The following is an 83,839-nucleotide window of genomic DNA, read 5'->3' as shown; positions in this document are numbered from 1 at the left end:
GCGGCGCTACCGGCGCCGCAGCCGCATCGAGATCATGTTCGGCCGCCTGAAAGATTGGCGCCGCGTCGCCACACGCTACGACCGATGCCCAACGGTCTTCTTCTCGGCCGTTGCCCTCGCGGCCACAGTCATCTTCTGGCTATGACCAATGAGTCCTGACCCTAGCCATCTCGTCGAAGTTCGCCACGTCCGCTCTGCCCGCTGAGTCACTGATAACGTGGTGTATCATGCAGACGCGCGAAAGCGATCCCCTTGGCGGCATACCTTAGCGGCGACTAGGTGGCCGAACGTAAACGCTCCCCGAGCCCTGAGGTTTGCAGCCGAGTGCCTGAAACAAGTCAGGGCTGTCCGATCGACGCGGCACGGCCGACAGCATGTCACGCTGTATCGCGAGGCAGCGGTGCGCATTATCCCTGTCTTGCACGATCCAAGAATAGACCGAAGGCCCGGCGCCTGCCGCGGAGATTGCAAGGGCAAGGATTGCTAATCGATTCGAGCCGCGCGATGCAGATCGAGCGTCTCTGACTGCAATCTCCCGATTGATCGCAATTTTCTGTTCCGGAGAAGCTGCATAACCTGCCACCATCATGTGCAGCTGGTGATCGGTCGCGCTGCGAAGCCGGCCTAAATCATCAGGTACATACTCGCCAGAATCCATTCCCGCGTCGGCGAAATCGTGTTCGAGCCTTTTACGCTCCATGACCTGCAAGGCCCGCCCGACGAGCGGCCAGCGCCAAAAGCGAGTCTGCAAAGCGCGCAAGCTGTGGAAGATGTCCATGCCGCCTCTCGTGCGCGAGTCCTGCCACGACGTCCAGACGCGCGGAGGCATCCCCTTGGCGGAGGATGACTTGCGCTGAACCTGTGAAAGGTGCATTTTGTCCGTGGGTGTGGAAACCCGGACTAGCGATAGGCAGTGGCCCCTTTGGCGAGGGATCAGTGCCGAATAGGAACCTTGGCGGGTTCCTGACTGAGCACGCTTGGCGGCGTGGGCTCGGCCTTGGCCTCTTATGGCCGGGGGCGGTGCGCCATGTCCAGAGCGAAAGCTTAAAAGCCGCCGACCTGTCTCGCTGGCAGGTTTCCACCCCCCGGCTACGAGGTCCGCCACCTCGGGAGACGGCTGTGGAAAGCCGAAACCAGCGAGACGAACATGTATCAATTCAGGACAAATCCGCCCTGCCGGCAGGTGAAGCCGCAGCCGGCGTTCGTGCCGACGTTCTACGCCGTGCCCAAGTTGGGCGACGAGCAGCCCGAAAAAGGCACCTACGTCCTACGCGGCACGGCCCCCTATGAGCGCAACCTGACGATCCTGCGGGGATTGCGGCGCTACATGAAGGATCACCCGGGGATCACCCCGGCGATGCTAGGCCGCCTGTTCCTCAACGATTCCGACCTTCTGGCGAAGATGCTCCGGGGGCTGGTGCTCCCGGAGCCTCACATGCGCCGAATGGCCGACTTCGTGACCCGGGGAGGATACGATGCTTGAGCTTCGGATCATCAACGGCGCACAGTCCATGCCGATCTTCGCGCTGCCGGGTGTCGTCGGGAAGCGGCTGGCGGCGCGGGAGCTCGGCGCGCAGATCGACGCCCTGATAGCCTTCTACGACGATCTCGGCGGCGACCCGGACTTGGAGGACGGCGGCGACGACGAGGCAAGCAACGATAACGAGCTGTCCTATCCGGAGTGGCATTCCCTAACCCCGGCTGGACGGCGCGCCGCGACTGTCATGGGCCAGACCGTCGGCACGGATGACGACGAGGACGACGACCCGGCGGAGGAAGACGGCGAGGATCGCTGCATGGCGGGTGACGACCACATGATTGCGGGACCGATAAGCCAGCGCGAGCAGTGGGATAGCTGGAGCCGCGATCATCAAGCCGGGAATGAGGACGACGCCGAATACAACGGCGACGAGCGCGACGGCACCGGAGCGGAGGACGAGGTGCTGCTAAGCGGCGGCTACACCGGCCCCGGTTGTCCGATCGCTGATCCCGGCGGCGACGAATACCCCAACCCGCAAACCTGACCCCCTGCCCCGCCCTTCGCATGTCGGCGGGCGGGGCCTTTCACGTCAGACGAATAAACGTACGTACACATATTGCCACGGCACCCGATTAAATGTACCTACGCTAAATAGGACGGATCGGAGGTAGCCGGGTGACAGACGAAGCGCCGAAAAGGCGAGGAAGGCCCCCCGTAGAAGCGCCCAAGGTGTCGGTGACGATCCGGCTGGACGCTGACGTGGTGGAGAGCTTCAAGGCCGGTGGGACCGGCTGGCAGTCGCGCATCAACGCCGCGCTGCGCAAATCACTCAAACTGGAGAAGTGACATGGCCAGTGTCGCCAAACGGAAGTGGGTCTATCAGGGCGCGAAGCGCGAGGCGTGGGTCGTTCGGTATAAGGACAAGGGCGGCGCGCACCGCTCGCGTCAGTTCGACCTCAAGAAAGACGCCGATGCCTACAAGCGGAAGGTCGAGGGGGAGCTAGAGGCTGGCACGCACGTCGCCTTGGCTCAAACGATCACGGTTGCCGAGCTTGGCAGGCAATACCTCGAATACATGGAGGGCCGCCAGCGTGCGGGCATCATCGGCCGCGGCGCATGCGACAACGTCACCGCGCGGACTCGGCCGATCATCGCTGCGCTGGGAGCGGTCAAGCTGACGGAGCTGACGTGGCAACAGGTGGCGGAGCTGGCGTCGGCGATGCAGAAGGCGACGTCGCCTAAGACCGGGCGACCCCTGTCCCGCAACACGGTCGCGGACACCGTCAGTCAGTTCAAACGCATGCTCGATTACGGGATCAGGTGCGAGTATCTGGCGCGCAACGTCGTCACGACCGCAGCTCAGGTAATCGAGTTTTCGCCGGGGCAGAGCATCGACACCTTTTCGCGAGCGGAGATCAAGCAGCTGGTCGAGGCGATCGAGGACTGGCCGCCGATCATCAGCGCCAAACGAGAGCAGCGCTCGCAACCGTTGATGCGGGCGATCGTCTACCTCGGGGCGTTTTGCGGGCTTCGCCTCGGCGAGGTTCTGGCGCTGCGATGGTGCGACCTCGACATGGAGAGAGGGCTGGTGCGGGTGTCGCATGGCCTCGACTACGACGACAAGCTGAAGGGGCCTAAGACGGTCGCCGGGCTGCGGACAGTGCCGATGCCTAGCTTCGTCGTCGCGGCGCTGGAGGCCTTCCGCCCGTGGTCTGTTGAGGACGATCGTGGCCTGATCTTCCGCACTCTACATGGCCGGTCGTTTGGCCGCTCAGGGATAGCTCCGAAGTGGAAGAAGCTGTTGGCGCATGCCGGCATGGAAGGGGCTGGAGGGAAGTGGAAGCATTTCCATGCGCTCCGGCATTTCGCGGGCAGCGCGTGGCTAGATGCAGGCATGCCGCTGGCGGACGTGTCGAAGCTTCTTGGTCACGCCAACGCTCAGGTGACGGCTCGGGTCTATATGCACGCCATTGCGCCGACTGAGACGCGGGCACCTATGATCGAGCAGTGCGCCGCCAGCATCTTTGCTCCGACGCCTCTGATTACGCAAGAGATGCGCAAGGCCGCGTAAGGCCCCGGAAATGCGCCGCTTTAGACACTGAGTTCATGTGTACCTTCAACCGCCACATACAGCCGCGTTGGAAATCAGAACGGAGCTGGGCCGGGGTCTGGCGGACATCGTTGATCTGCTAAGTTCGTGCTTTCAAGTATCCGTCATGGGACCGCGGCTATGCGCTCTAAGGATCATCGGACAGCATTGGCGGCTACGTTTGAGCTTCTCCTTCGTGCGTCTGTTCACCTAGGTGGTGGTCAGCATCTCCGCCGTTCTGCCGGATATCCGAGCCAGCACTTTCAGATCGGATCGTACCGGCCGTCCCGGCGGGCAGTTGACGCGCATGGAACGGGTATGGCCTAGCTGACAGGCGCTCAGCCCGATCAGGCCGAGCGCAGGGGGCACGGAAGACCATGAATTCAAGCGAACGCCGTTTGAACGCCATCGTAAATAACAGCACGGCCGCGATCTTCCTGATGGATGAGCGTCAGCACTGCGTGTTCATGAACAAGGCCGCAGAAGCGTTGACTGGCTACCGTTTGGAAGAGGCTGTCGACCGCCCCCTGCACGATGTCGTTCATCACCAGCGCCCGGATGGAACACCTTACCCGTTGGCGGAGTGCCCGATCGATCAGGCATTCCCCGAACGCGAACGGATGACGGGCGAAGAGATGTTCGTCCATAAGGACGGCCACTTCTATCCCGTTGCCTTCACTGCTTCGCCGGTCGCGGGCGATGACGGTCAGCCCGTGGGCACGATCATTGAAGTGCGGGATCTTACCGAAGAAAAGGCCAGAGAGGCTGCGCTAAGGGAAAGCGAGGGCCGCTTCCGCAACATGGCGGATCATGCCCCGGTGATGATGTGGGTCACCGATGCGACTGGCTATTGCACTTACCTGAACCACCAATGGTATCAGTTTACTGGCCAGACGGTAGAACAAGCCAGTGGCTACGGCTGGCTGGAGGCCACGCATCCAGACGACCGGCAGCGCACGGAAGATGCCTTCGTGGCGGCCAACGCGGACCACACGTCGTTCCGCTTCGAGTACCGTCTCCGACATGCGTCCAGCGCTTACCGCTGGGCGATCGACGCCGCGAGTCCCCGCTTCGCCGATGATGGCGAGTTCCTCGGCTATGTCGGCTCCGTCATCGACATCGATGAGCGGCGTAGTGCCGAAGAGCGGCTGGCGGTAAGCGAAGAGCAACTGCGCCTCGCCTTGGAGGTTGCCGAGATTGGCCAGTGGGATGTCGACCAGGCCACCGGCAGCATGTTCTGGCCGCCTCGGGTGAAGGCGATGTTTGGCATTTCAGCCGACGTCCCGGTCACGCTGGATGACTTTCATGCCGGCGTGCATCCAGAGGACCGGGACAAGACACGCGAGGCCTACGAGTCCGCAAGCGACCCTGAACTACGCGCTTTGTACGACGTCGAATACCGGACCGTCGGCAAGGAAGACGGTGCCATCCGGTGGGTGGCAGCAAAGGGTCGTGGGCTGTTCGATGCACAAGGGCATTGCTCTCGCGTCATCGGCACCGCGATCGACGTCACGGCGAGAAAGGCAGCCGAGATCCGGCTCCACCAGCTCAATGAACGGCTGGAACACGAAGTCACTGCGCGTACCGCCGAGCGGAACCGTGTCTGGGAGATGAGCCGTGACCTGCTTGCGATCATGGGCTTTGACGGCTTTCTGAAAGCCATCAATCCGGCGTGGGAGGCGACGCTGGGCCGCGATGCCGAGACACTGATGGCTCTGTCGTTTCGTGAGCAGGTCCACCCCGATGATCATGACGCCGCCCGAGACGTCATGGAGCGGTTGCTGCGCGGTGAAACCGTCGAGCGGTTCGAGGAAAGGATCGCTCATGCAGATGGATCCTGGCGCTGGATATCCTGGACGCTCGTGCCAGAAGGCGATGTCTTCTATGCAGTCGGACGCGATGTAACGCCGGAGAAGGCGGCTGCCGAAGAGCTGGAAAATGCGCAGGAAGCATTGCGCCAGAGCCAGAAGATGGAGGCAATGGGCCAGCTCACTGGGGGCGTCGCACACGACTTCAACAATCTGCTCACACCGATCCTCGGCGCACTCGACATGCTTCAGCGCCGAGGCGTTGGAGGCGACCGCGAACAGCGTCTGATCGAGGGTGCTCTCCAGTCCGCTGACCGAGCCGCCACGCTCGTTCAGCGCCTGCTCGCATTCGCGCGGCGGCAGCCGCTGCAATCGGCTGCGGTCGACGTCGGCAAGCTCGTCGAGGGAATGGCGGACCTTCTCGCCAGCACAACCGGCCCGCAGGTCGAAGTGGTGGTGGAGGTGGCAGCCGATCTGCCGCCGGCAAAGGCAGATCCAAACCAGCTCGAGATGGCGCTCCTGAACCTCGGCGTAAATGCGCGCGATGCCATGCCACGGGGCGGCACGCTCAGGATAACCGCCACCCGCGACAGCGTCCGCACCCCTCGCGGTGCGCTCAAACGCGGGCACTACGTTCGCTTGTCGGTTGCTGACACGGGCGTTGGGATGGACCCGGCGACACTGGCTCGCGCTATAGAACCCTTCTTCTCCACCAAAGGCATCGGGAAAGGCACAGGCCTTGGCCTCTCGATGGCGCATGGCCTTGCAGCTCAGCTGGGCGGGGCCCTCATCATTCACAGCCGGGAGGGCGTCGGGACTAACATCGAGCTATGGTTGCCGGTGAGTGCGGTGTCTCCTGACGGCGCCGCGCAATCTTCGGACCTTGCACTCGTCGAGCCAGGGCGCGGCCTGGCTCTCCTCGTTGACGACGAGGACGTGGTTCGATCCATCACAGCGGACATGCTCGAAGAGTTTGGGTATGAAGTCCGTGAGGCGAACTCCGCTGAAGCGGCCTTGGCGCTCGTCACCGCCGGATTGTCTCCAGACCTGCTGGTCTCGGACCACCTCATGCCCGGCATGAGCGGTGTGGAACTCGCGTTGGAGCTCCGCAAGAGCAAACCGGATCTGCCTGTGCTGATCGTCTCAGGCTATGCCGATGTTGAGGGCCTTACTCCCGGCCTGCCGCGATTGGTGAAACCGTTCCGAAGCACCGAATTGGCTGCGAGCCTCTCGGCACTATGAGCTTATCGCAAATCCGCTCTGATCTGCTCGCAATAGATTATCTATCTAATCTATTCTGATCATAGCCGAACGTATTCACGCGATGCCGCGGTATACCAGGCTAGCTATCCGGCGAATGCCGGATCACACGAGCATCAATTCGAATTGCTATTTATACATGTTACTGCTGAAATTACATATTCATTTTTGTGACTTGTAAAATTTGTTGAGAATATATTATAACGACGTTATTTAGCATGAAAGCAAATCTAAACTCTATCTGCCCACAATCTTCCGCCTCATTGGGGCAAGTTTGGCAAGCAACCGGTTCTGAGCGTTAAAAAGCACGCCTTCCATCTGCATCGCAGATTGGAGATTTTCCACTACTCGGTTCATATCACTTTGCTGGACGCCCATATCTTTGTGGGCAGCTCTCATGTCGCGTCCGGTGTAGGTGCATCCAGCGTTGAGGATGTAGCAGAATTGCTCAAAGAGCACACGTTTCAGTCGCACCTTGTCCTGATTCATAAAAATCTCGCCAACCCGGCGATCAGCGAAGTTCAAGCTGACGAACTGCTCGACAACGCGACGAATGCCTTCCTGTCCATGAAAAGCCTGTGCCATGTCAGCGCCTGCAAAAGGCTGCGCTCCCGCGTTTGTGGGATCAACCTTGTACGGCTCAACGACCTCTTCTCCCGAAGCCGACTGCGAAACTGACGACTCACGCTCCTGCGGCAGAGCGAGCATGAGGACCAAAGAGGCGAATAGCATCAACTGAGTTCCTAATTGATGTTTTAGAAGCTGCCCTGCAGCTGAAGGAGTAATCCGCGCTGGCGATCAAATGTCGCAATCGAACCCAAGTCGGTATAGGCTACTGTCGCAGTCAGGTGCCGGTTAATCCCATACGCAGCAAACGCGTCCCACCAGTCATCTTCGCGTGCGATCGTAAGATTGCTGGGTTTCGAGCGGTATTCGGCGCCGAGCACAAACCGACGTGAAAACTGATACGCAACCGATCCTTCGCCTTGCAGGCGGTGATCATCACCGGTTGTGCCGCCGTGACCAAGGAGGCCATTCTGGTTTGCCTTCGTCGCACGCACGGTGATGCTAGCTAACACTGACCAGTCCAGGAAAAGCTTGGTGGCTGACGCATAATAGTCAACGCCGGCATCGTGCGACGCTCCGACAGCCTTGACGGTCGCCGCATCCAGGCTCTTTTTGTATTGCAAACCCAAGGCGAGCGCTGGCATCCAATTTGGGCCATAAACGACATCGCCGGCAATGCGGACCTTGGCAGCATATACGTCCTGATCGAACCTGAAGTTGTTGCCCAGTCCAAGCGCCCCACCGACTTTGTTGGTGTCGAACACCTGCCGAGCGTAGCTCACTTCGATACGATCCCACGCACCGACTGCGGCCGAAAAGCTGGAGAAGCGGTAATCCGGTAGCTCAACGACGGTGGCGCTGACCTGCCCGCCAATGCCATCCTTCGTCGCGTTGCCGGCAATCACCGCCCAAGGCGTCAAGCCGCCGCCAGCAGCACCCTCTACCGTGCTAATGCCATTAGTCAGAAGTAGCTTGCCCGGTCCGCCGACCTCTTGCGCTGTTGCGGCTGCCGGGGATGCAGCGATCGCGGCGACGCAGATTAGGAGGTGGTGACGACAGCGGAACATGCGATCCTTATGGTCCGATCGTCCTTAATATCCCGTAATTCCGCTACTTTTTCCATCAGTCAAATATCAACCAGTGCAGCCGTTTACCGAGGGTTGACCAGTATGAGGCAATAGGGAGCCATGAAGGTTGCCCATCTTTTTGCCGCAGCGTTGCTCGCCCCCAGCCCAGCACTTGCAGGGAGCGTCAGTATCCGCGTTGTCGACGCTAACGGCCGCCCGGTTCCTGACGCCGTCATCACCATCCATCCGGCTTCCAAGCTGCCTACAGGGCCCATCCGCTTTCCTTGGCCGAATACGATGATGCAAAAGAACATTGCGTTCAATCCCGGCACGCTGATCGTGCCGGTCGGGGCGAGCGTCGCCTTTCCCAACGAGGATCGGGTCCGTCACCATGTTTACAGCTTTTCGAAGCCTGCAAGGTTCGAGCTTAAGCTCTTCGGGAAGGACGAGAGCCGCAGCTACACCTTCACTACCACCGGCACGGTGGCACTCGGTTGCAACATTCACGACTCCATGTCGGGCTTCATTCGTGTTGTCGACACGCCGTTCGCGGACAAAACCGGAGCAGCCGGCGACACGCGTATCAGCGGCGTGACAGGCGGCAAGGCGACACTCACGATCTGGCATCCGCGGCTTAAGGCCAAGTTGAACGAGGTCGCTTTTCCGCTCGATGTGCCGAGTAGCGGTGACGTCGCCAAGCTCATCACGGTAACGCTGCGCTGATCATGCCGTCGTTTTCACCACCACTCCAGAGGTTGACCGGAGGCGTGCGGCGGTCTTTGTCCGCGAAGCTGACAATCTTCTACGCGGCATTGTTTGCTGTTGCGACAGCTCTGATTCTTGTTGGCGCGAGGACCGGCATTAATCGCTACGCCGAGCGCATGATCAAGAGCGAGATGATCGTCAGTGCAAAGGTTTTCGATCGTGTTGCAGCCATGCGCTACGCTCAGTTCGGCGATGCCAGCAAGGTTCTCGCGGCAGATTTTGGTTTTCGCACCGCCGCCGCGACAGGGGACGGACCCACCATCGCGTCCGCTCTTGCATCCCTCAGGGGCCGACTGGACCTTGATCAGGCTTTCTTCATCGGGATCGATGGCGCAATAATCGGCTTCCGGGGTGCAATACCCAGCCAAGATGCCAATGAACTGCAGTCAGCGCTGGAAGACGGACAGACCCGCGGCGTTTTGCGGATCGGCGGCAAGAGGTTCAATGCCGCCGCCGCGGCTGTTCGAGCGCCGACGACGATAGGCTGGGTTGTGTTCGGCAACACCCTTGATGCTGCCGAAATGGCAAGATTGGCGAAACTTTCCTCGATTGATCTCGCTCCGCAGATAGTGCCCGCCTCTAACCTCACCGCTAAACAGCGGAGTGGTGGTGCGGTCGAGCAAGACATTGGTGGCACGAGGATCCTTGTCCAGGCTTCGCCGATTGCATCATTTCGAGCCGACGAACCGCAGATGCTCGTCCTCCAGCACAGCATCACCCGTGCACTTGCTGAGTACGGTCCGATGCTCTGGCTGTTGCTAGCCTGCGGCGTCGTTGGCGTGCTGGCAGCCGGCGTCGGAAGCTGGCTCCTGGCGCGACGGATCACACGCCCGATCTCGTTGCTGAGCGGCGCTGCCCTGCGTGTTGCCAAGGGCGAATATGTTCACGTGAAGGTGACGACAACGGACGAACTCGGCACGCTCGCCGCCAGCTTCAACCGGATGGTTGACGACATCGGTGAGCGAGAGCGTCAGATTACCCATATGGCGCTGCATGACAGCCTTACTGGTCTCGCTAACCGGGTCCTGCTGCGCCAGCACCTCGCCGACACGCTGGCCCGGCCCGTAGCAGGCCGCCAACAGGCGCTATTTTGCTTGGATCTGGACCAGTTCAAAAATGTGAACGACACACTCGGGCATCCCACCGGCGATGCGCTGCTGTGTGAGATTGCGCAGCGTCTGCGTGACTTCGCTGAGGATGGGTTCGTAGCCCGACTTGGAGGCGATGAGTTTGCGCTCATCCTCGATGACTACCAGCGGCCGCTTGATCGCATCGCTCACGAACTCATCCGTGTCGTGGCTGAGCCATGCATCGTAAATGGTCACCGCATCGTGCCGGGCACCAGTCTGGGCATCGCGATCTTTGGCGCTGATGGCGTCGACTCGGTGACGCTTGCCAAGAACGCTGATCTGGCACTCTACCGTGCAAAGCATGATGGACACGGCAGCTTCCGTTTCTTCGAAGCGGCCATGGACGCGGAAGCCCGCAAGCGGCGGCAGATGGAGCTTGATTTGCGCGAGGCGATTAGCGGTGGTCAGCTATCGCTGATGTTCCAGCCGCTGTTCAATCTTGCTGAGTCTCGCGTCTCGGCCTTTGAGGCCTTGTTGCGCTGGAATCATCCAGAACGCGGACTTGTCTCGCCTGTGGACTTCATCCCGCTGGCTGAAGATACCGGGCTCATAGTGCCGATCGGCGAATGGGTGGTTCGCGAAGCATGTCGAGTAGCGCGCTCGTGGCCCGACCATGTCCGCATTGCAGTGAACGTCTCCCCTGTTCAGTTCCGCAATCCGGGCCTAGCCGCGGTTATCCTGCAGGCACTCACCGAAAGCGGTCTGCCGCCTCACCGCCTGGAGCTCGAGATCACCGAGAGCCTGTTCATCGACAACCCCGCCACGACACTCGCGTCGCTGCACAGTCTGCGTCGGCTCGGCGTTCGCGTAGCACTCGACGATTTCGGTACCGGCTACTCCTCGCTCAGCTATTTGCGGGCGTTCCCGTTTGACAAGATCAAGATCGACCGCAGCTTCATCATTGATCTGATGAGCAGCGATGGTGCGACCGCAATCATTAAATCGATCACGATGCTGGCCGATGCGCTCGGCATGGAAACAACTGCAGAGGGCGTCGAGGACGTCGGGCAGCTGGACATTTTGCGTGAGCAGGGCTGCAATCAAATCCAGGGCTTCTACTTCAGCAAGCCTGTTGTCGAAGCAGAGGTGCAGCGGTTGCTGAGCGCAGGAAGCCGCGAGGAGATGCGCATCGCTAGCTAGAAGTTCTGGCTCAATAGCCGCCAAGCTCAGAAACAGCTGCCGCTCAGCTTACAAGACCCAATTCCGGACATTGATGCCCCTTGCCTGGCTCCCAACTTCTGCCATTCGTTCATGTCGCGTCGCCAAGGTTGCAATCCGGTCGAGAACCATGAGCTGTGGAGCGGCCGCGCGCCGTGCTTGTCACGACGCGGCGTCACAACATTTCAGGGGTTGGCCGCGAGGTCGAGCTCATCAGCGCCGAGATGCGCCGCCACAGGACGACTGATCGATCCTCCTCGCTCGCGGTCAGCTCCCGACATAGCGGCTGCAAGGCAGCCAGCTGAGGTTCTTGCGGAGCGGCCTTGACGTGTAGCTCGCCACTGCTTCCAAGCCTGAACGATCAACGATCGTCAGGCTCTTCTTCCGACGTTCTATTAGCCCTCTGTCCGTCAGAACGATCATCGTCCGATTCAGATGAACCTGCGATATGCCGATAACATCAGCCAATTGGGCCTGGGTCAGCTCCAGCTGGAATGTATCGCCGGCGGAGGTTCCTGTGGGCAGGAGCCGATCGGCGAGGTCGAGCAGCAGCGCGGCCACCTGCGCGAGCGCCGACGATCGCCCATCAATGCGAGCTGATCCATCAGGGCGACGCGCTCACGCTGTACGCTCAGGAGGAAGTATCCCGCCAATCTTGGGTGGGTATCAAGCAACGCGCCGAACCGCTCCAGCGGAACAGCACTGATGGCTCCGGCCGTTAGCGCCGTCAGTGTTTCAACGGCATGATCGCTGCACATGCTTGGCGATCCCAGCACGTCGCCCGGCAGATGCACCTTGACGATCTGTCGCCCACCACCCGGCAGCTCCATCGATGCTGCAACCCACCCCTCGACCAGGATGTAGATCATATCGGCGACGTCACCCTGACGACGGATGGTGTGATGGCGCTGGATACGAGTAGGTCTATCGCCGAGAGCCTTTACAGCCTCAAGCTCCGCCAGCGTCAGGCGACCGAACTCCTCGAAGCGATGGAGCGTGGTGGGTTCCGTCAAGACTGTCTCTCCTGACGGCCACAGATAGCTCCGTTCCAAATCGCGTATCAAGCAAAGCGCACGAGACAAGGCTGCAGACGTCCCTCCGCGAGGCAGCTGCTCAGTCCGACAATCGAGCCATTCGGCTAACAGCGTGCCAGACACAACGAACACGACGACGAGCTGCACCACAGGCGGAACAGCCTGTGGAACAACGGGAACGGCCCCGCCTCGATAATCGCCGCCAGCGCAATTTGGATGGGGGCTCGGCGACAAATCGTCTGGCCCTTTTTGTTACGTCAGCAACAAGCGGAGAGGGCGGGTTGTAACGACAATCTCTGTGACAACGGCCGTTTCGGACACGCCCACTCACCGAGGTCAATGCAGGCATATGAGACGCTGATAGGGTCCGACACATGGCCCTGTTCAACATCAGCGTCGATGACGGATGCGCATTTGCCTCCAGTGCAAACGACAGTTTCATCGACATCGACTGTGCGCTAAGAACGGCGGTTAGGGCAGCGATGATGATCGCGTTCGAGGAGCTCAACCAAAGCATTGACAAGTCGTTCACGTGCGAGGTTCAGGATACCGATACACGTGAGAGCAAACGGTCCATCGTCCGTCTTATCGTCACGGCGGAATGATCAATCTTGAATAAGGTCGGAGCCGGGTAATTCAGGCTGTCGCCTCATAGCCCTGGTTGTCGGCTCATCCGCAGAGGCAGGTCACCCCTCTGTCAGATCATGGCAACGTCACGGCGGATCATTCCGGAAATTGGATCGTTCCTTTGGCAATCCTGGCAGACGTTCAGCGCCTGGGACCGAGGCGTCATCCTCTCGCACGAGCGCTGCCAGAGGATCATCATGCCACGCTTCTTTTTCCACACGCAGACCGACTCTCGGATGACTGACTTCGACGGCTATGAACTGGCGACTGCGTCCGAGGCTCGTCAGCAGGCGATACAAACCTGCGGCCAGATGATGATCGATGCTGCAGATGCGTTCTGGGGATCGCGCCCCTGGAGCATCACGGTGACGAACGCCGAGGGGTTGATCCTTTGGGAGATCATCATGGACGGAAGCGCAACGCCGGCCTCGAGAGATCTGACCTAACCCCATCGTTCAAAGCTTTAGCATCGGCGATGCAGCGCGGCACTCCTCCGGTATGGCAGTAGATTTGACGTAAGTTAGCGCCTTACGTCTCGTTCCGCAGTTATACCGGCTATGATGGATGAAAGCGCTTCGGCAAATCCCCTGACGGCCAAGCTCCGGACCATCGCCGATCTGTCGCCTAGAGATAGTGCCACATTGGATCGGCTCGTCCAGGATGTCCGTGACATCCCCAGCGGCGGCACCATCATCGATGAAGGCGACAGGCCGACCCGGATCCACCTGGTGCTGGCGGGGTGGGTAGCGCGCATGAAGTACCTGTCAGGAGGAAGCCGGCAGATCACCGGACTGCTTCTGCCGGGCGACTTCTGCAATCTTCATGCGACGATCCTGGATGAGATGGATCATAGCATGACCGCGCTTGTGGACGCCAAGGTGGCTTTTGTGGCGAAGGATCTCCTCGACGATGTGCTGTTCAGCTCGCGCGCTGTTACCCGCGCCTTCTGGTGGTCGACGCTCCTCGACGAAGCCATTGTCCGGGCCTGGCTGGTCAGCGTCGGTCGGCGTTCTGGTCTGGCCAGAGTTGCTCACCTCTTTTGCGAGCTGCAAGTCCGATTGACGCATGTCGGTCTGGCAACTGGCGACACGATGGTCGTTCCCCTGACGCAGGAGCAGCTTGGCGATGCTACTGGCCTCACCAGCGTCCACGTCAACCGCATGCTTCGCACCCTGCGCGATGCTGAGGTCATAGACGTTTACAGGGGGCGCATACGCATCATCGACAGTTCTGAGCTACGACGGATCGCGGGGTTTGATCCGACATACCTGCACGGACCGGAAACCGGTGCTGGCAAAAGCCAGCACCGCCCGCGAGGGTAAGCCATGCCCAGCCCCTGGCATCGGGCTAAAACGCCAGAACCACACAGTATCATGCGGTGGCGCGCTGCTTCTTCTGGTTGAGGTGCAGGTAGGACGGATTGAAGTCCGCCGCTGATGCCATAGCTTTCCACTCAACGATGACGATCGAGTTTTTAGTCCTCGTGATCAGGCCCTCCGCTTCCAGCTCCTTCAGCATGCGGTTGACGTGAACCGGGGTCAGCGCGACCGCATCGCCGATCTGCTCTTGAGTAAGCGGCAGGGCGATCGCCGTCTGGTCGGGAACGTGGCTTTTGATCGCAAGACGGACCGCGAACTCGCAGAGGAAGTGCGCAAGGCGGGCACGTCCTATCCTACGGCCGACATTGAGCAGCCATTCGCGTTCGATCGACGCCTCAATGACGTTGTCGATCGTGATCGCCTTCAGGACATTGGGGTGTTTGTCGGCAACGCTCTGCAGGTCGCCTCGAGCTACCTCGATCAACGTGATGGTGGTCAGCGCCTGGATGTTGTGATCGGCCTCATCGAGGTAAAGTTGCTGGAGATCGAGCGAATCACCTGGAAGATGCAAGCCCACGATTTGACGAGCACCCTCGCTGGTCAGCTTCGATCGCATCGCGACGCCTGCGATCAGTAGCGAGCTGGCAGTTGGGCGCTGCCGTTCGCGGACGAAGTAGCTCCCCGGTCGCATCTCTCGTGTAGAAAAGCGCATCTTCAGGAGCGCTTCCGTGTCGGCGGATGTTAGCTCCACACGACTTGCAAGCTTCTCGACAAAGGGTCGAAGAGGATTGTAATCCATCACAGGCGCTCCGAAAGCGCCAGGAGGCGTACCCAGCTGTCCTTCCTAAGCTAGTCGCCTAGCCACGACCTGACCTCCCGTCAGTGACATGGCTTGCACCGCCATGAGCAAAATATGTTAGCGATCTAATACGAACATCATAATGTTCTTCATAGGTCGATCGCGGATCTAACGCCCAGCCCTATCGTCCCGATGTGCAAGTTTTTGAAGTTTAGCGTGAAGGAGATTCAGAAGACTGCCGCACGAGACACTCTCCGGTTTAGAAACGTTATTTTGACCCTCCTCCGGACATTCGGAGGCGTTTACCTCCGCCTCGAAAGCGGAGCTTGGTTCATTTTTTGGGGCTGTCCCAGAACTCGCGCCTCCGAGATCTAAGCGAGCTGGCCTCACGTCCAAGCCACGGCTCTGATGAACCGCGCGGGTACACCGCCCCAGAGCTCACCAGTTGGCACGTCCCTGGTCACGACAGACCCAGCTGCGACGACGGCACCATCGCCGATGGTCGTCCCCTTCAGTATCGTCACGCGCGAACCGAGCCAGACGTGGTCGCCGATGGTGATTTGGCCAGCGCTCGCGCTCGTCCCGCTCAGCTGGTGTCGGTCTGCGTCGATCAGCATCAGCTCAGGCCCGATCGCCACGCCGTGGCCAATGCAGACGTTGAGGAAGCACGAGATTGAAGCATCGCCGTTGATGTAGCCACTCCCGAGGCTCAACGTTGCGTCCTCTGCAATCGTCACCGTCGCACCCGAGTAGATGCTGAAGGCACCATCGACCCGAAGCGTACCGCCACGGCGAATGACAAGATGCGATTCCCGGTGAAAGCGGCCAGCCCATTGGACGCCGAAACTCAAACTACCGTCGCCACAGACGACACCATCAAGGCGTACTCGCGACCGTCGGTGAATAGTGATGCGACCGCGCCGGACCAAGCCGAAACGGCTGAACCAGCTCACCTTCCTTGTTCGCGTACGATCGGCATCCAGGGACGCTCCCTCGCTTCGATCATCCATTTCGCTGCGGCAAGCACCATCAAGACGATGATCGAAGCGATCGCTTGTAAGACCGCGGCACCATCATCGATGAAGAGCACACTCGTGTAGATCGCCAGCGTAGCTGTTGCCGCGACGATCAAGGCGACCATGCCCCAGGCGCGTGACCAATCCCGATCGAGCAGTACCCAGGCCAGACGCAGATGCGCCGCACCCAGGACGAGCCAGATGATCAGAAGCGAAGGAACCGCTGCCAATTGGGCTCGAGCAAGATACGGGTTCTGCGCGTGCGAATGATCGAGCAGGCTGTGGATGCCGGCGGTGCTCGGCAGGCCCGCAGCACTGAGGATGTGCAGGGCCGCCATCGGCACGAGGACGCCGAGCGTCAGGACATGATTGATGAGCGCAAACTGGCCATGGTGATGCCTTGGCAACTCGCGGAACGCGGCCAACAGGCAACCCGCGGCGAACGACAGCCCCCTACCCTCTGCCGCGGCGGCCCCGAACTCCACTTGCATGGCCAGCCCCCACTCACGATACGAGGATCCCAGCCATCGCTCAACAACGACCATCATCAGGCGCGGCAAGATATCCGTCACGCGAGTGCCTCCCGAAGTGGCGCTTGAGCCGCACCAGCCTCGGCAACATTTCGGGCCAGAGCGACGCCAGCTGCCGTCAATTGATAGGCGTGTCGGGCGGGGCGTCCAAGCTGCACCGGTTCGCGCCACTCGGCTTCTACCAAGCCCTGCTCCGCCATGCGCATCAACAATGGATACAGGGTACCTGACCGCAGCCCGGTCCGCTTCATCAACTCATAGCCGTGATGACCGTGCTGAGACGGAGCGGCCAGCGCATCCAAAAGCATGAGAAACTGCTTCGATGGTCGGCGGGAGCGCGGCATCAGCGCACGCTACCTATGTAGCCGGTGCAATCAACCTCCATGTGAATGCCCACGCAACTTCGCAGCGGAGCTCCTTGACCTATAACTCTACATATGCCGTAATAGCATGAGGAGAATGGCTGGATGAGCAGGGCCTATGATGCCACGGCAGCTGAAGCCGGCGTGCAGCATCCATAGCCGTACCCGCCCCGCGTCGGGCGAGCAGGAGAACTTGGCTATGTGGCGTTGGATCACCATCGGGATTATTTCTGTAGGCGTTCTGCTGACCGCCGTTCTGATCATCAGCGCTCGAAAGCCGGCTGCTCGGCTGGGCGAAAACGGAACGTTCGTCAGCGACTGCTGCGGCACGATAACGCTCGCCGATGGCAAGATGCTGCTCAATGAGCAGCGAAGCATCGGATACAAGGTGATGAGAGACGCGAATGGCCCGTACATTCTGCCGCGTGTCTACATCGGTGCCGTGCCGGACTTTGGCTTCGATGTGGACGGTACCCGCTCGATATTGAAGCTGAGGCTCGACAGGCTTCCCGCGCCTACCAGGATCGTCCTCCATGAGGGGCTGACGCCCTACGCGTTCAAACGTCAGGATCCAGCCGCTACGCGTCGTTGACCTGCTAGCCTTACGAGGCTGATCGACAGCTCGCTTTCGCGGCAGCTGGAAGAGCGAAACATCTACCAGCCTAGGTAACATTCCTCGCGCGATTCAGGCGTCGAATTTCGTCACCGCACTTTCATGAAGAGCGTCACTGCGTTGCGGACGCTATCTGCAAAGCGGTTGTAGATCACGCGTGCTACCTCGGCGATCGCCGGTTGGCGATCGCGGCCGCCGCGTGCAAAGACAGCGACTGCCACGCGGCGGCCATCCGGCATTGTCATGAAGCCCACATCATTGGTGATACCGTCCAACGTGCCGGTCTTGTTCTCTACTCGGGTACCTGCGGGTAGCAACGCGCGGATGCGTCGGGTTCCTGTTGCACAGCGGTTCATCAGATCAAGCAGGAAGGCGCGGCTTTGCGCCGTTAGAATCGTGCCGTTGTCGAGCTTCGTCAGCAGCGTGACCATCGCGACTGGAGTGGCGACATCCTTACTGTCGGCCAGATGACCTTTGTCTCGCAACAATTGGGCGATCGAACGGTCGATACGAATGCCAGCAATCTTCTGGGCCAACAGCCACTGTTGAACCGCAGCCGGACCGCCAAGCGTTGCAAGCAATTGATCAGTTGCCTGGTTATCACTTCGAATAATCATCAGCTCCATAACCTTAGCCGCAGGCCGGCCAGCGATCATGTCACTTAAGCCTCGTCGCCCCTGGTCGACGTCAGCGAGGTAGGCAGCCGCGATGGCGAGCTTCACCGTGCTCGCCATTGCGAACGGTGTGTCGCCATTGATGGAAACCATCGAGCCGTCGCGAAGGTCGAGTGCTGCGATGCCGTAGCTTCCAGAGCGTCCCGCGACCAAAGTGCTGAGCTCGCGTTCAAGGCTGATGAGTTCAGGTGAGGTCGCGACAGCCGGTGCGGAGACGAGGATGCTGGCGGCGATACCGCGAGTAAGAAGCTTGCAAAGCGGGCGCGGGCGCATTGATCGTCCTTAGGCATCATTCTTGGTGGCGTCTTCATGCTTAGCCACAAGCTTGCGCATGCGATCCGCATGCGGATCAAGGCCCACATCTATTGGTCGCAAAAACAGTCTTAGCTACTACGGCCCACTGACTCGTCAAACAAGGGCCTGCGGAGCCAACTGGCCTGCTACTCACCCTCATTGGGTGGCGCCGCCGGGATCTGGCAACGCCTGATCGTAGCCGGACCGCCACGCCTTCATCCATCTCGCCCTCTCATAACAGAAGGGGAGAGTACAGGCTGGTTGGGCGGGCGCCGGACTAGCCCCGTCACTTACGTGACGAAGACCCAAACCCGGACATTCGCGAGCTCTTTGTTGCTTCCGAAGATCCTTCGTCCGTTCACCTCGTCCAGATGCCTGCCGTGTCGGCCAGGCGCAGGGACGCGCCCAGTCGGAAGCTTGTCAAGGCGACCCGAACCTCATGCTGCGCGTTGCATCATCATGAAGAGGATTGCTTTGCCCGACGGCACCATGGTCCCTGCGCTCGGCCAAGGCACATGGAATATGGCGGAGGACGCTAATCGCCGTGTCGATGAAATCACGGCGCTGCGCACTGGAATCGATTTCGGTATGACGCTTATCGACACCGCAGAGATGTATGCGGACGGCGAGTCCGAGCGGCTCGTTGGAGACGCGATCTCCGGGCGCCGGCAGGACGCGTTCCTCGTCAGCAAAGCCTATCCCCAAAACGCGTCACGTGCGCGTCTGCCAAAGGCATGCGAAGCCAGCCTGCGTCGCCTCGGCACCGATCGACTTGACCTCTATCTGCTGCACTGGCGCGGAGCGGTTCCGCTAGCCGAGACCATCGAGGCGATGCAAAGGCTGGTCGACGCGGGCAAGATCCTGCGTTGGGGCGTCAGCAACCTGGACACCGACGATATGGAGGAGTTGATGGCCGCAGGAGGTCAGCCATGCGCGGCCAACCAGATCCTCTACAACCTGACGCGGCGCGGACCCGAGCACGACCTGCTGCCCTGGCTCGCCGCGCATGCGATACCAGCAATGGCGTACAGCCCGGTGGAACAGGGCAGGCTCGTCGCGGATACCGGATTACAGTTGCTCGCCGCCGAAATCGGCAAGACGCCGGCGCAGCTCGCGCTGGCATGGCTGCTCGCGCAGGACAACATCGTTGCCATTCCCAAGGCGGGTCGCAGCGCTCATGTCCGCGATAATCGTGAAGCCGCCGACCTGGTGCTCAGTACCGACACGCTTGCGCGGCTCGACCAACTGCACCCTCGGCCGCGAGGACGCGTACCGCTCGAAATGCTCTAGCTACCTTGAAACGCCGCTAAATCACTCAGCAGTAATGGATCGGGCCTAAGTCGCGATAAGGTATCAGGACGATACCCTCATCGTCGAACCACCACACCCAGCCGATCTACTAAACCGCTGCCAAAGCTTCTTCGTGATAGGAGTTCATCCGCTGCATCGCCTGCTCGCTCAAGGTGATCATCTCGCCATCGACCACAATCATGCCATCGGCATGAAGGTGTTTTATCCAGCGATCACCGACCTTCTTGTTCTTCGACGTAAGATTGACAGCATTGTCGATATACATTTTCTGCTCACGCAAAGCGGCAATATACATATGGAGCATCATATCCCAGGCATATTCGTCAAAGATGTCTGCTGGAAAGTGGCCATACCGTAACGCCCTGAGCGCCACCTGGGACTTTGCGAGATCGAGGCAACCATCAAATGCGGCCATAAAGCGCTCCAGATCAATGCTAAGGCCGTAGGAGCCAGAAGGCAGGAGGTATACGATCCCCTCGTCGCGGCATCGGCGTAATGCCACATGGAGGCACGCATGACGAGTCATTTGGAGCACGAGCAACTGCTGGCGCATCTTGAGGACGCGCTTGCCGAAGCGGAGCGCATTGGAAGCACATTGGCGGCGGCGATGATCGCCGACTGCATCGCTGCACTCGAGAGGACCTCTTCGCCAAACCTCCTATGACACATAGGTGTTTAGGATCGCCGGCGCGGCGGCATCATGTCGACTTGAAGAAGTTTCAGCAGGCTGTGGCGGCCACCGGTACCGATCCGCTGCGTTAAGTCGCACGCGCCTCCTTCTATTTGAAGTTTGTATCCCCAGTGTCACGTTGCCGTGACGTAATGAACGCCGGTAAGCGGCACTGTCGATCGCCTGGTGATGACCGGCGGTAGATCTGACATCAGCCTTGGGCGATGGTCCACGTCTCGGCGTCTAACGTCAACTCCTCGTCGGCGTGATTGCAATCCAGAGATCATGGAGACCAGCTGCCTCGTCGTCGTCGACGACTTCCTCTTCTACCGCGTAGCTGTCACACTCTCGCCGACGTGAAATCCCAGCTGCCCCCCCCCCCCTCGCATTCAAACACCAGCGCGGCGCCCGGAGCCAAGCGCTTTGGCCACATCGATTGTCCCCACCTTGCCGATATCGACCGCGGGGAACCTGGCGGCAGCGGCTCAGGCAGTGGTGGCGCATCGTCCGATCTTTATCTCGTCGGATAGCAGGCGTGAGCTCAACTCGACCGATTGATGGTAGGGAGACAGAGCGTCCCGGTCAGATAACCCATGTCTACGAAGAATGATTCACCCAAACTGACAGTCGAAAGCGCTGAACGTTTCGGTCGGGCCATTGTTAAATATGGCGAGGCTGCGCAGGGTGGCAGTCTTGACGATCGACCGGCTGACGCACCCTGTTTGCGCTTCCCCCATTCGCGAACCTCCCCCGTCAGCCGGTCCCCTCGCAACACGTCATTCTGCCAACAGACTCGCCTCATTGAGGCTGAGGTACGTGTTCGTTGAGCCGTCGCTCGGCCGCGGCCAAGGCAACTGATAGATGTGCGGCGACCAGCGGTTCGCTGACAGTGTCAGCGATCTCAAGCGCCTGGTGTATCAGCGCCACGGCAGTGCGAAGTTCAGACTGCTTGAGCATCTTACATCATCCGCTCGACAATGACCGGGTAGGCGACACGCTCCCCGTCCAACCCGAGTCGCCCGCCCGATCCTTACCTATGTTGTGCGCCACTGTAGCTAGCATAGGAACGGTTAAAGCAGTTCCAACGAGTATGAGCCGTTAACCATTTGAGAAGGCACTGTCCTTCAATCGCCGGGCTGCAAACTGCAAGCGTATGTAGCGAAGGGACCAGCGGTGGTTAACAGTCTCAAAAGTGCTCAATTCCTGATCGAAAGCCGTATGGCCGATGCCAGCGCAGGTAACGGTGACGCACTTTTCGATCTCGGCATCTGCTATCAGACGGGCACGTCCGGTGTCGCCATCGACCTGATCGAGGCGCATAAGTGGTTCAACCTTGCCGCTGTATCCGGCCTTGCCGCCGCACAGGGCGCGCGCACCGAAGTGGCCGAGGACATGACCGCCCGCGAGATCGCCACTGCACAGGCCGCAGCTCGAGCTTGGCTCGGCACAACTCGGCGGATGGCAGCATAGGCCACTTGTCTCGCTAGTTTTGGTCAGCTTGATCGAGGCAAGGGATGGATCCTGGCAGCGGCGCTATGCGGTTTGCGGGAGATCATGGATGCCGCGCTACCACCTGAACCTCTACAATGACGAAGTGACGATCGATCACGAAGGCGTAATCCTGCCCGATCTGGACGCGGTAAAGCGTTATGCAATTCATGGCGGCAGGGAGGTGATTGCTGCTCACGTGATGGCCGGGAAGGCTCTCTTCATGTCGCACCACATCGACATCACGAACACCGAGGGTGCGGTTTTGCACTCCGTCGGTTTCGGCGACCTCGTGCAGGTTCGAAGCTGAATGCCTCGAGCACGAGCACGCCGTTGACGCTGCATTGGGTGCGGCACCACCACACTCGGCCAACGTGGAAAGTCTTCGTCTGTGTTCAGCAATGCCCCTATCGAAGCGCCTTCGATCAAGATCGATAGGCGGGCGTTGAACCAGGCGCATGAGGAAATCCGCGCTGCGTTGACAGAACTTCGCGGTCAACTTGCTGCCACCAAGCCGGTCCTGCCGGCCCTGACAGCAACGAGAATGAAACTGGCGAGGGCGAACCGCGCACGGTCGGAAGCAATGGAGGCGCTCCTTGATCAGATCACGCGGCGCGGCGGTATAGCTATGTCACGAGCTACATCGATGCAGACTGACCTCCGTCGCTTTCACGCTTCAGCCAGCTCCCACATCGCTCGATGGGGTTGCCCGCATATCACTGCTGATTGGCAAGGATACCGCGAAGCATCGCTGGCATTAAGCCGAGCCACAGTCGCTCAGATGACGGCCAAGATACTCATGCTCGACAAAATAGATCGTCTGGCGAACCGGCCCTAGCCGCCGCCACGAAGCATCACGCTTTACTGCTGGGCATAGCCACGTCGATCCTGCCGCACAGCTGCGGGCGGGAGTATGGTGCTCGAGAGGATCAATTCGATGAAAACGACCCATCCCGGCCGTTCACGCCCTCCTTCTCGCTGCCCGATACCTGCCGCTCGTTCATCTGAGCGGATTGACGGCTGCGACGCGGCCAACAGCACTTCGGAACGGATCGGATTGGGGACTTTCCTGCCAGTCAACTTTCAGGATTGGAACGGTCGAAAGCCACCGGTACTTGGTGTCACAAACGTTCGGTTGTGACGCCTACCCCAGTCGTGGCGATGCTCGACAGATCGGTTGTGGGGTCGATCGGCACCCCGGCTTCCTTTCGTTCGGAGTAGCGATCGACGAGCTGAACCGCATGGGGCCGAAGCAGCACCGTGAACCGCACCAGCTCCTCCATCACGTCAACGATCCGATCGTAATAACTGGACGGCTTCATGCGCCCGGCATCGTCAAACTCCTGAAATGCCTTGGCGACGCTCGACTGGTTCGGGATCGTCACCATTCGCATCCAGCGGCCGAGAACGCGCAGCGTGTTGACGCTGTTGAACGACTGCGAACCGGCCGAAACCTGCATGACCGCGAGCGTGCGGCCCTGTGTCGGTCGCATCCCGCCTATGGAGAGCGGCAGATGGTCGATTTGCGTTTTGATGATGCCCGTGACCTGGCCGTGCCGTTCGGGCGAACACCACACATGACCTTCCGACCACATCGACAGCTCGCGTAGTTCGTGGACGGCGGGATGATCGTCGCCGGCGACCTGATCGGGCAGCGGCAGCGCCGAGGGATCATAGATGCGCGTCTCGCACCCGAAGAATTGCAGCAGCCGCGCCGCTTCCTCGACACACAGCCGCGAGAACGACCGCTCGCGCAGAGAGCCGTAGAGCAACAGGATACGCGGCGGGGGATCACCCGCGCCGAGACCGAGGGCGGGCCGTTCGATTGCATAGCGCCGATCAAGCGCGGGCAGGTGATCGGGATCGGAGAGCTGGCGCAGCGGCATTAGAGGGCTTTCACGAGATAGGCGGCCAACACCGGACAGAGCGCGATGAACTCACGCGAGCTGGCGATCGACGCCGGGGCCGTCGCGCGATCGGCCGCAGCGTAGCCACTAGCAGCGAAGAACGGTGCGGCCGTGTTGGTGAGCAGGTGAAGGCGGACGACGCCCAGCTCGCACGCGCGGGCTTCAAGCAGGCCGAGCATGACGCGGCCCAAGCCGTCGCCGCGCCGATCGGCGACGACCAGGAGCGAGCGGAGCAGGCGATCCGTCCCCTGCCCTTCAAGCCCGCCATAGCCCACCGGGCCGGCGTCATCATCGAACCGGAAGAAGGCCCGGCCGGAGTCGACCAGATCGGCGACAGGCAGGCCCGAGGCCGCGAGCGCGTCGCGCAGCCCGTCCAGATTGTCGGGATCGAGCGCGGTGACACGCAGTGCCGTCATGCCATGCTGATCCTGATCGCGAGCGCCGCGAGCGTCACCAGCAGCACCGGGATCGTCAGCGTCGCGCCGACCTTGAAGTAATAGCCCCAGCCGATGCGGATGCCCTTCTGCCCGAGGACATGCAGCCACAGCAGCGTCGCGAGTGAGCCGATCGGCGTGATCTTTGGCCCGAGGTCGCAGCCGATGACGTTGGCGTAGATCATCGCTTCCTTGATCGCGCCCGTGGCGTGCGTTGCGTCGATCGACAGCGCGCCCACCAGCACGGTCGGCATGTTGTTCATCACCGACGACAGCAGCGCGGCGATGATCCCGGTGCCGAACGCCGCGCCCCATACGCCGCCTTGCGCGGTGCGATCGAGCAGGCCGGCAAGATGATCGGTCAAGCCAGCATTCCGCAGGCCATAGACGACCAGGTACATGCCGAGCGAGAAGATCACGACCTGCCACGGCGCGCCGGCCAGCACCTTGCGCGTCTGGATGACATGGCCGCGCGCGGCGATGACGAACAGGAGGACCGCGCCGGCAGCGGCAACGGCGCTGACCGGTACGCCGACGGGTTCAAGCAGGAAGAAGCCGGCGAGCAGCAGGGCAAGAACCACCCAGCCCGCCTTGAACGTGGCATGGTCGCGGATCGCGTCAGCTGGCGCGCGGAGCTGCGCCACGTCATAGCGGGCCGGTATGTCGCGCCGGAAGAACAGCAGCAATGCGATCAGCGTCGCGGCGATCGACGCCAGATCGACCGCCACCATCACCGAGGCATAATCGGCAAAGCCGATCCGGAAGAAGTCGGCCGACACGATGTTGACGAGGTTGGAGACAATCAGCGGCAGGCTGGCAGTATCTGCGATGAACCCCGCCGCCATCACGAACGCCAGCGTCGCCTTGTCTTTGTACCCAAGCGCGCGCAGCATCGCGATAACAATCGGCGTCAGGATCAGCGCCGCGCCATCGTTGGCGAACAACGCCGACACCGCCGCGCCGAGCAGCACGATCAGCACAAACAGCCGGCGACCATGCCCCCGACCCCAGCGCGCGATGTGGAGAGCCGCCCATTCGAAGAACCCGGCTTCATCGAGCAATAGGCTGACGATGATGATCGCGACGAACGTCGCGGTCGCATTCCAGACGATACTCCACACCACCGGTACGTCGGCGAGCGAGACGACACCGACAAGCAGCGCGATTGCCGCTCCGCCTAGTGCGCTCCATCCGATGCCGAGGCCCTTGGGTTGCCATATGACGAGCGCGATCGTGGCGACGAAGATAGCGAGCGCGAGCAGCATCAGGCGATGCGCTGACCCGAGGCGTCCACGACCTGTTCGCCGTCTTCCTTGGGAAACGCACCCTGTTGCGGTTCGGGCAGCAGATCGAGGACCGCTTCGGACGGTCGGCACAGCTTCACGCCGAGCGGCGAGACGACCAGCGGCCGGTTGATGAGAACCGGATGCGCCATCATCGCGTCCACCAGCGCGTCGTCCGACAGCGCGTCGTCACCAAGGCCCAGTTCCGCATAGGGCGTCCCCTTCTCGCGCAGCAGATCGCGGGGCGTGATTCCGGCGCGGTCGATCAGTTCGACCAGCAACGCGCGCGAGGGCGGGGTTTTCAGGTATTCGATAACGTGCGCCTCAATGCCGGCATTGCGGATCATCGCCAGCGTGTTGCGCGACGTGCCGCACTCGGGGTTGTGATAGATCACGATATCGACGGCCACGGCGCGTCCTTTCAGCAGCAGGGGGTGAGTTCGGCCAGGAGCGGCGCGCACAGCTCGGGCGAGCCGGCGCAGCAGTCTTTGACGAGGAACAGCGTCAACGCGCGCAGCCCGTCCAGATCGGCGCGGTAGATGATCGAACGGCTATGCCGTTCGGAGCGGACCAGACCGGCGCGCGCGAGAATCGCAAGGTGCGCCGACATGGTGTTTTGCGGCACGTCGAGCTGGCGGGCGACTTCACCAGCGGCGAGGCCGTCAGGTTCGTGTCGCACCAGCAGGCGGAACACATCGAGCCGCGTGCTTTGCGCGAGCGCGCCCAATGCGGAGATAGCCGGCTGATTTTCCATATATCCAGCTTAGAGGATATATGAAGCGGCAGGCAATCCGGTCATTTCGGCGAAACCAGGCTCGCAACGCCTTCCGGCTCGGACAGGCTATTAGGCGCAGCTCGCGCGCCGGTCTTTCCCGAGGACCAGCAGCATGATTGATTTGGACGACCCCCAGGCCGTCAAGGAAGCGTCGCGCCAAAATCGCGAGCGTCGCCTTCGTGGCCTCCCAAGACCAATACGCCCCACCCCGCCAACTGACGATTAGGACATGTGGTGTCGCAACCAGTCGGTTGTGACGCTGCAGATCCCGCCACGTCTTCCAAGGGTCTCCGTGTATCAGAATTCCGGTTCAGAATGTCCGCTCCCGAGATCGGCACGTGCCTCGGCTACGACCGTCTTTGGGTCGGTTGCTGACAGAGCGGCGTGCAATCCTTCCCGTGACCACGTTCAGTAAACGGCCAATCACGGCCGTGGAGACGAACGATGGGACACGCACAATATGATCCTGCCACGCATCGCCGCCCTGTGTGGAATGCGGGCAAGACAGTCGGCACGAAGCGACCGCTGACGCAAAAGCAAATCTGGGCCGTTCGCTTCTTCTTGGATCGGGAGTGCCGTCTCCGCGACAGGGCGCTCTTCGACCTGGCGATCGACAGCAAGTTGCGAGGCTGTGATCTCGTAAAAATCAAGATCGGCGACCTCGTCTCCGGGGCTGATATTAGAACCCGGGCGATCGTTACACAGCAGAAGACCGGACGCCCTGTCCAATTCGAGCTCACGGCCGATGTCAGAGCAAGCCTTCTCGCGTGGCTCGAACGCCGAGGTGGTAGCGTCCAGGACTACGCATTTCCGAGCCGCGTCGACCACGCGGGGCACCTTAGCACGAGGCAATATGCTCGTTTGGTGGATGAGTGGGTCGACGCGGTCGGACTTCGCCGCGCCGAATACGGGACGCACTCGCTTCGTCGCACGAAAGCGTCGATGATCTACAAGGCCTCCGGCAATCTCCGGGCGATCCAGATCCTGTTGGGCCACACGAAGATCGAGAACACTGTAAGATACCTCGGCGTGGACATCGAGGATGCCCTGACCCTCGCAGAACGCACCGAAATTTAACATTGGGGCGGCCCATCTGACGACGGATGGGTCGTTCCTATGCCCGGCGAGATCCGCCCCAAATCTCGCTACTCCTAGACGATGTTGTGGACGGCAGCATTCTTCAAGACCGGTCGCCTACATCACAGAAGTTGGTCCAACAGCGACGCTCTTTGCATCTGCCTCTTCGGCCCACGAACGATCGTTCCGCAAGCCGTACTTCGATCCGACCACTTAATGGGCACCAAAGCCCGTTGAACGAGAAAGCACTTCCCAGCGACCAACCTCCGCCCGCATATCGTCTAGTTTCTCATCGACCAGTCCGAGGGCATCTTCGCCGAGGAACAGCCGAGTCGGCGGGTTCTTCTCCTCAACTATCGCCAGCAGCGCCCGCGCCGCCTTCGTCGGATCGTTCGGCTGATTGCCGCTCTTGGCCTGTCGCGCAGCCCTTATGGGGTCCATCACTGCGTCATAATCCGCGATGCTACGCGGCGTCCGATCCATCGAGCGGCCAGCCCAGTCTGTGCGAAACTGCCCCGGTGCCAGCGTCGTAACTTTTATACCGAACGCAGCCACCTCCTTGCCGAGCGCCTCAGAAATGCCCTCCAGCGCGAACTTGCTGCCGCAATAGAAGCTGATCCCTGGCATGGTGATGAACCCGCCCATAGAGGTTACGTTGACGATATGCCCGCGGCGGCGCTTACGCATACCGGGCAACACGGCCTGCATCATCGCAACCGGACCGAACACATTCGCGGCGAACTGCCGCTGGAGATCATCCATCGACGATTCCTCGAGCACACCTTCATGGCCGTAACCAGCGTTGTTCACCAAGACATCGATAGGACCGTCATCGCGCTCGGCTGCGGTTATCGCCAGAGGAATGGAAGCGAAGTCAGTCACGTCGAGCAGCATCGGGCTCGCGCGGTCCGGTGCGAGTGAAGCGAATGCGTCCGCATCTTCCTGGCGCCGCACCGTCCCGATGACCCGGTGACCGGCCTTCAAGGCGCCCTCAGCAAATGCTCGGCCAAGCCCAGAGCTGACGCCGCTGATCAGAAAAACTTTTTGGCGATTGTCTGTCACGCGTACACTCCTGCAGGACAAGCTGTCTATATCATGATATAGATGTGCAATGAGTGAACACAAGATGGAAGCAGGTATGAAGCGTCGGGGGGAACCGGTGCGCCAGCGTGTGCTCGATGCGGCAGAGCGTCTCCTGCGTGATGGCAAGGCAGAGTTCTCGATGCGTGATCTTGCCTCGGAAGCCGGGGTCAGCTTCGCGACACCCTTCAATCAGTTCGGCAGCAAGCCGGCGATCATGCACGCGCTGTCGGCGCGCCGCATAGACGCGATGCTGACGCGCTTAAGTGAAACGCCGCAGCCGCAGCACGCCGCCGACCGTGTAGCGCTGGCTATCGACATCGCAGTCGCGGTCATGCTCGACGAGCGGATCGTGAACCGCGCGGTCATGGCCTGGATAGGGACCGGGAGCGCGGCGTCGGGCGAAGTGAGATCAAATTCCACCGCCTTATGGGCACACGCCCTCGGCGACGGAATCGGACTATCTTCGCCCCGCCGGGATGAGGCATGCCGCATTCTGCCTTCGCAACTCGCGCTCGCTTTCCGGGGCGCGCTGTCCTTCTGGACCGCCGGCGAGCTTGCCGATGAGGAACTCGGCCAGGCTGCGCGGCAGATCGCCGGCACGCTTCTTCGAGCATATTCTTTCGACTAGGGGGCGGGAGCTGGAGCTCTTGAAGCCAGCGTTCAACAACGAAGTCTGTTTCTTGTGCGGAGCCGCCGTTCGCGCGGCGCATGCCGATCGAGCGGCCCAGCCAGCTGCCCACAAAGCTGAACGGAGAGAGTTCAATCCTGTAAGTTTACGATCATTGTTGATCGGTCCAGATGCGTGCCGATGGCACATGCAACTCTAATCGTGATGTGCAGCGGCGGCACCTATTTCGATCGCGACCATTACGTCGACGCTCACCTACCCTTGGCGCTTGCCTGCTGGCAGCGGCACGGGCTGAAGAGCGCCTCCGCCTTCTTCCCACGTGACGCCAACGCTGCGGATGTTTCCGTGGGTATCTACCGGTTCCGCGACGAGGACGCGCTGCACGCCGCACTCGCATCAGCCGAAGCGGATGCCGTGATGGCCGACGTTCCCCGCTTCACGGATGCAACCGTGTCCCGGATCGTGGGCACGCCGTTCTAATCGTACCGAGCCTCGCTTGGGCGGAGCTGACGGCGAAGGGCACTGACCGACCCACTTCCTTTCAAAAATACAGGGCAAGCGCGATGACGTTTTCTGATCTCAAGGTATTCGTCGTCGGCGGCAGCCGCGGCATCGGCGCCGCGATCGTGCGGCGTTTCGCCGCCGCCGGCGCAACGGTGATGTTCACCTATGCCGCTTCGGCCGCGGCGGCGGACCAGCTCGCCGCCGAGACCGGTGCGCAAGCGCTCCAGGCGGATGCGGGGACGCGCGACGAGCTGATCACGGCGATACGTGACGCCGGCCCGATCGACATCTTCGTCTATAATGCCGGTCTGCTGGTGTTCGGCGATCCGCTGACGCTCGATGCCGACGAGGTTGACCGCATGATCGACGTCAATGTGCGGGGAGCCTATTTTGGCAGCGTCGAGGCGTGCCGCCTGATGCCCGACGGTGGGCGCATCCTCGTCATCGGATCCGACACTGCCGACAGCATGCCGTTCCCGGGCCTCGCGGCGTACGTGCTGACCAAGGCGGCGGTGCAGGGCATGGCGCGCGGTCTGGCCCGCGACCTGGGTCCACGCGACATCACGATCAACGTGATTCAGCCAGGCCCTACCGATACCGACATGAACCCGGCCGACGGTCCGCGCGCGGCCGGCATGCTCGAGCCGATGGCCATCAAGCGCTACGGCACCGCCGACGAGGTCGCGAGCCTGACGCTCTATCTCGCCGGACCGCAGGCACGCGGGATAACGGGTGCAATGCACACGATTGACGGCGGCTTCGCCGCCTGATTTCCGGCATTCACCCAGCCAGCCAAGCAGAAAATGGCGACATGGACGATCCGGTCGAAATCGTCAGCGTCGATGCCATCTGTCAGGTCACGACCGAAACTCGCTTCGAAAAAAGTTCGACATCGAGTGACCGACAACGCTTAGCGCGCGAATAAGAGATCATGCGCTCGGACTTCCTCTCGAGATTGATCTCAAGGCCCTCGCCGAGCACGGCGCCGGTCAGCCGTGAGCGTCCGTCCCGAACCGCGCCGGACGCCTGGAGCAGCCTGATGGTGGCGGCGCAGAACGGACACGGCGGCGCCTATCGGCGGCTCCTTGGCGAGATGTCGGAGTGGCTCACGCGCTACTTTCAGCGGCGCCTGCCACCAGGCGACGTGGACGACGCCGTCCAGGAGACGCTGTTCGCAGTCCATCGGCGACGCCACACCTATGATCCTCAGTACCCCCTGGGCCCCTGGCTGGCGGCCATAGCCAAGAACAAATGGGTCGACCAGCTGCGCAGTCTGGCGCGTCGCCCAAGGGACGAGCTGCCCGACGAGATCGCCGTCAGCGACCACGAGGCCTCGGTGGTCAGCAGCTCGGTTCTGGCCAGCCTGCTCGACGAGCTCCGCCCCGCGCAGGCCCAGGCGATCCTGCTGGTCAAGGTGCGGGGCTACAGCGTGGAGGAGGCGTCAGGCGAGATCGGCCTTTCCGTCTCCGCCGTGAAGATGAACATCCACCGCGGGCTGGCGCGCCTGACGGCCATCATTGAGAAGACTCCCGATGTCGAGTGAATCCCTGATCGTTGATCTATCATCCGACCTCGTGCCCGTGCAGCGCCGCAGCATGGTGCGTGAAGGCGGGCTCGTCCTCGCGCTCGGCGCGGTGGAACTCGCGCTGTTCCTGGGCCTGGGCGCGATGCGGCCGGACATGAGCCACATGGCCGGTTCGCCCTATCTGCTGTGGCGGGTGGGAAGCCTCGGCCTGCTCGCCGTGGTCGCCTGCGTGCTGGCGATCCGCTCCTTTTCCCCGACGGCGCGGCCGCGCCAGGGGCTGATGCTCGCCTGCGTCCTGGCGATCGCAGCCATCGTGGTAGGCGCCTTCGTCACGCCCGACGGCGCGGGCGAGCGGGGGCTGCTGGATCGCATCGATCCGGCCAGTGGCATGCTGTGCGCCGCGTCTATTTTCGTGCTCTCGCTGCCGATTGTGGCGCTGCTAGGCGCTCTGATGCGGAGGGCCGCGCCGACCCAGCCCCGGCTCAGCGCGCTCGCCTCCGGCATCGCCGCCGGCGCCTGCGGAGCCTTCGTGTTCGCCTTCTGCTGCCCCTTCAACGACCCGCTCTACGTGGTAGTTTGGTATTCCGTCGGGTGCGCCGCCGTGGCGGCCGCTGCCCGATGGCGCCTGCCGCGACGCTTCCGACTTTGAACTGATCCGACGCGGCAGATCACGAGCCGCACAATCCCTAACCAGCGATCACCAACCCACCCGGATTTCGGGACGGGAGACGTGTGCCTGCATCACAGAAAGGAACCATGCCATGAAGACCATCACCGCCGCTAAGTCCCCGGATCGCGACTGGCTCAAGACCTACTACTATCTGCGCTTCGCGGTCTCCGCGATCTGGGTCGCGCTCGCCTTCACGGTCGCGAAGGCCATGCCGCCGCTGGCTGCGGTGATGCTCGTCGCCTATCCCGCATGGGACGCGCTGGCGAACTATCTCGACGCCAGCCGGAGCGGCGGCCTGACGCGCAACAAGAGCCAGATGCTCAACTTCGTCGTCAGCGTCGTGACCGCCGTCGCCGTCGCCGCGACCTTGCCGCACGGCATGCATCCCGTCCTCCAGATCTTCGGCGTGTGGGCCGTACTCTCCGGCCTCTTTCAACTCCTCACCGGAGTAAGCCGCTGGAAGTCCTATGGCGCGCAGTGGGCGATGATCCTGAGCGGCGCCCAGTCGGGTCTCGCCGGAGCGCACATGCTCAGCAAGGCCGCCGGCGCGGCGCCGGTCAGCATCGCCGACATCGCGCCCTACGCCGCCTTCGGCGCCTTCTACTTCCTCATCTCGGCGGTCTTGCTGACCATCAGCGACGCGCGCCGACGCTCGAACGCGGTCGCGGCCTGACGCGTACGCCAACACCTTTGGCGCCGGACCTGTCTGCGCCGCTCCACGAAAGGATTGAACCATGTCCATCGACGTCAAATACCGCACCGCCGCCACCGCGAACGGGGGCCGCGATGGACGCACCCGCACCGAGGACGGGAAGCTCGACCTCCAGCTGTCCACGCCGAAGGCGCTCGGCGGCGCCGGTGGCGAGGGGACCAACCCGGAACAGCTGTTCGCGTCGGGTTACGCCGCGTGCTTCCTCAGCGCGATGAAGTTCGCCGCGCACGGGCTGAACCTCCAGGTCCCGACGGGTGCGGCGGTGACGGCGACCGTCGGGATCGGCATGCGCAGCGAAGGCGGCTTCGGTCTGGATGTCGAGCTTGCCGTGGCGCTGCCGGGCGTAGAACGCAACGACGCCCAACGTCTGGTTGAGGCTGCTCACCAGACCTGCCCCTACTCCAATGCGACGCGAGGCAATATCGACGTTCGCCTCAGCATCGTCTGACCTTGATGGGTCTGGCCATGTCCGAACCCGTCCCCTTTCCGAGCGGCGCTTCGCGCCTTGGCAAACATCGAAAGGTAGCCTTCGCATGCGCAGCTTCGACGCAATCATCATCGGCGCCGGCCAGGCGGGTCCGGCGCTCGCCGGCCGGCTGAACGATGCCGGCCTGTCGGTCGCCATCATCGAGCGCCATCATGTTGGCGGCACATGCGTCAACACCGGGTGCAGGCCTACCAAGACGCTCGTGGCGAGCGCCTATGCCATCCACACCGCGCGGCGTGGCGCAGACTACGGCTTCAGTGTCGCAGGGCCAGTTGACGTCGACATGAAGGCAGTCGCAGACCGGGCGGACAGGATCATCCGGGATGGACGGGCGGGTAACGAAAGCTGGCTGTTCGGCATGGCCAACGTCGAGCTCATCCGGGGGCATGCGCGCTTTGAGAGTTCCGGCGTCGTCACCGTTGATGGGGAACGACTGACCGCACCGCGCATCTTCATCAACGTCGGCGGCAGGGCTGTGGTGCCGGAAATGCTGGGCGCGGACCAGGTGCCGCTCCTCACCAATACCGACATCGTCGCGCTCGACGCGCTTCCCCGGCATCTCGTGGTGATCGGCGGAAGCTACATCGGGCTAGAGTTCGCCCAGATGTATCGGCGCTTCGGCGCCGAGATCACAATTGTGGAGCGGATGGACCGGCTCATCGCGCGGGAGGACCCCGACGTGTCGGACGCCGTCCGACAAATCCTAGAGGCCGAGGGCATCACGATCCGGACGGGTGCGGACTGCATCAGCTTCGCGCGCAGCGGCGCGGACGTCGAGGTGCGTGTGGACTGCGCTGAGGACGCGCAGCCGGTCGTCGCCAGCCACGTCCTGATGGCGGTCGGGCGGCGGCCGAACACCGACGACCTCGGGCTGGAGGTCGCCGGCGTGGCAGTGGATGCACGCGGCTATATCACCGTGGACGACAGGCTGGAGACCAGCGTCCCGGGCATCTGGGCGCTGGGCGACTGCAACGGTCGCGGCGCCTTCACGCACACTGCCTATAACGATTTCGAGATCGTCGCCGCGAACCTCTTGGACGGGGAGGACCGCCGGGTCAGCCAGCGTCTGCCTGGCTACGCGCTCTACATCGATCCTCCGCTCGCACGGGTGGGCATGACCGATGCCGAGGCGGCCAGGACCGGACGACGGCTGCTCCATTCCAAGCGGCCGATGTCCCGCGTCGGTCGCGCAGTGGAGAAGGGCGAGACGCAGGGGTTCATGAAGGTCGTGGCCGACGCCGAGACCCGCCGCATTCTCGGCGCAGCGATACTGGGAACGAGCGGCGACGAGGCGATCCACGGCGTCCTCGACATGATGAATGCCGACCAACCGATCGAGCAGCTTCGCTGGGCGGTGCCCATCCATCCCACAGTGTCAGAACTGATCCCGACATTGCTGCTCGATCTTCAACCTGGGAATGGAGAGGCGTGATGCGAATGATCGGTCTGATTGGAGGCATGAGCTGGGAAAGCTCGGCGGAATATTATCGCCTCCTCAACGAAGGCGTTCGCATCCGTTTGGGTGCAACCGCTTCGGCCCATTGCCTTTTATGGTCGTTCGATTTTGCGGAAATCGAGGCGCTGCAACATGCCGGCGACTGGAGCCGCCTCACCGAGCGGATGGTGGACGCCGCACGGCGGCTGGAGGCAGCCGGAGCGGACCTGCTTCTGATCTGCACGAACACCATGCACAGGATGGCGCACGACGTGCAAAGCTCCGTTAGCATTCCGCTGATCCACATCGCCGATCCCACCGCGGAGCGGATCGTGGCCGCCGGGCTCCAGAAGGTCGGGCTGCTCGGCACGGCATTCACCATGGAGCAGGATTTCTACAAAGGGCGCCTGACCGAACGCTACGGTTTGGAGGTGATAGTTCCCGAGGAGCAGGACCGCGCGACCGTGCACCGGATCATCTATGATGAATTGGTCACAGGACGGATAGAGTCCTCGTCGCGAGAGGCCTACCGGGCGGTGATCAGGCGTCTTGTCGGTGCCGGTGCCCAGGCGGTGATCCTTGGCTGTACCGAAATCATGCTGCTTATCGGCCAAGAAGACAGCCCCGTGCCGATATTCGACACCACGGACATTCATGCGGCAGCGGCGCTCGATCATGCGCTGGGCACCGTCAAGGGCATCGATAAAGCGCGACGGACTGCGGAGTGAGCAACGAAGCGATCATCGAGACTGAACCGCGCCGGGAAGCATCGTCGAAGGCGACCCGCTTCATCTTAGCATCGGGACTGGCGTCGCTCCTCATCGGCGCTGCGGAGCCCGAAACGCGGGTCGCCGTGACGCTGCAGCCCGACCTCGCCGAGGACGCGAGCGGCCGGCTGCTGTTGTTCGCCGCACGGGCGACGAGCGAAAATATGACAAGCGACGCTGTCGACCTTGAGCGTGGAGAGGACGTATCGGTCGCGGCGCGCGACGTGGCGAGTTTTGGAACCAGTCGCTCCGCGACGATCAATACACGGACAGCGGCCTTCCCCGCCAGCTTCGCAACGCTGGCGCCGGGCACCTACCGCGTGCAGGCGGTGCTCGATCGCAACGGCGACTACAACTTTACCGGTCGGGGACCTGGGGACCTCGCATCCAAGGTCGTCACAGTACACTTCCCGCTATCATCGATGCCGACCCTCCAACTCGAGCATGCGGTGCCGCCGGAGACCGACCAGTTCGACACGACCGGGCTGCCTCTCGTCGCGGCGGAGCAGATCGCCGCATCCCGACCGCATCTTCACGATGAGCGAATGCCATCCAAAGTGCTGACGCGCTTTCACGGCGCGAACCAGGCGGTGGCCGCATGGGTGCTGACCCCGCCGGGCTATAACGCCATGTCGCGCACGACCTATCCCACCGTCTACACGGCCACTGCGTTCGGCACGGGACACAAGCTGGCCGGCCAGCAGCTTTCGCGCATGTGGCACCTGATGAAAACCGGCGTCATGCCGCCGATGATCTGGGTCGCCCTTGATCACTCGTCTCGGAACGGCACGACTGAATTCGCCGACGGCGTGAACAACGGCCCTTTGGGCGAGGCGCTGGTCGAGGAGGTTATTCCCGCCCTCGAAGCCAAATACAGAATGGATGCCAAACCGTCCGGCCGTTTTCTGACGGGGCACAGCTCGGGCGGCTGGTTCGCGCTCTGGGCTATCGTCCGCTACCCGCAACTCTTCGGCGGCAGCTGGGCGACGGCGCCCGACCCGGTCGATTTCCACGACTTTCTCGGCGTCGATCTCTATGCAGCCGGCGCGAACATGTATCGTGCCCCTGACGGCAAGCCGCGCCCGCTCGAACGCGATCACGACAAGGTGCTCGGCACTATCGAGGAAGCTGCCCGGCTGGAAAGCGTTCTCGGTCACAGCGGCGGGCAGCTCCGCTCGTTCGAATGGGTCTTTTCTCCTCGCCAGCGCGACGGCGAGCCCGCCTTCCTGTTCGACCGGGAAACTGGCGCTGTCGATCCTGCCGTCGCGGCCTATTGGCGTGAGCGCTACGACATCGGGCACCGGATCGAAGCCGACTGGCCGCGGCTGGGCAGGTATGTCGATGGCAAGGTCCATGTCGTGGTTGGAACCGCCGATTCCTACTACCTCGACGGTCCGGTGCGTCAGCTCGATGCCGCGTTTCGCAAAGTCGGCGGTCACGCCGACTTTCGCTACGTGCCAGGCGCGACGCACAGCATGCCGATGCTCTACACGACAGACGGCGACCGCAACGCATTGTGGAAGGAGATGTCGCGCGCGATATATGCGATGGCCAGACCCGGCCAAATGTGGGGTGCACCTTCTCGCGCCGTTTTCACCCCGCCACCGCCCGCGCGAGCGCGCCAGCACTGATCTTGCAGTTTATCCGGAAGCCTTGAGTCACTGCTGGGCCGCACATCATGCGGTCGCGTTTACGAGATGGTCCGTTACCGTCGAGATGAATGCGCGAAGACGCTGAAGACGCCGTAGGTCCCGGTGGTATCCCATCCAGATGTCTCGCGCTGGAGGTTGCGTCGGCACTTCCAGTGTGCGGATCCCCGGGATCTGATTGCCGACTACGCGGGGCAGGACAGCGATGCCAATGCCTTGCCGGCACATGCGCCCCTGGACGTTGCGGTTGTTCGATCGCACGACCGGTCTTGCGTTCGGGAAGCTCTCGATGAGCCACGCGATGTCGGGAAAATGACCCGTGGATGTGTCGTGGGTGATCAGCCGGGATCCGGTCCCGTCGCCATATTTGGGATCAGCTGCTTCCTCGGCGATGTAGGCGCCATATTCGAGCCTGAAGAGCCGCCGCTGAACGACATCGGCAGTGTCGAACGGAACAATACGAAAGGCGACGTCGGCCTCCCGTTGGGCAAGGTTGAACAGGCGCGTGCCGGTCAGTATCTCGACGTCGACATTGGGATAGGCCTTTGAGAAGTCCGCCAGGATGGGGGGCAGGACATAGGCCCCGAACCAGTCCGCCGACGAAATGCGCAGACTGCCCTTGAGATCCTGCTCCTGCCCTGCAAGCCGACGCTCCATGGCCAGCGCGCCTTCTTCCATCTGCTCGGCCAGCGCGATGACACCCTGGCCCTCATCGGTCAGGACAAGACCGTCCGCTGTACGCTGAAAGAGCGTGTGACCGATTGCCTGCTCCAGTGCGCGGAGGCGCCTGCCGACGGTCGGATGGCTTGTCTGAAGAGTGCGCGCGGCGCCACCGAGCGTACCAGCTCGCGCGACAGCGAGAAAAACCCTGACGTCACTCCATTCCATCGCCGCCACCCGCACAAAACTGAACGCGTAGAATACAGCTACGTCAGTTCAAGAACAAATCTAAACACCTAGATCTTCTCCATCATCTGGAGGTTCATAGTCATGAAAACCTGGCTCATCACAGGCTGCTCGAGCGGCTTCGGCCAACGGCTTGCGCTCGCGACGGCACGCCGGGGCGATCGGGTCGTCGCGACGGCCCGCAACGTCAAGGCGATCGAGGAGATGGCGGAGCCATTCGACGATCGCATGATCACCTTGCAACTCGACGTAACTGATGCGGGGGCGGCCAGGGCGGCGATCGCAAAGGCTGTCGATGCCTTTGGCGGGATCGACGTCCTCGTGAACAATGCCGGCTACGCACTGTTCGGTGCGATCGAGGAAGGCAGGCCCGAGGAATATCGGCCGATGTTCGAGGTGAACGTCTTCGGTCTGATTGAAACCACCAGAGCCGCGCTTCCGGCTTTGCGACGTTCGGGCGGAACGATCGTCAACATGTCGTCCGGTGCCGGCATCGAGGGCCGCGGCGGCGGAGGTTATTATCACGCCGCCAAGTTCGCCGTGGAAGGGATTTCCGAAGCGCTCGCCGGCGAGCTAAAGCCGTTCGGCATTCGCGTGCTGATCGTCGAGCCTGGGCCGTTCCGCACCGATTTCCTGGGCCGTTCGATCACGATGGCGGCTAACGAAATGCCGGAATACGCGGCAACCTCGCGCAGGAACTATCGCGACACCAACGACGGCAATCAGGCGGGCGATCCCGACAAAGCGGTGGCGGTGATCCTCGAGGCAGTCGACGCCGAAGACGCCCCACTTCATCTCCCGCTCGGCCCGGCGGCGCACACAATCGCCGAGCGCAAGCTGGCAGCGTTCCGCAGCGACATCGACGCCTGGCGCGATATCACGATCGCCACCGATTTCGACCGGGGCTGAGCGCTGGCCGCCAGTTTTGATGAACGTCAGTAACGAACGGGAGAGCAATCATGATCGCGACTTTGCACGGGTTTACCCAGCAACTGGTGCAGGTGAACGGCATCAAGATCAACGCCGTCACAGGCGGCGCAGGGCCGCCAATCCTGCTGCTTCACGGCTGGCCTGAAACGTGGTGGGAATGGCACAAGGTGATGCCGCTGCTGGCCGAGCATTTCAGCGTGGTCGCCATCGATCTGCGCGGCGCGGGTTTCTCCGACTGCCCGCAGGGCGGCTATGACAAGGCGACAATGGCGCGCGACGCGCATGATGTGATGGTTGCCCTCGGCCACTTCCGCTACGCCGTGTGTGGACATGACATCGGCGGAATGGTCGCCTTGCCACAGGCCGCCCTTCATCGCGAGGCGGTCACCCACCTTACTGTCCTCGACGTCCCACTACCGGGCTGGAGCGAGTGGGAGGCGACCACCGCAAGGCTCTGGCACTTTGGCTTTCACGGAAGCCGGGATTTGCCCGAGCGCCTGATCCACGGCCGCGAATATGACTATTTATCGACCTTCATGGCCGAGCGTTTCTACGACCACAGCACTTTCAATCCAGCGGACATCGATATCTACGCCAAGGCGATGGCGCTTCCTGGCCGCACGCGTGGCGGCATGGAATGGTACCGCAGCCTCGCCGCCGATCATGCGGCTGCGCTCGAGTACAAGAAGCAGTCGCTTGAAATACCGGTGCTTGGCCTGGGTGGAGACCAGCGGTTCGGTGCGCAGATGGTGCCGATGCTTAAGGAATTCGCGACCAATGTGACCGGCGGCTCGATCGCGCGGTGCAGCCATTATGTCGCGGATGAGCGGCCGGATGAAGTAGCAGCCGCCCTGATCGACTTCCTCTCGGCCCGGTGAAATCTGGCAACCGTTTCGTCATTAGAAAGGAGAATGGACATGACCGCACCCGTCATTCGCGGTGTCAATCATATCGGCATCACGGTGCCCGACATCGAAGCCGCTAAATCGTTCCTGGTAGACGCCTTTGGTGGGCAGGTGATCTATCAATCTTTCGGACCACAGGATCCGCCTCGGCAAGGACCCGGCTTCGAGCAGGCCGTTGGCGCCTTTCCCGGAACGGTCGTGCGTGCGCAAGCAATGGTCAAGATCGGAACCGGACCAGATATCGAGCTCTTCGAAATGTACGGCCCCGAGCAGGCCCAGCCAATCCGAGCGAGCGACTTCGGCATTACACACTTCGCTCTCTACACCGACGACATCGACGCATCAGTCGAGCGTTTCGAGAAGGCAGGAGGCACACCCCTCACCGCGCCACGCGCTATCCCGTATGCAACCGAGAAAGGTCCTGGGAACAAGGTCTGCTACTGCCGCATGCCGTGGGGCACGACCATGGAATTCATCACCACGCCGGCTCGCATGGACTATCATGACCAGACGGATCTGCGCAGGTGGCAGGACGACGACTGAACAGCCCGCAAAGAAGCGGGCTCTTTTGAACGCCGGATACTCACCCTCAGGCTGGATGAGAGACCGGGCGACCCTCTCAATCAAACGATTTTGATACAGCGCACCGGCGGCTTTCGACCCTTACGATACTTAAAGCTGTCTGCAGAGAAATCCCAAGGTCAGTCGCCCCGGCCCCGCAGTGGCTAGAAGAACGAACGGCCGGTATCGGGAGAGCGCTGCGTCAAGCTTAACGTCGGGAATAGGGTCGAAAGCAGAAGGTCTGCTTTGAAGCTGCTGCGGATGATGCCTTCTGAGTGTACCTCAGGAGGACAGGCGTGATTTAGCTCGTTTCCGCTACCGGTCTGACCGATTTCGGATGGCCACGTCGATTGATCAGAACTCGGCTTGCAGGTACTCGCATCCCGCTGGTGAGCGGCGTGGGCGGGCTGCCTGCCGAAACGCTGGCACGCTTGCAGAGTCTAGAGCAGCGCGCGCTCGAAGCTCTCGCCAGGATTGATCGCAAGCTTCAGGAAGCCTGAGATTTCGCAGCTTGCCGTAGCGGGCGAACCGTCGCCATCGAGGTACTCACACATCTCCGCGCATCATTTCTTCATGCTGTCGAGCCCGTTCGGCCATCTCCTCCCACCGCTCGGCAGATTGCAGGAGAAGCTGACGCGCCTTTGGCAGAGATTCTTGGGCTGCCGCAGCACGATCGGCATCGGCCATGTCTCGACAGGTCTGACTGGAGATCGCCATGATCGCCTTCTGGAATGCGGCTTTATGTCAGTGCGGTCGAGGCAGAGTGGAGGTCCGCTGTTCCTCCGCTTCGGCTATTGCCAAGGCCTTGGCGAGGTACGCCGCGGCGAGGATGGCGGCACAGGCGACACACCATGCGCGTCGCCAGCCGTCTGAGACGGTGGCTGTCGGAAAGGCCTCGCGGCGGATGCGCTCGGTGACCGCCACGAGCTCGTCTGGCCTAGGCGAACAAGCTTCTCGAACGCACCCCACCAGAACCGGGGCGAATACGCGACGCATCTCAGGCGACATTTGCGGCTGTCTCATCCCCACTGCCGCACCCGTCCCGTGTCGACATGGACAAAGCCGTCATGCGGGTAGTAGCCGACACCGCCGCCACGCAGCGAAATGGCAGCTTTGCGCAACTGGTGCAGCGCTACACCGGGTATGGCAATATCGCTCGCCTTGCCCAGCATGTGCTGGCTCTTGCTGGCAACGCTGTACGAGCGGGCGTGGAGTGCGCGGTTTGTCCGCGGGCACCGGTAGCCCGAGATCAGCCTGAGGTGCTTACGCGGCGATACATCGAGACGATCACGCAGCGAGACCAGCAAATCCAAAAGCCTTGGATCCATGCGACGCGCCTCGCCAGTTCGCCAGTCGCGCATGGCATGGTTCAGTTCTGCCAGTCCGTCCTCCCGGTAGCGGCCGCCCGAGAAGTAGCAGGCGTCGTATTGCTCACCGTTGTGCGGGTTCGAAAAGCCGATGCGCCGCTCGGGCGCGCGGGCGGACACGCGGGCTGACAGAGCCATCATTACGAGCGCAGCGGCACCCCCAAGCACCTGGCGTCGGCCGCAATCGTCCACAATCATTCCGTACTCCCACTTTCGTTGTGTCGCCTCGGATCGGACGGTGGTGGCAGCACAGCCGCATCGATCGAGGCAACCAGCAGCGTGAACAGGTTCAGCCCCTGCCCATCCGTGACAACCAGGCTCCAGTTACCGCTCTCGGGGAACTGCTTCAGCTCCTTTAGCAGATCGCCCGCAAAGCGGTTCGCCACCAGACGAGCATCACCCAAGTTGGCGAGCTCGAGGCCGTTCCAGTCGGGCGCCATTGTGCCATCACGGACATGGAAAAAGTAGCGAGGCATGATGTGCCTCCTGTGGTGTTGGCGATGGTTCGCGCATGGATCCCGTGGCCGCACTGACGGTCGACCGGCGATAGCGGATCATTACCACCGACCATTTTCATGGCCGATAAACTCGGTCAAGAATGCTGTCTGATTTCGATGAGTTGCGACAGACTGAATGCTGACTAGGGTCAGCCGCAGCACCCGTTGATCCACCGCAAACGGCGTCGGCCGGGGGATCACATTAACGTCCGCCGTACCAAACGGGGAGGCATGCGCCGCTACCCCGCCGCTCACAGCGAGGGCTCACCTCACAGCTACGAAGCCCTGTCGGATCTGCCGACGACATTCTGCAACCGGCGAACCTGCTCCAACTCTGTTGTTACAGCCTCAAGGGTTGAGGCGCTGACGGTTTTCACGCTCAAACAGTACAACGTTTGTGGCGCGGCTGCGTAGAAGCTAAATCCAGCGATCGCCACAGACACCGCGGGCAGCGGGTAGAGCAGCGGGTGAATACCAACAGCCAGCATCGCAGGGACGGCCGTGCCAGCCCATCCGACACACTTCAAACTCGCTGGCTTAATCCGCTCTTCGACTTCTACAGAAACGATCTTGTCAAATCCGACCGATCTATCATCCAACCAGACAAACTTCCGGCCAACTCTGAGCGACACGACATTCTCCCGGCAGATGCTTACTAAGGTAGCCGTCGGTCGCACCTCAGCGCAAGGTCATAGGTCAAGGCCCGTGTCCTATTGCCACGCCTTGACCGCGGAGGTCGAGATTGCTCCTTGAGCCTGAGTACTCGCGTTTGCCGGTTACCAAACGACGCTTCCACTTCCCTTCTCGACGATCCGTGCCGTGGCATCCGTTGGATCGACAGGGTCCATAACAAAAGCTCCGGCATCTCGCTGAGCTACCAGCCATGACACATGCGCCGAGGTAATACGCTGCCCGGGTACGAGCCGCGGCACTCCCGGAGGTGCCGGCGCAATCATCTCCGCTGCGATCTGGCCGGCGGCATCTTCGTATCGCACCATCTTTGCGGGCCCACTCATCGCATCCGGCCCCGCCATCACCATTTCGACTGACAACGTGCCGATGCCGGGCATCGCGGGGGCCTGCGGCAGGATCGACGGGTCAGCCGCCAGCTTGCGCGTCAGGTCCTTCAGCGCGCGGACGAGCTTGCGAAGATCGGATCGCGTTGTCCCTAATGACAGCACAACAAGGAGATGCCTGCCGTCCGACAGGCCCACACTGATCCGGTGGTGGGCGTAGAGCCAGTCGTCGATCGCGTAGCCGGAAACTCCGAGAGCCGACACGTCGATAAGGACTTTGGTTATATCCAGATCGCAATTCGTCGGAAGGTCATCACGAACGAAGAGGCGAAGAGGTTTAATCGTTGCGAGCTGCCCCCGTAGCCACACTGCCTCCGCGATGACGGCGGTCCACATCTGTTCGCCGTTTAGCGCATGATCACGCCGCGTGGCGTCAAGCGTCGCCAGGATGGGAACAGACGGGCTGGTCGTCTCGAACAGTTCGTACGCCATCCAGAGCCGCTGCCGGTCGATCAACTCGCCCTTGGCGACGATCACCGACGCCTGTGCCAAAGCTCCCATGGTCTTGTGGGCGCTGTATACGGCGACATCGGCACCCTTGGTTAGCGGATCGTCCGGTAGAGCTTCGCAGAAAGCGTACGCTCCGCCCCAAGCAGCATCAGCGATCAAGGGAATGCCGTGCTCGTGGCAGATGTCTGCCAACGCTGCGACGTCGCTGGTGACGCCGTAGTAGGTAGGGCTGACGAGGATGAAGGCCCTCGCATCCGGATGCTCTGCCAGCACAGCCCTCAGCGTGTCCGGCGTCACACCATGTTCGATGTCCCACTCCTCATCCACGTGGACCGGGACGACGATCGCGTTCAGCCCCGTCGCCAGTGCGTAGGTGCGTTCCGCCTTGTGAGCATTGGCCGCGATCAGGATCGTGTCACCAGGCGCTGCAACCGCCGCCATCACGGTATGCAGGCTCTGGGTAGAGCCGCCAGTCACGAAGCGGCAGAAGTCAGCGTTCCACGCCTCTGCGGCAATCTCGTGGGCCCGCTGCAGGGCCAGCTTGCCCTCGGTACGATCGTCGAGCCCTTTCGGTGTGAGCACATCCGCCTGAAAGACCCGTTTGCCCAGCAACGCCTTCATCCCTGACGGAATGGCTGCACCCTGATTATGACCGGGCGCGCCAAAGCCAATGACCGGCCTCTTCTCAATTGCGGCCAGAGCCTCTGCGAGTGGTGCGCTCTTCTGATCCATACCCTGCCCGTTTGTAGCCGAGCAGGTGAAACGATTTCACGCCCTGCCTATCCAGCGCCGCCGGTAACTCAGGTTAAATAGCACGCAATATCAGCATGATGCGCCACCAGGCGGATTTGTCCGCCGTCACCCGTCGTCATCTTGAAATCGGACGAGGCGATAGGCGACGACGTGCACGACGGTCCGATTCTGAATGGCCCGTCCATTTTTACACTCTCGCTAAAAGCGATAGGCTTAAGACATATATTGGAAGTAGTTAGCCATTTGATTTAGGTTAGTCATGAAATATCTAATGCATCTTGCAAACAGGGACGGGCTTTCCGAGGACGCCGAAGGTGTCGAACGAGCGGATATGGCCGATGCAGTTTCTTACGCGATTCAGCCGGCGCAGTGTATTATCTGCGACGACCTGCTCGGCGGCGCTATCGATCTCGATCAGGCGATCATCATCGTACCGCCCGGAGGAAAGAGCTACGTTTTGCATTTCACATCAGTGGTGAGCCGCATTTCTGCGAGCGGCTATGATCGGCCACCATTTGGAGCTTTGGATCAACATATACATCGATCATCTGCCTGGCACGTCCGTCAGCCAGTAACAGGAGCCGTTAGCCCTCCGGAAGAAGATTACATTGAACGATTGGCACGCTTTCGCGCCATCGCTGAGGGATCTAACAATCCTGCCGCTGCCAATGCCTGCATCGATCTCGCGCACAGTTCCGCATTCGGCATTTGAAAGCGGCTCCTATGCGTTATGCCCTCATGAGGGTGTGCATAGCGGCTGGTTTTCAGAGGGCCTGTTTCCTATTCGATGCTGCCGGTCGTGGTGAGACGAACTGCAGTGGAACTCTGCGTGTGATCCAGAGGACGATGAGCCTCTCTAACTCCCCATCGAAGGAGCGCAGATGATACTTAAACCGGAAGACATAGATCCTGCCAACGCCGCGATATGCCACGTGCTTAAAACAGTTATAGCTATCCAAAGTCACTGGACGAGGTGATCGCAACTGACCATGTCAAAGCAGCCTTGCTCATCGTCGAGTGATATCCAGACAAGCAGTGACACGTACTTACTAGCTTTTATCTTATTACTTTCAGAATGTAACCTGAAATTGCCCAGTTTTCGAAAGGACTTCCTTGCACTGCAGTTGCTGATCGATGCGTTGCACTTCATTGGTCAGGCTGAGCGAGCGGATTGTAATCAATCATGACCTCCGGCACTGATCCAGCAACAAGGATGGCCTGGTTCGCCCTGTCCTCGCACGCCTCGGCACTTTCGAGGCATGATCGTACGGCCTCCGGGTCGTCGATCATACCGGCCAGATTGCGGTACCGCCGCGCCCGCACGAGAAGCTCTGCATTCGTTTCCGACATCATATTAGCCTCCACGCACCCTGACGAACAATCGGGGCTGCCCGACAATACTCTAACCTATGATAAGGTGCTGTATTTGCACAATAAGTTTACGAACACGCGTTTTCCTTCCAAGAGTGTAAATCTGACACGGCAGTCCAAAATTGTACCCTTTTAGCGTCAGGACGCTTAACCTAACTGAGTAAGATATAACGTATTTTCCCGCCCGCCCGCTCGCGGGGGGCGTTCCGTGAGCCGTGAGTGAGCTGCGAATGTTTGTTGATTGCCAGGATTGCCCCTTGCGGGTGCTATCCTCGTTCCGACCATTGGCTGGGGATGAGCTGAAACAGGTCCGGTCGATGAAGATCGGCCAGGATACAGTGCTTGCACGAACGGATCTTTTAAAGTGGTGCCGAGAAGATCCCTGTCTATACAATTTTCAGCGGCTGGGCTTATCGCTACATCGATCTTCGCGAGAATTGCCGACAGATCCTCGACATACTGCTGCCAGGAGATCTGATCGGATTGCAGGCACCCTTCACTGGCAAAGTGCGCCACTCGGTCCGTACGCTGACAGATGTCAGCGTATGCAGCCTTGATCCATCAGGCTTTGAGGTCGTGCTTGCCGCACATCCCGCTCTCTCTGAAGCGCTCATAGCGACGTTGCTGATGGAGGAGCATCGGGCCGACATGCGCTTGATGCTGCTGGGCAGACAGCGACCCACCGAACGGATGGGCTACCTCCTGCTCGAACTGCGCGACCGATTAAGCCGGCGGGGCACCGATGTTTCAGGAGGATTCCGGCTGCCGCTGACCTACCATCATTTTGCCGATCTACTCGGCATATCGCGCTCACAGGTCGCAAACAGCCTCACTGAACTACGCGATCGACGCTGGGCAACGATTACCGACAAATACGCAATTATCGACAATCACACCGCGATGGCTGGCGAATGCCAATATGATGGACTTCCACCCGCATCGCTTCGGGCCCTGATCTGACAGCGGCTCACATCTGCGCGCTGTGATGAAGGCCAATCAGACAAAGCGCGATCTCGGGTGGCTGAGGAGCGCGCCCTCGAAGACTGACAATCCACAAAGCGAGAAACCGTGATGTGTCATGCCCCGATGACCAATTTGAATATACTTCGCCAGCGTCTCGCTTATGCACTCCGCGATGCCGATCTGCTTGAACACCACGCAGTCGCGGCATTGATCAGCGGCGCGATGGACATGTTAGACACCGATGTTCCACCCTCGAATAAAGTCCAGCACCAGCGTTGATGTTGATCGCTCGATTGGCATTCAGGTCCGCCAGGCGTGCTGGAAATAGCTGCCGCTTGGAGGTGCTGGTGATCTATTCCGGCAGCCGTGTGCAAGTCGGTAGCGTTGTGCGCTGCTGGTTGACGCCTTGCTATGCTCGACGAACGACTGGATACTGATCGGCATGGTTCGGTCTAAACCGCGCAGTCCGCCTCAGCGTATCTTCCTGCTCGTCGCTCTGCTCGCGTGTGAGCCTGTGCATGCGGGGCAGCTATCGGTGCCTGGTTCGGCCGGCAAATCCTCGGCTTCAGAGGCAGGAGACAAGCGGCTCGTCCTGCGCCTCGTCGCTGGCCGTGACTGGGCACCGCAAGGGATGGAGATCGTAAAGGGACTGGTCATCTTCGAGGCCCTTGTAAACAACAGGCCGGCGACGATCCTCCTGGACAACGGAACCGGACGCACGGTCGTAGACACGAGATTCGCCCAACGGGCAGGCATTCCCATCAGCCAGACTGCGGCGAAAGCCTTGACCGGTTCGGCCGAGATCGCGACCTTCAGGACTGGCCGCACTGTGCTTGACGTCCCAAACGCGTTCACCCTGACGAGCGAGCTGGCCTCGTTCGACTTACGCCAGATGTCGCAGGCGCTCGGACGGCAGATAGACGCTGTGCTCGGCAGCGACGCTGTTAACCTCATGGCCGTAATGCTGCAGCCCGATAAGAAGCAGGTCGCGTTCCTGCCGAGCGGGTCGATAAAGCTCGACGGACCGGATATCGCCCGCCTTCCCCTGCTGCCGGGCAACGTGGTCGAGGCCACTATCAACGGTCACAAGGTGAGGTTGCTCGTCGATTTCGGCTACTCGGGTGCGGTCCGGCTCAGCGACGCGGCTTGGAAGCAGGTCGCGGGAGGGTCAGAGAAAGGTACAGCCGTGCAGAACGGTATCACGGCCGACGGCACGGCGCTAAGATCCAGGGTGGCGACCGGAGCTCTGAGGATCGGCAGCATCTCTTCACAGACGGCGCCGATTGCCAGCGGCTACGTACCCGTAGGAGCAAGCGACGGTCTCCTCGGCAGCGGCTTCTTCCTTCAGGGAACCAGCGTCGTTGACGGCCCGGCAAGGCAGGTAATGCTGATCGTCCGGCAAACTAATCAGGGGCCACCCGCCCGCCCGGAGTGAACGCTGGCAGTCCAAAGGCTTGAGGCTGCTGTTCGATCGACTGTGGACGGCACGAAATCCGCATAAACTATGCCACTGCTCGCGGCGAAGAGGACCCACAAGTGGACATTCAGCCCGCCCTTCCCGCTCCCCAACTTCGGACGCTCGTTCATCGTCGCGAACGACCAGCTTGCCACTCTGGACATCCACTAACGAACGTCGTGATCTGCTGGGAAGCGGCCGCTCCGCTATTAGGAAAGCAGATGGCGTTAGCGGACGTCGTCAGGCGCTGCGGCCTTTCTCAAAAAAGGATGGGATGTTGAGCTTATCGTCGGGTCTGTGGTCAACGGTGTTCGATGACCCGGTGGGAAGGCGAAGCGGCGTGCGGCCAGGGCGATGAGGAAGGCGGCCACGGCCAGCGCGGCGACAGCGGGCGGCAGCAGCGTGGTCCCTCCCGTCGTGAGGAGCACCCCGCCAAGCGACCCACCGGCCGCAATCGCCAGGTTCCAAGCCGTTGTCACCATCGCCTGCGCCAGATCAACGCCATCACCGGCTGCGTCCGCCGACGCCGTCTGCATCATCGCCCCGGCACCACCGAAGCCAAGACCCCAGACAACGGCTGCTGCATAGACGGCAAGGCCCTGGCCGCCGATGAGCGACAGGAAAATAGCGACGGCGGCAAACGATCCGATCGCGAGCAATACCAGCATGCGCAGCATCCGATCGACTAGTCGCCCGACGATCCAGATGCCGACGAGCGAGCTGATGCCGAACGCCAGCAGGACGAGATCGACCCGCACGGACGCAGCGATCGCGAACGGCGCGATGTAGGTGTAGAGGATGTTCTGGCCCGTCATCCAGGCAAGGATGACGAGCAGGATCGGTATGATACCCGGTGTCGCGACGACGCGGCGCAGAGAAGGACGATCGTCACCCGTCCGCCCGGGGGCATCGGGCACCTTGAAGATAATCCAGCCGATCAGCACGACACTCAGTGCCGAGAGGATCAGGAACGATCCGCGCCACCCAACCAAACCGCCCAGGAAGGTGCCTATGGGAACACCCAGTGACAGCGCCAGCGGCACGCCGACCATGGCGAGGGCCATTGCCGGGCCGGTCTGATCGGCACGCACGATGCTGCGCGCGTAACCCGCAAGGATTCCCCAGGCGAGACCCGCCGCGCACCCGGCGACGAACCGCGCGACCAGCACGACCGTGATCGATCCGGCCCAAGCGGTCAGCGTGTTGCCGACAACGAAGCAGATGATGGGGGTAAGTAGTACCGGTCTTCTTCGAAGCCCCTGGGTCAGGCTCGTGAGCGGGATTGCTGCCAGCAAGGACCCCAGCGCATAGACGGCAACGAGTTGTCCCGCGATCGCCTCGGAGATCTGCAGGCCGGATGCGATCTGCGGGAGTAGGCCAGCAGGCAGTGTTTCGGTCACGATGCACAGAAAGCCACTGGCGGCGAGACCAGCAAGGGCCGCGGTCGGGAGTTTGGAGCGTGGAGCTACGCTCGCTTCAACGCGGCGTCTGTTGGAGGATGGAGGCATAACTGTCCTTGTGCATCGTTGATACCACCTCTGCGCCGTGACGAACCTGAGGCATGGTTATTTCTATGAATGTTCGCTATACAAATGTGACTGACACAGGCAAGCGGGTTGTGTAATGGCCATTAACGAAAATAAGCGGCCACGGGGGCGGCCCCGGGGATTCGCGCTTGAAGCTGCGGTCGAAGCCGGGCAGCACCTGTTTCACGAGCGTGGCTATGAAAACGTCAGCGTGGCGGCGCTGACCGAGGCGATCGGGATTACTCCGCCGAGCTTCTATGCAGCGTTCGGCAGCAAGGCCGCATTCTTCAAAGAGAGCCTAAGGCTCTACTCGGCCACCGTGGTGCCGCTGGACCGCTTCCTGATGCCGGGTGCAGCGCCGATGGCGGCGCTTGGCGACATGCTGCGAGCTGCGGCGCACGCTTATACCACTAGTCCGCAGCGGCGTGGTTGCCTGATCCTTGAACACGCAAAAGCAGGCACAACGGATTGGGGCATCGCAGCCAAACAAATTGCGGGAGAAAACCGCAACAGGGTGGCGGAATTTCTGGACGATGCGGGAATTAAAGCTCCCGGACGTGTCGCAGATTACGTTGCTACGACAATGCTCGGCCTATCGGCTGCAGCGCGAGAGGGATGGGACGAGCCAAGACTGCTTGCCGTCGCCAACACGGCAGCCGAGGCTCTACTTTGTCGCTCAACCCTTGAGGAGTGAACAGGTTTCTGCTTGGGCGGGCTTTCCCAACTGGGGACCTGTTGACCCAAAATCGGCCATTCAGTGCAGTCGTAGCGCTTACTCGCAAGCCGTCGCTCGTTCATGTTCAATGACCCTTTTCTGAACAGGCAGACTTTCCCGGCCCCACCGCCTGCCGGCGCGGGCCTATGGGCCGATCTCCAGCGCCCGTCGGCCGATAAAAGCCGGGCCCGCGAAGCGACCGGGCTCGTTGAGCTTCTCACAACGACGAGGCGGAGACGGCATGAACACGATTGAGCGCGGCACTGGCCGCACGCTGCTTTTGATCCACGGCCTGGGCGGGAGTTGGCAATCGTGGAGTACCGTCTTGGACCCACTCAGCGCCTCGCGAAAGGTCATCGCGGTCGACCTTCCCGGCCATGGGGCTACCCTTGCCGAATCCGACAGCGGGACGTTCGATGGTCTGGTCGGCAGCGTCGAGCGTTACATCGCGGAGGCTGGCTTGTCCGGCGTCGATGTCGTCGGCAGTTCCATGGGTGCGCGGATCGTGCTTGAGCTCGCACGGCGCGGACTCGTCGGGAACGTCGTCGCGCTCGATCCGGGCGGCTTCTGGCGGGGCTGGGAGCGCACCTTCTTCAAAACCACCATCGGCGCCTCCGGTCGCTTACTGCGGGCCATCCGGCCAGGCCTGCCGGCGTTGAGCCGGAATGCAGCGTCGCGCACGGCGCTGCTCGCGCAGCTCTCCGCGCGTCCTTGGGCGCTTGACGGGGAGACCGTCGCGACCGAGCTGGGAGGTCTCAGTACAACGCCGACGTTCGATGCGCTGGTCCGGAGCCTTGCCACGGGACCTGAGCAGTCCGGTCCCGCCGCTGCCGGCACCGGCCGGGTCGTCATCGGGTGGGGCAGGCACGACCGGCTCTGCCTCCCCAGACAGGCTGCGCGCGCGCAGGCAGCCTTTCCCGGCGCCGAGCTCCACTGGTTTGATGGCAGCGGCCACTTTCCTATGTGGGACACGCCGGAGGAGACAGTCGCCGTCATTCTCGACGCGACGAGGTGATGCTCCACCCGCTTCACGGCTCGATTGCGCGATGATGGTAGCATCGACCCACATCCGGACATTCGCGACGTATCTACCCTACCCCAATTTCGGCCATTCGTCCATTTTGATTGAGCGTCCAATCTTACCGGTCGGGGCAGGTCGGCGAAATTTGAGTGGTTTCAAGCTATATATACGGTCCCCCGGGGGGCGAACGTCAGCAAATTCAATTTGATTAGAGGCTTAGTAGGCGTCGGTATTCCGCCTCAGCGAACCCGTAGGTGTCACCAGCTAGGCGCAGCAGCCGATCCCGGTCACGCACGATGACGCGCCCACGCACGGAGCGAACAGCCTCATCCTCTTCGAGCTTGTGGAGTGCGTCGGTCACGCTGCTGCGGCGGACGCCGAGCATGAGCCTGAACTCCTCGTGCGTCATGCAGATGTCGTCCTCGCGTACCCGGTCGTGATAGAGCAGGATCCATCGCGCCATCCGCCGCTCGATCGAATGCGCGAGCGACGAGACGATCGTCCTGGACATCTGGGTCATGACCACGTCGACGAAGCGGAGCAGGACGGTTCGGATCTCTGGACGTTCGACCAGTATCCTGTGCAATGCTGTGGCCGACAGCCTCATAGCCGTGCCGTGTTCGGCCCGCATCACCACGTCATGCGACCAGCGCTTGTTGCCAAGTAGCAACTGCCAACCGATGAACCCCTCGCTTCCGACCAGCGCGACCGCATAGCGGCGGTCGCCCTCGAGTGAGTCGAGTATCGCAGCGATCCCGGTCAACGGGAAGCAGATGCTGTCTGCCGCATCGCCGGCGCGCGCGATCATGTCACCGTTGCGGAACGGCACCAGTTCCAGATGCGGCGCAAGGGCGGCGCGGTCAGCGTCATTCAAAAGACGTAGCAGCGCATTCGCCTCGCACGGCAACGCGTTGGAACTGGGGGTCCCATCCACCTTCAAAGCCTGATCATCCATGCCGCCGTCCATACTTCCGAACCTCGCTGCTCAAACGCTTGGGTCTACTTTCGTACCGAAACGCTGAGGCTCGCCCAATGGTTGGGAAACAGACAGTTTCAGGAGGGACCATTGCGCAAAACCGTTCTAACGCTGATCGCCGCGTCGACCGCGATCGCAGGCATTCCAGCTCTGGCCCAGTCACCTCGCTCGATTGCCGCTCCTCCTCCGCCACCGCCGCCCGCGACATCCATGCAGCCCCCGAAAGCCGCACCCGACATGCAGTCAGTCTTGGACGCGCTCGCGTCGCTCGGCGGCAAGCCGATCGAAACGCTCACGCCTGCGGAAGCCCGCATGCAGCCCTCGGCCGCGGACGGAGCCAAGGCGGCGATGCGGAAGAAGGGAATGTCGACCGCGCCTGATTCGTCGGTGACGACGCGGGACCTGCCGTACGGCAGCGACCCCAAGCAATTCGCGCGCATCTACAAGCCGGCCGGCGCACCTGCGGGTGGCAAGCCGATGCCGGTCATCGTCTACTACCACGGCGGTGGTTGGGTCATTGCCGACGTCGACACCTACGATGCCGCACCGCGGGCCATGTCGAAGGCGCTGAACGCTATCGTCGTCTCGGTCGAGTACCGCCACTCACCCGAGTTCAAGTTTCCGGCGCAGCATGATGATGCGGCTGCTGCCTATCGCTGGACGCTGCATAATGCGGCGAGCTGGGGTGGCGACCCCGCACGGATCGCGACAGTCGGCGAGAGCGCCGGCGGCAACCTTGCGGTCGCGACCGCGATCTACGCGCGCGACAACGGCCTGACGGTGCCGCGCCACATCGTCTCGGTCTATCCGATCGCGAACAGCAGTATGACGCTGCCTTCGCGGCGGGATTCGACGAACGCCAAGCCGCTGAACACTGCCATGCTGCCGTGGTTCGGCTACTACTATCAGACGAGCAAGGCGGATGCGCAGGATCCGCGCCTGAACCTGGTCGCCGCCAACCTGCGTGGTCTGCCGCCGACGACGATCATCAACGCGCAGATCGATCCGCTACGCTCGGATGGAGAGACGCTGGCGGCCGCGATGCGGGCGGCCGGTGACAAGGTCGAGCAGAAGACCTTCCCGGGCGTGACCCATGAGTTCTTCGGCATGGCCAAGGTCGTGAACGGCGCCAAGCAGGCGAATGATCTCGCAGTCGCACGGCTGAAGACGGCGTTTGAAGCGCCAGCAACCCGCCGCTGAGCGTGACGGCGGCGGCGTCGAGCCGCCGCCTCCTTGCCGGAGAGGACCAATGACCATGACCCAGACCCCCGTCCGCTATTCTCCCGACGTCGAGGATGTTAAACCCGACGAAGCCGAGACGATCACGAAGCTCAACGAGACGTTCGACAAGATCCTTGAGACGACAGCGGAGGACTATGGTCACGCTGTACGTTCGGTCCACGCCAAGGCGCACGGTTTCCTCGATGGGGTGCTAATTGTCCATGACGGGCTTTCCCCCGAGCTGGCCCAAGGCCTGTTTGCCACCCCGGGCGAGCACAAGGTCGTCATGCGCTTCTCGACCAACGCGGGCGACATCCTGCCGGATACCATCAGCCTGCCGCGTGGTCTGGCGCTGAAGGTGATGGACGTCGACGGTGAACGCCTGCCCGGTGCCGATGGACAGACGCAGGACTTCGTCATGGTCAACGGCTCGGTGTTCCAGAACAAGACCGCCGACCAGTTCCTGGGTAACCTCAAGCTCCTGGCAGGCACCACCGACAAGCTCGAGGGCACCAAGGAAGCGATGTCCAAGGTGTTGCGCGGTGTGAACACCGTGCTCAGCGCGGTCGGGATTGAAAGCCCGAAAGTGCAGACGCTCGGCGGGGCGCCCAACTCGGATCCGCTCGGTGAGACCTACTTCAGCGTCACGCCGTTCCGTTACGGCGACTACATCGCCAAATTCGCGATCTTCCCCGTGTCCAAGGACCTGACCGATCAGACCGACACCACGATCGACGCGACTGGCCGGCCGGACGCCTTGCGGGACGTGATCCGGTCGGAAACCCAGGTGCTTGAGATGGAGTGGGAGGTACGGGTGCAACTGTGTCGCGACCTCGAGGAGCAACCGGTCGAGGACCCGACCGTCGAGTGGAAGCAGGACGATGCGCCCTTCCAGACCGTCGCGACCATTCGGGCGGCCAAGCAGGACAGCCTGACCGAGGACAAGTTTCAGAAGATCAACGAGGAGATGCGCTTCTCGATCTGGACCGGTCTTGCCGCACATCAGCCGCTCGGCAACATCAATCGGGCACGCAACGGGACCTACCGCCACTCCGCCGACTTCCGCGCCCGCGTAAACGGTTGCCCCTATCACGAGCCTGTTGGCGGTCGCGCCTGAACGGCGAAGGTGGCGTTCGGTCCCTTGACGCTGACCGTGGACAGATCGGCTTGGAGGCGAATTGGGCACTTGGCCGTTCTGAAGGCCGTTGAACCGCTGGTTTCGCAGCGACGGTGAAATGGCAGGGTCGACGAAACGTCCGCAAAGGTTTGAACCGCCAGGAGGCTGACGAATGCCGATGATTACCGCCGGCGACCTCAACATGGAGGTGTCGATTCACGGCGCGGAGGAGGGACAGCCGGTGCTCCTCCTCCATGGCTGGCCGGATGACGCTTCGACGTGGGATCAGGTGGCGCCCACACTGGCCGCGGAAGGGTTCCGCGTCATCGTCCCGACGTTGCGTGGGTTCGGCGCCACGCGTTTTCTCAACGACGATACCTCGCGAACCGGCAACAGCGCGATGCTCGCGATCGATATGATCGCGCTGCTCGACACGCTCGGCATCGACCGCTTCATGGTCGCCGGGCACGATTGGGGATCGAACACCGCCGAGGCCTTGGCCGTCGGGTGGCCCGATCGGGTAGAGCGGATGGCCATGCTGTCGACCCCGCCCCGGCTCGGCGGCATGCCTACGCCGCCGTTCGAGCAGACCCAGCGGCAATGGTATCACTGGTTCATGGCAACCGCGCGCGGGGCGGAGGCGGTACGTGCGGACTGGCGCGGGTTCACCCATCTGCATTGGGTCAACTGGTCGCCACCGGGATGGTTCGACGAGGCGACGTTCGACCGTGTCGCCCGGTCGTTCGACAATTCCGACTGGGTCGACGTGACGCTCCACAGCTATCGCGCACGCTGGGGCGAAGCGGAACCCGATCCACGAAGCGCCTGGCTGGAGAACAAGGTCAAGGCGACCAAGACGTTGTCGCTGCCGACGCTCTACATCCACGGCGATGCCGACGGCGTGAACCCTCCCTCGACCGCGAAGGACGTGCGAGCGAAATTCGCCGGGCCGTTCGCGCGCATCACCATGACCGGGGTCGGCCACTTCCCGCAGCGGGAGAACCCGCAAGCGGTGGTGCGCCACCTCCTTACCCTCTTCGCCGGCAATCCCGCCGTGCTCACCGATGTCACCGATAGGAACCTGTCCATGAAGAAAGCCGCCCCCTATGCCGCCGGGATTGCCGCCATCGGCTTGGTCGCCGCTGCCGCAGCCGGCGTTGCCCATGCCCAGGGACGCAGCGCACAGCTGACGCAGGTGGCGCAGTTCGATCATCAGGCGACCGGCGTGGCGGTGACCGAGGATGGACGGCGCTTCGTCAACTTCCCCCGCTGGACCGACGACGCGCCTATCTCCGTCGCCGAAGTGATGAAGGACGGATCCTTACGCCCCTATCCTGACGCCAAGTGGAACAGCTGGCGCAACGCCCGCGCCAACGAACTGCCGGTCGGTGAATATTTCGTCTGCGTGCAGTCGATCGTGCCCGATGGTCACGGTAATCTCTGGGTGCTCGATCCCGGCGCGCCGGGGAACGAGAAGATCCTCGAAGGCGCGCCCAAGCTCGTCCGCATCGATCTGGCGTCGAACACGGTGACGAAGACGATCCTGGTTCCCGGCGACGTCGCGCTGCAGGGCACGTATCTCAATGACATCCGCTTCTCGCCCGACGGCAAGACCGGCTACATCACCGACAGCGGCACGCGCGGCGCGATCATCGTCGTCGACCTGGAAAGCGGCAAGAGCCACCGCGCGCTCGATGGGCACGCCTCGACGCAGATCGACAAGACGGTGAAGGTTACGCTCGACGGCAAGCCGTTGGTCCGCCCCGATGGCCGGCAGCCCGCCTTCGCCGTCGATGGCATCGCCATCTCCAAGGACGGCAAGACGCTCTTCTATCAGGCGCTGACCGGAAAGACGCTCTATTCGATCGACACCGCGAAGCTGCGATCAGACGTCAGCGAGGCCGATAGGGCGGCAGCGGTGAAGACGGTCGCGCAGACCCACGTCGCTGATGGTCTGTGGATGAGTAAGGCAGGCGTGCTCTACCTGACCTCGCCCACTGACTATGCGATCAAGCGTCTGAACGGAGCGACCGTTGAGATAGTGCTGACCGATCGCCGGCTGCGTTGGCCCGACACCTTCTCGGAAGGGCGCGACGGGACGATGTACGTCACCGCCAGCCATATACAGGACACCAACTGGTTCACGCCCGGCGCACCGCCGTCGATCAAGACGCAGCTGTTCTCCTTCGCTCCCGCCAAGTGATCGGACATCCCATGACCTATCTTCGCTATTCGCCCGATGTCGAAACACGAGAGCCCGACGAACAGGAGAGCACCGACGGCATCATCCAGGGCATGACCCAGGAGAGCCAGACGGTCGAGAAGCGCGACGGGCACGCGGTGCGGGCGAGCCACGCCAAGAGCACGGCGTGCGTGATCGGCAAGCTCATCGTCGCGCCCGGATTGCCGCCCGAGCTCGCACAGGGCCTGTTCGCGGAACCTGGCACGTTCGATGTCGCCGTCCGCTTCGCGCAAGGACCCGGTGAGAAGCTCGGCGATCGCGTCTCGACCCATCGCGGCATGTCTATCAAGGTGTTCGGCGTCGAGGGCGCGAAGCTGCCCGGCCATGATGCGCCAACGCAGGACTTCGTCCTTGCCAGCGGCACGACCTTTCCGGCGGGGACCGCCGCCGGCTTCCTTTCCCAGGCCAAGAAGATCGGCCTGACGGTTCCGATGCCTGAGGGGGTGAAAAGCGCGGCCGCTTCCGTCGCTCGCAACATCAACAAGGTGCTGAACGCCGTCGGCGCGGGTCCAAGCCCGACGCTGGACTTCTACGGCCATCCCTTCAGCCACCCGCTGGTCGAGGAATATTTCAGCCAATGCCCGGTGCGCTTCGGCGACCATGTCGCCAAGATCGGGGCGTTTCCCGTTGCAGCCGAGCAAAAGGCACTCGCCGATTGGCAGCTCGACCCTCATCAGGACGAGGATGGCTTCCGCCATGCCGCGGTGGATTACTTCGAGGGCAACGATGCGGTGTTCGAGCTTCGGGCGCAGCTGTGGACCGATGCCGAGACGCAGCCCATCGAGGACACCTCCGTCGACTGGCCGACGAGCGAAAGCCCGTATCGCACCGTCGCCACGATCCGACTGCCGCGGCAGTCAGCCTATGGTCCCGACCGCGTCCGCTACTTCGACGAGGTGATGACGTTCCGCCCGGCCCACAGTCTGGAAGTGCATCGCCCGCTCGGCGGCGTGATGCGCGCGCGCATGCAGGTCTACCAGGCGCTCAGCGACTTCCGCCACCGAGAGAACGGCATTGCCGCCGCGAACACCGCCGACATCCGGGACATTCCAGCCTAAGCTGAACGCCAGTGCTGACGATAGTGAAAGGACAATCATGAAGTTCGAAGGCAAGCACGACGTTCAGGCGGAGAATGCGTAATGGCGCGCTTTTCCAACAAGGTCATCGTCATCACCGGTGCCGCCTCGGGGATCGGTGAAGGCGCCGCGCGCCGCTTCGCTGAGGAAGGCGCAACGCTGGTGTTAGGCGACATCGACAAGGCCGCGCTCGACAAGCTGGCGGGCGAGCTGCACGGCACAGTCGAAACCCGCGAGATCGACGTATCGGACCGCGCGGCATGTGAAGCTCTCGTCCAGGCTGCGATCGATCGCTTCAGTCGGATCGACGTGCTGGTCAACGACGCCGGCGTCGATCATCTGGGCAAAGTCGACGAGGGCGACTTCTCTGAATTCACCAAGGTGATCGAAACCGATCTCTATGGTGTCGTCCACATGAGCCGCGCGGCGATCGCGCACCTGCGACAATCCAAGGGCTGCATCGTCAACGTGTCGTCAGTGTCGGGCCTGGGTGGCGACTGGAACCACAGCTTCTACTGCGCGGCGAAGGGGGCGGTCAGCAACTTTACCCGCGCGCTGGCAATGGACGAGGCGAAGCACGGCGTCCGCGTCAACGCGGTCAATCCGTCGCTCACCTACACCGCGCTGACCGCGGGCATGAAGAAACAGCCTGAGCTGATTGCCAAGTTCGAAGAGCGTATTCCGATGGGCCGCGGTGCCCAGCCCGCCGAAATCTCGGGGGCGATCGCGTTCTTGGCGAGCGACGATGCGCATTACGTGACGGGCGTGAATCTGCCGGTCGATGGCGGGCTGACCGCGTCAAACGGGCAACCGCCGCTGTCTTAATGAATGTGAGGCGGGCCCTTGCGCCCGCCCACTATTCAGGATTGGACCGTGCCGCTGGTGCCAGATTCATCACGGGCAAATTGCTCATGCCAATGGAGTCACGTCGCAGCAATTTTGACCCAAAAGCCGCCGCCCGCCGCCGGGCTCCGGCTTCCCGAAAGCTGTCGTCCATTCAGAAGACAATGCGCGGCCGGACCGGGGCCGTTTGCAGCCTGGCAGCTTCCGGGTACCAGGGTAGTACCAAGCGTGCTTCCTCCACCGCAGTCAGGGTGTTAGCTTCGCGGGATGGGCGAGGACGAAGCGATCACGGCGCTGCAGGAATTAGCGTTTCCCTACGAGATGCGGCGCTTTCAGGAGGTGTTTGAAAAGGGGCTGAGAATGGCCCATTACACCACCGCCGAGAATGCCGCGCTAATCCTTAAAACCAAGACGCTTTGGCTCCGCAACGCGCAGTTAATGAATGACTTTTCTGAAGTCGCATACGGCACCGCCTGCCTTATTGCCGCCCTTCAGATGGGCGTCGGGGCTCAGCTGGAAACCGCGCTAAACGGCGCACATCCTGGCCTCTGGAACTCAATTGCTGAATTCATCAACAAGGTAGAATGGCAGTCGCGAACCCAGACCTATTTGACCTCTTTATCGGCGCACGATCCCGAAGACTTCCTCGGGCGGCTGTCGATGTGGCGCGCGTATGGTGGCCCAACGTCGGGGGTCGCGCTCATCTTCAAGACGGAGGTATTCGAGAATGATGCTGGCCAGCTAAACACTTACTCAAGCCCGGTCGCATACGGGGACGAGACGGTGCTGTTCTCAAACCTGAAAGAGGTGGCTGACGGGCTGACGGCGAACATCGAGACAATCAAGCAGGTGCCGTTCCAGAACGCGCAGTCGATAATTACGAACGCACTCCAATTCGCCACGCTATCGTTCAAGCACCCTGCGTTCGCGGAGGAGCAGGAGTGGCGCGTCATTCACCGGCCGCTTTCCGACCCGTCGCCATTCATCAAGTCGAGCATCGAAACGGTCCGCAGCATTCCGCAGATGGTCTGCAAGGTACCTCTGACGGACCAGCCAGGGTTGAATATGCCCTGGATGAACCTCGATAGGCTGCTCGACAGGATCATCATCGGGCCTTGCGTCTACCCGAACCAAGTCGCGTGGGCATTTCAGGAAATTCTACGCGGGTTGGGCATTGATCCAGCAGGCAAAGTTTCAATCGCGGCCATCCCGCTGCGGCAACAGGGCTAATCCAGACCTAACGTCTTCGATCGATTAAAGGAGCCTTGCGGTCTTGTCGAACCCTCGGACCAAGCTAACGCGATGGCTTATCTCGACGGCGAGATGGCTGGAAAACCGACCAAACGAGGAAGGGCGCGGACCCAAGTTCGTCGATTTGGCTCCTACCGATCAGGCGGATGAGGCTGGCATCTATTCTGGCGCTCTGACCGAGGCCACCGACAATCCGCGCGTGATGAACATCGCGCTCACCGGCCCATACGGATCGGGCAAGAGCAGCATCATAAAGTCGTTCCTGAAGAACTATAATCGGCCCGTTCTCCAGATTTCCCTGGCCGCGTTCCTGCCAGATGCCGCCGCGTCCGCCGACCAGGAGGGTCGGCGGGAGACCGAGCGGAGCAACCCTACGGTGAGTAGGCAGGAGATCGAGCGGAGCATACTCCAGCAGATGCTCTACGGTGCCGACGCCGACAGGTTGCCGCTATCCAGGTTCAAGCGGATCCAGCGACCTGGCCGGTGGGCGTCCGTCGTCTCCCTCTTCTGCGCGCTTGGCCTCGTCGCGTGCTGGCAGCTGATCCAGCGGCGCGAGGCGGTCATGTCGGGCGCGTACTTCCGGCCCCTCGGAATGGAGAATTGGTTCAACCTGCTCGTGTTCGTCGTCGGAGCGGGCTTCCTCTGGCTGATCTTCCACCAGATCTACGTCGCCAGCTTCGGCATCTCGCTGAAGAGCATCTCGCTCAAAGACATCGAGATATCGCCGAACGCGGTGACGGAGGAGTCGATCCTAAATCGTCACCTCGACGAGATCGTCTACTTCTTTCAATCTACGCCATACGACCTGGTCGTGATCGAGGATCTCGACAGATTCAACAATCCGGAGATCTTCGTCACGCTGCGCGAGATCAACAGTCTCGTGAACGCAAATGCCAGCGTGAGGCGGCAGGTCCGCTTCCTCTACGCCATCCGGGACGACATTTTCGTAAGCACCGATCGGACAAAGTTCTTCGAGTTTATCATCCCGGTCATCCCGATCATCAACAGTTCGAATTCGATCGACAAGGTGCTCGAGCAGGGGAGGCGCCTCTCGATCGACGACAGGCTGGACCGGCAGTTCGTGCGGGAGGTCTCAAGGTATCTCAGCGACTTGAGGCTCATCCAGAACATCTTCAACGAGTACGCCATATACGTGGCGAACCTCGAGACGGAGGGCGAGACCAACCTCGACGCGACCAAGCTGCTGGCCGTCCTCATTTACAAGAACGTGTTCCCGAGCGACTTCGAGCAGCTCCACCGCGGGCGGGGGCAGCTCGCGGAGGGGTGCTGTCAGTCTAACGCGAACCGCTCTCCACCGGATGGATGTCGGGCTTTGAGGATGGTCGCCTAACTGGCGAGCACCTGCCACTCCGCAAGCGCTGCGGAGCGTCGTTCCCGGTAGGTCTGTCGGTCGGTGAGATGGCGCTCCAGGCTGAAGTGGTTGTGGACGTTGGCGTGCACGGAAGCGAACTTCTGCAGCGTCTTCATCTGCCGGAACCGGAGCATGGCCCGCTCTCTACGTCGGAATGGCAGGTGGGAGTTCTCCACCCGGTTGTTGGCCCAGCGACCCACCTCCTGCTTCTCGGCATTGCCGAGGTCGTTCATGGCTGCACGGTAGGAGCGCAGGCCATCGGTGGTGATCGCCTCTGGTGAGCCGTGGCGCTTCAGCGCCTTCTTCATGAAGGTCAGTGCTGCCGCCTTGTCGCGCGTCTTGGTGACGTAGCTCTCCAGCACCTCGCCTTCGTGATCTACGGCTCGCCACAGGTAGACCATCTCGCCGTTCAGCTTCACGTACATCTCGTCCAGGTGCCAGCGCCAGTGGCGGTAGCCGCGCATGTGGTTGACCCGCTTCCTGCGTACCTCGCCTGCAAACTGCGGCCCGAACCTGTTCCACCACAGCCGCACGGTTTCATGGCAGATGTCGATCCCGCGCTCGAACAGCAGGTCTTCCACGTTGCGCAGGCTGAGCGGGAAGCGGACGTACATCAGCACCACCAGCCGGATTACCTCCGGCGAGGAGTTGAAGTAGCGGAACGGACTGGCTGGCTTGCGCGGGCGGGGCATGTGCCCCGGTCTACCGTGACCTGATTACCAGCCGGTGCATTAGCTCTGACATAGCCCCCCCAGATCTTCGCAGCACGACACCTGCCGGCCGCTGGGAAGCAGGCGTCCGGCGAGGCATCACCGCGACTGCAGGATGAACGGATTGTTGAAACAGCGGGGAGCTACGTACATCGTGCGCCTACTAACTCCTTCATGTCGGACATCATCATCGCGCCTCCAACGAACCGGTTGCCAAGCGTACAGAATGCAACGTTCGCGCGTCGCTTGAGACAGGCGTGCGATGGGAACCCGCACTGCCCCCCCCTCTACTCCGGACGCCTGACTTGGATCGTTGCTCAGTTGGCCCAGCGCTTCGACGAGAAGATCTCGGTGCAGACAGTGGCACGGTGGGCTAGGGGCGAGGCCCGCCCGCGCAAGGCGAAGAACGTGAAGCTCGCGCAGTTGCTCGATGTCGATCCAGTATGGCTCTACGTGGGTCTGGAGCCCGAAGTCAGCACTCGTGATCGTCGCGCCCGCGATGCCATGGCTGATGGCGCAGTCAACGTCGTCGCGGGCTTGATCCAGATGGACGGTGGCAATCCTGCTTTCCCCGACAATGACGACGAGCGCGCAAAACAGGATCAGGTACACCTCTATGCGGCGATCAAAGGCGCGCAATATGCGTTCCACATTGTCGTCGGCGCCGCAGTTGAGGCCGGCTGGATGTTCACCGTACCGGCCGACGCTGAGGATGTCGTCGTGTTGGGGGTTGTTCGCGAAGGGCTCACCTTCCACGTCGTCGAACTGAACGACGAGCTACTGTCCTACGGTGATGTCACCGGGCGCGGCACGATGGCAGTGACGCTAGACGACGCCTCGCTCGCCGAGAAGGGGTTCACGGGACTCACTGCCCGCGTATGAATTGATGTTGTTTTTGCACCAGCGATCTTCTCATGAAGAACCTGACACTTTGTCACCTTTCATTAGCGCTACGCTACACGTTTCTCCTGCGGGGGAGCGACAAGGAGCCGCCAGTCGAAAGATCGGCGGCCTCGCTGCGTCTGGCGACCGACTGACGATGTTAAGCACGGTTCCACACGGACCGTAGAGACAAAGCTGTCAAAACGCCCCCCGGACAGCCTGCCAGTATTTGCGGCGCGGTTCGGCGCTTCGCACCGCGTTGCCTCTTGGGGGGAGCGGAGCGCCACCTCCTCTCAGGGACCTAAAGCACGTGAGAGCCCCTGGTTAGGCTCCTCGCCCGCTCGATCCATCAGCCCGGGCAGATCAACAGTATCGCCAGCCGGATCCCGGACCATGCCTGCGGCAACGTCTTCAGGCCGCGCTTGAACGCCCAATCGTCCGGACAGGCACGGGCAGCAGACCGAATTGCCGCCCTCTGGTCAGCGCTTTCTTAAACCAGTAACTTGGATTTCTAGCTCCCTGCTCTTTCCTGTTGACGATCACCTCGCGAACCGCTCCAAGTGTTAACGTCGGGTTAACCACCACGACCGCCCGCAACGAGGCGATCACAAAGGGGAAGATTGATGGCGTTCAAGCGTAAATCCATTCTGCTGGCGGCTGCTGCAGTTGGCGCAGCAACCAGCGCGGTTCCTGCTGCTGCTCTCAATATCGTGCTGCGCCCAGATGCCAGCTTCACCAGCCAGGCCAATGGCGCTCAGGCTCTGTTCGCGTTCCAGAAGGCAGCAAACTACTGGAACCAGACCCTTACGGGCAACACCACCATCAACTTCGCGGTCTCATACGCCGCCCTCGCCCCGAATGTCATTGCGCAGGCCGGCAGCACGCGGACGGACGTGCGAGCAAGCGATATCTATGCAGCGCTGGCGGCGAAGGCTGGCACCGCACTTGACGCCGTTGCCGTCACCAACCTTGTGCCTCTCAGCGCCGCTGGCGGCGTCGGCTACCGTATGGCCGCTCCCATCAGCACGGCGGGCCCTGGTACGCACTTTGGTCTGAACACGGCCGCAGGTAGCGTCTTCGATAACGACGACACGTTCAACAACACGGTTATATACGCCAACACGTCGAACCTACGCGAGCTCGGCATCACAAATGACATCTACGGCAACTCGCTTGCCGCTGGCCAATTTGATGATGCTTCTCTAACCTTCAGCTCGGCATTCAACTTCGACTTTGATCCGAGTGATGGCATTTCGACGGACACGCAAGACTTCATCTCGGTCGCAATTCACGAGATGGGTCATGCGCTTGGGTTTGTCAGCGGCACCGATCTTTATGACTTCTACGGCGGTGATCCAGCAACCGGCGGCAAGCGCGGGCCTGGCTTTAACGTCGGCCTTGGTGTCAACTGGGACAATGAAAGCGCACTGTCTGTCTGGGATCTGTTCCGGTACTCGACCAATGGTCCAAATGCTTCCGGCTTCGACCCTGCCACCGGGAAGCGCTACCTCCAGCTCGATCCGAACCGTGGCGCAGCGTTTTCGATCGATGGCGTGACCCCTTTCAATGCTCGCAACTCGTCGGAGGCGGAGTTCGCCAACCTGTCGACTGGCCGGTATAACGGTGATGGTCAGCAGGCGTCGCACTGGAAGGATGGCACTGGGTTTACGGACGAGCTGAATTGCTTCGTCCCCAGCCGTCAGGTCGGCATCATGGACCCGACTTCGGGCTCCTGTCAGGAAGGCATCGTGACCTCCAACGACCTCGCCGCCTTCGACGCGATGGGGTACAACCTGAACTTCGATATCCTCCAGAATCGCGGCTACACCTTTACCTCGGCACAGGCGTTCCAGCTCGCAGGCCTTGCTTCCGTGCCGGAGCCCGCGACTTGGGCGATGATGATCGGCGGCTTCGGCCTGGTCGGTGGCGCCATGCGCCGTCGCCGGGTCAGCACGAAGGTCTCCTTCACCTGATCTAGACGGCATTCGTCACTCGGAAGAGCCGCTGGTCGAAAGACTGGCGGCTCTTTCGTGTCCGGTTCTGACCGGTGCGACGTCGAACTCGACCTGATGACCGTTGGCCTATCTATGTGGACGAGTTCATATCAGCACATATGAGACAGAGTCATGGCTAGGTTGCTAAGGCAGAGGTCAAAAAAAAAGGCCGGTCACAGTGGACCGGCCTAGGTGTGTAGCATCTCGGGGTTGGACCCCTGCCACCCTATGACTTTATCACTCCAGCACACCGATGCATAGAGCAATCAATTTTCGCAGCCAAGATACGGTTTTGTCCTTTCCATCTGGAGACTGGATCGCGCCACATGCCCAGAATAGATCATGTCATCGGCAACTTAGCTCGCCAAACGCAAACAGGTGATGCAGTGCGGTGAACGCAACCGGTGCGGTCGCAGACCGCGGGTCCCGAGCTGGAGATTGACCGCCGCACGGTGGTCAGCTCGTCACCGAAAAGCTTGCACGCGTTTGAGAGCGACGACGGCAGTCTTGGTGCTGAAGGACAGCCGTCAGCGGCTCCCGAAGTATGGCCGGCGCACCTTCTGCAGGCTCATGCCATAGCCTTCAGGCTCAGCAGGATCACCAGTGGGCGTTAGCCAAGCGGACGTACATCAGCACCACCAGCCGGATTACTTCGGGCGACGAGTTGAAGTAGCGGGACGGACTGGCTGGCTTGCGCGGGCGGAGCCTACGCCCCGGCCTACCGTGACCTGACTACCCGTCGGTGCATTAGCTTTGACAGAGCCCCGGGTAGAAGTGAAAAAGCCGTCAGCCTTTCGACTGACGGCTTATTGGCCCCGCTGGGGGAGGTGTTAGGCGAACGAAACCTTCGTGCTGACCCGGCGGCGGCGCATCGCGCCACCGACCATACCGAAGCCACCGATCATCATTGCCCAAGTAGCGGGTTCTGGGACCGCACCCGAAATGGTGCCGCTGAACGTGGTCGAGTCATTGAAGTAGCTGTTGTTCGGACCTCCGCGATCAATGCCCAGACCGACCTTCTGGCCAGCCGTCAGGAACTGGCTGTACTGGAAGGCGTAGGTCGGATTTCCGGCATTGATCGTAGCAATCAACGGCTTCGTGCCGTCTAGGCTGTTGAACGTGAACAGGTTCACGCCGTCACCGCTGTCACCACGGTTGACGGTAACGTCGTAGGTGTAAGTGCCCGTACGAGGCGCGACGAACATCAAAAACGAATTCTGACCATCTTCCGGGCCGGGGTGGACCAACACATTGGCTGCGTCGGCCTGGAATAGGACTTGAAACTTGTCAGTCCCGCGATAGCAGAGCGTGCTGACGTTGATATCGGAACAGTCGGACGGGGCGAAGGTGGTGAAGGTGTTGCCCGCTCCGCCGTTGGTGACCGTGCCGTACTGGAAAACGGGATTGCCGAAGTCGTCAGCAAGCGAATACGTGCGTGCTGCGGCAGGAACTGACGCGATCGTCGCGATGGCTGCGGCTGCAATGATCAACTTCTTCATATTACCCCTCCAAGATTCGGCGCTGTCGCCGGCTTAGGTTTCCTTTCCAGTAGATTAACAGATTCGGCAACGGTGCTTTTTGGTGGCGATTTCCAGGCTCTGTGCCGATTTCATACAGCCGCCAGCAGACGGTGGAGGCTGTATCTTGGTTCCGGCGCACAATGCGACGTACGCAATCGCCAACACTTCCGCCATTTTCCCGAAATGGGACAACTGGGTCAACGGCAATCCTTAACGGGGGCATCAGCATATTGCTGGACTGTACGCCGTCTGGTTCTGCGCCACGATGCCTACTGATCCTGCCAGACTGCAAGCTGCCCACCGCATCCTCCTCAAAGCCTCGGTGCGGAACGATATTTTCAAGAGCAAGCTTATGCGTGAACCCGCTTGGACGATGATGCTCCACCTGTTCGTCGCACGCTTCGAAGGTCGGACTATGACAGAGGCGCACCTGATCAAACTGTCCGGGGTATCGCCCCGCGACGGGCAGTTGTGGCTGTATCGGCTGGCTAAGGACGGACAGGTAATGCCGCGCGTCGCCGGTGACGAAGTACACCTGACGGAGGCAGCTACCGCACGTTTGTCGGAATACCTCGACTTCGCGGCGCTACCTGCCTGATGTCATGTCGCGAAACGCAACGTAGAGTGTCGATCCCCATCGAGAACTTCGGGGAACCACGGATTCGTGTTAAGTCTGGTCTTCTACTAACGGACGCGCCGCCACTCATTAGCAAGCATCCACGGCCCAGTCAGAGCTCGATCTCCCGAAAAGAAGTAAAAAAGGCCCTGCGTGGCCGAAGGCGTGCAACGCTCCTGCATTGCTAAACCTGTGGTGTGCGTGGTCGTGGCGGCTCGGTCACGAACTGGTCTCATGCGGCTTCCTTCCACGTCATCGAATGGATCGCTCCATCAAACCGCGGGATCGAACGCCGGCCAGCGCGCCATATACCACCTTAGTGGTTGTAGAAAATAATTATGGTACAATTTCAGAGTCTTATCGCTATTTCTCGAATTACCAAATATTACGTTGTTCTTACTTGTTGATGGTGTAGAATTTACTTCGCCTGAAGAACGCTTCACCGTCTTCCAAAAATAAGCGTCACCCTCAGGCTTTTCCATTTTGGAATATTTGTAGGGATGACGCTAGATGAACAGGTCTTTATTTGTAACAGTGGCTGCGGCCACGCTTCCGTTTTCGGCCGTTGCGCAGGCCAACACAATCGTTGATACGGGCACCCCGATGGGTGCAAATGATTATTCACTCAACGGCGGCCAGAGCCTCGCAGGGTATTTCGGCGTAGCTAACGCCACCGTAATCAGTGGTGTTCAAGGATACATCTCCAACTTCTCCGTGTCCGGGTCGGTGACGGCGACGTTGTATTCCGATGGCTCGGTACCAGATGCTGCCAATACGCTGTTTACGACAACCTTTATGGTCCCGACTGGCGGCTTCCGAAACTATGATTGGTTTGGTGCGACTGGTCTCAACTGGGCTGTAGGCGCAGGAAATTACTGGCTGTCCTTTGCCACCGACAGCGGGATGACCATGCTGGATGGTGCACCTTCTCCGCTGACAAGATATGCTTTTTCTGATGGAGCAAACTACCGGCAGTCGAACGGACTTGGGATCGGCGTCCGCGTCTTTGACAACATCGCTGCGGTTCCCGAGCCAGCCACCTGGGCAATGATGATCGGCGGCATGGGTGTCGTTGGTGGCGCAATGCGCCGTCGTCGTTCGCTCAAGACCAACATTAGCTTCGCCTGACCTAAACTCGCTTGCCAGAGATCGGAAGAGCCGTCAGCCATACGGGTTGGCGGCTCTTTCGCGTTTCACCGAAGAAAGCTTCCTTCAGTGCACGTTCGCTTGCTGAAGCTGAAGGCGGGCCGCGGCTACCAGCGCATTGTCGCCCGCTGCGCGCTGCCGAATGGTCGATTGCCCTCGTGAGCGCTGGACGCAGCCGGGGCTGCTGTCCGATGGTATCGGTACTGGGTCCGATATTGGATGGGAGGGTGTGCGTGATGTTTGCAGCGAGGATCAAAGGGTAGGCGCGTTAAGCGCGATCCAATTTGAGACAGCACTTAGTTAATAGTCGATAAAAAGGATTCGCATCGAAACATGAACCTCACATAAACAGCTTCCAGCACCCGCCGATAACGGTCAGGTGCGGGGAGAAATCAAAGTGAAGAAGCTAATCGTGGCGGCGCTCCTCGGCGCGGCAAGCATTTCGGCTCCAGCCGCCGCAGCTACCATTACCTATACGCTCTCTGGAACGTTCACCGGAATACTCGACGGCAACTTCTTCTCGACTGATGCCGTGTTTACCGGCGTCGCTGACACGAACGGCCCGCAGACGTACGGTCAAGAGTTTCACGATCTCACCTCGCTCAAGGCGGTGGCCGGCGGCGTAACCTATAACTCGGTCAACACTGGCTACCTGTACACCTACCCAAATTTCGGTAGCGCCGGCTTCGGCACTCTCACCAACGGCTATTTTGTAGCATTCGATGGGGCTTTCGGCTTCGACGGCGTGTCCAATTATGCACCGACACCGGTGACTGGCTTCGGAGCAGTCAATCAGGCGTTCGTAACTGACAAGGGCACGGCATACATCAACACGGCGACGAACCTCACGTTCTCCGCCTCGCTTGCCGGCGCCGTTCCTGAGCCCGCCACCTGGGCGATGATGATCGGTGGCATCGGCATGGTCGGTGGCGCAATGCGCCGTCGCCGTGTCAGCGCGACGGTCTCGTTCGCGTAACCATCTTCTCCTAAGCGAGGAGCAAGGAAGAGCCGTTGGTCGCGTCGGGTGACCAGCGGCTTTTCTGCGGCTGGCGACTGCATGAAGATGTTAAGCACGCTCCCGCACGGAACGGAGAGACGGGCCTGCCATACGCACCCTTGAACAGCCTGCCAGTACTTGCGGTGCGGTTCGGCGTTTCGCACCGCGTTGCCTTCAGGGGGAGCGGAGCGCCACCTCCCCTTCAGGAACTTACAGCGCCTGAGAGCCCCTTGCCGGCTCTTCGCCCGCTCGATCCATCAGCCCCGGCAAATCGACGGTATCGCCAGCTGGGTTCCGGACCATGACAGATGGGAAGAGGCGTAGGGCGCCGCTGTAGTGGCTGACCGCCCCTGAAGCGCTCGACGATGACGCCACGTGCACCCAGGTACCGCCTGGTTGACTGCCATAGATGTGGAACATGCTTCGCCCGATCGATGATTGAACGGCGGCATTTCGCACGGGGGCCCTTAAGCGACCTTGAACTGGCTGTTCATTTGAACGGCAGACGCAGCGGCCCGCTGGCTGCCGTGAGGGAACTCGACTCGGCCGCTAGGACTCACAGCGTCATGGAAGTTGCTGACCGCATCGAGACCGTTGAGGAGGCTCGCGACATGGTGGCCCACGTATTGGCAGGCGTAGCAGGCGGCGCCGAGAGCGCCTGGCGTAAGCTCATCGGCCCCATTGCCCGCGTCCCGACCTGGCAGCACGTCAGGTACAACTGGATCGTCCAGCCCAGCGGCACGGCCGATCAGCGCGAATGGATCATGAAGGCCATTGAGGTCGTGAGGGCCGAGCATCCTTACGTGCTTTGAGGCTTACACATCGTTGATCAACGCCCGAGCCGTAAAGTCAAACGCGACTGCAGATCACATGATCATCGCTCACGTGGGTCATTCTCGCCTTCAGGACTGACGGTGATTAAGGCAAAAGGCCGGCCCAATGGTCAGAGAGCTTGAGCTCTGGTTGGAAACACCGGCCCCCGCACTGTCATCCGCTCGCCCGGGTAAGGCTGCTGAAGGGCGACCACGTCGTCATAGCTCCCACGCAGCCAGCGATCCCAGTCCGCTTCATGCAGGATCGTAATCATCGCCTTGGGGTGAATGGGCGCGACCAGCTCGTTCGGATCGCAGGTGACCATCGTGAACCCCGCGCCCTTGACGGTCTGCTGCCAGAACCCCGCAACGGCGAACACCGGCTGCTCTGGCACGTCGAACCACATCTCACCCTTGATCGGTGCGCCGTCTCCAACCTTGTGCTTGTCCGGCGTCCACTCGCAGAACTCGGTCAGCGGGACAAGGCAGCGGTTATGTGGTTCGGCCGCAAGCCGGCGCCATTGCGGCAGACCCAGGTTGCGGACGTTGGTCATGGGCCTCGGAGCAGCACCGCCGAGGACATCCCACAGCATCAGGTCGACGGCGCGTCGGTCACGCTCCTCGCGGATGACAAAGGCCTTGCTCTTGGGGAACAGCTCGATCGGGTCTTTGTTGGGTCGAACCACGTCCTGCGCCCAGCTTGCGCTGAACCGTTCGAACGCGGAGGCGGAGACGGGCGGACTGGCCGTCAAGGAGCAGCTAAAGAAATCGATCGGCAGTCGGCTGGCGCGTACCAGCAATGTGTAACCGCGCCCGCCTGTCCGGCGAACCAGAAACGCTGTTCGAACGGTTCAGCGCAAGCTGGGCGCAGGATGTGGTGCGGCCGAACAAGGATCCGGTCGAGCTGTTCCCCAAGAGCAAGGCCTTTGTCATTCGCGAGGAGCGTGACCAGCGCGCCGTCGACGTGTGCTGTGGGACGTCCTGGGCGGCGCTGCTCCGTGGCCCATGACCAACGTCCGCAACCTGGGGCTGCCGCAGTGGCGCCGGCTTGCGGCCGAACCACATAACCGCTGCCTCGTCCCGCTGACCGAGTTCTGCGAGTGGGCGCCGGACAAGCACAAGGTTGGAGACGGCGCACCGATCAAGGGTGAGATGTGGTTCGACGTGCCAGAGCAGCCGGTGTTCGCCGTTGCGGGGTTCTGGCAGCAGACCGTCAAGGGCGCGGGGTTCACGATGGTCACCTGCGATCCGAACGAGCTGGTCGCGCCCATTCACCCCAAGGCGATGATTACGATCCTGCATGAAGCGGACTGGGATCGCTGGCTGCGTGGGAGCTATGACGACGTGGTCGCCCTTCAGCAGCCTTACCCGGGCGAGCGGATGACAGTGCGGGGGCCGGTGTTTCCCACGAGGACGAAGACCTCGGTTTGATCATCGCTCCCGCTGTCAGCGCCTTGAGACTCAGCTGGTTATGTCGAAGCGGAACCGGAGCGTATTAGCCGCACCGCCGCCCCCGCTGCCCCCCTGAACCTCGGCAAACTCGATGCGACTGCGGCCAGGCTTATCAAGGCGGACCTTGGCCAGGCTGACGTAGCTGCCGTGTTGCTCTGGGTCCTCGATAGTCCTGATCGGCGCCGTAAGCGTAAACGCTGAATCAGGGCGTGCGACCCACTGCCAGCGATTGCCGACATAGCTTGGCAACAGGATCGCTACTTCCTCGCCCACCTTCGCGTGTATCAAGCGGCCTACATCCTTCTTTCGAAGCGCCGAGATTGCGAGGTCGGGCTCATGCGCCGCCGTGGGGGTGGCCGCCGTCATGAGGACGGCTGCTAGGTATCCGAGGCTCATCACTATGTCCTTTCCAGTGGCGCCAACCATGCTGCGCGAGACCGTTGGCTATGTCGCTCCGTTGTAACGCGCAACCTGACCTGCCGACCCGCCTGCAACTCGGATGATCAATCTCAATGTGCGTAATGGCGCCAACGACTGTGGAAGTTAGGACCCGCGGACCGATCACAGGTTAGAGTTTCTACGCTTGTGATTGGTTAGAAACGCTAGGAAGCGCGGCTGGGTGAGCGCTTCCCCCGGCGATCGGGCGGACGGCACCCTAGCGCACCCCCCGCGCTTCGCTTTGCGCCCGTCCGCTCGATCACTTCGACACAGAGAAGCCGCCGATCTTTCGACCAGCGGCTCCTTGTCGCTCCCCCGCAGGAGAAACTTGTTAGGCGAACGAGACCTTCGTGCTGACGCGGCGACGGCGCATTGCGCCACCTACCATGCCAACACCACCGATCATCATGGCCCAAGTGGCGGGCTCTGGAACTGCGGCGACGTTGAAGTTGCCCGCGAAGGTCGCCTTGTCGCCGAACGAAACTCCGGAGATCGTCAGGGTGTAAGTACCTGCGGCGATCTCGAAAGGCGTGAAACCCCAAAGCTCAGTCAGTGCGGTAGGTTCGCCGAGCAACTTGGTGTAGCTGGTCGTCTTGCCGTTGCCCGTCAGCGTAGCCGACGTAAAGTCGATGTCGCTCGAGGCACCGTTACCGGTCGCGGCGTTGCTGAAGTCGGAGGCCACAACGCCACGCGAAGTCACGTTGAAGGTGAAGACGTTGGTAAACATGCCGGCGAGCGGGCCATTGTTCCCGAATGTCCCGGTTCCCGTGGCGGACGCATAGTTGTTGTAGGCGCCGCCGGGGCCGGTGACCGACTGCGCATAGGCCGGAGCCGACATGGTGAGAGCGCCTATGATGGCGATTGCAAGCTTACTCATATGATATCCTCGAGCACCCGCGAAGCAAAAGGCGAATGTTAATAGCTGGTTAGTACCATGTTTGGCGACACACCAGCGTGCTAGCGATCCGAGCTGAGTCCGTTCGTCCATTTCTGGCACATGCGATACGTTGCCGTTACGGAAGGCGTGCCGAGAGGTGTGGAATTACAACATTGGCGATTTTTGCTGACGGCTCTGCATCTAAACGAGCCGCTCGGACGTGGCGGATCGTCCATCCGCCGGGGAGGCCTTTTTCTACGGTACGCGCCGGATTGCATACCCGCAGAGCTTGGCCTTCAACGCCGCACTCCCAAGCCGGTTACTCAACAACGACGACGCAAAGCGACCCCCATCATTGCTATTCCGGTGATCATCAACGGCCAGCTGAGCACCTCCACGAACGTAGATGGCTCAAGCATCGGCAGAGTTCTCATCATGCATTGAGCGCCTTTGAAACCGGAAGGCTGGCCCAGAGGTTAACGCGACGATGGCGTTCAAACGGCCAGTAGTGCCATTGCACCCCATGCCGTGGTCCGAGCCGATCCTTGACGCCGGACAGTGTTGCCGACGTCAATAGGTGAAGTCGGGCAGCTTGATGCACCCCACTGTAGCAGGTGAAGGCGCGTTGACAGCGCCTCCCTATCTAAAACCGGATGCGCACATTCCGACAATGCATCGATGACGGCTCGACGCTGTCCTCCTCTGCCGACGACACGTTCCTGAACATCGACACTGCGATCCTCGACACGATCAAAGCCGCCGCGATGATCGCCGGGGAGGAGGTCAATCAAAGGCCGATTCAAACGTTTTCGTGCGAGGCGCAGGATGCTGTAACGCACGAGGTGAGACGGGCGACTGTCAGCTTCAGCGTCCACTTTCAGTAGCTGGACACCTAGCACCCCCTACAGCGGGTTTGTGACAGCCGCGCGGTTGTCCCGTACTGGGACGCCCTTCGAAAAAGGCGAACGATTACGCATCCTTATCTCGCGACTGCCGTATCTTCCGCCATGCCTACCCCTCGTAAGTGGACGCCGGTTGAGGACGCTCGCCTTGCCGAATTATGGATGTCTGGAGCCCACATGGCGTTCGTCGCGGCTCAGCTTGGTCGATCGCAACGATCCGTAGGAGGTCGCCTTACGATCCTAAGGCTGGGCCGCGACGGGATTCTTGATGAAGCCGCGGAATGACTCACGATTGCGCGGGCGCATCAAATCTCTTCACGTCCGGCAACATCGATCCGTTGCCATTCGGTAGCGTGGCGTCGAGCTGACCGAACGCAAAAAGAGCCGCCAACCCGAATGGTTGACGGCTCTTCCGATCTCCCGGGGGAGCGAGATTAGCTTACGCGAAGGTGACCTTCGTGCTGACGCGGCGACGGCGCATCGCACCGCCAACCATGCCCATGCCGCCGATCATCATCGCCCACGTCGCGGGCTCAGGAACCGCGCCTGAGCTGAGGATAGATCCGCTATAAGCAGCTGGGTCGAATTCGTTAAAATCACCGTCACCACCGTAAGCGATAGTCGCACCAACGACCGGAACGCCAAATACCTGGGAGACTAGATTACCCACACCAAATGCCACGACTTGGTCCCGGTCTTCTGGCTCGATCGCAAAATCGATAAATAACCCATCAAGCGTCACAGATGGGCCTCTTGTGCTGAGCCCATAACGCTGATCAGTCCCGCTTACGTTGATTGCGTTAGTGTCAATTCCGTTAACCGAATATGAGTTCAGCCCAGTGATGTTGAACGTGTTGTTGTCGGCTGCGAGTGCACCTTCTACGCTGCCCATAACCGTATTGCCGGTTCCCGCAAACGTGTAGCTGAAGACGTACGTCGCAGCCTCGGAAGGAGCCGCGACGAGCAGCATCAACGAGCTAAGGCCCGAAGCAAAAAGTTTCTTCATTATCTTAAGCCCTCTTCGCACCAAACCATTGGGACGGGTGCTGGTTGGGCCTTTACCTATCATTAACATGTCCGCAACCGGGTGCGTTCGTCCGCCAGGTCTCGTTTCGCGTCAAACATGAGAATTGGGACGGGGCGCATAGGCGGATGGGATTCTAAGTCGGGCAGGGTCGTGCCGCAGTGAAGTGTGACCGCTACTTCAGCATGGCTTCGTCCCTTGCCCGCCCCGCATCGTCTTGGTCGTCATTACCCGTTTGCCTGATCTTTTTCCGGGGTAGCCCAGAAGATCGGCGAAGCGCGGTTGGGTGAGCGCCTCGACTTGTCGGGCGGGCAGCACCTCGTGTTCTCCCCGTGCATCGCTTTGCGCCTGTGCGTCCGGCATCTATTGCAGACACAGAAAAGCCGCTGATCACCCGACGCGATCAGCGGCTTCCTATCACCCAGGAGGGTGAAGCCTGTTAGGCGAAGCTGACAGTCGTACGAACCGAGCGGCGACGACGCATTGCTCCACCGACCATGCCGAAGCCTGCGATCATCAGCGCCCAGGAGGCAGGCTCGGGAACCGCGCCGGTAAGACCCGTGACCGACACGTCGTCCAGCATGAAGTACGCTGGATCATGCTGAAACGTATAGGTGAGTGCCGTCTGAGTGGTCGTCGCAACGGCGCTGTAGGTCAGCAACTGATACGGGAAACCCGGATTGTCGGTCGTCGTCACCAGCGTCTGACCACCAAACATGACGCTTCCGAAGTTCGGCGTTCCTGCATCGGCGGCAGCCCACATCGAAATGGTGTAGGTTGCGCCGACGACCGTGCTGAGCGTCTGCGTGATGCCGCCTGGGCTGCCGACTGCGCCAAAGTACGCGCCGAACGCGCCGGTGTGCGCCGCGGAGCTATCTACGCCGGTGGCTCCGGTGTTTCCGAACTGCGTCCAGCCCGCAAAGCTGCCAGTTTCAAAATCTCCGTTCGTCACCAGCTCGGCGGCGTTTGCAGCAGCCGGAGCCATAGCCAAAGTCGTCGATGCCACCAGGCACAAAATCATCTTCATCACATCTTCCCCTGTTCGACAGTGCGCCAATCGGGGTGGCGCTGAAGACGTTTATCTAACGTTCATTTTTCGGGTGCGAGCTCTTTTATCATAGCCTTAACTATATGCCGTTCCATTTTGGGTCGTGTCTGCTGTCGGACGGGCAACAACAGGTTGAAGCCAGCTCAAGTACACCCTCCCATCCCATACCGACCCCAATATCGATCCCACCTGACAGCAGCCCCGGCCGCTATCAGCACGCACGACAGCGATCGGCCGTCCGGCACCGTGCAGCGGGCGACGATGCGGCGGTAGCTTCGGTCCACCGGCTGGCACATCAGCCGCTTGCCGAGCGTCAGGCGTTCCGCGATCGGCTTGGCCCGCTGGTGGCGCATGGTTGGGCACGGCGCACCGCGGCGGCAGGAGCCGTCCACCTCGCGGGCGTTGACCCCGGCCACCCGAACCTTCGCGCCGCCCGCGCACCATAGCGGGCCGTCAGCATCGTGGACGCGGACTACGTGACAGACGAACTGAGGCGGCAAGGCGGCGGCTAGCATCGGACCATCTTGCACGATGTTCCACTTTTGTTCTAGCTAGTTGCACGCCGCCGCTGCGGTGATTCGACACTGATGAGGACACCGGCATGGAGCATGATCTCCGGCTGCGCGCGGCTGCGCGTGCGATCTACGACGCCTGCTACCCAACCGAAGAGTGGGCACCCTGCGGCTTCGACGAGGCGGAGCGGTGCGGGACTGTGCATTACCGGCAGGCGGTCGGTGCAGCCCAGCAGGCGCGGTGCATGCTGGCATCCCGCGGTGAGCAGCTGACGCTCGCCGTCCTATGACCAGGCGCAAGGGGGAGCGGCCGGTCGCGGTGCGGCTGGATAGCTGGTCCGCAGATAACCCGGTGGCTCGGGCGATAGCGACAGGCGACGGCTGGTTCGACGCATGGCTTCAGCAGAAGGCGACGCCGATCGGAAGGCTGTCGAAACTGACGGGCATCTCCGGCCCGCGGCTGTTCACGATCGCGCAGGACGACCGCATCTCTGCCGCAGAGCTGGAGGCGCTGGCCCGTGCGTGGAGTATCAGTGCGGCCGACCTGCGGGCGTCCCTGCCTGATCCCGGGATGGTGATCCCGTGAGAGAGGATGACGCACAGGCTGCTGCCCGTTGTTTCGTCCTGGAGGCGTTGAAGCGGCAACGGGAAGACCAGCGCCACGCGGACGACTGGGCGACGCAAGGCAAGCAATGTCCGATCCAGCGGCCGATGCGGGACAGGTAATAGTGGCACCCGGCGACGACCTGACCCACATCGGCCAGCGGCTCCGATCACTGGAACACTGCGCGCTGCACCGGCGCACGATCAAGCTGACGTGCCCAACGTGCCAGCATGAGCGGCGCTTCGATGCCGTCGCACTGTGGTGGCTGTATGAGCAGCGCGGCTGGAACGATCAGCTACCCCGCGCCTACCGCCGGCTCTACTGCGAAGCCTGCTTGGTGAAACTGCACAGGGTGGTCCGGCCGGTCGCTGAGATCACCCGCGACAAGCCAGACGCCGAGCAGCCGCCATACCCCGAAGAGCGGACGTGGAAGAAGCTCGTGTCGCGGTACCGATCCTGACGCGTCGGCACACCCAAGGAGAAGATCTGTGAACATGGACCGCTATGCTGAGCCTGCCCAAATACCGTTCGGTACTTGGCTGCTGACGAAGAAGGACGACGATGGACTGCTAGGGCAACTCGCCGCGGGGGCCGCCGCCGATCGTCGCTTCCCGCGCAACGGCGATCCCGAGGCGGTGCGGAAGCACCTGAGCCAGATGCAGGCAGACGGCGACATGTTCGCTGCCGTGGACGACGCGGAGACTGACTGGATGAGCGGCAATGGCTGATCGCTGCCGACTGTGCACCAGCAACGACAACGAGGCTCTGATCGAGCACGTGGCAGCGTACATGTGGGAGAGCCGCATGGAGCGCATGGAGGACCGCACACCCTGGGCTGACGCCGGTGCCACGTGGCAGGCGGCGTTCCGCGAGATGGCTGTGGCTGCCCGGCAGGCGCTGGAGCGGTGATGGCGACTGCCATCGACCTTCAGCTATCTGCTGGATAGGCTGCCGGCATGAACCTCCTGATCGTCGCCTTCCTGGTAGTAGCGCTTGTTCTGGTTGCGGTGGCGGTGTGGACGTTTGCCATCCGCAACTGGCTTAGCGTGGCCCAGCGTCCAGAGCACCGGGCGAAGCGCGCCGTGCTTGCCGCGGTGGAGACCATCCTCGGCACAGGCCTGTTAGCCGTACTCGGCTTCTGCTGGTACATCTTCACGGAGTGAGTGCGTTTCGGGTGTCCGGTAATGCGGGCCGAATGCAAACAGCGCCATGTCGACGTACGCCGCTGCAACATGCTCGTTCAGATCGGCTAAGAGCAGGATAGCATTGTGGAGGGCGCGCGTTGCCGCCTCCCGCTTACCGTCCGGCTCCATGCACCTGCTCCATCTGCGCAAAGGTGGCGCCCCGCTCCCCCCTAGAGGCAACGCGGTGCGGAGCGCCGAACCGCGCCGCGAATACAGGCAGGCTGTTCTGGCAACCTCGATACGGACACAGCGCTAACGAGTTGGGCAACGAGCGTTCTTAATGCGATATGTTGCCTGATCGACGCGGCCAAACAGCCTCGCTGCTAAGGGGTAGAAGACGGAGGCGCTGATCCTTTATGGCTCCCTTATGGCCACCGAATCAGAACATTATCGTCAGCGTGCCCAAGAACAGCGCGACGAAGCAGCGAAGACGACCTTGCCGAATGCCCGCGCTCGCGCACTGCATGCCGCTGAGCGGTGGGACGTGATGGCGGACCAGCTTGAACGATCGTCCGCTGCCGCCATCAAGCGCGAGGCAGATAAGGCGGACCGGGACGCCCAGAGGGTGTCACAGGACTGACGACAGCTATGTCACTGAGCCTTATGATTAATCCGCGGCAGCGAATCGCAAGGGGCGTGGCGCTGCGCGGGAGAGAGAACCATGAAGCGGAAGCTCGTGGTCGCAGCGGTGGGGGCGTTCCTGAGCACAGCGGCAGCACATGCCGACCCGATCGCCTACAACTTCGCCGGGCAGTTTAGCGGCTCGCTAGCTGGCGCCGAGTTCACGCTGGCGAACGTCGTCATCTCGCTGACCTCCGACACTGACACGGTTTTCCAGCCAAGCCCGACCGTCCGCCCGACCCTGTTCAATAGCACGTCTAGAACGCTGAACTTCTCCATTAACGGCACGTCAGGGCAATTCGACGAGCTGTACAATGCCTTCTCGATCACGCTGTTCAACGGCCAGTCGCTCGTCGGGCTAACCGAGACCGGATCGAACGACTTGATCGACGTGGTAGACCTGAGCTTGCGCGGCTACGATTTGCGATCTGCCGCAGGTCCAGTGACCAACAGCTCACTCGACTTCTTGAACTTCGACACTGCGTTCCAGACCACGCTGGGCGAGCTGATCCTGTTCGACGACGATAGCGCGAGTGTGACGTTCTCAGCGTCCTTGGCAGGCGCCGTGCCGGAGCCGGCTTCATGGGCGATGATGATTGCTGGGGTGGCCATGGCCGGGGGAGCTATGCGTCGGCGACGTACAATCAGGGCGTTGATCAGCTTCGCTTGATGCCGGATGTCTGGAGAGCTGCGCTTGGTGCAAAACGGCTCTCCAGCCTTCTCGCGCGCGCTGACTGCTCCTTCGGTGGAGCGTGCGGCGATCATGTCTGCCGAGACAAGTCATCGGCGCATCTGATCGTCCAGGAACGTCTACTCGCAAACCGGATGCCGAAGCCAGCCCCGCTAACTGCCGGAGGGCCCATCTCTATCTTCCGTTTGGCAGCCGGATCAGGCTTGCAGGTTGAGAAAGATTGCGAACGATGGCTATCGGCAGGCTAGGGAGTCGAGGTCGTCGCGCTGGCGCATTGATCGTCTTGACCCAATCATGGACGCTCAGCGCCCATTTTGTGCTTCCCAACTGCAGACATTCGTTCATCGGGTTGGGTTCACCCTGGAGGACCGATGCAGAGGCGAAAACTGGGACATTGCCGACGTTCGCTTCCTATATGTCAAATGGCAGCTCTTGCTAAGAGGCCGACATTCGGCGTGCGTTCGACCGTTGTTACAGGAGTAAAGAAATTGGGTCGCTGCCCGGACTGCCGTTGTTGTTCGTGAGGGTATAAAGGTGGCCACGCACCTGCAGCCTCGGGGAGCGTGTCCCTAATCGCCGCTACCGAATGGAACGAAAGTCGGGCCTGACGGCTGGACCCGCCAGTCGTGATAGCGCAGGCTGACGGAACGGGAGCGGGTCGGCGATCAGCAACCTAACGCCGCCATCTTCCGAGGACCTGACATGTTCCGTGGTTTCGAACTCTCCGTGCCCGATAACTCCTTCCACGAATACAAGGATGTAGGCGATTCGCTTCACCAGGAGAATAAACGCCTGGTGGACGGTCGCCTGAGTCAGTTTCGCGGTCACTCGGGCGATCTGCTCTCCAAGAAGATGACTGCCGCCTGGTTTCCCGAGATCGACGCGCAGGTCTTCATCTCGCATGCACACAAGGACAGCGAGCTCGCGCTCGGTCTATCCGGACATCTCCACAGGCGTTTCGGCCTCACGTCGTTCGTTGACTCGGCCGTCTGGGGCTATGCGAACGATCTGCTCAAAGTCCTGGACGATGAGTTCTGCTACAACGATGAGGCGCGAACCTACAACTACCAGAAGCGGAACCGTTCGACGTCGCATGTCCACATGATGCTCTCGGTCGCGCTGTCTCGGATGATCGACCGTTGCGAGTGCATCATCTTCATCAACACCCCGCATTCTATATCCTCGCGCGACTACATCCAGGGAAGCACGACGGACTCGCCGTGGATCTATTCCGAGATCGCCATGACCCGCCTGATCGAGAAGCGTTCGCCCGAAGCACACAGACGCACCAGGACGACCGCCGCCACCGAGAGCTACGATGCGGAACTCAAGGTGCGCTACGACGTGGACCTCGATCACTTGAGCGAAATAGATGGCCAGACCTACAACAACTGGCTGGGTCAAACGAAGGGCATCACCGGTCTGGCTGCACTTACTCGACTCTACGACTTGGTGCCGCCAACGAAACCTAGGAACTGATCGGAAACTGAAGCCAAACTTGCGATCAGAATCGAAACGTCAGACGCCGTGGCAAAAAGATCGGGTCTTCGAACACATCAGTCTTCGAGCAATCACTAGGGGAATAACGTGGCACGTCGGGTATTCTTCAGCTTCCACTTCGACCAGGATTACTGGCGGACGCAGCAGATCAGGAACATGGGCGCACTCGAGGGCCAACCCCTCTGCACGCCTAATGCCTGGGAGGAGGTCAAGCGCAAGGGTAAGGCATCCATCGAGAAATGGATCGCCGACAACATGTACGGGAAGAGCTGCGTGGTCGTCCTGGTTGGGGCGCAGACCGCAAGCCGCCCCTGGGTGATACACGAGATCATCAAGGCCTGGGACGATAGGAGGGGAGTTCTGGGGATCCGGATCGACAGGCTGCTCGATCGCCACAGTCAGACGTCGGTAGCCGGCGCCAACCCCTTCGACGCGATCACCATCGGCGGCACCAACCGCAAGCTGTCGTCCGTCGCGCCGCTGATCACCCCAAGCGGCAGCGACAGCAGGGCAGTCTACGCCTCGATCTCGAACGGGATAGAGCAGTGGATCGAGAACGCGATCACCATCCGGGGTCGTAACTGAACGTCTGAGAGAGGCAACGAGATGGCCGGTGCAGCGACGACTAAGCGATTCCTGAAGGACTATCCCGAAGCCCTCATCTCTGGAGGTGGCGCCGTGTTCGTCGGCGCCGGCGTGTCCATGGGCGCCGGGTATCCCTCGTGGGCCTCCCTCCTTACCGAGGTCGGCGAGGAACTGGGCGTGAAGTCCGGCGAGCTCCACGACCTGGCCGCGCTTGCACAGTGGAGCATCCAGGAGAACGGATCCGCGACCCGCGTCAGGAACGTCATCAAGGAGCAGATCGGGGTGGAGCGCCCCGTGCCGGCAACCCTAGAGGTCATCGCCCGCCTGCCGGTCAAGTTCATCTGGACCACGAACTACGACACGCTGGTCGAACGCGCGTTCGGCGGCGTCAACCGGCCGCTGGACACCGTGTCCGGCGCCGCCGATCTCGCCCTACGCGCTAAGCCGGGGGCGACCCGCCTCTTTAAGATGCATGGCTCGGTCGAGCGGCTGGACGACGTCGTCATCTCGACCGACGACTACGAACTCTATCGATCTAAGCGTGGCGCCTTCCTGCCCTTGCTGCAAGCGCACCTCTCCAGCATGTCGATGCTCTTCCTTGGCATCAGCTTCACCGATCCGAACATCCGGCACGTCCTGTCGCTGATCCGGGAGAGCTTCACGTCGGCGCCGCCCGAACACTTCGCCATCGTACGCCCGCCGCAGCGCGACGACTACGACACGGACGCCGAATTCGAGGCGCGGAGCACCCAGCACAAGCACTGGAGCCGCGACCTGAAGCGCTACGGACTGCTGGTGGTCGAGATCGACGACTATTCCGAGGTGCCCGACCTCCTGCGGCAGGTCGAACGGCGGGTGGCCGCGCGGCGGGTTTGGGTGAGCGGCAGCTGGCCGCCCGAGGTCGGGGACGGGCTGGCGAAGGCCTATGGCATCGCCCATGCCATCGGCCGGCTGGTGGGTGATCGCGACCGCGACCTGGTCAGCGGAGCGGGGCTCGTCGTCGGGTCGGCCTCCGTCGCGGGGTTCCTCGACGCGCTCCGATCCGGCGGCGGTTGGGACCTCGAGCGGCGCCTAGTCGCCCGCCCATTTCCCCAGCCGATCGCCGGAGGCATGCCCGACGAGGACCAGTGGGTGGCCCTGCGGGCCGAACTGGCCAGGATCGCCGGCATCGTCGTCTTCGTCGGAGGTGTGAAGATCGATCCGGCCACCGGCTCCCCCACGGTCGCGGGTGGCGTGCTCGACGAGTTCGAAGCCGCCAAGGCCGCCGACTGCTTCATGATCCCCATCGCTTCCACAGGCGGCGCGGCCGCCCGGATCTCCGAACTCCTCACCGGGTCCGCAGTGGAGACGTCCGGGCGGGACGCGATGCGCCCGACGGACGATGAGCTCGGGGAGCTCGCACGGGCCGACATAACGGTAGAGGAGGTCGTCAAGCTGGTGGCCGCCATCCTGGCCCGCATCGACAAGCGGATCTGATCCAGCATGGCGCTGTATGCCTCGCGGGACGATCTGCGGCGCTTCGCGCGGGAGGTCGGTGCGGAGCGGGCCGCCAACCTTCGACACACGGCGGGATCCCGGTCGCCATCCGGCTCCGCCTTCCTCTCACACTCGAGCAAGGACGACGATCTGGTGGCCGGAGCGATCCTCGTCCTCGAAAATCACGGGACCAGGGTGTACGTCGACGAGATCGACCCGGAGATGCCGCCCTACACAAATGCGAATACGGCCGCCCTACTGAAGACGCGCATCCGCGACACGAGCCGCTTCGTCCTTCTCGCGAGCAAGAACAGCAAGGAGAGCAAGTGGGTCCCCTGGGAGCTCGGCATCGCGGATGGCATGAAACCTCGGACCAGCATCGCGCTCTTTCCCGCTTCGGACTCAAACTACGATCAGTCCTGGGCGTCCTCGGAATATCTCGGCCTCTACGACCGGATCGCGTATGGCGAACTGGCGGGACATCAGGGAAATGTCTGGATGGTGCTCGACGAGAAGACGAACACCGCCACCGAATTGAGCAAGTGGCTCAGAGGCCATTAGAGCGTTTTCCGGCCGACTTGAGTCGAAGGGGATTCACACGGACGCGCTGATCTGATTCACAGTGCTGGCTGGATGGAGGCCGGCATGGATGGGCA

The 83,839-nt window shown here is 61.6% G+C and carries 94 protein-coding genes and 4 pseudogenes; 63 read left to right on the top strand and 35 right to left on the bottom strand.

The features are described 5' to 3' along the window. On the top strand, window positions 1-145 hold a 145-nt coding region (locus tag AC0CH8_RS17140; protein ID WP_465240919.1), incomplete at its 5' end, for a transposase. A 120-nt stretch (window positions 146-265) separates the two neighbouring features. On the opposite strand, the gene AC0CH8_RS17135 is transcribed toward AC0CH8_RS17140, so the two are convergent. Beyond that, entirely contained in the window at window positions 266-778 is a 513-nt protein-coding gene (locus tag AC0CH8_RS17135; RefSeq protein WP_465240915.1) for a hypothetical protein, read from the bottom strand. 369 nt (window positions 779-1,147) lie between these two features. Here AC0CH8_RS17135 and AC0CH8_RS17130 point away from each other — a divergent pair, with 369 nt between their 5' ends. The 5 genes from AC0CH8_RS17130 (at window position 1,148) to AC0CH8_RS17110 (ending at window position 6,619) form a co-directional block, all read left to right on the top strand. Next, a complete protein-coding gene (locus tag AC0CH8_RS17130; protein ID WP_465240914.1) occupies window positions 1,148-1,483 on the top strand; it encodes a hypothetical protein in 336 nt (111 codons plus the stop codon). Beyond that, window positions 1,476-2,024 carry a hypothetical protein gene (locus tag AC0CH8_RS17125; protein ID WP_465240913.1) on the top strand — a complete coding sequence of 183 codons (549 nt, stop codon included), beginning with the start codon at window positions 1,476-1,478 and terminating at the stop codon, window positions 2,022-2,024. The genes AC0CH8_RS17130 and AC0CH8_RS17125 overlap by 8 nt, the downstream gene beginning before the upstream one ends. A gap of 131 nt (window positions 2,025-2,155) precedes the next feature. Next, complete coding sequence (locus AC0CH8_RS17120) at window positions 2,156-2,326, top strand: BrnA antitoxin family protein (RefSeq protein WP_465240912.1); 171 nt, start codon at window positions 2,156-2,158, stop codon at window positions 2,324-2,326. Window position 2,327: 1 nt separating this feature from the next. Continuing rightward, complete coding sequence (locus AC0CH8_RS17115; RefSeq protein ID WP_465240911.1) at window positions 2,328-3,551, top strand: tyrosine-type recombinase/integrase; 1,224 nt, start codon at window positions 2,328-2,330, stop codon at window positions 3,549-3,551. A 395-nt stretch (window positions 3,552-3,946) separates the two neighbouring features. Beyond that, a complete protein-coding gene (locus AC0CH8_RS17110) occupies window positions 3,947-6,619 on the top strand; it encodes a hybrid sensor histidine kinase/response regulator (protein ID WP_465240910.1) in 2,673 nt (890 codons plus the stop codon). A gap of 255 nt (window positions 6,620-6,874) precedes the next feature. Here AC0CH8_RS17110 and AC0CH8_RS17105 read toward each other — a convergent pair whose 3' ends face one another. Together AC0CH8_RS17105 and AC0CH8_RS17100 are read right to left on the bottom strand one after the other, a co-directional pair. After that, on the bottom strand, window positions 6,875-7,369 hold the full coding sequence (locus AC0CH8_RS17105; RefSeq protein ID WP_204199763.1) for a group I truncated hemoglobin: 495 nt from the start codon (window positions 7,367-7,369) through the stop codon (window positions 6,875-6,877). 23 nt (window positions 7,370-7,392) lie between these two features. Next, complete coding sequence (locus AC0CH8_RS17100; protein ID WP_204199764.1) at window positions 7,393-8,271, bottom strand: DUF3034 family protein; 879 nt, start codon at window positions 8,269-8,271, stop codon at window positions 7,393-7,395. A gap of 120 nt (window positions 8,272-8,391) precedes the next feature. Between AC0CH8_RS17100 and AC0CH8_RS17095 the strand changes: the two genes are divergently transcribed. Both AC0CH8_RS17095 and AC0CH8_RS17090 read left to right on the top strand, forming a co-directional pair. Continuing rightward, window positions 8,392-8,994: a cupredoxin domain-containing protein gene (locus tag AC0CH8_RS17095; protein WP_055843267.1), complete on the top strand. Its 603-nt coding sequence runs from the start codon at window positions 8,392-8,394 to the stop codon at window positions 8,992-8,994. Between the two features lie 56 nt (window positions 8,995-9,050). Then, window positions 9,051-11,306: a putative bifunctional diguanylate cyclase/phosphodiesterase gene (locus AC0CH8_RS17090; protein WP_204199766.1), complete on the top strand. Its 2,256-nt coding sequence runs from the start codon at window positions 9,051-9,053 to the stop codon at window positions 11,304-11,306. Window positions 11,307-11,591: 285 nt separating this feature from the next. Here AC0CH8_RS17090 and AC0CH8_RS17085 read toward each other — a convergent pair whose 3' ends face one another. Further along, the gene (locus AC0CH8_RS17085; RefSeq protein WP_465240909.1) at window positions 11,592-11,885 is read right to left on the bottom strand and encodes a Crp/Fnr family transcriptional regulator; all 294 of its coding nucleotides are present in this window, start codon (window positions 11,883-11,885) and stop codon (window positions 11,592-11,594) included. Continuing rightward, complete coding sequence (locus AC0CH8_RS17080; protein ID WP_465240908.1) at window positions 11,804-12,337, bottom strand: Crp/Fnr family transcriptional regulator; 534 nt, start codon at window positions 12,335-12,337, stop codon at window positions 11,804-11,806. Before AC0CH8_RS17080 ends, AC0CH8_RS17085 begins: the two co-directional genes overlap by 82 nt. Before the next feature lie 395 nt (window positions 12,338-12,732). Here AC0CH8_RS17080 and AC0CH8_RS17075 point away from each other — a divergent pair, with 395 nt between their 5' ends. The 3 genes from AC0CH8_RS17075 to AC0CH8_RS17065 all read left to right on the top strand — a co-directional run bounded on the left by AC0CH8_RS17075 (window position 12,733) and on the right by AC0CH8_RS17065 (window position 14,307). Further along, on the top strand, window positions 12,733-12,963 hold the full coding sequence (locus AC0CH8_RS17075; protein WP_204199768.1) for a hypothetical protein: 231 nt from the start codon (window positions 12,733-12,735) through the stop codon (window positions 12,961-12,963). A 99-nt stretch (window positions 12,964-13,062) separates the two neighbouring features. After that, entirely contained in the window at window positions 13,063-13,431 is a 369-nt protein-coding gene (locus AC0CH8_RS17070) for a DUF6894 family protein (RefSeq protein ID WP_204199769.1), read from the top strand. A gap of 111 nt (window positions 13,432-13,542) precedes the next feature. Then, on the top strand, window positions 13,543-14,307 hold the full coding sequence (locus AC0CH8_RS17065; RefSeq protein ID WP_465240907.1) for a Crp/Fnr family transcriptional regulator: 765 nt from the start codon (window positions 13,543-13,545) through the stop codon (window positions 14,305-14,307). A gap of 49 nt (window positions 14,308-14,356) precedes the next feature. On the opposite strand, the gene AC0CH8_RS17060 is transcribed toward AC0CH8_RS17065, so the two are convergent. The 4 genes from AC0CH8_RS17060 to AC0CH8_RS17045 form a co-directional block, all read right to left on the bottom strand. Continuing rightward, window positions 14,357-15,103 (bottom strand): Crp/Fnr family transcriptional regulator, encoded by a 747-nt coding sequence (locus AC0CH8_RS17060; RefSeq protein WP_465240906.1) that lies wholly within the window; start codon window positions 15,101-15,103, stop codon window positions 14,357-14,359. 386 nt (window positions 15,104-15,489) lie between these two features. Further along, the gene (locus AC0CH8_RS17055) at window positions 15,490-16,056 is read right to left on the bottom strand and encodes an acyltransferase (protein ID WP_465240905.1); all 567 of its coding nucleotides are present in this window, start codon (window positions 16,054-16,056) and stop codon (window positions 15,490-15,492) included. Then, window positions 16,053-16,691 carry a hypothetical protein gene (locus AC0CH8_RS17050; protein ID WP_465240904.1) on the bottom strand — a complete coding sequence of 213 codons (639 nt, stop codon included), beginning with the start codon at window positions 16,689-16,691 and terminating at the stop codon, window positions 16,053-16,055. Before AC0CH8_RS17050 ends, AC0CH8_RS17055 begins: the two co-directional genes overlap by 4 nt. Continuing rightward, entirely contained in the window at window positions 16,688-16,993 is a 306-nt protein-coding gene (locus AC0CH8_RS17045; RefSeq protein ID WP_465240903.1) for a PadR family transcriptional regulator, read from the bottom strand. Before AC0CH8_RS17045 ends, AC0CH8_RS17050 begins: the two co-directional genes overlap by 4 nt. A 217-nt stretch (window positions 16,994-17,210) precedes the next feature. On the opposite strand from AC0CH8_RS17045, the gene AC0CH8_RS17040 reads away from it, so the two are divergent. Then, on the top strand, window positions 17,211-17,603 hold the full coding sequence (locus tag AC0CH8_RS17040) for a hypothetical protein (protein ID WP_465240902.1): 393 nt from the start codon (window positions 17,211-17,213) through the stop codon (window positions 17,601-17,603). Between the two features lie 110 nt (window positions 17,604-17,713). On the opposite strand, the gene AC0CH8_RS17035 is transcribed toward AC0CH8_RS17040, so the two are convergent. Then, window positions 17,714-18,571: a serine hydrolase gene (locus AC0CH8_RS17035; RefSeq protein WP_465240901.1), complete on the bottom strand. Its 858-nt coding sequence runs from the start codon at window positions 18,569-18,571 to the stop codon at window positions 17,714-17,716. Between the two features lie 480 nt (window positions 18,572-19,051). Here AC0CH8_RS17035 and AC0CH8_RS17030 point away from each other — a divergent pair, with 480 nt between their 5' ends. Then, entirely contained in the window at window positions 19,052-19,882 is an 831-nt protein-coding gene (locus AC0CH8_RS17030) for an aldo/keto reductase (protein ID WP_465240900.1), read from the top strand. A 109-nt stretch (window positions 19,883-19,991) separates the two neighbouring features. On the opposite strand, the gene AC0CH8_RS17025 is transcribed toward AC0CH8_RS17030, so the two are convergent. Next, window positions 19,992-20,318 (bottom strand): hypothetical protein, encoded by a 327-nt coding sequence (locus AC0CH8_RS17025; RefSeq protein ID WP_204199778.1) that lies wholly within the window; start codon window positions 20,316-20,318, stop codon window positions 19,992-19,994. A 99-nt stretch (window positions 20,319-20,417) separates the two neighbouring features. On the opposite strand from AC0CH8_RS17025, the gene AC0CH8_RS17020 reads away from it, so the two are divergent. From AC0CH8_RS17020 to AC0CH8_RS17010, 3 genes are all read left to right on the top strand, one after another. Then, window positions 20,418-20,567 carry a hypothetical protein gene (locus AC0CH8_RS17020; RefSeq protein ID WP_204199779.1) on the top strand — a complete coding sequence of 50 codons (150 nt, stop codon included), beginning with the start codon at window positions 20,418-20,420 and terminating at the stop codon, window positions 20,565-20,567. Window positions 20,568-21,746: 1,179 nt separating this feature from the next. After that, window positions 21,747-22,043: a sel1 repeat family protein gene (locus AC0CH8_RS17015; protein ID WP_204199780.1), complete on the top strand. Its 297-nt coding sequence runs from the start codon at window positions 21,747-21,749 to the stop codon at window positions 22,041-22,043. 88 nt (window positions 22,044-22,131) lie between these two features. Further along, the gene (locus tag AC0CH8_RS17010; protein WP_465240899.1) at window positions 22,132-22,371 is read left to right on the top strand and encodes a DUF6894 family protein; all 240 of its coding nucleotides are present in this window, start codon (window positions 22,132-22,134) and stop codon (window positions 22,369-22,371) included. A gap of 811 nt (window positions 22,372-23,182) precedes the next feature. Here AC0CH8_RS17010 and arsH read toward each other — a convergent pair. From arsH to AC0CH8_RS16985, 5 genes are read right to left on the bottom strand one after another with little or no spacing between them, the layout of a single operon-like run. Next, complete coding sequence (gene arsH, locus AC0CH8_RS17005) at window positions 23,183-23,947, bottom strand: arsenical resistance protein ArsH (RefSeq protein ID WP_204199782.1); 765 nt, start codon at window positions 23,945-23,947, stop codon at window positions 23,183-23,185. Further along, the gene (gene arsN2, locus AC0CH8_RS17000) at window positions 23,947-24,384 is read right to left on the bottom strand and encodes an arsenic resistance N-acetyltransferase ArsN2 (RefSeq protein ID WP_465240898.1); all 438 of its coding nucleotides are present in this window, start codon (window positions 24,382-24,384) and stop codon (window positions 23,947-23,949) included. The genes arsH and arsN2 overlap by 1 nt, the downstream gene beginning before the upstream one ends. Then, complete coding sequence (locus AC0CH8_RS16995; RefSeq protein WP_465240897.1) at window positions 24,381-25,667, bottom strand: arsenic transporter; 1,287 nt, start codon at window positions 25,665-25,667, stop codon at window positions 24,381-24,383. The genes arsN2 and AC0CH8_RS16995 overlap by 4 nt, the downstream gene beginning before the upstream one ends. Further along, a complete protein-coding gene (gene arsC, locus AC0CH8_RS16990; RefSeq protein ID WP_204199785.1) occupies window positions 25,667-26,095 on the bottom strand; it encodes an arsenate reductase (glutaredoxin) in 429 nt (142 codons plus the stop codon). The genes AC0CH8_RS16995 and arsC overlap by 1 nt, the downstream gene beginning before the upstream one ends. A gap of 11 nt (window positions 26,096-26,106) precedes the next feature. After that, window positions 26,107-26,439 (bottom strand): ArsR/SmtB family transcription factor, encoded by a 333-nt coding sequence (locus AC0CH8_RS16985; RefSeq protein ID WP_204199786.1) that lies wholly within the window; start codon window positions 26,437-26,439, stop codon window positions 26,107-26,109. 465 nt (window positions 26,440-26,904) lie between these two features. Between AC0CH8_RS16985 and AC0CH8_RS16980 the strand changes: the two genes are divergently transcribed. Further along, a complete protein-coding gene (locus AC0CH8_RS16980; protein ID WP_192191471.1) occupies window positions 26,905-27,537 on the top strand; it encodes a tyrosine-type recombinase/integrase in 633 nt (210 codons plus the stop codon). A 213-nt stretch (window positions 27,538-27,750) separates the two neighbouring features. On the opposite strand, the gene AC0CH8_RS16975 is transcribed toward AC0CH8_RS16980, so the two are convergent. After that, window positions 27,751-28,599 (bottom strand): oxidoreductase, encoded by an 849-nt coding sequence (locus AC0CH8_RS16975; RefSeq protein ID WP_192191472.1) that lies wholly within the window; start codon window positions 28,597-28,599, stop codon window positions 27,751-27,753. Between the two features lie 49 nt (window positions 28,600-28,648). Between AC0CH8_RS16975 and AC0CH8_RS16970 the strand changes: the two genes are divergently transcribed. From AC0CH8_RS16970 to AC0CH8_RS16925, 10 genes are all read left to right on the top strand, one after another. After that, window positions 28,649-29,248 carry a TetR/AcrR family transcriptional regulator gene (locus tag AC0CH8_RS16970; protein ID WP_465240896.1) on the top strand — a complete coding sequence of 200 codons (600 nt, stop codon included), beginning with the start codon at window positions 28,649-28,651 and terminating at the stop codon, window positions 29,246-29,248. A gap of 180 nt (window positions 29,249-29,428) precedes the next feature. Then, window positions 29,429-29,728 carry a hypothetical protein gene (locus tag AC0CH8_RS16965; RefSeq protein WP_056533129.1) on the top strand — a complete coding sequence of 100 codons (300 nt, stop codon included), beginning with the start codon at window positions 29,429-29,431 and terminating at the stop codon, window positions 29,726-29,728. A gap of 83 nt (window positions 29,729-29,811) precedes the next feature. Beyond that, window positions 29,812-30,522 carry an SDR family oxidoreductase gene (gene bdcA / locus AC0CH8_RS16960; RefSeq protein WP_465240895.1) on the top strand — a complete coding sequence of 237 codons (711 nt, stop codon included), beginning with the start codon at window positions 29,812-29,814 and terminating at the stop codon, window positions 30,520-30,522. Between the two features lie 269 nt (window positions 30,523-30,791). Then, complete coding sequence (locus AC0CH8_RS16955; protein WP_056533124.1) at window positions 30,792-31,295, top strand: sigma-70 family RNA polymerase sigma factor; 504 nt, start codon at window positions 30,792-30,794, stop codon at window positions 31,293-31,295. Next, window positions 31,285-31,926, top strand: coding sequence for an NrsF family protein (locus AC0CH8_RS16950; protein WP_056533121.1), 642 nt, complete (start codon window positions 31,285-31,287; stop codon window positions 31,924-31,926). Before AC0CH8_RS16955 ends, AC0CH8_RS16950 begins: the two co-directional genes overlap by 11 nt. A 112-nt stretch (window positions 31,927-32,038) precedes the next feature. Further along, window positions 32,039-32,620, top strand: coding sequence for a DUF308 domain-containing protein (locus tag AC0CH8_RS16945; RefSeq protein WP_056533118.1), 582 nt, complete (start codon window positions 32,039-32,041; stop codon window positions 32,618-32,620). 61 nt (window positions 32,621-32,681) lie between these two features. Beyond that, window positions 32,682-33,107, top strand: coding sequence for an organic hydroperoxide resistance protein (locus tag AC0CH8_RS16940; RefSeq protein ID WP_204199789.1), 426 nt, complete (start codon window positions 32,682-32,684; stop codon window positions 33,105-33,107). A gap of 85 nt (window positions 33,108-33,192) precedes the next feature. Beyond that, entirely contained in the window at window positions 33,193-34,578 is a 1,386-nt protein-coding gene (locus AC0CH8_RS16935) for an FAD-containing oxidoreductase (RefSeq protein WP_465240894.1), read from the top strand. After that, on the top strand, window positions 34,578-35,309 hold the full coding sequence (locus tag AC0CH8_RS16930; protein WP_211534539.1) for an aspartate/glutamate racemase family protein: 732 nt from the start codon (window positions 34,578-34,580) through the stop codon (window positions 35,307-35,309). Before AC0CH8_RS16935 ends, AC0CH8_RS16930 begins: the two co-directional genes overlap by 1 nt. Beyond that, a complete protein-coding gene (locus tag AC0CH8_RS16925) occupies window positions 35,306-36,979 on the top strand; it encodes an alpha/beta hydrolase (RefSeq protein WP_465240893.1) in 1,674 nt (557 codons plus the stop codon). Before AC0CH8_RS16930 ends, AC0CH8_RS16925 begins: the two co-directional genes overlap by 4 nt. 45 nt (window positions 36,980-37,024) lie before the next feature. Here the strand turns inward: AC0CH8_RS16925 and AC0CH8_RS16920 are convergent, their stop codons facing one another. Then, window positions 37,025-37,885, bottom strand: a complete 861-nt coding sequence (locus AC0CH8_RS16920) for a LysR family transcriptional regulator (RefSeq protein WP_204199793.1) — start codon at window positions 37,883-37,885, stop codon at window positions 37,025-37,027. A gap of 102 nt (window positions 37,886-37,987) precedes the next feature. Here AC0CH8_RS16920 and AC0CH8_RS16915 point away from each other — a divergent pair, with 102 nt between their 5' ends. Genes AC0CH8_RS16915 through AC0CH8_RS16905 form a run of 3 tightly spaced genes read left to right on the top strand, consistent with a single transcriptional unit; the run spans window position 37,988 to window position 40,281 of the window. Further along, complete coding sequence (locus tag AC0CH8_RS16915; protein WP_204199794.1) at window positions 37,988-38,812, top strand: oxidoreductase; 825 nt, start codon at window positions 37,988-37,990, stop codon at window positions 38,810-38,812. A gap of 50 nt (window positions 38,813-38,862) precedes the next feature. Beyond that, window positions 38,863-39,711, top strand: a complete 849-nt coding sequence (locus AC0CH8_RS16910; protein ID WP_204199795.1) for an alpha/beta fold hydrolase — start codon at window positions 38,863-38,865, stop codon at window positions 39,709-39,711. Window positions 39,712-39,750: 39 nt separating this feature from the next. Further along, a complete protein-coding gene (locus AC0CH8_RS16905; RefSeq protein WP_056533222.1) occupies window positions 39,751-40,281 on the top strand; it encodes a VOC family protein in 531 nt (176 codons plus the stop codon). 564 nt (window positions 40,282-40,845) lie between these two features. Here AC0CH8_RS16905 and AC0CH8_RS16900 read toward each other — a convergent pair. The 5 genes from AC0CH8_RS16900 to AC0CH8_RS16880 all read right to left on the bottom strand — a co-directional run bounded on the left by AC0CH8_RS16900 (window position 40,846) and on the right by AC0CH8_RS16880 (window position 44,421). After that, window positions 40,846-41,016: a hypothetical protein gene (locus AC0CH8_RS16900; RefSeq protein ID WP_204199796.1), complete on the bottom strand. Its 171-nt coding sequence runs from the start codon at window positions 41,014-41,016 to the stop codon at window positions 40,846-40,848. Window positions 41,017-41,318: 302 nt separating this feature from the next. Further along, window positions 41,319-41,864, bottom strand: coding sequence for a peptidoglycan L,D-endopeptidase MepK (locus AC0CH8_RS16895; RefSeq protein WP_204199797.1), 546 nt, complete (start codon window positions 41,862-41,864; stop codon window positions 41,319-41,321). Continuing rightward, window positions 41,861-42,142 (bottom strand): DUF6894 family protein, encoded by a 282-nt coding sequence (locus AC0CH8_RS16890; protein WP_204199798.1) that lies wholly within the window; start codon window positions 42,140-42,142, stop codon window positions 41,861-41,863. Before AC0CH8_RS16890 ends, AC0CH8_RS16895 begins: the two co-directional genes overlap by 4 nt. 296 nt (window positions 42,143-42,438) lie before the next feature. Beyond that, window positions 42,439-42,795 carry a hypothetical protein gene (locus tag AC0CH8_RS16885; protein ID WP_465240892.1) on the bottom strand — a complete coding sequence of 119 codons (357 nt, stop codon included), beginning with the start codon at window positions 42,793-42,795 and terminating at the stop codon, window positions 42,439-42,441. A gap of 144 nt (window positions 42,796-42,939) precedes the next feature. Next, the gene (locus AC0CH8_RS16880) at window positions 42,940-44,421 is read right to left on the bottom strand and encodes an aminotransferase class I/II-fold pyridoxal phosphate-dependent enzyme (RefSeq protein WP_465240891.1); all 1,482 of its coding nucleotides are present in this window, start codon (window positions 44,419-44,421) and stop codon (window positions 42,940-42,942) included. A 280-nt stretch (window positions 44,422-44,701) separates the two neighbouring features. Between AC0CH8_RS16880 and AC0CH8_RS16875 the strand changes: the two genes are divergently transcribed. Continuing rightward, entirely contained in the window at window positions 44,702-45,154 is a 453-nt protein-coding gene (locus tag AC0CH8_RS16875) for a DUF6894 family protein (RefSeq protein WP_204199801.1), read from the top strand. A 434-nt stretch (window positions 45,155-45,588) separates the two neighbouring features. Here AC0CH8_RS16875 and AC0CH8_RS16870 read toward each other — a convergent pair whose 3' ends face one another. Continuing rightward, entirely contained in the window at window positions 45,589-45,795 is a 207-nt protein-coding gene (locus AC0CH8_RS16870) for a hypothetical protein (RefSeq protein ID WP_465240890.1), read from the bottom strand. A 396-nt stretch (window positions 45,796-46,191) separates the two neighbouring features. Here AC0CH8_RS16870 and AC0CH8_RS16865 point away from each other — a divergent pair, with 396 nt between their 5' ends. Further along, on the top strand, window positions 46,192-46,773 hold the full coding sequence (locus AC0CH8_RS16865) for a Crp/Fnr family transcriptional regulator (protein WP_465240918.1): 582 nt from the start codon (window positions 46,192-46,194) through the stop codon (window positions 46,771-46,773). A 634-nt stretch (window positions 46,774-47,407) separates the two neighbouring features. Further along, complete coding sequence (locus AC0CH8_RS16860; RefSeq protein WP_465240889.1) at window positions 47,408-48,211, top strand: retropepsin-like aspartic protease; 804 nt, start codon at window positions 47,408-47,410, stop codon at window positions 48,209-48,211. Between the two features lie 248 nt (window positions 48,212-48,459). Here the strand turns inward: AC0CH8_RS16860 and AC0CH8_RS16855 are convergent, their stop codons facing one another. After that, window positions 48,460-49,740, bottom strand: coding sequence for an MFS transporter (locus AC0CH8_RS16855; RefSeq protein ID WP_465240888.1), 1,281 nt, complete (start codon window positions 49,738-49,740; stop codon window positions 48,460-48,462). 115 nt (window positions 49,741-49,855) lie between these two features. On the opposite strand from AC0CH8_RS16855, the gene AC0CH8_RS16850 reads away from it, so the two are divergent. Both AC0CH8_RS16850 and AC0CH8_RS16845 read left to right on the top strand, forming a co-directional pair. Further along, window positions 49,856-50,452, top strand: coding sequence for a TetR/AcrR family transcriptional regulator (locus tag AC0CH8_RS16850; RefSeq protein WP_465240887.1), 597 nt, complete (start codon window positions 49,856-49,858; stop codon window positions 50,450-50,452). Window positions 50,453-50,714: 262 nt separating this feature from the next. After that, window positions 50,715-51,488 (top strand): alpha/beta fold hydrolase, encoded by a 774-nt coding sequence (locus tag AC0CH8_RS16845; protein ID WP_465240886.1) that lies wholly within the window; start codon window positions 50,715-50,717, stop codon window positions 51,486-51,488. A gap of 214 nt (window positions 51,489-51,702) precedes the next feature. Here the strand turns inward: AC0CH8_RS16845 and AC0CH8_RS16840 are convergent, their stop codons facing one another. Further along, on the bottom strand, window positions 51,703-52,461 hold the full coding sequence (locus tag AC0CH8_RS16840; protein ID WP_056397250.1) for a Crp/Fnr family transcriptional regulator: 759 nt from the start codon (window positions 52,459-52,461) through the stop codon (window positions 51,703-51,705). Window positions 52,462-52,707: 246 nt separating this feature from the next. Between AC0CH8_RS16840 and AC0CH8_RS16835 the strand changes: the two genes are divergently transcribed. The 7 genes from AC0CH8_RS16835 (at window position 52,708) to AC0CH8_RS16805 (ending at window position 61,571) form a co-directional block, all read left to right on the top strand. Further along, entirely contained in the window at window positions 52,708-53,670 is a 963-nt protein-coding gene (locus tag AC0CH8_RS16835) for an alpha/beta hydrolase (RefSeq protein WP_465240885.1), read from the top strand. Window positions 53,671-53,725: 55 nt separating this feature from the next. Then, a complete protein-coding gene (locus tag AC0CH8_RS16830) occupies window positions 53,726-54,808 on the top strand; it encodes a catalase family protein (protein ID WP_344691117.1) in 1,083 nt (360 codons plus the stop codon). Between the two features lie 172 nt (window positions 54,809-54,980). Next, window positions 54,981-57,011 (top strand): alpha/beta fold hydrolase, encoded by a 2,031-nt coding sequence (locus AC0CH8_RS16825; protein ID WP_465240884.1) that lies wholly within the window; start codon window positions 54,981-54,983, stop codon window positions 57,009-57,011. Window positions 57,012-57,022: 11 nt separating this feature from the next. Then, window positions 57,023-58,108: a catalase family protein gene (locus AC0CH8_RS16820; protein WP_344691113.1), complete on the top strand. Its 1,086-nt coding sequence runs from the start codon at window positions 57,023-57,025 to the stop codon at window positions 58,106-58,108. An 81-nt stretch (window positions 58,109-58,189) separates the two neighbouring features. Next, window positions 58,190-58,951: a meso-2,3-butanediol dehydrogenase gene (gene budC, locus AC0CH8_RS16815; protein ID WP_465240883.1), complete on the top strand. Its 762-nt coding sequence runs from the start codon at window positions 58,190-58,192 to the stop codon at window positions 58,949-58,951. Between the two features lie 285 nt (window positions 58,952-59,236). Then, the gene (locus tag AC0CH8_RS16810; RefSeq protein WP_465240882.1) at window positions 59,237-60,199 is read left to right on the top strand and encodes a DUF2971 domain-containing protein; all 963 of its coding nucleotides are present in this window, start codon (window positions 59,237-59,239) and stop codon (window positions 60,197-60,199) included. Between the two features lie 43 nt (window positions 60,200-60,242). Next, window positions 60,243-61,571 (top strand): YobI family P-loop NTPase, encoded by a 1,329-nt coding sequence (locus AC0CH8_RS16805; protein WP_465240881.1) that lies wholly within the window; start codon window positions 60,243-60,245, stop codon window positions 61,569-61,571. Here the strand turns inward: AC0CH8_RS16805 and AC0CH8_RS16800 are convergent. Continuing rightward, complete coding sequence (locus tag AC0CH8_RS16800) at window positions 61,568-62,284, bottom strand: IS6 family transposase (RefSeq protein ID WP_465240880.1); 717 nt, start codon at window positions 62,282-62,284, stop codon at window positions 61,568-61,570. The genes AC0CH8_RS16805 and AC0CH8_RS16800 overlap by 4 nt on opposite strands. 192 nt (window positions 62,285-62,476) lie before the next feature. On the opposite strand from AC0CH8_RS16800, the gene AC0CH8_RS16795 reads away from it, so the two are divergent. From AC0CH8_RS16795 to AC0CH8_RS16785, 3 genes and pseudogenes are all read left to right on the top strand, one after another. Continuing rightward, entirely contained in the window at window positions 62,477-63,184 is a 708-nt protein-coding gene (locus tag AC0CH8_RS16795; protein ID WP_465240879.1) for a helix-turn-helix domain-containing protein, read from the top strand. Window positions 63,185-63,807: 623 nt separating this feature from the next. Then, window positions 63,808-64,965: pseudogene (locus AC0CH8_RS16790) on the top strand (NF038122 family metalloprotease); the annotation flags it as partial. A gap of 84 nt (window positions 64,966-65,049) precedes the next feature. Next, window positions 65,050-65,157: pseudogene (locus AC0CH8_RS16785) on the top strand (PEPxxWA-CTERM sorting domain-containing protein); the annotation flags it as partial. Between the two features lie 639 nt (window positions 65,158-65,796). On the opposite strand, the pseudogene AC0CH8_RS16780 reads toward AC0CH8_RS16785, so the two are convergent. Together AC0CH8_RS16780 and AC0CH8_RS16775 are read right to left on the bottom strand one after the other, a co-directional pair. Next, a pseudogene (locus tag AC0CH8_RS16780) lies at window positions 65,797-65,880 on the bottom strand (IS6 family transposase); the annotation flags it as partial. A 128-nt stretch (window positions 65,881-66,008) separates the two neighbouring features. Further along, window positions 66,009-66,677, bottom strand: a complete 669-nt coding sequence (locus tag AC0CH8_RS16775) for a PEPxxWA-CTERM sorting domain-containing protein (RefSeq protein ID WP_465240878.1) — start codon at window positions 66,675-66,677, stop codon at window positions 66,009-66,011. Window positions 66,678-67,050: 373 nt separating this feature from the next. Between AC0CH8_RS16775 and AC0CH8_RS16770 the strand changes: the two genes are divergently transcribed. The 4 genes from AC0CH8_RS16770 to AC0CH8_RS16755 all read left to right on the top strand — a co-directional run bounded on the left by AC0CH8_RS16770 (window position 67,051) and on the right by AC0CH8_RS16755 (window position 70,269). Further along, window positions 67,051-67,296 carry a hypothetical protein gene (locus AC0CH8_RS16770; RefSeq protein ID WP_465240877.1) on the top strand — a complete coding sequence of 82 codons (246 nt, stop codon included), beginning with the start codon at window positions 67,051-67,053 and terminating at the stop codon, window positions 67,294-67,296. 528 nt (window positions 67,297-67,824) lie between these two features. Continuing rightward, on the top strand, window positions 67,825-68,442 hold the full coding sequence (locus AC0CH8_RS16765) for a PEPxxWA-CTERM sorting domain-containing protein (protein WP_465240876.1): 618 nt from the start codon (window positions 67,825-67,827) through the stop codon (window positions 68,440-68,442). A 415-nt stretch (window positions 68,443-68,857) separates the two neighbouring features. Then, on the top strand, window positions 68,858-69,436 hold the full coding sequence (locus tag AC0CH8_RS16760; RefSeq protein WP_465240875.1) for a PEPxxWA-CTERM sorting domain-containing protein: 579 nt from the start codon (window positions 68,858-68,860) through the stop codon (window positions 69,434-69,436). Between the two features lie 587 nt (window positions 69,437-70,023). Next, window positions 70,024-70,269, top strand: coding sequence for a hypothetical protein (locus AC0CH8_RS16755; protein ID WP_465240874.1), 246 nt, complete (start codon window positions 70,024-70,026; stop codon window positions 70,267-70,269). A gap of 131 nt (window positions 70,270-70,400) precedes the next feature. Here the strand turns inward: AC0CH8_RS16755 and AC0CH8_RS16750 are convergent, their stop codons facing one another. After that, on the bottom strand, window positions 70,401-70,955 hold the full coding sequence (locus tag AC0CH8_RS16750) for an SOS response-associated peptidase family protein (RefSeq protein WP_465240917.1): 555 nt from the start codon (window positions 70,953-70,955) through the stop codon (window positions 70,401-70,403). 113 nt (window positions 70,956-71,068) lie between these two features. On the opposite strand from AC0CH8_RS16750, the pseudogene AC0CH8_RS16745 reads away from it, so the two are divergent. After that, window positions 71,069-71,700, top strand: a pseudogene (locus tag AC0CH8_RS16745) (SOS response-associated peptidase family protein). A 30-nt stretch (window positions 71,701-71,730) separates the two neighbouring features. Here AC0CH8_RS16745 and AC0CH8_RS16740 read toward each other — a convergent pair. Beyond that, entirely contained in the window at window positions 71,731-72,117 is a 387-nt protein-coding gene (locus tag AC0CH8_RS16740) for a hypothetical protein (RefSeq protein ID WP_465240873.1), read from the bottom strand. A gap of 373 nt (window positions 72,118-72,490) precedes the next feature. After that, window positions 72,491-73,036: an FxDxF family PEP-CTERM protein gene (locus AC0CH8_RS16735; protein WP_465240872.1), complete on the bottom strand. Its 546-nt coding sequence runs from the start codon at window positions 73,034-73,036 to the stop codon at window positions 72,491-72,493. Window positions 73,037-73,689: 653 nt separating this feature from the next. Here AC0CH8_RS16735 and AC0CH8_RS16730 point away from each other — a divergent pair. Next, on the top strand, window positions 73,690-73,920 hold the full coding sequence (locus AC0CH8_RS16730) for a hypothetical protein (protein ID WP_465240871.1): 231 nt from the start codon (window positions 73,690-73,692) through the stop codon (window positions 73,918-73,920). A 457-nt stretch (window positions 73,921-74,377) separates the two neighbouring features. On the opposite strand, the gene AC0CH8_RS16725 is transcribed toward AC0CH8_RS16730, so the two are convergent. The 3 genes from AC0CH8_RS16725 to AC0CH8_RS16715 form a co-directional block, all read right to left on the bottom strand. After that, window positions 74,378-74,944, bottom strand: a complete 567-nt coding sequence (locus AC0CH8_RS16725; RefSeq protein ID WP_465240870.1) for a PEPxxWA-CTERM sorting domain-containing protein — start codon at window positions 74,942-74,944, stop codon at window positions 74,378-74,380. Between the two features lie 457 nt (window positions 74,945-75,401). After that, entirely contained in the window at window positions 75,402-75,989 is a 588-nt protein-coding gene (locus AC0CH8_RS16720; protein ID WP_465240869.1) for a PEPxxWA-CTERM sorting domain-containing protein, read from the bottom strand. A gap of 164 nt (window positions 75,990-76,153) precedes the next feature. Then, entirely contained in the window at window positions 76,154-76,525 is a 372-nt protein-coding gene (locus AC0CH8_RS16715) for a thermonuclease family protein (RefSeq protein WP_465240868.1), read from the bottom strand. Window positions 76,526-76,611: 86 nt separating this feature from the next. Between AC0CH8_RS16715 and AC0CH8_RS16710 the strand changes: the two genes are divergently transcribed. The 12 genes from AC0CH8_RS16710 (at window position 76,612) to AC0CH8_RS16655 (ending at window position 83,744) form a co-directional block, all read left to right on the top strand. After that, entirely contained in the window at window positions 76,612-76,812 is a 201-nt protein-coding gene (locus AC0CH8_RS16710; RefSeq protein WP_465240867.1) for a hypothetical protein, read from the top strand. Next, the gene (locus AC0CH8_RS16705) at window positions 76,809-77,108 is read left to right on the top strand and encodes a hypothetical protein (protein ID WP_465240866.1); all 300 of its coding nucleotides are present in this window, start codon (window positions 76,809-76,811) and stop codon (window positions 77,106-77,108) included. Before AC0CH8_RS16710 ends, AC0CH8_RS16705 begins: the two co-directional genes overlap by 4 nt. Before the next feature lie 106 nt (window positions 77,109-77,214). Beyond that, window positions 77,215-77,586 (top strand): hypothetical protein, encoded by a 372-nt coding sequence (locus AC0CH8_RS16700; protein WP_465240865.1) that lies wholly within the window; start codon window positions 77,215-77,217, stop codon window positions 77,584-77,586. Window positions 77,587-77,620: 34 nt separating this feature from the next. Next, the gene (locus AC0CH8_RS16695; protein ID WP_465240916.1) at window positions 77,621-77,854 is read left to right on the top strand and encodes a hypothetical protein; all 234 of its coding nucleotides are present in this window, start codon (window positions 77,621-77,623) and stop codon (window positions 77,852-77,854) included. Window positions 77,855-77,903: 49 nt separating this feature from the next. After that, window positions 77,904-78,035, top strand: a complete 132-nt coding sequence (locus tag AC0CH8_RS16690; RefSeq protein ID WP_465240864.1) for a hypothetical protein — start codon at window positions 77,904-77,906, stop codon at window positions 78,033-78,035. A 47-nt stretch (window positions 78,036-78,082) separates the two neighbouring features. Beyond that, the gene (locus tag AC0CH8_RS16685) at window positions 78,083-78,289 is read left to right on the top strand and encodes a hypothetical protein (RefSeq protein ID WP_465240863.1); all 207 of its coding nucleotides are present in this window, start codon (window positions 78,083-78,085) and stop codon (window positions 78,287-78,289) included. Between the two features lie 388 nt (window positions 78,290-78,677). Next, the gene (locus tag AC0CH8_RS16680; protein ID WP_465240862.1) at window positions 78,678-78,890 is read left to right on the top strand and encodes a hypothetical protein; all 213 of its coding nucleotides are present in this window, start codon (window positions 78,678-78,680) and stop codon (window positions 78,888-78,890) included. An 81-nt stretch (window positions 78,891-78,971) separates the two neighbouring features. After that, complete coding sequence (locus AC0CH8_RS16675) at window positions 78,972-79,601, top strand: PEPxxWA-CTERM sorting domain-containing protein (RefSeq protein WP_465240861.1); 630 nt, start codon at window positions 78,972-78,974, stop codon at window positions 79,599-79,601. 723 nt (window positions 79,602-80,324) lie between these two features. Continuing rightward, window positions 80,325-81,101 carry a hypothetical protein gene (locus AC0CH8_RS16670; RefSeq protein WP_465240860.1) on the top strand — a complete coding sequence of 259 codons (777 nt, stop codon included), beginning with the start codon at window positions 80,325-80,327 and terminating at the stop codon, window positions 81,099-81,101. Window positions 81,102-81,209: 108 nt separating this feature from the next. Then, window positions 81,210-81,707 (top strand): TIR domain-containing protein, encoded by a 498-nt coding sequence (locus AC0CH8_RS16665; protein WP_132741328.1) that lies wholly within the window; start codon window positions 81,210-81,212, stop codon window positions 81,705-81,707. Between the two features lie 93 nt (window positions 81,708-81,800). Continuing rightward, window positions 81,801-83,183, top strand: coding sequence for an SIR2 family protein (locus tag AC0CH8_RS16660; protein ID WP_465240859.1), 1,383 nt, complete (start codon window positions 81,801-81,803; stop codon window positions 83,181-83,183). A 6-nt stretch (window positions 83,184-83,189) separates the two neighbouring features. Further along, on the top strand, window positions 83,190-83,744 hold the full coding sequence (locus AC0CH8_RS16655) for a toll/interleukin-1 receptor domain-containing protein (protein ID WP_465240858.1): 555 nt from the start codon (window positions 83,190-83,192) through the stop codon (window positions 83,742-83,744). The last annotated feature ends 95 nt before the right edge of the window (window positions 83,745-83,839 follow it).

It is taken from the genome of Sphingomonas sp. AC435 (genome assembly GCF_979253005.1).
Note: the sequence above shows the minus strand (reverse complement) of the source record. Positions and strands in the feature narration are given on the sequence as shown.

What these genes read in the sequence shown, in the direction of transcription:
- AC0CH8_RS17135 (WP_465240915.1), bottom strand. Translation starts at nt 778, where the DNA reads ATGGACATCTTCCACAGCTTGCGCGCTTTGCAGACTCGCTTTTGGCGC.
- AC0CH8_RS17130 (WP_465240914.1), top strand. Translation starts at nt 1,148, where the DNA reads ATGTATCAATTCAGGACAAATCCGCCCTGCCGGCAGGTGAAGCCGCAG.
- AC0CH8_RS17125 (WP_465240913.1), top strand. Translation starts at nt 1,476, where the DNA reads ATGCTTGAGCTTCGGATCATCAACGGCGCACAGTCCATGCCGATCTTC.
- AC0CH8_RS17115 (WP_465240911.1), top strand. Translation starts at nt 2,328, where the DNA reads ATGGCCAGTGTCGCCAAACGGAAGTGGGTCTATCAGGGCGCGAAGCGC.
- AC0CH8_RS17110 (WP_465240910.1), top strand. Translation starts at nt 3,947, where the DNA reads ATGAATTCAAGCGAACGCCGTTTGAACGCCATCGTAAATAACAGCACG.
- AC0CH8_RS17105 (WP_204199763.1), bottom strand. Translation starts at nt 7,369, where the DNA reads ATGCTATTCGCCTCTTTGGTCCTCATGCTCGCTCTGCCGCAGGAGCGT.
- AC0CH8_RS17100 (WP_204199764.1), bottom strand. Translation starts at nt 8,271, where the DNA reads ATGTTCCGCTGTCGTCACCACCTCCTAATCTGCGTCGCCGCGATCGCT.
- AC0CH8_RS17095 (WP_055843267.1), top strand. Translation starts at nt 8,392, where the DNA reads ATGAAGGTTGCCCATCTTTTTGCCGCAGCGTTGCTCGCCCCCAGCCCA.
- AC0CH8_RS17075 (WP_204199768.1), top strand. Translation starts at nt 12,733, where the DNA reads ATGGCCCTGTTCAACATCAGCGTCGATGACGGATGCGCATTTGCCTCC.
- AC0CH8_RS17070 (WP_204199769.1), top strand. Translation starts at nt 13,063, where the DNA reads ATGGCAACGTCACGGCGGATCATTCCGGAAATTGGATCGTTCCTTTGG.
- AC0CH8_RS17065 (WP_465240907.1), top strand. Translation starts at nt 13,543, where the DNA reads ATGATGGATGAAAGCGCTTCGGCAAATCCCCTGACGGCCAAGCTCCGG.
- AC0CH8_RS17060 (WP_465240906.1), bottom strand. Translation starts at nt 15,103, where the DNA reads ATGGATTACAATCCTCTTCGACCCTTTGTCGAGAAGCTTGCAAGTCGT.
- AC0CH8_RS17045 (WP_465240903.1), bottom strand. Translation starts at nt 16,993, where the DNA reads ATGCCGCGCTCCCGCCGACCATCGAAGCAGTTTCTCATGCTTTTGGAT.
- AC0CH8_RS17040 (WP_465240902.1), top strand. Translation starts at nt 17,211, where the DNA reads ATGTGGCGTTGGATCACCATCGGGATTATTTCTGTAGGCGTTCTGCTG.
- AC0CH8_RS17035 (WP_465240901.1), bottom strand. Translation starts at nt 18,571, where the DNA reads ATGCGCCCGCGCCCGCTTTGCAAGCTTCTTACTCGCGGTATCGCCGCC.
- AC0CH8_RS17030 (WP_465240900.1), top strand. Translation starts at nt 19,052, where the DNA reads ATGAAGAGGATTGCTTTGCCCGACGGCACCATGGTCCCTGCGCTCGGC.
- AC0CH8_RS17025 (WP_204199778.1), bottom strand. Translation starts at nt 20,318, where the DNA reads ATGGCCGCATTTGATGGTTGCCTCGATCTCGCAAAGTCCCAGGTGGCG.
- AC0CH8_RS17020 (WP_204199779.1), top strand. Translation starts at nt 20,418, where the DNA reads ATGACGAGTCATTTGGAGCACGAGCAACTGCTGGCGCATCTTGAGGAC.
- AC0CH8_RS17010 (WP_465240899.1), top strand. Translation starts at nt 22,132, where the DNA reads ATGCCGCGCTACCACCTGAACCTCTACAATGACGAAGTGACGATCGAT.
- arsH (WP_204199782.1), bottom strand. Translation starts at nt 23,947, where the DNA reads ATGCCGCTGCGCCAGCTCTCCGATCCCGATCACCTGCCCGCGCTTGAT.
- arsN2 (WP_465240898.1), bottom strand. Translation starts at nt 24,384, where the DNA reads ATGACGGCACTGCGTGTCACCGCGCTCGATCCCGACAATCTGGACGGG.
- AC0CH8_RS16995 (WP_465240897.1), bottom strand. Translation starts at nt 25,667, where the DNA reads ATGCTGCTCGCGCTCGCTATCTTCGTCGCCACGATCGCGCTCGTCATA.
- AC0CH8_RS16985 (WP_204199786.1), bottom strand. Translation starts at nt 26,439, where the DNA reads ATGGAAAATCAGCCGGCTATCTCCGCATTGGGCGCGCTCGCGCAAAGC.
- AC0CH8_RS16980 (WP_192191471.1), top strand. Translation starts at nt 26,905, where the DNA reads ATGGGACACGCACAATATGATCCTGCCACGCATCGCCGCCCTGTGTGG.
- AC0CH8_RS16970 (WP_465240896.1), top strand. Translation starts at nt 28,649, where the DNA reads ATGAGTGAACACAAGATGGAAGCAGGTATGAAGCGTCGGGGGGAACCG.
- AC0CH8_RS16965 (WP_056533129.1), top strand. Translation starts at nt 29,429, where the DNA reads ATGGCACATGCAACTCTAATCGTGATGTGCAGCGGCGGCACCTATTTC.
- bdcA (WP_465240895.1), top strand. Translation starts at nt 29,812, where the DNA reads ATGACGTTTTCTGATCTCAAGGTATTCGTCGTCGGCGGCAGCCGCGGC.
- AC0CH8_RS16955 (WP_056533124.1), top strand. Translation starts at nt 30,792, where the DNA reads ATGGTGGCGGCGCAGAACGGACACGGCGGCGCCTATCGGCGGCTCCTT.
- AC0CH8_RS16950 (WP_056533121.1), top strand. Translation starts at nt 31,285, where the DNA reads ATGTCGAGTGAATCCCTGATCGTTGATCTATCATCCGACCTCGTGCCC.
- AC0CH8_RS16945 (WP_056533118.1), top strand. Translation starts at nt 32,039, where the DNA reads ATGAAGACCATCACCGCCGCTAAGTCCCCGGATCGCGACTGGCTCAAG.
- AC0CH8_RS16940 (WP_204199789.1), top strand. Translation starts at nt 32,682, where the DNA reads ATGTCCATCGACGTCAAATACCGCACCGCCGCCACCGCGAACGGGGGC.
- AC0CH8_RS16935 (WP_465240894.1), top strand. Translation starts at nt 33,193, where the DNA reads ATGCGCAGCTTCGACGCAATCATCATCGGCGCCGGCCAGGCGGGTCCG.
- AC0CH8_RS16930 (WP_211534539.1), top strand. Translation starts at nt 34,578, where the DNA reads ATGCGAATGATCGGTCTGATTGGAGGCATGAGCTGGGAAAGCTCGGCG.
- AC0CH8_RS16920 (WP_204199793.1), bottom strand. Translation starts at nt 37,885, where the DNA reads ATGGAATGGAGTGACGTCAGGGTTTTTCTCGCTGTCGCGCGAGCTGGT.
- AC0CH8_RS16915 (WP_204199794.1), top strand. Translation starts at nt 37,988, where the DNA reads ATGAAAACCTGGCTCATCACAGGCTGCTCGAGCGGCTTCGGCCAACGG.
- AC0CH8_RS16910 (WP_204199795.1), top strand. Translation starts at nt 38,863, where the DNA reads ATGATCGCGACTTTGCACGGGTTTACCCAGCAACTGGTGCAGGTGAAC.
- AC0CH8_RS16905 (WP_056533222.1), top strand. Translation starts at nt 39,751, where the DNA reads ATGACCGCACCCGTCATTCGCGGTGTCAATCATATCGGCATCACGGTG.
- AC0CH8_RS16900 (WP_204199796.1), bottom strand. Translation starts at nt 41,016, where the DNA reads ATGGCGATCTCCAGTCAGACCTGTCGAGACATGGCCGATGCCGATCGT.
- AC0CH8_RS16895 (WP_204199797.1), bottom strand. Translation starts at nt 41,864, where the DNA reads ATGATTGTGGACGATTGCGGCCGACGCCAGGTGCTTGGGGGTGCCGCT.
- AC0CH8_RS16890 (WP_204199798.1), bottom strand. Translation starts at nt 42,142, where the DNA reads ATGCCTCGCTACTTTTTCCATGTCCGTGATGGCACAATGGCGCCCGAC.
- AC0CH8_RS16880 (WP_465240891.1), bottom strand. Translation starts at nt 44,421, where the DNA reads ATGGATCAGAAGAGCGCACCACTCGCAGAGGCTCTGGCCGCAATTGAG.
- AC0CH8_RS16875 (WP_204199801.1), top strand. Translation starts at nt 44,702, where the DNA reads ATGAAATATCTAATGCATCTTGCAAACAGGGACGGGCTTTCCGAGGAC.
- AC0CH8_RS16870 (WP_465240890.1), bottom strand. Translation starts at nt 45,795, where the DNA reads ATGATGTCGGAAACGAATGCAGAGCTTCTCGTGCGGGCGCGGCGGTAC.
- AC0CH8_RS16860 (WP_465240889.1), top strand. Translation starts at nt 47,408, where the DNA reads ATGGAGATCGTAAAGGGACTGGTCATCTTCGAGGCCCTTGTAAACAAC.
- AC0CH8_RS16855 (WP_465240888.1), bottom strand. Translation starts at nt 49,740, where the DNA reads ATGCCTCCATCCTCCAACAGACGCCGCGTTGAAGCGAGCGTAGCTCCA.
- AC0CH8_RS16850 (WP_465240887.1), top strand. Translation starts at nt 49,856, where the DNA reads ATGGCCATTAACGAAAATAAGCGGCCACGGGGGCGGCCCCGGGGATTC.
- AC0CH8_RS16845 (WP_465240886.1), top strand. Translation starts at nt 50,715, where the DNA reads ATGAACACGATTGAGCGCGGCACTGGCCGCACGCTGCTTTTGATCCAC.
- AC0CH8_RS16840 (WP_056397250.1), bottom strand. Translation starts at nt 52,461, where the DNA reads ATGGACGGCGGCATGGATGATCAGGCTTTGAAGGTGGATGGGACCCCC.
- AC0CH8_RS16835 (WP_465240885.1), top strand. Translation starts at nt 52,708, where the DNA reads ATGCAGTCAGTCTTGGACGCGCTCGCGTCGCTCGGCGGCAAGCCGATC.
- AC0CH8_RS16830 (WP_344691117.1), top strand. Translation starts at nt 53,726, where the DNA reads ATGACCCAGACCCCCGTCCGCTATTCTCCCGACGTCGAGGATGTTAAA.
- AC0CH8_RS16825 (WP_465240884.1), top strand. Translation starts at nt 54,981, where the DNA reads ATGCCGATGATTACCGCCGGCGACCTCAACATGGAGGTGTCGATTCAC.
- AC0CH8_RS16820 (WP_344691113.1), top strand. Translation starts at nt 57,023, where the DNA reads ATGACCTATCTTCGCTATTCGCCCGATGTCGAAACACGAGAGCCCGAC.
- budC (WP_465240883.1), top strand. Translation starts at nt 58,190, where the DNA reads ATGGCGCGCTTTTCCAACAAGGTCATCGTCATCACCGGTGCCGCCTCG.
- AC0CH8_RS16810 (WP_465240882.1), top strand. Translation starts at nt 59,237, where the DNA reads ATGGGCGAGGACGAAGCGATCACGGCGCTGCAGGAATTAGCGTTTCCC.
- AC0CH8_RS16800 (WP_465240880.1), bottom strand. Translation starts at nt 62,284, where the DNA reads ATGCCCCGCCCGCGCAAGCCAGCCAGTCCGTTCCGCTACTTCAACTCC.
- AC0CH8_RS16795 (WP_465240879.1), top strand. Translation starts at nt 62,477, where the DNA reads ATGTCGGACATCATCATCGCGCCTCCAACGAACCGGTTGCCAAGCGTA.
- AC0CH8_RS16775 (WP_465240878.1), bottom strand. Translation starts at nt 66,677, where the DNA reads ATGAAGAAGTTGATCATTGCAGCCGCAGCCATCGCGACGATCGCGTCA.
- AC0CH8_RS16770 (WP_465240877.1), top strand. Translation starts at nt 67,051, where the DNA reads ATGCGTGAACCCGCTTGGACGATGATGCTCCACCTGTTCGTCGCACGC.
- AC0CH8_RS16765 (WP_465240876.1), top strand. Translation starts at nt 67,825, where the DNA reads ATGAACAGGTCTTTATTTGTAACAGTGGCTGCGGCCACGCTTCCGTTT.
- AC0CH8_RS16755 (WP_465240874.1), top strand. Translation starts at nt 70,024, where the DNA reads ATGGAAGTTGCTGACCGCATCGAGACCGTTGAGGAGGCTCGCGACATG.
- AC0CH8_RS16740 (WP_465240873.1), bottom strand. Translation starts at nt 72,117, where the DNA reads ATGAGCCTCGGATACCTAGCAGCCGTCCTCATGACGGCGGCCACCCCC.
- AC0CH8_RS16735 (WP_465240872.1), bottom strand. Translation starts at nt 73,036, where the DNA reads ATGAGTAAGCTTGCAATCGCCATCATAGGCGCTCTCACCATGTCGGCT.
- AC0CH8_RS16730 (WP_465240871.1), top strand. Translation starts at nt 73,690, where the DNA reads ATGCGCACATTCCGACAATGCATCGATGACGGCTCGACGCTGTCCTCC.
- AC0CH8_RS16725 (WP_465240870.1), bottom strand. Translation starts at nt 74,944, where the DNA reads ATGAAGAAACTTTTTGCTTCGGGCCTTAGCTCGTTGATGCTGCTCGTC.
- AC0CH8_RS16720 (WP_465240869.1), bottom strand. Translation starts at nt 75,989, where the DNA reads ATGAAGATGATTTTGTGCCTGGTGGCATCGACGACTTTGGCTATGGCT.
- AC0CH8_RS16715 (WP_465240868.1), bottom strand. Translation starts at nt 76,525, where the DNA reads ATGCTAGCCGCCGCCTTGCCGCCTCAGTTCGTCTGTCACGTAGTCCGC.
- AC0CH8_RS16710 (WP_465240867.1), top strand. Translation starts at nt 76,612, where the DNA reads ATGGAGCATGATCTCCGGCTGCGCGCGGCTGCGCGTGCGATCTACGAC.
- AC0CH8_RS16705 (WP_465240866.1), top strand. Translation starts at nt 76,809, where the DNA reads ATGACCAGGCGCAAGGGGGAGCGGCCGGTCGCGGTGCGGCTGGATAGC.
- AC0CH8_RS16700 (WP_465240865.1), top strand. Translation starts at nt 77,215, where the DNA reads ATGTCCGATCCAGCGGCCGATGCGGGACAGGTAATAGTGGCACCCGGC.
- AC0CH8_RS16695 (WP_465240916.1), top strand. Translation starts at nt 77,621, where the DNA reads ATGGACCGCTATGCTGAGCCTGCCCAAATACCGTTCGGTACTTGGCTG.
- AC0CH8_RS16685 (WP_465240863.1), top strand. Translation starts at nt 78,083, where the DNA reads ATGAACCTCCTGATCGTCGCCTTCCTGGTAGTAGCGCTTGTTCTGGTT.
- AC0CH8_RS16680 (WP_465240862.1), top strand. Translation starts at nt 78,678, where the DNA reads ATGGCCACCGAATCAGAACATTATCGTCAGCGTGCCCAAGAACAGCGC.
- AC0CH8_RS16675 (WP_465240861.1), top strand. Translation starts at nt 78,972, where the DNA reads ATGAAGCGGAAGCTCGTGGTCGCAGCGGTGGGGGCGTTCCTGAGCACA.
- AC0CH8_RS16670 (WP_465240860.1), top strand. Translation starts at nt 80,325, where the DNA reads ATGTTCCGTGGTTTCGAACTCTCCGTGCCCGATAACTCCTTCCACGAA.
- AC0CH8_RS16655 (WP_465240858.1), top strand. Translation starts at nt 83,190, where the DNA reads ATGGCGCTGTATGCCTCGCGGGACGATCTGCGGCGCTTCGCGCGGGAG.